This is a genomic window from Microbacterium sp. SS28, assembly GCF_022761035.1.
In the GTDB taxonomy this organism is placed as follows: Bacteria; Actinomycetota; Actinomycetes; order Actinomycetales; family Microbacteriaceae; genus Microbacterium.
Genome location: NZ_JAKWJP010000002.1, coordinates 677,548 through 790,880 on the forward strand (window position 1 = coordinate 677,548; position 113,333 = coordinate 790,880).

The following is a 113,333-nucleotide window of genomic DNA, read 5'->3' on the forward strand; positions in this document are numbered from 1 at the left end:
TCGTCGGCCGGGGGCGGCACCCGCACCAGAAGCTGCTCGCACGGTGGAGCCCGCGCGACTACGAGGTCGTCGCGCGCTCGCTCGCGGCGACCGGCACCGCCGACCTCGCCGACCGCGCCGTCGACGAGCTCTCCGGAGGACAGCGCCAGCGCGTCTGGATCGCGATGGCGCTCGCGCAGGAGACCGACATCCTGCTCCTCGACGAGCCCACGACGTTCCTCGACGTCGCCCACCAGATCGAAGTGCTCGACCTGCTCACGGACCTGAACCTCGAGCGCGGCACGACGATCGCGATGGTGCTGCACGACATCAACCTCGCGGCGCGCTACGCCGACCACATCTTCGCGCTGCGCTCGGGCCGGCTCGTCGCGAGCGGCACGCCCGCCGAAGTCGTGACGAGCGAGCTCATCCGCGAGGTGTTCGACCTCGACGCACTCGTCGTGACCGATCCCGTGTCGGGCACGCCCATCGTCCTGCCCCGCGGCCGGCACCACGCGACACCGCCGGCCGTCGCGGCATCCGTACCGACAGGAGAATCCCGATGACCGCGACCGCCACCGCTCCCGCCCTGCGGTTCTTCCGCGCACGCGTCACCGCCGTCACCGACCTCACGCCGAGCTTCCGTCGCTTCACCTTCGGCGGCGACGACCTCGCCGACTACGGCGACCCCGGCTTCGACCAGCGCATCAAGATCGTCTTCCCGACCGAGACCGCAGGCCTCGACGCGATGCCGCAGGGCGAGGACTGGTACACCGACTGGCGCGAGCTGCCCGAGCACGAGCGCCCGCCGTTCCGCACCTACACGACGCGCCGCGTGCGCAACGAGGTCGGCGAGGTCGACGTCGACATGGTCGCGCACGAGATCCAGGGGCCCGCCTCCGCGTGGATCGCGCGCGCCTCGATCGGCGACGAGGTCCTCATCCTCGCGCCGACGACGGCGCACCGCGGAGTGAGCTACGGCATCGACTTCGTGCCGCCCGCGCACTCCGAGCGGATCCTCCTCGCGGGCGACGAGACGGCGGCGCCCGCCATCGCCGTCATCCTCGAGCAGCTCCCCCCGGACGCCCGCGGCACCGTCGTGCTCGAGGTCCCGCATCCCGACGACGTCGCGTACCTGCCCGCGCACCCCGGCTTCGAGCTCCGGGTCGTCGCGCGCGGCGACGGGCAGCGCCATGCGCACCTCGTGAAGGCCGTCGAAGAGGCCGCCGCCGTCCTCGCCCCCGCGGGCCGGGGCGCCGAGGTGTCCGAGATCGACATCGACCACGACATCCTGTGGGAGGTCCCGCGCACCGCGAAGGGCGGCGCCGCCCTCAAGAGCGCGGCCCTCTACTCCTGGCTCGCGGGCGAGGCGAGCGCGATCAAGTCGCTGCGGCGCCACCTCGTCACCGAGCAGGGCGTCGACCGCCGCGCGGTCGCCTTCATGGGCTACTGGCGACTCGGCAAGGCCGAGGTCTAGCAGGACCCCTAGCTCTTCACGGGTCCGGCGGCCGTCTCGTGCGCGTGCCCGAGCCGCAGGCCGGGCACGAGCGCGAGCAGCGCGAGCGCCGTCGCGATGAGGAAGACTGCCGGGAATCCGGCATCCGTCCCCGCCAGCGCCGTGAAGGCGAGCCCCATCGCGGCGATCGCCGTCGCCGACCCGACCGAGTCCGAGATCGAGAGCGCCGACGAGTTGAAGCCCTGGTTCTGCGGCGTCGAGTAGGCGAGCGTCAGCACCGTGAGCCTCGGGTACATGAGGCCCATCCCGGCGCCCGCGAGAGCCCAGCCGGCGACGATCGTCATTGCGTGCAGGTGCAGTCCCGCCGTCACCGCCGCGATGATCGTCGCCGACGCGAGGCCCGCCGTGCCGAGCATCGCGATGCGCGTGTTGCCGATCCGGTCGCCGAAGCGGCCCTGCATGTCGGCGGCGACGGCCCACGCGAGCGCGGCCGCCGTGAGCCCGAGGCCCGCCCAGGTCGGCGAGAAGCCGTACTCGTCGATCAGCAGGTACGGCACGTAGATCTCGGCGCCGAACAGCGAGCCCGCGATGAGTCCGCGCATGAGCACGACGCTCGGCAGGCCGCGTGCCGCGATGAGCGTGCGCCGCGGCAGCAGAGGGCGCGCCGCGAAGCCGATGACGAGGACGGATGCCGCGACCGCGACGCCCGCGTACTGGTCGAGCTGTCCCGCGAGACTCAGCGCCAGCGCGCCCGCGGCGACCGCGACGGCGCACGCGAGGCGCGGTCCGATGCGGTCCGACGACGGATGCTCCGTGTCGAGCGGCGTCCCCCGCAGGCGCGTCACGACCATGATGAACGCGACGACGGTGAGCCCTGCGACGCCCAGGAAGACCCAGCGCCAGTGCAGGTACTCCGTCACGGCGCCCGCGAGGAAGGGACCCACGAGCGAAGGCACGACCCACGCCGCCGAGAAGGCCGCGAAGACCCGCCCGTGCAGGGCTGGCGGATACACGCGCGCGACGACGACGTAGAGCGCGACGGTCTGCCCGCCTGTCCCGAGACCCTGGATGAGGCGGCCGACGACGAGCACGTCCATGGTCGGGGCGAGGCCCGCCACGACGAGGCCCGTCACGAAGAGCGCGACAGACACGGTCAGCGGCCACAGCGGCCCCGAGCGGTCGCTCCACGCGCCGACCGCGACCATGCCGATGACGCTCGTCGCGAGCGTTCCCGAGAACGCGATCGCGTAGAGCGCGGCGCCGTCGAGGTCGTCGCTCACGACGGGCATGACAGTCGTGACCGCGAGCGACTGCATCGCCGCGAGGAAGATGAGGGCGACGGCACCCACCGTCACCCAGATGCGGGTGGGATCCCAGATGGACTCCCGCGGCCCGGCCTCGGCGCTCACGATGCCGCGAGTGCGCCCACCCGCTGGATGGCCTCGCGCAGAAGGTCGGGAGAGCACGCGAAGTTGATGCGGATGTGCCCCTTGCCCTCGTCGCCGAAGAGCGGTCCGTGGTGGAAGGCGACCCGCGCCTTGCGGCGCAGCTCGGTCGCGGGGTTGTCGCCCCACCCGTAGGCTGACACATCGATCCACGCGAGGAATCCGGCATCCGGAATCCGGTACACCGCCTGTGGGAGGTGCTCGGCCAGGAGATCGGCGAGGAGACGGCGGTTGGCGTCGAGCGCCGCGAGCAGGCTGTCGAGCCATGCGTCGCTCTCGGCCGCGAAGGCGGCGTTGTGCGCGAGCGCGCCGAACAGGCCCGTGCGCCACTCGACCTCCCACGGGAGAGCCCGCAGCACCTTGGCCTGCTCGGGTCCGCCGCCGATCATGACGGCGCACTTGAGCCCTGCGAAGTTGTACGACTTGCTCGCACTCGTGACGGTGTAGCCGATGCTGCGTGCCGCGTCCGAGACGGCGAGGAACGGCGTGAACGGAACGTCGCCGTGCGCGAGGGGACCGTGGATCTCGTCCGAGATGACGACCGCGCCGAAGCGCGCGGCGAGGTCGGCGAGCGCCGCGAGGCTCTCCGCCGAGTGCACAGTTCCGGTCGGGTTGTGCGGATTGCACAGCAGCACGGCCCGCGCGCCGCCCGCGAGCGCCGCTTCGATGCCGGTCAGGTCGAGCTCCCAGCCGTGCTCGCTGCGCGCGAGCGGCACGCGCTCGACGACGGCGCCGGCCTCCTCGACGGTGTCGAAGAAGGGCGGGTAGACGGGGGTCGTGACGACGACGCGGTCACCCGGCGAGGTCACGGCGCGCAGGATCTCGACGACGCCCATCATGACGTCGCCCGTCCAGAAGACCGTCTCGGGCTCGATCGTCCAGCCCCAGCGACGTTCCGCGAAGCCCACGAAGGCCTCGCGGATGCCCGGCTCGGGCGGCGTGTAGCCCGTGTCGCCGAGCTGGACGGCGCGCGTCAGCGTACGCGTGATGGCGGGCGCGAGGGCGTAGTCCATCTCGGCGACGAAGAACGGCAGGATGTCCTCCGGGTACTTGCGCCACTTCGTGCTGGACCGCTGCCGCAGCTCGTCGAGGGGTAGGGCCTGCAGCGGGGTGACACTCACCATAGGAGCCTAACGAGCCGACGAATGCCGCGCGCGGACGTGACTCTGCATTGCAGCCCGCTCCGGCCCGCGGGCCGCGTGATCAGATCGCGAAGCCGAGGGCGCGCATCATGTCGCGCCCGTCGTCCGTGATGCGCTCGGGGCCCCACGGCGGCATCCACACCCAGTTGATGCGGAAGCGCTCCACGATGTCGTCGAGGGCCTGCGCCGTCTGCTCCTCGAGCACGTCGGTCAGCGGGCAGCCCGCCGACGTCAGCGTCATGTGGATGACCAGCGCGTCGTTCTCGTCGTCCCACGCGAGATCGTAGATGAGTCCCAGGTCGACGACGTTGATCCCCAGCTCGGGGTCCATGACGTCCTTGAGAGCCTCGGTGACCTCGTCGAACTTCTCGGGTGTGAGGGTCGCGGTCATGCTGCGATCCTATGCCTCGGCTTCGACGGCGGGCTCGAGGAAGCGGTCGTAGCCCTCGTTCTCGAGACGCTCGGCGAGCTCGGGGCCGCCCTCTTCGACGATCCGCCCCGCGACCATGACGTGCACGAAGTCGGGGTGGATGTAGCGCAGGATGCGCGTGTAGTGCGTGATGAGCAGCACGCCGAGGTCGGTCTCGCCCTTGGCGCGGTTGACGCCCTCCGAGACGATCTTGAGCGCGTCGACGTCGAGGCCCGAGTCGGTCTCGTCGAGGATGGCGATCTTCGGCTTGAGCAGCTCGAGCTGGAGGATCTCGTGGCGCTTCTTCTCGCCGCCCGAGAAGCCCTCGTTGACGTTGCGCTGCGCGAACTTGGCGTCCATGCGGAGGTGCTTCATCGCCTCCTTGACGTCCTTCGTCCACGTGCGCAGGGCCGGGGCCTCGCCGTCGATCGCCGTCTTGGCGGTGCGGAGGAAGTTCGTCACGGTGACGCCCGGGATCTCGACGGGGTACTGCATCGCGAGGAACAGGCCCGCGCGGGCGCGCTCGTCGACGGTCATCGCGAGGACGTCCTCGCCGTCGAGCGTGATCGTGCCGCTCGTCACGGTGTACTTGGGGTGACCCGCGATCGTGTACGCGAGGGTCGACTTGCCCGAGCCGTTGGGGCCCATGATGGCGTGGGTCTGACCCGTCTGGACCGTGAGGGTGACGCCGTTGAGGATCGGGGTCGTGCCCTCGTCGGTCTCGACGGTGACGTGGAGGTCTCGGATCTCGAGAACAGGCATGCGGGTTTCCTTCTCAGTTCGCTTCTTTGGTCACGGCAGGGTCGATGAGCACGTCATCGCCCTCGATCGTGACGGCGTAGACCGGGACCGGCTCGTACGCGGGGAGGTTCAGGGGCTTGCCGGTGCGCAGCGAGAAGGCCGAGCCGTGGGCCCAGCACTCGAGCGTCTCGCCGTCGACGAAGCCCTCGGCGAGCGAGATGTCGCCGTGCGTGCAGGTGTCGCCGATCGCGTGCACCTCGCCGTTCGAGTCGAGTACGACGGCCATCGGCACGCCGTCGATCTCGAAGCGCTGGGCGGCGTCCTGCTCGAGGTCGCTGAGAGCGCAGACGCGCGTCGCGGTCATGCCGCGGCTCCTTCCGCGAGCTCACGCTCGATCGCCGCGGCGAGCTCCTGCTCGAGCGCGGGCACGCCGATCTTCTGCACGATCTCGCTCAGGAAGCCGATGACGACGAGTCGTCGCGCCTCGTCCTCCGAGATGCCGCGCGCTTGCAGGTAGAACAGCTGCTCGTCGTCGAAGCGACCCGTCGCGCTCGCGTGACCGGCACCCTGGATGTCGCCCGTCTCGATCTCGAGGTTCGGCACCGAGTCGGCGCGCGCGCCGTCGGTCAGCACGAGATTGCGGTTCGCCTCGTACGAGTCCGTGCCGACGGCATCCGGACCGATCAGAACGTCGCCGATCCACACCGAGCGCGCCCCGGAGCCCTGCAGCGCACCCTTGTAGAGGACGTCGCCCTTCGTGTGCTCGCCCTTGTGGTGCAGGTAGACCTGGCTCTCGAGGTGCTGGCCGGCGTCCGAGTAGGAGAGGCCGAAGAGCTCGGCCGCGGAGCCCGTGCCGGCGAGCTCGATCGAGGGGTTGACCCGCACGACCGCGCCGCCGAAGCTCACGACGATGTGCCGGAGGTAGGCGTCCTTCTCCACGCGCGCCTGGTGCGCCGAGAGGTGGATGGCGTCATCCGCCCACTCCTGCAGCGAGATGACGGTGAGCTTCGCGCCGTCGCGCACCAGGATCTCGATGTTCTGCGCGTGGTGGGCTGTGCCCGTGTGGCGGAAGACGACGGTCGCATGCGAGTTCGCGCCTGCCTCGACGACGACGTGGGCGTGCGCGAGCCCGCCCGTGCCGACGAGGTTGACGAAGACCGGCTCGTCGAGCTCGACGTCCGCCGGGATGCGCACGAGCGGCGCCTGCGCCTCCTGCGACCAGGCGATGGCGCTCGGGAGGTCCTCGGGGCGGAAGATCTCGCCGCGCGGGGCCTCGCCCTTTGCGAGACGGAGCTGCTCGACGCCCTCGGGCGCTTGCACGTCGACCTGGATGACGCCATGCTCACCCGCGACGTTCTGGAAGAGCGGCGCGATGCGCGCGACGGGCGTGTAGCGCCAGTTGACTTCGCGGCCCGTCGGGGTGGGGAAGTCCGCGGGGTCGAACGAATGCGGGCGCTCGGACCTTGTCTGGATCGGGACGAACGCGCCTGCGCCGTCCGAGTGCGCTGTCGAACCCGGCACCACTCTGCCTTCATTTTCAGACAAAGGTGCCTGCGTTGTCGTCGTCATCTAGCCGACACTGCCTTCCATGCCCATCTCGATGAGCTTGTTGAGCTCGAGGGCGTACTCCATGGGCAGTTCACGCGCGATGGGCTCGATGAAGCCGCGGACGATCATGGCCATGGCCTCGTCCTCCGGCATTCCGCGCGACTGCAGGTAGAACAGCTGCTCTGCGCTGACCTTCGAGACCGTGGCCTCGTGGCCCAGCTGCACGTCGTCGACGCGGATGTCGATCGCCGGGTACGTGTCGGAGCGCGAGATCGTGTCGATCAGCAGCGCGTCGCAGCGGACCGTGTTCGCGGAGTGGTGGGCGTTCGCGTCGACCCTTACCTCGCCGCGGTAGCCGGCCCGGCCGCCGCCGCGTGCGATCGACTTCGAGACGATCGAGGACTGCGTGTACGGCGCCATGTGGATCATCTTTGCGCCGGCGTCCTGATGCTGACCGGGGCCCGCGAAGGCGACCGAGAGCGTCTCGCCCTTGGCGTGCTCGCCCATGAGGAAGATCGACGGGTACTTCATCGTGACCTTCGAGCCGATGTTGCCGTCGATCCACTCCATCGTCGCGCCCTCGTGCGCGATCGCGCGCTTGGTGACGAGGTTGTAGACGTTGTTCGACCAGTTCTGGATCGTCGTGTAGCGCACGCGGGCGTTCTTCTTCACGATGATCTCGACGACGGCCGAGTGCAGCGAGTCGCTCTTGTAGATCGGGGCCGTGCAGCCCTCGATGTAGTGGATGTACGAGTCCTCGTCGGCGATGATGAGCGTCCGCTCGAACTGGCCCATGTTCTCGGTGTTGATCCGGAAGTAGGCCTGCAGCGGGATCTCGACGTGCACGCCCTTCGGGACGTAGACGAACGATCCGCCCGACCAGACTGCCGTGTTGAGCGCGGCGAACTTGTTGTCGCCGGCCGGGATGACGGTGCCGAAGTACTCCTCGAAGAACTCGGGGTGCTCGCGCAGCGCCGTATCGGTGTCGAGGAAGATGACGCCCTGCGCCTCGAGATCCTCGCGGATCTGGTGGTAGACGACCTCCGACTCGTACTGAGCCGCGACGCCCGCGACGAGGCGCTGACGCTCCGCCTCGGGGATGCCGAGCCGCTCGTACGTGTTGCGGATGTCCTCCGGGAGGTCCTCCCAGGTCTGCGCCTGCTTCTCGGTCGAGCGCACGAAGTACTTGATGTTGTCGAAGTCGATGTCGCTGAGGTCTGCGCCCCACGTCGGCATCGGCTTGCGCTCGAAGAGCTGCAGGCCCTTGAGCCGGTTCTTGAGCATCCACTCGGGTTCGCTCTTGAGCGCCGAGATGTCGCGGACGACGTTCTCGCTCAGGCCGCGCCGGGCGCTGGCGCCAGCGGCGTCGGCGTCATGCCAGCCGAACTCGTACACCCCCAGACCTTCGAGCTCTGGGCGATCGATCAGCACATCCGACATCGTCACACTCTCCTCTAGGCCGAAACGGTGTCATCCGCCCCGGCATTCCTGGTCTTCCGTGGAGTTGGGAAGGGGGATGCCGCTGGTGGGCCTGCTCAAGCGGCGCCGTCCTGCGCGCCTAAACTGTCTTTGATGCGCTGCGCCGTGGGCGCACGCATGCAACCCCTCGATTCTACAGGCTCGTGCCGTCGCCCGGCGCGCCCGAGCCCCCGCCCGCCCTGTCGCGCGGGCTCGTCAGGAGGCTTTCGTCCCATGTCCGCTCTCGAGAGCGCCCCCAGCCGGCAGCGGCTCCCCCAGCGTCTGTGGGGACGACTGCCGGTGACGGTCCGGCGCAGCACCCGGGTGCTCGCGTGGCTCGTCCTGATCAGCAACATCGTCATCGTCGGCACGGGCGGACTCGTCCGACTGACGGGTTCCGGCATGGGATGCCCCAACTGGCCGTACTGCACGGGCGGCTCGCTCATCCCGACCCACGAGCTCACGTGGCACAGCCTCATCGAGTTCGGCAACCGGACCCTGACGGGCGTCCTCATCGTCATCGCGGCCCTCGCGTTCCTCTCGGTCGTCCGCTTCCGTCAGGAGCGCCCCGAGCTGTTCGCGCTGACGCTCGCGAACGGGCTCGGCATCATCCTCCAGGCGCTCGTGGGCGGCGTCATCGTGTGGCTCCATCTGCCGCCGAGCCTCGTCGGCATCCACTTCGTCATCTCGGCGGCCCTCGTCGCGAACGCCGCCGCCTACGTGTGCCGTGTCTACGGCGCGCCCGGCGCGCGCGTCCGCGCCGTCTCGCGCGGCTACGCGATCCTCGCCTATGCGACGAGCGCCGCCGTCGCCGTCACGGTGCTCGTCGGCATCCTGCTGACGGGCGCGGGTCCGCACGCGGGCGACGCCGCGGCATCCCGGAACGGACTCGATCCCGTCCTGTGGCAGCACATCCATGCATGGCCCGCATACGTGACGTTCGGGCTCACGATCCTGCTGCTGATCGGCGCGCGGCGCACTCCCCCGCAGCTGCGCCTCACGCGCTCGGTCGGGCTCCTGCTCCTCATCGAGCTGCTGCAGATCGCGGTCGGGCTCTGGCAGGCGCGCACGGGCCTGCCCTTCCTGCTCGTCAACATCCATATGGTGCTGGCGGTGTCGCTCGTGGCCGCCATGACCGCTGTCATCGTTGGCCTCAAGACCCCGGCGACCGCACCCGCGGCCGTCGCGGCACCGGACTCGGCCGCGAACTCGCACGCCTGAGCCCCGGTGCGCGCCGCCGCAGCGCGCGACTCATAGCCGATCCATGGGATCCGCAGAGGAGTCGCACGGATGCGGCGGCGAGACTGAACCGATCCCGCGCGGCCGTTCGCGCCGCCGTCCTGAAGGAGAACCCCGCATGTCCGCACGCCCCAGCCTGGTCCGCAGCATCCCATTCTGGATCCTGCTCGCCGGCTCGCTCGCGACCATCGCCGCCGGTGCATGGCTCGTCAACGACAAGCTCACGACGATGAACGCGACGCTGCTCGACGGCACCGCGACGGGTGTCGAGGTCTACGGCGGCCAGTCGCTCATCACGGTCGGCGCCGCGCTCATCGGCGCCGGCATCGTCGGCCTCGTCGCCGCGCTGTTCCTCGGCGTCCTGCGCTCGTTCGTGCCCGTCGCGCCCGTCGAGGTCGTCGAGCCCATCGACTGGACCTCCGAGACGGAGTCCGACGAGGTCGAGACCCCCGCCGCCGAGGTCGTCGAGCCCGCTGCGGCCCCCGCGTCGGACGAGGTGGCCGAGCCCGTCGCCGAGACGTCGGAGCCCGTCGCCACGCGCTGAATCCACCCCAGCAGCGGGCCCCGGCATGCGCCGGGGCCCGCTGTCGTTCCCGCCGCAACGTCACGGATCACCGCAGCATCGCACGCCAGCGTCCCGATCCCTGCGACGAAGCGGCGATCTGCGACATTGCGGCGCGGCACGGCGCGCCGTGGCGCGGCACCCGTCGGCGAAGCCAGGTGGGTTCCCGCTGCTAGTGAGCGCGGTGCAACCCTTGCGCGATCGCCTGCATCACGATCCACTGCACCGACGGCCAATCTCCGAGGACCTCGCGGTAGCCGAACCGGAACACGGTGAATCCGAGCAGTCGGAGCGCGGCATCGTGCCGGTTGTCCGCCGTCCGCTGAGCATCGACGTGGTGGCCTCCGTCGATCTGCACGACGAGCCGCTCGCCGATGAGGTGGTCGACGTGGTGGCCTGCGATCCAGATCTGCGAGCGGACGGGAACGCGCAGACGCTTCATTCGCGAGACGAAGATCGTCTCGAGCCCAGAGTCCGCGAACGGCTGAGCTTCATCCAGCAGTGCTTTTGCGGCTGCCCGCAGGTCGAGACGCTCCAGGTGGCGGCGATCGATCATGCCCTGACGGAGCGCCGACTCCCAGATCGCGAGTGCGGCGTCATGGGGCTGGCACGATGCGACGAGCGCGAGCATGTTCTCGATCGGGTCCACCAGCCCATCCGGATCCCGCGGCACGACCGGCTGTGCCCAGTGCACCCGCGTCCGAGGCTCGACGGCGACGCGGTCGCCCGGCATCGCAGCCACGTGCTCTTCGGCAGAATCGAGCACCCACAGGCCGAGGCGCTGGGCGCTGCTCACGCAGGTGGACACGACTTCCCGACGCGCGCAGGCGACCAGTTGAGCATCTGCGGCGGTGGTCGCGACCCAGTCCCGGCGGACCTGCATGAGGTCCCCCGTCGCGATCGCGAGACGGATGTAGTGCCTGGAGTGACCTTCGCGCTGGAGCGAGGACACGCGCGCGACGCCCGCCCGCCTCGCCACGGCGGAAAGCAGGTTCGCCAGGGCACGCCGGCGACGAGCATCGATCGAGGATCGCATCCCGCAATCGTGGGCGCCTGTGGCACCCTCGACCCGCCGCTCCCTCGCTCAGGGGACATACACACTCGCGGGCGCCGATGGGGAGGAATGGATGCCGCGGCCCGGGACGCTTCTTCCCGTGTTCCCGCCATAACGTCACAGACCGCCACAACGCCGGATGACGGCATCCCGGGACGAAGCGGCGATCTGCGACATTGCGGCGCGGCGCGGCACGGCGCGGCCTGGCGCGGCACCCGAAAGCGGCGCAGCAGCGGAGCGCGGGCCGCCCCGGCGTCAGAAGGGAAGCAGCGGGTCGATCGCGATCGCGACGAAGAGAAGCGTCAGGTACGTGATCGAGGCATGGAAGACACGCATGGGGCGCGGCTCGGTGCCCCGCACGGCGCGGTTGTAGAGGCGGTGCGACTCGTAGATGAACCAGCCGCCGAAGACGAGCGACGAGACGGTGTAGACGAGCCCCATGTCGGCGACGGGGATGAGCAGGAGCGAGCACGCGACAGTCGCCCACGCGTAGAGGATGACCTGCAGCCCGACCTGCGAGCCCGAGCGCGTCGAGCCGAGCATCGGCACGTCGACGTCGTCGTAGTCGTCCTTGTACTTCATCGACAGCGGCCAGTAGTGCGGCGGAGTCCAGAGGAAGACGAGGGTGAAGAGGATGAAGGGCGTCCACGCGAGCGAGCCCGTCACGGCGGTCCAGCCGATGATCACGGGGAAGCAGCCGGCGATCCCGCCCCACACGATGTTCTGCTCCGTGCGGCGCTTGAGGATCATCGTGTAGATCACGACGTAGAAGAAGATCGCGGCGGCCGAGAGCGTCGCGGCGAGCCAGTTCGTCGTGAACCACAGCCACACCGTCGAGACCACGGCGAGCGTCCACGCGAAGATGAGCGCTCCGCGCGGCGAGACCTCGCCCGTCACGAGCGGGCGCTTCTCGGTGCGGTGCATGTGCGCGTCGATGTCGCGGTCGAGGTACATGTTGAACGCCGCTGCCGAGCCCGCGCTCAGCGAGCCGCCGATGACCGTCGCGAGGACGAGCCACAGGTCGGGCAGGCCGCCGGCCGCGAGGATCATGACCGGGACCGTCGTGACGAGCAGGAGCTCGAGCACGCGCGGCTTGGTCAGTGCGACGTAGGCGCGGATCGTGCGACCGAGGGTGCGCGGAGCGGTGGCGGCGGCGGTGTGCGTCGCCTCTCGCGCCGTGGTCGAGATGTCCATCGTCCCCCGTATCGTCCGCTGTACAGCCTTCCCAAGTCTAGGCCCCCGTCGCGCGTCGCCCGACGGCGCGCGGGACGCGGCATCCGTCATCTCACGCGCCCCGTCCCTCCACCTCACAGCCGTGTGCGACGAACCGTGAACTGCCGGTCACGCGCCGGACATACCGATGCAACGCCCCTGATCGCCCGTGATGACACTCTGTCAGCGCCGAGTGTTTGTGCCAGTCACACAACGGCACACATGACCAGAGGGGCATAGCCCTTCGATATGCTGAAAACACAGGCGCGACCTCACGCGTAAATCCCTCCCGCACCCCCTTCCCGAAGGGCTGTGCGACGTCGGTCGCCGAGGCGCCGAAACCTTCCAGGATGAAAGGCGGTCCGGGTGTCGGAACTGCGTTGGGACGAGATCGACAAGCGCGCCGTGGACACGGCCCGTGTGCTGGCTGCGGATGCTGTCGAGAAGGTGGGCAACGGCCACCCCGGCACCGCGATGAGCCTGGCGCCGGCGGCGTACCTGCTGTACCAGCGGGTGCTCAACCACGACCCGGCCGACACGCACTGGGTGGGGCGTGATCGCTTCATCCTGTCGGCGGGCCACTCGTCGCTGACGCAGTACGTGCAGCTGTACCTGGGTGGGTTCGGCCTCGAGCTGGACGACCTGAAGGCGCTCCGCACGTGGGGCTCGCTCACACCGGGTCACCCCGAGTACGGTCACACGAAGGGCGTCGAGATCACGACCGGCCCGCTGGGCCAGGGCCTCGCCTCGTCGGTCGGCTTCGCGTACGCGGCCCGCTACGAGCGCGGCCTGTTCGACCCGGAGGCGGCGGCGGGCACGAGCCCGTTCGACCACTTCGTGTACGTCATCGCGGGTGACGGCGACCTGCAGGAGGGCGTCACGTCCGAGGCGTCGAGCCTCGCGGGCCACCAGCAGCTGGGCAACCTGATCGCGATCTACGACTCCAACCAGATCTCGATCGAGGACGACACCAACGTCGCGTTCACCGAAGACGTCGCGGCCCGCTACGAGTCGTACGGCTGGCACGTGCAGACGGTGGACTGGAAGAAGACCGGTCAGTACGTCGAGGACGTCGCCGAGCTGTACGCCGCGATCGAGGCCGCGAAGGGCGAGACCGACAAGCCGTCGCTCATCGTGCTGCGCACCATCATCGGCTGGCCCTCGCCCGGCAAGCAGAACACCGGCAAGATCCACGGTTCGGCGCTCGGCGCCGACGAGCTCGCCGCGACCAAGAAGGTCCTCGGCTTCGACCCCGAGCAGTCCTTCGCCGTCGCCGACGACGTGATCGCGCACACCCGCTCGCTCGCCGATCGCGCAGCCTCGGTGCGCGCCGAGTGGCAGGTGCGGTTCGACGCGTGGGCCGCGGCCAACCCCGAGCGCAAGGCGCTGTTCGACCGTCTCGAGGCGGGCGAGCTGCCCGAGGCCCTCGACACCGCGGTCCCCGCGTTCGAGGCCGGCAAGGAGGTCTCGACCCGCGCCGCGTCGGGCACCGTGATCAACGCGCTCGCCGACGTGCTGCCCGAGCTGTGGGGCGGCTCGGCCGACCTCGCCGAGTCGAACCTCACCACGATCAAGAACGGCAAGTCGTTCATCCCGTCCGAGTGGTCGACGCACGAATGGTCGGGCGACACGTACGGCCGCGTGCTGCACTTCGGCATCCGCGAGCACGCGATGGGCGCGATCGTCAACGGCATCGTGCTGCACGGCAAGACGCGCGCGTTCGGCGGCACGTTCCTGATCTTCAGCGACTACATGCGCCCCTCGGTGCGCCTGGCCGCGCTGATGCACATCCCGTCGATCTTCGTCTGGACCCACGACTCCGTCGCGCTCGGCGAGGACGGTCCCACGCACCAGCCGATCGAGCAGCTCGCGACGCTCCGCGCGATCCCGAACTTCGCCGTCGTGCGCCCCGCGGACGCGAACGAGACCGCCGCCGCGTGGGTCGAGCTCGTCCGCCGCCAGGACGGCCCCGCCGGCATCGCCCTGACCCGCCAGAACATCCCCGTGTTCGCGCGCGGCGAGGGCGAGGCATCCGGTGACGTGTTCGCCTCGACCGCCGGCGTCGCCAAGGGCGCCTACGTCCTGGCCGAGGCGCCGAACGGCACCCCCGACGTGATCCTCATTGCGACGGGCTCCGAGGTGCACCTCGCCGTCAACGCCCGCGAGACGCTGGCCGCCGAGGGCATCAACGCCCGCGTCGTGTCCGCGCCCTCGCTCGAGTGGTTCGCCGAGCAGGACGAGGCCTACCAGGAGAGCGTCCTGCCCAAGGCCGTCACCGCCCGCGTCTCGGTCGAGGCCGGCCTCGCCCTCACGTGGCGCGGCATCGTCGGCGACAAGGGACGCTCCGTCTCGATCGAGCACTTCGGCGCCTCCGCCGACTACAAGACCCTCTTCCAGAAATTCGGTGTCACGACCGAAGCCGTCGTCGAGGCGGCACGCGAAACCCTCAAGGAGAACGCAGCATGAGCACCCCCACCGAACAGCTCGCCGCCGCCGGCGTCAGCATCTGGCTCGACGACCTCTCGCGCGACCGCATCACGACGGGCAACCTGACCCAGCTCATCGCGTCGCGCACCGTGACCGGTGTCACGACCAACCCGTCGATCTTCCAGGCCGCCATCGGCGGCGGCGCGGCCGCGTACGCTGCGCAGATCGCCGAGCTCGCAGCGAAGGGCGCGTCGGCCGACGACGCGATCTTCGCCGCGACCACCGACGACGTCCGTGACGCCGCCGACATCTTCCGTCCCGTCTACGAGGCGAGCAACGGTGTCGACGGTCGCGTGTCGATCGAGGTCTCCCCCGACCTCGCGCACGACACCGACGCGACGATCGCTCAGGCCAAGGAGCTGTCGGCGAGCGTCGACCGCCCCAACGTCCTCATCAAGATCCCCGCGACCAAGGCAGGCCTGCCCGCCATCACGGCGACGCTCGCCGAGGGCATCTCCGTCAACGTCACGCTGATCTTCAGCCTCGAGCGCTACGCCGAGGTCATCGAGGCCTACCTCGCCGGCATCGAGCAGGCGCAGGCGAACGGCCACGACATCTCGAAGATCCACTCCGTCGCGTCGTTCTTCGTCTCGCGCGTGGACACCGAGGTCGACAAGCGCCTCGGCGCGATCGGCACTGACGCCGCGCTCGCCCTCAAGTCGAAGGCGGGCGTCGCGAACGCGCGCCTCGCCTACGAGCTCTTCGAGAAGGAGTTCGCGACCGACCGTGCGAAGGCGCTGACGGATGCCGGCGCCAACGTGCAGCGTCCGCTCTGGGCCTCGACCGGCGTCAAGGACCCGTCGCTCCCCGACACGCTCTACGTCACCGAGCTCGTCGCACCCGGCACCGTCAACACGATGCCCGAGAAGACGCTCGAGGCGACCTTCGACCACGGCGTCGTCACGGGTGACACGATCACGGGCAACTACGCCGATGCGCACGGTGTGTTCGACGACCTCGCCGCCGCGGGCGTCGACTTCGCCGACGTCACGCAGGTGCTCGAGGACGAGGGCGTCGAGAAGTTCATCGCTTCGTGGCACGACCTCCAGAGCACCGTCACCGCTGCTCTCGAGGCTGCGCCGGAGGCAGCCCGGTGAGTTTCGAGATCCACCTCTCGGGCCACGTCAAGTCGGTCGTCGACCAGACGCTGCCCGGGCTCGTCGCCGATCTCGTCGCATCGGGCGTCACCGCGAGTGACGCGACGCTGTGGGGAGACGGTGCCGAGGCCGAGGCGTCTCAGCGCCTCGGCTGGGTGGATGCCGTGAGCGTCTCACGGCCCCTCGTCGCCGAGATCGTCGCACTGCGTGCGGAGCTGAACGCCCAGGGCGTCACACGCGTCGTGCTGGCCGGCATGGGCGGCTCGTCGCTCGCACCCGAGGTCATCGCGCAGACGGCCGGTGTGCCGCTCGTGATCCTCGACTCGACGGCGCCGGGCCAGGTGCTCGCCGCGATCGACGGCGACAGCGAGTCCGGCGGGCTCGCCGAGACCGTTCTCGTCGTCTCGTCCAAGTCGGGATCGACCGTCGAGACCGACTCCGCGAAGCGCGCGTTCGAGGCCGCCTGGCGAGACCTCGGCATCGATCCCTCGGGACGCATCGTCGTCGTGACCGACCCGGGCTCGCCCCTCGACGCGGCCGCTCGCGCCGATGGCTACCGCGTGTTCAACGCGGACCCGACGGTCGGCGGGCGCTATTCGGCCCTCACGGCCTTCGGCCTCGTGCCGACGGGCCTCGCGGGCGCCGACATCTCCGAGCTGCTCGACGAGGCCGAGGCCTCGCTCCTCGAGGTCGCGATCGACAGCCCCGACAACCCCGCGCTCGTGCTCGCCGCCGCCATCGCGGGCGGCAGCCCGCGCCGCGACAAGCTCGGCCTCGTGACCGACGGAACCCACATCGTGGGCCTTCCCGACTGGATCGAGCAGCTCGTCGCGGAGTCCACGGGCAAGGAGGGCACCGGCATCCTGCCCGTCGTCCTGCTTCCCGTCTCGCCCGAGGTCGAGAGCGCCCCCGCCGACCTGCAGGTGGTCCGGTTCGTCGACGAGGCGAACCAGTTCCACTTCCGCGAGCGCCACGAGGGCGAGATCCTCGTCAGCGGCTCGCTCGGCGGGCAGTTCATCGTGTGGGAGTACGCGACGGCGATCGCGGGACGGATGCTGGGCATCAACCCGTTCGATCAGCCCGACGTCGAGTCGGCCAAGACGGCGACCCGCGGCCTGCTCGACGCCCGCCCCGTGCCCGCGGCCCCCGCCTTCACGGCGGAGGGTGTCGAGGTGCGGGTGTCCGACCCCGAGCTCGCGGCATCCGGAACCGTCGCCGGCGTCCTCGACGCGCTCTGGGCGCGACTGCCCGAAGACGGCTACGTCGCGATCCAGGCGTACGTCGACCGGCTCTCGCTCCCCCAGCTCGAGGGACTGCGCGAACTCGTCGCCGCCGACTCGGGGCGCCCCGCGACCTTCGGGTGGGGCCCTCGCTTCCTTCACTCGACCGGCCAGTACCACAAGGGCGGTCCTGCGAACGGCGTGTTCCTCCAGATCCTGGAGCGCACCGACATCGACCTCGAGATCCCGGGGCGTCCGTTCACCTTCGGCCAGCTGATCGAGGCCCAGGCGGCCGGTGACGCGTCCGTCCTCGCCGACGGGCACGGCCGTCCCGTCGTGACCCTCACCCTCACCGACCCGCAGATCGAAGTGCTCGCGCTCTTCGAAGCCGCCCAGTAGGAGCATCCACTCGTATGACCGTTCAGGACATCCCTGGATCGAGTCGCGCCCCGCAGGGCCGCGGTATCGAGATCTCGCGCGGGCAGAATCCGCTGCGCGACCCTGACGACCGCCGCCTCAACCGCATCGCCGGTCCGAGCGCCCTCGTCATCTTCGGCGTGACGGGCGACCTGTCGCGCAAGAAGCTCATGCCCGCCGTCTACGACCTCGCCAACCGCGGTCTGCTCCCCCCGGGCTTCGCGCTCGTCGGGTTCGCGCGCCGTGACTGGGAGGACCAGGACTTCGCCGAGGTCGTGCACACCGCCGTCAAGCAGTACGCGCGCACCGAGTACCGCGAAGAGACGTGGAACCAGCTGCTCCAGGGCATCCGGTTCGTCTCGGGCCAGTTCGACGACGCCGACGCGTTCCGTCGACTGCGCGAGACCGTCGAGAAGCTCGACGTCGAGCGCGGCACGATGGGCAACCACGCGTACTACCTGTCGATCCCGCCGAAGGACTTCGCCGAAGTCGCCGCGCAGCTGAAGTCGTCGGGTCTCGTCGACGACACGGCCGACGGCGACAACCGCTGGCGTCGAGTCGTCATCGAGAAGCCGTTCGGCCACGACCTCGAGTCGGCGCGTCAGCTCAACGACGTCCTCCGGTCGACATTCCCGACGGACTCGATCTTCCGCATCGACCACTACCTCGGCAAGGAGACGGTCCAGAACATCCTGGCGCTGCGCTTCGCGAACGAGCTGTACGAGCCGATCTGGAACCGCAACTACGTCGACCACGTGCAGATCACGATGGCCGAGGACATCGGCGTCGGCGGACGCGCAGGCTACTACGACGGCGTCGGCGCGGCGCGCGACGTCATCCAGAACCACCTCCTGCAGCTCATGGCCCTCACGGCCATGGAGGAGCCCATCACCTTCAACGCGGCAGATCTCCGCGCCGAGAAGGAGAAGGTCCTCGCGGCCGTCACCCTGCCGGAGGACCTCTCCGAGGCCGCGGCACGCGGTCAGTACGCAGGCGGCTGGCAGGGCGGCGAGCAGGTCCTCGGCTTCCTCGACGAGGACGGCATGGCGCCCGACTCGACGACCGAGACCTACGCGGCGCTCAAGCTCGAGATCAACACGCGCCGGTGGGCCGGGGTGCCGTTCTACCTCCGCGCCGGCAAGCGGCTCGGCCGCCGCGTGACCGAGATCGCGGTCGTCTTCAAGCGTGCGCCGCAGCACCTGTTCTCGCGCAGCCAGACGTCGGAGCTCGGCCAGAATGCGCTCGTGATCCGCGTCCAGCCCGACGAGGGCGTGACGCTGCGCTTCGGCTCGAAGGTGCCCGGCGCCGGCACGCAGGTGCGCGACGTCACGATGGACTTCGGCTACGGCCACGCCTTCACCGAGGCGAGCCCCGAGGCGTACGAGCGCCTCATCCTCGATGTGCTGCTCGGCGACCCGCCGCTGTTCCCGCGGCACGAAGAGGTCGAGCTGTCGTGGAAGATCCTCGACCCGTTCGAGAAGTACTGGGCCGAGCAGGACGGCAAGCTCGACCAGTACTCGCCCGGATCGTGGGGACCCGCATCCGCCGACGAACTCCTTGCCCGCGACGGACGGACCTGGAGGCGGCCGTGATCATCGAACTTCCCAACACGACGGTCAGCAAGATCTCGCGCGCGCTCATCGACGTGCGCGAGGAGGGCGGCGCGGTCGCCCTCGGTCGCGTCCTGACGCTCGTCATCGCGACGCATCACGGCGACGAGGAGCTGCCGATCGAGGCCGCGAACGACGCTTCGCGCGAGCACCCGATGCGGGTCATCGTGCTCATGTTCGGCGACCGGGACGCCGAGCCGCGCCTCGACGCGCAGATCCGCGTCGGCGGGGACGCCGGTGCGAGCGAGGTCATCGTCCTGCAGGCCTACGGCGACGCCGCCTCGAACACCGAGAGCCTCGTCACGGGACTGCTCCTGCCCGACGCGCCCGTCGTGGTCTGGTGGCCCGACAACCCGCCGGTGGAGCCCTCGGCCTCGCCGCTCGGCCGGATCGCGCAGCGACGCATCACCGACGCGTCGACCCGCCCCTACGACAAGCACCGCCTCGCGGGCCTCGGCGAGCACCACGCGCCGGGCGACACCGACCTCGCGTGGACGCGTCTGACCCACTGGCGCGAGCAGCTCGCGGCGGTGCTCGACCAGCCGCCGTACGAGCCGATCACGGCCGTACAGGTGCGCGGCGCGAGCAGCTCGCCGTCGACAGCGCTCCTCGCGGCGTGGCTGCGTCTCATGCTCGACGTGCCGGTCGACTGGCAGTACCTCGCGCCCGACGAGTGGCACGACGGCATCAAGTCGGTGCGCCTCGAACGGGCGAGCGGCGAGATCGTCCTCGAGCGCTCGACGCCCGCCATCGCGTGCCTCAGCCAGCCCGGTCAGCCCGACCACGACCTGGTCCTCCCCCGCCGCACCCTGCGCGAATGCCTCGCAGAGGAGCTCCGACGCCTCGACCCGGACGTCCTGTATGGTCGAGTGATCACGGAGGGGTGGCAGCTTCTCGGGGCACCGCCGGCACAGGAGGAGCATGGCTGAGTTCTGGACCGAGAAGCGCGTCGTGATCAGCTCTGATCCCGCGTCTCTCGCCGAATCGGTCGCCGCGCGGCTCGTCAGTCGGCTCGTGAAGCAGACGACGGAAGGGCTCGACGCGCACATCTCGCTCACGGGCGGCTCGATGGGCTCCGCCGTCCTCGCGGCTGCGGCGCGGCATCCCCGTCTCGTGAAAGTCGACTGGGCCCGCGTCCACTTCTGGTGGAGCGACGAGCGCTGGGTGCCGCGCAACCACGCCGATCGCAACGAGAAGCAGGCGCGTGAGGCGCTGCTCGACGCGATCGACATCCCGGGCGCCAACATCCACGCGATCGCCGCGAGCGGTGAAGGCGTCGAGTTGGATGCCGCCGCCGAGGCGTACGCCGCGGAGCTCGCCCGCTTCGGCTCCGCCGAGGGCGATGCGTGGCCGTCGTTCGACATCTGCTTCCTGGGTGTCGGTCCCGACGCCCACATCGCGTCGCTCTTCCCGGATCGCCGCGAGATCCAGGTGACCGACAAGGCTGTGCTCCCGGTGCGCGACTCCCCCAAGCCTCCGCCCGAGCGGATCACGATGACGCGTCCCGTCATCAACTCGTCGCAGCGCGTGTGGCTCGTGCTGTCGGGCGCCGACAAGGCGTCCGCGCTCGGCCTCGCGCTCGCGGGCGCGAGCTACCAGAGCGTGCCCGCCGCGGGCGCCAAGGGCCGCCGTCGCACGATCTTCTTCGTCGACGACGCCGCGGCCTCGCAGGTGCCGCACGAGCTCATCACGGGCGAGTACTGACCCAGCGGACTCGCTTGGGCAACGAGGACGGACCGCACCCGAGGGTGCGGTCCGTCTTCGTTTACTGGATGTCTCAGCTCTCGCCGCGACGCTCCTTGAGCTGCTGGAGCGCGTCGTCGAGAAGCGTCTCCGCCTCTTGCTCCGTACGGCGCTCCTTCACGTAGGCGAGGTGCGTCTTGTACGGCTCGGTCTTGGCGAGCGCAGGAGGGTTCTCCTTGTCGCGCCCGGCCGGCAGACCCGAGTGCGGTGAGTCGATCGTGTCGGGGATCTCCTCTTCGGGGATGCCCGCCGCGAAGTACCGGATCGTCTCGTTGCCGAGTGCGTCCCAGTACGAGATCGCAACACGCTCGGCGTGGTAGCCGTGGTCCTGCTCGCCCATCGGGCCCGCGCCGACGCGCGTGCCCCTGATCGCGTTTCCGCCCGTAGCCATCAGAGTCCCTGGAATTTCGTGATGAGGCCCAGCGCCACGATCGACACGAACCACGAGAGCGCGAGGATGACCGTGAAGCGGTTGAGGTTGCGCTCTGCGAGCCCCGAGGAGCCGAGGGACGAGGTGAGGCCGCCGCCGAACATGTCGGACAGGCCGCCGCCGCGCCCCTTGTGGAGCAGGATGAGGAGGGTCAGCAGGAGGCTCGTGATACCGAGGATCACCTGCAGGACGAACTCGAGGATTGGCACAGTCGTTGAAGCCTTTCGCTGCGATCCCGCGGACCGCCGGAGCATGGGGGTGCGTCCTGGCGGTCGCACAAGGATCGAGTATACCGCCGGGTCAGACCCCGACGTGCTTCTGATAGCGGATGATCGCCGCGAACTCGTCCACGACGAGGCTCGCGCCGCCGATCAGGGCACCGTCGACATCAGGCTCGCGCATGAAGCTCGCGATGTTCGCCGACTTGACCGAGCCGCCGTAGAGGACTCGAGTGCGATCCGCTGCATCCTTTCCGAGCTTCTCGGCGATGACGCCCCGCACCGCGGCGCACACCTCCTGCGCCTGCTCGGGCGAGGCGACCTGCCCCGTGCCGATGGCCCAGACGGGCTCATAGGCGACGACGAAGTCGGCGTCTGCGGGCACACCCTCCAGCGCGGCATTCAGCTGCGAAACCGAGACGGCGGTCGGCCCGGACTCCTCACGCTGCTCCAGCGTCTCGCCGACGCAGATCACGGGCACGAGGCCGTGCCGCAGCGCCGCCTGGACCTTCGCTGCGACGACGTCGTCGGTCTCGGCGTGATATTCGCGCCGCTCCGAGTGACCGATGATGACGTAGGTGGCGTCGAGCTTCGCGAGGAACGCGCCCGAGACCTCGCCCGTGTAGGCGCCGGAGTCCTTCGTCGACAGGTCCTGCGCGCCCAGGGCGAACGGGATCTTGTCGGCGTCGAGCAGCGTCTGCACCGTGCGCAGGTCGGTGAAGGGCGGGAAAACCGCGACCTCGACCGAGCCGTCCTCGTGCTTGGCGTCCTTGAGCGTCCAATGCAGCTTCTGCACGAACGCGACAGCCTGCAGGTGGTCGAGGTTCATCTTCCAGTTGCCCGCGAGCAGCGGGGTACGGCCGTTCACTGCCATCCGAGGACCTCCAGTCCGGGAAGCTTCTTGCCCTCGAGGAACTCGAGGCTCGCGCCGCCGCCCGTCGAGATGTGTCCGAATTCGTCGTCGGCGAAGCCGAGCTGACGCACGGCAGCGGCGGAGTCGCCGCCGCCGACGACCGAGAGTCCTTCGACCTCGGTGAGGGCCTTCGCGACGGCCTTGGTGCCGGCGGCGAAGGGGGCGAGCTCGAAGACGCCCATGGGCCCGTTCCAGAACACCGTCTTCGAGTCGCGCACGAGCGCCGCGAAGCGCTCCGCCGTCTCGGGTCCGATGTCGAGGCCGAGTCCGGATGCTCCGAACGGGGTGTCTTCGATCTGATCGGCGCGCGTGATCTGGTGCTCCGCATCGGCGCCGAACTTCGACGCCACGACGATGTCGGTCGGGAGCACGAGTTCGACGCCCGACTCCTCGGCGCGGCGCACGTAGTCGCGCACCGTGTCGAGCTGGTCAGCCTCGAGCAGGCTCGAGCCGACCTTGTGGCCCTGGGCCGCGAGGAAGGTGAAGAGCATGCCGCCGCCGATCAGGAGGCGGTCCACACGCGGCAGGAGGTGCGAGATGACACCGAGCTTGTCGCTGACCTTCGAGCCGCCCAGGACGACCGTGTAGGGCCGCTCAGGGGTCTCGGTGAGGCGGTCGAGCACGTCGAGCTCTGCCGCGATGAGCAGGCCCGCGGCGGAGGGCACGAGCTGAGCGAGCTCGTACACCGACGCCTGCTTGCGGTGGACGACGCCGAAGCCGTCCGAGACGAGCACGTCGCCGAGCTCGGCGAGCTGTGCGGCGAACGCGCCGCGCTCGGCCTCGTCCTTCGCGGTCTCGCCGGGGTTGAACCGCAGGTTCTCGATGACGGCGACATCCCCGTCCTCGAGGGCGGCGACCGCTTCGCGGGCCGACTCCCCCACCGTGTCGCGTGCGAACGCGACGGGCTTGCCGAGCAGCTCCGAGAGTCGCTGCGCGACCGGCTCGAGGCTGTACTTCGGGTTCGGCTCGCCGTCGGGGCGACCGAGGTGCGAGCAGACGATGATGCGGGCGCCCTGGTTGATGAGGGCGTTCAGCGTGGGGAGCGTGGCCCGCACACGGCCATCGTCCGTGATGATCCCGTCCTTGAGAGGAACGTTGAGATCAGCACGGACGATGACGCGCTTGCCGGCCAGCGAACCCAGCGAGTCGAGGGTGCGCAGGGCCATGATGGCGCTTACAGCTTTTCGGCGACGTACTCGGTGAGGTCGACGAGGCGGTTCGAGTAGCCCCACTCGTTGTCGTACCACGCCGAGACCTTCACGAGGTTTCCGCTCACGTTGGTCAGCTCGGAGTCGAAGATCGACGAGTGCGGGTCGAGCTGGATGTCGCTCGAGACGATCGGGTCCGCCGTGTACTTGAGGTACCCGACGAGCGAGCCCTCGGCCGCGGCCGCGGCGTAGGCCGCGTTGACCTGTTCGATCGTCAGGCCCTCGGTGGGGGTGATGATCGTCAGGTCGACGATCGAGCCGGTCGGCACCGGCACACGGTACGAACCGCCGCTCAGCTTGCCGTTGAGCTCGGGGAGCACGTGGCCGATCGCCTTGGCGGCACCCGTCGAGGCCGGAACGATGTTGATGGCGGCGCCGCGCGCACGACGCAGGTCGCCGTGCGGGCCGTCCTGCAGGTTCTGGTCGGCCGTGTAGGCGTGAGCCGTCATCATGAAGCCGCGCTCGATGCCGAACGCGTCGTTGAAGACCTTCGCGAGGGGCGCGAGGCAGTTCGTGGTGCACGACGCGTTCGAGATGATGACGTCGGTCTCGGGGTTGTAGTCGCCCTCGTTGACGCCCATCACGATCGTGACGTCGTCACCCGTGGCGGGAGCCGAGATCAGGACCTTCTTGGCCCCGCCGGCGATGTGCTTCTTGGCGTCCTCGGCCTTGGTGAAGCGGCCGGTCGACTCGATGACGATGTCGACGCCGAGCTCGCCCCACGGGAGGTTGGCGGGGTCGCGCTCTTCGAAGACCTTGATCGACTTGCCGCCGACCGTGATCGAGTCGGCGTCGTACGAGACGTCTTCGCTCAGTCGCCCGCCGACCGAGTCGTACTTGAGGAGGTGGGCGAGGGTCTTGTTGTCGGTGAGGTCGTTGACCGCGACGATTTCGAGGTCCGCGCCCTGCGCGAGGGCCGCGCGAAGGTAGTTGCGTCCGATGCGGCCGAAGCCGTTGATTCCGATCTTGACAGTCACGGAATTACTCCTGGAGGTGTCATGCGCGATAGCGCGATTGCTGCATTCCAACGATTGGACAACGGCGTCCCGGCGGCAGATCCCGCCGGGACCGCCGTCTTGATCATGACAGTACCAGCAGGCCCGCCGTCTTCTCGCGGGCCGTCGTAAACCGGCTCTGAACGTTCGCCCAGTCGGCGATGTTCCAGAACGCCTTGACGTAGTCGGCGCGCACGTTCTTGTAGTCGAGGTAGTACGCGTGCTCCCAGACGTCCAGGAGCAGGAGCGGGACGGTGCCCGCCGCGAACGAGGACTGCTGGTCGAAGAACTGCTGGATGATCAGGTTCTCGCCGATCGAGTCCCAGAAGAGGCCCGCCCATCCCGAGCCCTGCACGCCGAGGGCCGCGGCGGTGAAGTGCGCCTGGAACTTGTCGAACGATCCGAAGTGGTCGTCGATCGCGGACTCGAGGTCGCCGGTCGGCTTGTCGCCGCCGTTCGGCGAGAGGTTCGTCCAGAAGATCGAGTGGTTCGTGTGGCCGCCGAGGTTGAAGGCGAGGTCCTTCTCGAGCTTGTTGACGTTCGCCAGGTTGCCCGTGTCGCGGGCCTCGGCGAGCTGCTCGAGCGCGGTGTTGGCGCCCGTCACGTACGCCTGGTGGTGCTTGCTGTGGTGCAGCTCCATGATCGTCGCGCTGATATGCGGCGCGAGCGCGGCGTAGTCGTAGGTGAGTTCGGGCAGCGTGTACTTCGCCATGTTCTCTTCTTCCTGTCGGCGCTGCGCCAGGCGCTCCCGGCGTCAGCGAGGGTGACGAATCTCATCCTAGTGAGGGGCAACGCACCGGCTCAGAGGTTGCTTCCCTGCATGACGATGAGGAAGGGAGCGGGATGTCGCAGGACGCGGCATCCAATGGACTCAGTCCTCTGCGCCGATCGGTACGGCCGCTTCGGTGCCCGGGATGCCGTCGACTTCGGCCTTCTTGTCGGCCATTGCGAGGAGCCGGCGGATGCGTCCCGCGACGGCGTCCTTCGTGAGCGGCGGGTCGGCGTGGTGGCCCAGCTCGTCGAGGCTCGCGTCGCGGTGGGCGAGGCGCAGATCGCCCGCCTCGCGGAGGTGGTCGGGCACCTCGTCGCCGAGGATCTCGAGCGCGCGCTCGACGCGCGCGCACGCCGCGACGGCCGCCTGCGCCGAGCGGCGCAGGTTGGCGTCGTCGAAGTTGACGAGGCGGTTGACGCCGGCGCGCACTTCGCGGCGCTGACGCAGCTGGTCCCATTCCGCGGCGGCGCGGGACGCGCCCATCGCCGCAAGGGCCTGGCGGATCGCCTCGGCCTCGCGCACGACGACGCGCGGGACCCCGCGGACCTCGCGCGCCTTGGCCGCGATGCCGAGACGGTGCGCCGCGCCGACGAGCGCCATCGCGGCCTCGCCGGAGGGGCACGCGATCTCGAGCGCCGCAGAGCGACCGGGCTCGCTGAGGTTGCCCGAGGCGAGGAAGGCGCCGCGCCACACGGCGGCGAGATCGGGGCGCGAGCCCGTCGTGAGCTTGTTGGGAAGTCCGCGGACGGGGCGGCGACGCTGGTCGAGCAGTCCCGTCTGCCGCGCGAGCGTCTCGCCGCCGTCGATGACGCGGACGGCGTAGAGGCTGCCCGTGCGCGTGCCGGATCCCTGCACGAGCGCGAGTTCGGGGCGCACGCCGTACAGCTCGACGAGGTCGCGCGCGACGCGTCGGGCGAGGATCTCGCCGTCGAGCTCGGCTTCGACGGCGACGCGGTTCGCGATCGAGTGCAGGCCGCCCGAGAACCTCAGCAGCGACGTCAACTCGGCGACCCGCGCGGTCGGCCGCGGGTCGCGGACGGCTGTCAGCTCGGCTTTGACGTCGGCGGTCAGCGACACAGGACTCCTCGTGTTTCGGTGCAGGGACGAACGTCCAGCCTACTCGCGGCCAAGGTCCCGATGCTTGACGCGTACCGCGACCCCGGGCACCGCCGCGAGGCGCGCGGCCAGCTCGTTCGCCATGACGACGGAGCGGTGCTTGCCGCCCGTGCAGCCGACGGCGAGGACGGAGTGCCGCTTGTTCTCGCGCTGATAGCCCTCGAGGACGGGGACGAGCGCTCGCGCATAGGACTCGAGGAACTCCCCCGCGCCTTCCTGCTCCAGTACGTATTCGCGCACTTCATCGGACTCGCCCGTGAACGGGCGCAGGGCCTCGTCCCAGTAGGGATTGGGCAGGAACCGCATGTCGGCGACGAGGTCGGCGTCGGGCGGCAGGCCGTACTTGAAGCCGAAGCTCTGGATCGTGAGCGTGTGCTTCGCGGCGCCCGCGGCCGAGAACAGGTCGACGATGCGGGTCGCGAGCTGGTGGATGTTGTACGTCGACGTGTCGACGATGTCGTCGGCGCTCTCGCGCACGAGCGCGAGGCGCTGCCGTTCGCGCCGGATGCCGTCGAGGATCGTCCCGTCCTCCTGCAGAGGATGCGGCCTGCGCACCGCCTCGAAGCGCCGCACGAGGACCTCGTCGGACGCGTCGAGGAAGAGCACCCTCACCTGCCGCCGGGCGTCGCGGAGGGCCCGCGCGGCGTCGGGAAGTCCCGTGAACAGGTCACGGCCGCGCACGTCGACGACGACCGCGACGCGGGGCAGCGCCTCACCGACGAGACCCGTCAGCTCGAGCAGCGGCTTGAGCATCTGCGGCGGCAGGTTGTCCACGACGTACCAGTCGAGGTCTTCGAGCGCGTCGGCCGCCGTCGAACGGCCGGCCCCCGACATCCCCGTGACGATCAGAACCTCGCCCGGCTCCTCGATCGCCGCTTCCGCCATGACCACCCCCGTCGTCGCATTCAGCCTAGCGAGGATTCACGGCCGGCCGTCCAGCGGGGCACGCGGGCGAGACCCCTCGGGCCGGCTCAGGACCCGACGAGGTGCGCGTGAATGGATGCCGCGAGCTTGGGACCGACCCCGGGCAGCGCCGTGATCTCGTCCGGGCTGGCCTGCTTGAGCGCCGTGACCGAGCCGAAATGCCGCAGGAGCGCCTTGATGCGCGCGTCGCCGAGGCCGGGGACCTCCGCCAGGACGCTCTGGATGTCGCGCCGCCGGCGCTTGCGCTGGTGCGTGATGGCGAACCGGTGCGCCTCGTCGCGGAGGCGCTGGAGCAGGTAGAGCGCTTCACTCGTGCGAGGCAGGATGACGGGGAAGTCCTCGCCCGGCAGCCACACCTCTTCGAGCCGCTTCGCGATGCCGCACAGTGCGATGCCCTCGTGCCCCGAATCGGCGAGGGCGCGTGCCGCGGCCTCGACCTGCGGCTGTCCGCCGTCGACGACGAGCAGCTGCGGACGGTAGGCGAAGCGGGGCTTGCGACGCTCGGTGACGACACCGTCCTCGTCGCTGACGGCCGCGGTCGCGGCATCCTCGATCCCCAGGGGTCCTGAGCCCGCTGCCGGGTCGTCGGCGTCGCGGCGGTCGACGTACGCGAGGCGCCGCGTCAGCACCTGATAGAGCGAATCCGTGTCGTCGGTCGTCTCGTCGACCTTGAACGAGCGGTACTGGTCCTTGCGCGGGAGCCCGTCTTCGAAGACGACCATCGAGGCCACGACGTTCGTGCCGCCGAGGTGCGAGACGTCGAAGCACTCGATGCGCAGCGGCGACTCGGCGAGCCCGAGCGCCTCCTGGAGATCCGTGAGCGCCTGCGAGCGCGCGACGTAGTCGCTCGTGCGGCGGGTCTTGTGCAGGATGAGCGCCTGCTGCGCGTTGAGGGTCGCGGTCTTCATGAGCTCGGCCTTGCGTCCGCGCTGCGCTACCTGGATCGAGACGCTGCGGCCCCGGCGCTCGCGCAGCCACTCCTCGAGCTCGACCGCGTCGTCGGGCAGGACGGGCACGAGCACCTGCCGCGGGATGTCGAGGGCGCTCGCGCCGCCGTACGTGCGCTGCAGCACCTGGTCGACGAGCTCGGCGCCGGTGATGTCGAGCTCCTTCTCGATCGTCGTCGCGCGCACGCCGCGCACGCGGCCGCCGCGGATCACGAAGTGCTGCACCGTCGCGGCGAGCTCGTCCTCGGCGATGCCGAAGAGGTCGGCGTCGGTGTCGGCGGCGAGCACGAGGGCGCTCTTGTTGAGGACGGCGTCGATCGCCTGCAGCTTGTCGCGGTAGATCGCGGCGGACTCGTAGTCCATGGCGACGGATGCCGCGCGCATGCGCGCCGTGAGCTGCTTCGTGAAGCGCTGGTCGCCGCCGGCCATGAACGCGACGAAGTCGTCGACGATCGCGCGGTGCTCCTCGATCGTGACCTTCATCGAGCACGGGCCGCCGCAGCGGCCGATCTGACCCGGGAAGCACGGGCGGCCCGTCGCCATCGCCTTCTTGTACGACGAGTCGCTGCACGTGCGGATCGGGAAGACCTTGATCATCTCGTCGATGACCCCGTGCACGGCCCACACCTTGGGATACGGGCCGAAGTATTTGGCGCCCTTGATACGCGGATTGCGCGTCACGATGACGCGCGGCGCCTCGTCGGCGAGTGTGATCGCCATGAACGGGTACGACTTGTCGTCCTTGTAGCGCACGTTGAACGGCGGATCGAACTCCTTGATCCACTGATACTCGAGCTGCAGCGAGTCGACGTCGGTCGCGACGACGGTCCACTCGACGGATGCCGCGGTCGTGACCATGCGCCGCGTGCGCTCGTGCAGCGTGTGCAGGGGCGCGAAGTAGTTCGAGAGGCGCGCGCGCAGGTTCTTCGCCTTGCCGACGTACAGCACTCGGCCGTCCGCGTCGCGGAAGCGGTAGACGCCCGGATTGGTCGGGATCTCTCCTGGCTTCGGCTTGTAGGCGACCGTGGGGGTGCGAGTCGGCGCGCCCACGGGCCTCAGCCGGCCTTGCGCACGGCGGCGGACCCGGCCCTGCCCGCGCCCAGCGCTTCCGCGAGGAAGACGCCCGTGTGGCTGCCCTCGGCGCGCGCGACCTGCTCGGGCGTGCCCGTCGCGACGATCTCGCCGCCGCCCGAGCCGCCCTCTGGTCCGAGGTCGATGATCCAGTCCGCGGACTTGATGACGTCGAGGTTGTGCTCGATGACGATGACGGTGTTGCCCTTGTCGACGAGGCTGTTCAGCACCTCGAGCAGGCGCCGCACGTCTTCGAAGTGCAGACCCGTCGTCGGCTCGTCGAGCACATAGATCGAGCGGCCGTTCGACCGGCGCTGCAGTTCGGTCGCGAGCTTGACGCGCTGCGCCTCGCCGCCCGAGAGCGTCGTCGCCGACTGGCCGAGACGCACGTACCCGAGGCCGACGTCGACGAGCGTGCGCAGGTAGCGGTGGATCGCCTGGATGGGCTCGAAGAACTCCGCCGCCTCGGCGATCGGCATCTCGAGCACCTCGGCGATGTTCTTGCCCTTGTAGTGCACGGCGAGCGTGTCGCGGTTGTACCGCTTGCCGTGGCAGACCTCGCAGTCGACGTAGACGTCGGGGAGGAAGTTCATCTCGATCTTGATCGTGCCGTCGCCGGAGCACGCCTCGCAGCGCCCGCCCTTGACGTTGAAGCTGAAGCGGCCCGGCTGGTAGCCGCGCACCTTCGCCTCGGGCGTCTCGCTGAAGAGCGTGCGGACGCGGTCGAAGACGCCCGTGTAGGTCGCCGGGTTGGAGCGCGGCGTGCGGCCGATGGGCGCCTGGTCGACGTGCACGACCTTGTCGAGGTTGTCGAGCCCCGTCACGCGCGTGTGCTTGCCGGCGACGCGGCGCGCGCCGTTGAGGCGCGTCGCGAGCACCTGGTACAGGATGTCGTTCACGAGCGACGACTTGCCCGAGCCGCTCACACCGGTGACGGCGGTGAGCACGCCGAGCGGGAAGTCGGCCGTGACGTTCTGCAGGTTGTTCTCGCGCGCTCCGACGACCGTGATGCGCCGGCTCTTGTCGATGCGGCGGCGCTTGGTCGGCGTCGGGATCTCGCGGCGGCCCGCGAGGTAGTCGCCCGTGATCGAGTCGGAGTCCTCGAGCAGCGAGGCGAGCGGCCCCGAGTGCACGACCTCTCCCCCGTCGACGCCGGCGCGCGGGCCGATGTCGACGATCCAGTCCGCCGCGTGGATCGTCTCTTCGTCGTGCTCGACGACGATCAGCGTGTTGCCGAGATCGCGGAGCTTGATGAGGGTCTCGATGAGGCGGCGGTTGTCGCGCTGGTGCAGGCCGATCGACGGCTCGTCGAGCACGTACAGGACCCCCGTGAGGCCCGAGCCGATCTGCGTCGCGAGGCGGATGCGCTGCGCCTCCCCGCCTGAGAGCGAACCGGCGGCGCGGCTCAGGTTGAGGTAGCTCAGCCCGACCTGGATGAGGAATTCGAGGCGCAGACGGATCTCGCGCAGCACCTGCGCAGCGATGACCGCCTCGCGCGGCGTCAGCTCGAGGGTCGCGAAGTAGGCCTGCGCGTCGGCGAGGCTCAGGCGCGAGGCATCCGCGATCGAATGCCCGTGGACGAGCACCGACAGCACTTCGGGCTTGAGTCGATCGCCGTTGCAGACGGGACACGGGACTTCGCGAAGATAGTCGGCCCAGCGCTGGCGCTGCGTGTCGGACTCGGCCTGCACGTACTGCCGTTCGATGTAGGGCACGACGCCCTCGAAGCCGGACGAGTAGCGCATCTCGCGGCCGTACCGGTTCTTCCAGCGAACGGTGACCTTGTAGTTCTCGCCGCGCAGCACCGCCTCCTGCACGGCCTCGGGCAGCATGCGCCACGGCGTGTCGAGCGAGAAGCCGAGGTCGTGCGCGAGCCCCTCCAGGAGGCGCTCGTAGTACTGGAAGAGGCCCTTGCCCTGCGTCGTCCAGGGGATGATGACGCCTTCACGGATGGAGAGGTCTTCATCGGCGAGCATGAGGTCGACGTCGACCGACATGCGCGTGCCGAGACCCGAGCACGCGGGGCAGGCGCCGAACGGGGCGTTGAACGAGAACGTGCGCGGCTCGATCTCGGTGAGCTGGAGCGCGTGGCCGTTGGGGCACGCGAGCTTCTCGGAGAAGTTCTGCCACGCGGCGTCGCCCTCCTCGTCGACGAAGTTGACCTGCATGGTGCCGCTCGCGAGGCTCAGCGCCGTCTCGACCGAATCGGTGACGCGGCCCAGGATGTCGGGTCCCGCGACGAGGCGGTCGACGACGACCGCGATGTCGTGCTTGTAGCTCTTCTTGAGCGTCGGCGGCTCGGCGAGCTGGATGAGCTCGCCGTCGACGATGGCGCGCGCGTAGCCCTTGGCGCCGAGCTCGCGGAAGAGATCGACGAACTCGCCCTTCTTCTGCGTCACGACGGGGGCGACGATCTGGTACCGCGTGCGCTCGGGCAGATCGACGAGCTGGTCGGCGATCTGCTGCACGGTCTGCCGCTGGATCGTCTCGCCGCACTCGGGACAGTGCGGCACGCCGATGCGCGCCCACAGGAGGCGCATGTAGTCGTGGATCTCGGTGATGGTGCCGACCGTCGAGCGAGGGTTGCGGTTCGTCGACTTCTGGTCGATGCTCACGGCAGGGCTGAGGCCCTCGATGAAGTCGACGTCGGGATGGTCGACCTGACCGAGGAACTGGCGCGCGTAGGCGCTCAGCGACTCGACGTAACGACGCTGCCCTTCAGCGAAGATCGTGTCGAACGCGAGGCTCGACTTGCCCGAGCCCGAGAGCCCCGTGAACACGACGAGGGAGTCGCGCGGGATGTCGAGATCGACGTTCTTGAGGTTGTGCACGCGCGCTCCGCGCACGCTGAGATGCCCCGCGGAGCCGTTCTTGGCGGCGACGTGGGGGATGCTGTTTCCGGGCGCGGTGACAGGGACGATGGGCACCCGACAAGTCTAGGCGGGGCCTCCGACACCGGGTCCGGCGGGTGTTCGCCGGCCGCGAAAGGGGGATGCCGCGGCCACGGCGCATGCCGCGGCATCCGGTCTCTCAGTAGATGACGACGGGAACGCGCTTCGACTGCGACGGCTCCTGCAGCTGCGACCCGAAGTACTTGACCCAGATCAGGTGCACGCCCTTGGACAGGGCGGGCAGTGTGACCACGACGCGTCCGCTGCCGTCCGCGGGCAGCGCCGACGAGGCGATCGCCCTGGCCTTGCCGCCGTCGTAGATCGAGACCTCGCCGATGACGTTCGTCGGGCCGGGCGAGGCCACCTGGACCGTCAGCGTGATGGGCGTGCCCACCTTGGCGAGGATCTTGCTGGGCGTCCCGTACGTCGTGCTGGGAGCGGGCTCGAACGTCGCATCCTCGACCTCGATCGGGATCGTGAAGCTCGTCCCGGTATAGATCGAGTCGATGCGCATCTGCGTCGTTCCGCTCGCATCGGACGGGATCGTCGGGAAGACCGACGCGCGACCCGTCTCATCGGTGCCCCGCACGAGCGACGCGTCGACGGGATTGCTCCACTGCGACGAATAGGTCGGCCCGAACCCGACGCGCGCCTCGATCGCGCGCGCCTCGTTCGTCGTGAACTCGAAGGACGAGACGTCGACGCGCAGCGGGGCGCCCGGAAGGAGCCCGCCCGGCCCCCGCGGCACCACCGTGACGCCGATCGAGCGCTGGGCGTAATCGGGCGAGGCCACTTCGAACGCATCGAACCACTGGAAGAGCGCGTTCAGATTGGTGGTGCCGACATTGCCGCGGCCCGTCGCGTCGCGCAGGCCGGGGAAGCCGTAGGCGCCCGAAGCGAGCTGGGAGTCGAGCGCGATCGTGAAGAGGGCGTCGGCGGCGACCGGCTGTCCCTGGAAGAAGACGTGCGACACGCGCGAGCCGATGGGCGCCGTGTAGTCGGTCACGTAGGTGAGGTCCTTCGAGGTCGCGAGCTTCCCGAGCGGCAGGCGCACATCGCCGGGCGTCCACTGCTGCTCGAGGACCGTCCGCAGCTCGGCGCCCGTGAGCTGCAGCGTGCACAGGCTCAGAACATCGCGATGCACGGCGAGGACCTCATCCGGCGTGACGTTGCCGTCGGGTTCCTCGAGACCTGAGGACGCGTACGTGAGGTCGGCCTGCACGGCGGCCGCGTAGACGAGCGCGATCTGCGCCTGCGGCCGGCTCCGCTGGACGTCCCACAGCTGCACGTCGGCGATGAAGTTGCTCAGCGTCGACTCGGCGCCCTGCGAGATGCCTCCTCCGGGCTCGCGGCCGCGGTTGAGGTCGGCCGTGATGCGCCCGCTCGTCTGGACGGCCGCGATCCCGGCCTCGGCCCGGGTCCTAGCCTCGGCGTCCGGCCCCGGCGGGGCGACGGGCTCTGGCACCGTGTCGGGCACGCCGCAGGGCGAGACCCCGAGCTCCTCGGCCGACGCGGGCTGCGTCGCGACGAGGGCTCCTGCGACCAGGGCCGCTGCGACGAGGGCGACGGCGGATCGGCGGCGCGTGGAACGTGAAGGGATGGAGCGGGATCGCACGGGGCTTCCTCTCGGCGCGGGCGAGGTGGAGCTTCTGACGGATGGCGCTTCGTCTCGACCCTATCGACGGCGACCCGCCGTGCGGAAGGGGCGGCTCGCCCCCTCGCGAGTGACGTCGGCGGTGCCGCTCAGAATGCCGCGACGCGCGTCTCGTCGCGCAGGCGCCCGCCCGCGAACGGGACGAGTCCGTCGCGCAGCGCGGCGAGGGCAACGGCATCCATTCCCGTTCTCTGCATGATCTGCCCCGGGACGTCGAGGGCGAGCCTGCGCAGCGCGCGGCCCTCGTCGGTGAGCCCGATCTCGAGCACACGCTCGTCCCCCGGGCGCCGCGAGCGCGTGACCCTGCCCTGCGCCTCGAGGCGCTTGACGAGCGGCGAGAGCGTCGCGGGCTCCATCGCAAGGTCATCGGCGAGCGCGCCGAGCGAGCGCGGCGCCTCCTCCCACAGCGCGAGCATGACGAGATACTGCGGATGCGTCAGCCCGAGCGGCTCGAGCACCGGCCGGTAGAGAGCGACGACGTTGCGCGCCGCCGTCACGAGGGCGAAGCACAGCTGGTTCTCGAGCTTGAGGAGGTCGTCGCGCGGGTCCACGCACTTGATCCTACAGCGCACGAATGTTTAGTACACTAAGCATTGTGATGAAGGATGCCGCCTCCCCCGAACGCTCGTCCCTACGCGACCGCGTGCGCGAGGCAGGCGGCTGGTATGCGTGGGCCAACGCCAAGCTCATCCGCGCGGCGGGCCCCGCGGCCGTCGGACCATACGAGACGACACCGCCTCCGTCGGCGGCGGAGCGCGCCGAGCGCGCGTGCCCGCTGTGCGGTCACGCGATGACGGAGCACACGTTCGATCGCAGCGGGCCCAAGCCGCTCATGCACTGCCCCTAGCCATCGAAGGCGGTCGCTGAGCGCCTGGTCCGCCCCGGCCCTGAGCGACCTCGACGGGCTACGCGTGCCCCGCGCGCTCCATCGCCCGCAGCTCCTTCTTGAGGTCCTGCACTTCGTCGCGGAGCCGCGCCGCGAGCTCGAACTTGAGCTCGCCCGCTGCCGCGAGCATCTGGTCGGACAGGTCGCCGATCGTCGCCTCGAGCTGCTCGGCGCCCTCGGCCGCGATCCCCTCCCGCCGCAGTCGAGGTGTCGGGGACTTGCCCCGGCCCGACTTGTTCTCCTTGCGCGAGAGCATCGCCTTCGTGTCGGACGCCTCGCGCGCGAGCACCTCGGTGATGTCGGCGATCTTCTTGCGCAGCGGCTGCGGGTCTATGCCCTTCTCGAGGTTGTACGCGATCTGCTTGTCGCGGCGCCGATCGGTCTCTTCGATCGCGTTGCGCATCGAGTCGGTGACGGTGTCGGCGTACATGTGGACCTCGCCCGAGACGTTGCGGGCCGCGCGCCCGATCGTCTGGATGAGCGACGTGCCGGAGCGGAGGAACCCCTCCTTGTCGGCGTCGAGGATCGACACGAGCGACACCTCGGGCAGGTCGAGGCCCTCGCGCAGCAGGTTGATGCCGACGAGCACGTCGTAGACGCCGGCGCGCAGCTCGGTCAGCAGCTCGACGCGGCGGAGCGTGTCGACGTCGGAGTGCAGGTACCGCACGCGGACGCCGTGCTCGCCGAGGAAGTCGGTGAGCTCTTCGGCCATCTTCTTCGTGAGGGTCGTCACGAGCACGCGCTCGTCGCGCTCGGCGCGGACGCGGATCTCTTCGAGCAGATCGTCGATCTGCCCCTTCGACGGCTTCACGACGATGTGCGGGTCGACGAGGCCCGTCGGGCGGATGATCTGCTCGACCACGCCGTCGGCGATGCCCATCTCGTAGCGCCCGGGCGTCGCGGAGAGATAGACGGTCTGGCCGACGCGGTCTTTGAACTCGTCCCAGCGCAGCGGCCGATTGTCCATCGCGCTCGGCAGCCGGAACCCGTGCTCGACGAGCGTGCGCTTGCGGGAGGCATCGCCCTCGTACATCGCACCGATCTGCGGGACCGTCGCGTGCGACTCGTCGATCACGACGAGGAAGTCGTCCGGGAAGAAGTCGAGCAGGCAGTGCGGAGCCTCGCCGGGCGCGCGGCCGTCTAGGTGCCGCGAATAGTTCTCGATGCCCGAGCAGAAGCCGAGCTGCTGCAGCATCTCGAGGTCGAAGGTCGTGCGCATGCGGAGGCGCTGCGCCTCGAGCAGCTTCTGCTGCGACTCGAGCTCTTTCAGGCGCTCGGCCAGTTCGTCCTCGATCGTGCCGATCGCACGCTGGACCGTATCGGTGCCCGCGACGTAGTGCGACGCGGGGAAGATCGGCACGGACTCCATGCGCTGCAGCACGTCGCCCGTGAGCGGGTGCAGCATGTACAGCGCCTCGATCTCATCGCCGAACATCTCGATGCGGATCGCGTACTCCTCGTACACGGGGATGATCTCGATCGTGTCGCCGCGCACGCGGAAGTTGCCGCGCGAGAAGTCGACGTCGTTGCGGTTGTACTGCATGGCGATGAACTTGCGGATGATCGCGTCGCGGTCGTACCGCTCCCCCACCTGCAGCGCCACCATCGCCCGCAGATACTCCTCGGGGGCCCCGAGGCCGTAGATGCACGAGACCGTGCTCACCACGATGACGTCGCGGCGGCTCAGCAGGGAGTTGGTCGTCGAGTGCCGCAGCCGCTCGACCTCGGCGTTGATCGACGAGTCCTTCTCGATGAAGGTGTCGGTCTGCGGGACGTACGCCTCGGGCTGGTAGTAGTCGTAGTAGCTGACGAAGTACTCGACCGCGTTGTTGGGCATGAGCTCGCGGAACTCGTTCGCGAGCTGCGCCGCGAGAGTCTTGTTGTGGGCGAGCACGAGCGTCGGGCGCTGGACGGCTTCGACGAGCCACGCGGTCGTCGCGGACTTGCCCGTACCCGTCGCGCCGAGCAGCACGACGTCGGTCTCGCCCGCATTGATGCGCGCCGCGAGCTCTGCGATCGCCTGCGGCTGATCGCCGCTCGGCTCGAATTCGCTGATGACCTCGAAGGGCCGCACGGAACGTGTGGTCTGCACCGTTCCAGCGTAGGCGGGGGTTCCGACACCGGGGCCGGCGTTCGCGAGGGGCGGATGCCGCGGCTCCCCTTCACGCCCCGCTCAGCCGAACCCGCCGCCTCCGTCGAAGCCGCCTCCGAACCCGCCCGCGTCGAAGCCGCCCGCTCCGCCGTCGAACCCGCCGCCTCCCTCGAAGCCGCCGAAGTCCGAGCCGCCCGTCGGGCCGGGGTCGACCATGTCGCCGACCCAGCCCGGCTCGCCGTCGAGGGTGAGCGATCCGGCGCCGACGAGGAAGTAAGAGTTGATGGATGCCGACATCATGAAGTGAGTCGCCACGATCGTCATGACGCCCGTGTCGCGGAGGATGTTCCGCGGGTCGACCGCGTCGCGCGGGTCGGACTCCAGAGTCGTCGTCGCGCGCGGTGCCGCGGCATCCGTCTGCGCGTTCTCCCGGGCCGCCCGGCGCTCTTCCGCGCGCCGCACGAGCTTCGCGAGCACCGTCGGGTCATCGGATGCCGCAGCCTGCTCCGCTTCGGACATGAAGGGCCGCAGCCGCTCGACCATCTCGCGTCGGCGTTCCGGGGGCAAATCCTTGAAGGCGGAGGCGTGCGCGCTCTCGATGACGCTCGCGGGGAGCGTGCCGAGCAGATAGAGGTAGCGCGCGATGCGCTCCTCGTCGGAGACGGCGGCGTACGGCGTCTTCTTGCGGCGGAACCTCGAGAACAGACTCATGTCGCACCTCCCTGTGTGCGATCAGGCTACCCGGCGCGGGTGTGCGGCGGAACGATCGCGCACCGGCTCGTCAGCGGGCGCGGTCGGCGATGAGCCCGGGCAGGTCCGAGCCGTCGTCCGAGCAGGCGGGGGTTCCGACACCGGGGCCGGCGTTCGCGAGGGGCGGATGCCGCGGGCGTCGGCCGCCACCGTTGTGACGCTCCGGGCGGCTCAGCCGGTGGCTTCCCCGCCCACGGCGCCCGCGCCGCCACCGCCGACGTCCGGTGCGGGCAGGCTCTTGTAACTGGGGTCGAATCGGCCGGCGGCTCCCGCCCCGAAGCCCGCAGCGCGGGGATCCACGAGCCTGCCCACCCAGTCCGGCTCGTAGCCGAGCGTCAAGGCGCCCGGCCCGCGCAGGAAGTGGGACTCCACGGCTCCCGTGTGCAGAAAGCGGGATATGAAACCCATCGCGCGCCCCCTCGACGGGATGGCCGATCAGCCGCCGCCGCCGCCGTCGCCGCCCCCGCCGCCGTCGAACCCGCCGAAGCCGCCGGCATCGAATCCGGCCCCGTCGAACCCTCCGCCGTCGGACCATCCACCGTGACCCGGCCCACTGAATCCGGCAACGCCCGGGTCGACCATCGCGCCGACCCAGCCCGGCTCGTAGCCGAGGTTGAGTGATCCCGCGCCGTACAGGTAGTACGAGTTGACGGATTCCGTCAGCATGAAGCCCACCGCGAGTGCCAGCACGATGTCACGATCGATGGCGTCGAGCGGATCGACGGAGTCGCGCGGATCCTCGGGAGCGGTCGCGGTCTTCGTCACACCATCGACGGTCTCGCCGTTCATCCGCTGCAGGCGACGCTCGTTCGCACGGCCCATGAGCTTCGCGAAGACATTCGGATCATCGGATGCCGCGTCCCGCTCGGCCTCGGACATGAAGGGCCGCAGCTGCTCGAACATCTCGCGCCGCTTGTCCGGCGGAAGCTCCTTGAAGGCCGACGCATGCGCCTTCTCGATGACGCTCGCGGGAAGGCTGTTCAGCAGATAGACGTAGCGCGCGATGCGCTCCTCGTCGGTGATGGCCTCGTACGACTTCTTGCGCCGGAATCGGGAGAGAAGGCTCATATCGCACCTCCTTGTGCGGTGGCCACAGGCTACTCTCCGCGACGTCTCGCCATAAGGTCGGCGCGCGTGGCGGGGAGCCCGCTGAGCAGGCCCGGTGGTCGGTTCGTCAGCGGGCGCGGTCGGCGATGAGCCCGGGCAGGTCGTCCCACAGCTGGTCGGTCTGGCGCAGTGTCTCGTCGATCGACCCGGCGGTGTCGATCACGACATCGGCGACGGCGAGGCGGGCGTCATCCGAGACCTGCGCGGCGAGGCGCGCCGCGGCATCCGTCTCGCTGAATCCCCGCAGCTCGACAAGGCGGCCCAGACGCACGTCGGCGGGGGCGTGCGCGACGACGATGAGCTCCCACGGGTCGCCCACGCGCGCCTCGACGAGGAGGGGCACGTCATAGACGACGACGGCCTCGGGGTCGTCCGCGAACGCGTCGGCGAAGCGGCGCGCCGACTCGACGCGCACGGCGGGATGCACGATCGCGTTGAGACGCGACACCGCATCGTCGTCGCCGAACACCTTCGCGCCGAGCCGGGGACGATCGAGCGTGCCGTCGGCGAGGATCATGGATGCCCCGAACTCGGCCGCGATGTCGGCGAGCACCGGCGACCCCGGCTGCTGGACGTCTCGGACGATGCGGTCGGCGTCGACGACGACGGCGCCGCGCTCGGCGAGCCGGGCAGCGATCGTGGACTTGCCCGAGGCGATGCCTCCGGTGAGCGCGATGAGAGGCATGGTGCCAGTCTGGCCCACGACCCGTCGTCGCGGCGGGTCAGAACCCGAAGTCGCCGCCCCCGAAGTCCCCGCCCCCGAGGTCGCCGAAGCCTCCGCCGTCGCCGCCCCAGCCGGATCCGGAGTCGCCCCACGCCGACGCATCGGCTGCCGGATCGGCACCGGCGTCGCCCGCGGCATCCGTCGACCCGTCCTGGAACCCCGCGTCGTACGCGAACGTCGGGGCCATGATCGCGCTGACGAGCGCCGAGCCGACGACGAAGCCGACGATGGGGCCCATGAGCGAGCCGCCCGGTGCACCGTAGGGCGAGCCGGGGCGTCCCAGAGTGCGCTCCATGAAGCCGGGATTGCGGTACTCGGCCCGTGTCGCGGCGCGCGCAAGCGAGCGCGGGTCGCTCGCCTGCGGCTGCTCGTAGGGCGGAAGGCCGGCTCGCAGCTCCGTGAGCACCTGCTGGCGCTGCGCGGGTGAGAGCTTCGAGAACGCCTCCGCGTGCACCTGCTCGATCGTCTCGGGCGGGGCTGTGCGCAGCAGGTACCGGTAGCGCTCGATCGCCATCTCGTCCTCGCTGCGCGGCGGCTGCATGCCGGGGCCCGGCTGCGGTGCGGCCTGCTGGCCGAACGGCGGCGGCGTGAGCGGCGTCTGCCCGTACGCCGGCGGCGCGGCGGGCGCGCCGTATGCCGGGGCGGCGTACGGGTTCTGCGGGACGGGCGGCGCCTGACGGTTCGTCCGCTCGGTGCCGAAGAGCCTGTCCAGGAATCCCATCGTGTCCTCCATGGGTTGCGGGGACTGCTCACGGTATATCGCGAGACTCGAATCTTGCTGTGACTCGCTGCCACGGCACGCGCGGATCCGGCCGTGACCACCCCGCGGGCCGGGTGTAATGTTCGCAACAACCGGCGGGCCTTCGGTCCCCGGCGGAACGCCGCTCAGCGGCTGACACAGGACGCGGGGGTGCTCTGGTGTCACGCACGATCCACGGGCAGCCGCTGCGGGCGGCGGGCGCGCTCCTGGTCCTGCTCGCGCTCGCGCTCGCGCTCACGGCGTGCGGCGAGTACGCGCCGGGCAACGACGGAGAGACGACTCCGGATGCCGCTCCCTCGCCGAGCTCGTCGAGTCCGAGCGCGACGCCGACCCCGACGACCGAGCCGAACGACGACGAGGGCGAAGACGAAGTGACCTATGCGTGGGGCCTCCCGCCGAGCGATCCGAGCGTGCAGGGCAACGACGGACCGGCCTACGCGGCGCTGCTGCGCGGCTGCGACAGTGCGCACGCCTTCCTGTCGCAGATCGACCTCGACGACCAGCCGTTCTGGAACCTCACGAACCCCCGGTACGTCGCCTTCTACAGCTCGGCGCTCGCGATCGAGTGCCACGGCGACTTCGGCCTCGCGCGCGCCTGGACGGAGGGCGCGATCTCGGCATACGGCCTCGCGGGAACCGACCGCCCGGGCGACCCCAAGAAGCCCGACGGATCGGGCGAGCCGCTCGAGCCGCTCGGTGCGCCCGGATACGGCGAGCCCGAGTGCGACCTGTACCGCACGCTCGTGAGCGTGCTGCGTCAGGTGCCGCCGGAGTCGCTCTCGTGCCAGGGAGGGTCGGCGCCGTCGTTCCGCAGCGAGGTATGGGACACGCCCGACGACGGCCAGGTGGTCCTGTGGGACGACCCGTGCACGTTCGACGTCGACGAGAGCGGCGTGGCCCCCGCGAGCGCGGCGGATGCGACGCCCGCCTTCTGCGTCCCGGTCGCGACCCCGCCGAGGCCGCAGACGCCGGATGCCGGCATCGAGCCGTCCCCATCGGTCTCCGCGGATCCGACCCCTGGGAGCGGCCAGTGACCGGCATCGGCGGCATCCCTCCACTCGACGACGTCGACGAGGCGGCCGACGCGGACGGCGGACAGGACGCAGGAGGCAATCAGGCCCTGCGCGGCGGGATGGTCAAGGCGCTCCTCGCCGTGCTCGTCAACGTCGGTGTGCTCACCGCCCTGCTCGTCTACTTCGGCTGGGTGCGCAGCGACCGCATGGCGACGCTGCTCGGCATCGACGAGGCGATCCTGGGGATGACGGTCGACGACTACGTGCGACGCAGCGTGCAATCGGTGTTCATCCTGCCGGTCCTCGCCGCCGCGGCCGGGCTCGTGTGGGTCGGGTTCGACCAGTGGTTCCAGCGGCGCCGCGCCCGTCTCGGCGACGACGAGCGGATCGTGCAGCTCATCGCGCGCTGGCTGTGGGTCGTCGCCGTCGGCCTCTTCCTGGTCGGCATCGTCATGGTGTTCATCGGCTACGCCGCGACCTACGTCCTGTGGCCGCTCGTCTGCGCCGCCGGCCTCCTCCTGCTGCTCTACAGCTTCGGCCTGCGCGCGCATCTGACGGACTCCGTCGGGTTCGCACCCCTCACCGAGGGCGTCCTGCGCGGGTCCATCGCGGTGCTCGTCGCCGTCGGACTGTTCTGGTCTGCCACGAACTTCGCGACGGTCCAGGGCACCGAGCTCGCCCGGGAGTTCCCGCAGCACGTCGCGAGCCTGCCGAGCGTCGAGGTCGACAGCGTGGAGCCGCTCGACATCGTCGCCCCCGGCGTCGAGACGTCGTGCCTCGGAGAAGGCCGCGACATCAGGTATCACTACCGCGGCCTGCGCCTCCTTGAATCGACAGGCGGGAACTACTTCCTGATCTCGGACGGCTGGACGCCGCAGTACGGCGTCGTGGTCGTCCTGCCGATCGGGGCAGAGGGACTGCGCTACAGCTTCGTCCGCGATGTGTCCGGTGACAGCCGGGACGCGGACTATCCCCCTTGCGAGGAGGCAACGTCATGAAGACCGCAACCGTGCGCACCGCGCTGACGCTCACGGTCCTGCTGCTGTTCACGGTGGGGCTCACCTCGTGCGGCGAGTACTCGCCCGTCGTCGAGGATTCGATCGAGGACGGGTCGGACCCGGGCCAGGACGACCCCCAGGCGGACGGCGGCACGGTCGTCGAGCCCGAGGACGAGGGGACGGATGCCGCTCCCCCGGCCCAACCGGACGACGCGGTCCCCGATCCGGCCCCGCCCGTCGCGGACGGCGGATCGGGCGGCTCGGGAGGCTCCGGCGGTTCCGGCGCGCGGGACAACGGGAGCAGGGGCGGATCGGGAGGGTCAGGCGGCGCAGGCGGCTCCGGCGGCTCCGGCGGCTCCAGCGGCTCGAGCGGGTCCGGCGGTTCAGGCGGGTCCGGCGGGTCCGGAGGCTCGGGAGGCACCACGACCTACGCGTGGGGGCTCCCCCCGACCGACACGAGCGTCACGGGCAACGACGGCCCCGCCTACGGCGCGCTCCGCTCGTCGTGCACGAGCGCCGCGAACTTCCTCGCCGCGACCACTCTGAGCATCCTGTGGCAGTTCAACACGCCGCGATACACCGTCATGTACGTGGCAGGGCTGGCGCATTGCGTCGGGCGTGCCGACCTCGGCAACGCCTACTTCACGCTCGCCATCGACCGGTACGGCGACGAGGCGATGGACCGGATCGACCTCGATCCCGTCACCTTCGATCCGCTCGACCCGCAGCCCGAGCCGCCCGGCTACGGGGAACCCGTGTGCGATCTGTTCCGCACGCTCAAGAGTGTGCGCGATCAGGTCGCACCAGACACGATCGCGTGCAGCAAGGGCGGCAGTGTCGAAGGTCCGAAGTACGAATACCAGGGCGCGGACCTCGTGGTCGACGACCCCTGCACGTTCGGCTACGACGAGAGCGCGCACCCGTGGGCCGGGCCGGGCGATTCGCCCACGAGCCTCTGCGGTCCCCTCACCGAGCAGAGCCTCGCCGACTTCGCCGACGACCCGCTGCTGCTCTTCGACGGGTGGACCGTCGACAACGGCGGCGAGATCGTGCCGCCACCGACCGCCTTCGCGGCGATCGCGACGGAAGCGCTCCTCGTTCCCGAGGAGGCTCCCGAGGCCTCGATCGAGCCGGCCGCCGACGTCGAGCCGCGCCTTCCGCCCGAGGACGCGGCGGGTGAACCGGCCACGACCGAGAGCTCGGCGGCAGAGCCCGCCACAGAGCCCGCGCCTGAAGCCGTAGCCGCCGCACCCGCCGACACCGAGCCGACCGTCACGACGCCCGCCGAATAGTCGTCCCGGTCAGCCCCGCAGCGCGACCGCCTCGCTGACCCAGCGCAGGTAGTCCTCCCACGGATCCCGCCCCGCGCGCAGCGCCTCGACGTGGGCGCTCAGGGCGTCCGAGTGCGCGAACCACTCCGTCGAGTCGAAGCGGTCGGCGGCGAACTCCGCATGGCGGCGGCGCTCGAGGTGCCGGTCGCCGCGCTCGAGCGCGAGCAGATCATCGTGCCAGATCGCGGCGAAGCGCTGCCGCGGATTCGACGTCGTGCCGATCTTCACGCGATCGGCGTAGCCGAGGTAGTAGACGACGTCGACGCGCGGCGGCGGCAGCTCGTCGTCGACGATGTCGCCGTGCCGGAACTCGCACGTCGCGCACAGCCACCCCGAGGGATGACGGATTCCGAGCCGCGACCCGCACAGCCGGCACGGCGCCGGCAGCGCGTCCGTCACGCCGTACGCCGACGCCGCCCAGTCGGCGGCGACCGCGAGATGCAGTTCGCACAGGGCGAGCGGTGCGTCGGCGGGGACGTCGCCGCGGCATCCGTCATTCACAAGACAGCGGGAGGACACGACCCGAGCGTACGAGCCGGCCCCGACATTCCCCGGAGACGGCGGAAGGGCCGCCACCCGGAGGTGACGGCCCTTCCCGATTTCGATAAGCGCTTAGCGCTGCTCAATCACCGGATTCAGTCGAGATCAGCGACCCGAGAGCTTCTCGCGCAGAGCGGCGAGCGCCTCGTCGTCCGCGAGCGTGCCCGAGGGGCCGCTGTCGGACGAGAACGAGGACGGAGCCTCGACGATCGGGTTGGCGGCCTCGGCCTCGGCGGCCTTGACGACGGCAGCCTTGTGCGCCTCCCAGCGAGCCTGGGCAGCCGCGTACTCGAGCTCCCACTTCTCGCGAGCCTCGTCCGAGCCTTCCTTCCAGGCGTTGGTCTCGGGGTCGAAGCCCTCGGGGTACTTGTACTCCCCGAGCTCGTCGTACTCCGTGGCCATGCCGTAGAGGGCCGGGTCGAACTCGGTGCCGTTGGGGTCGACCGACTCGTTCGCCTGCTTCAGCGAGAGCGAGATGCGGCGACGCTCGAGGTCGATGTCGATGATCTTGACGAAGACCTCTTCGCCGACCGAGACGACCTGCTCAGCGAGCTCGACGTGCTTGCCCGAGAGCTCCGAGATGTGCACGAGGCCCTCGATGCCGTCTGCGACGCGGACGAACGCACCGAACGGAACGAGCTTGGTGACCTTGCCCGGTGCGATCTGGCCGATCGCGTGCGTGCGGGCGAAGACCTGCCACGGGTCCTCCTGCGTCGCCTTGAGCGAGAGCGACACGCGCTCGCGGTCCAGGTCGACCTCGAGGATCTCGACGGTGACCTCCTGGCCGACCTCGACGACCTCGGACGCGTGCTCGATGTGCTTCCACGAGAGCTCGGAGACGTGCACGAGGCCGTCGACGCCGCCGAGGTCGACGAACGCACCGAAGTTGACGATCGACGAGACGGTGCCCTTGCGGACCTGGCCCTTGTGCAGGTTGTTGAGGAACGTGGTGCGCGACTCGGACTGCGTCTGCTCGAGCAGGGCGCGGCGCGAGAGCACGACGTTGTTGCGGTTCTTGTCGAGCTCGAGGATCTTCGCCTCGATCTCCTGGCCGAGGTACGGCGTCAGGTCGCGGACGCGGCGGAGCTCGATGAGCGAAGCCGGGAGGAAGCCGCGGAGGCCGATGTCGACGATGAGACCACCCTTGACGACCTCGATGACCGAACCGGTGACGACACCGTCGGTCTCCTTGATCTTCTCGACGTCGCCCCACGCACGCTCGTACTGCGCGCGCTTCTTGGACAGGATGAGACGGCCTTCCTTGTCCTCCTTCTGGAGAACCAGGGCCTCGACCTCGTCGCCGACCTTGACGACCTCGTTGGGGTCGACGTCGTGCTTGATGGAGAGTTCGCGCGAGGGGATGACGCCCTCGGTCTTGAAGCCGACGTCGAGGAGGACCTCGTCGCGGTCGATCTTCACGACGGTGCCTTCGATGAGGTCTCCGTCGTTGAAGGACTTGATGGTCAGTTCGACCGCTGCCAGGAAGTCCTCGGCAGATCCGATGTCGTTGATCGCGATCTGCTTGGTGGCCGGGGCGGCCGTTGCGGTAGTCATGTAGTGGGTTGTCCTTGTTGGGTTGGGGTGTCAGGCTTCGGCTGCGGCACCCGACCGCGCGAGCGCGAACGGATGCTTCGACCGATGCGAAGCGGATTGTGCGTGTCACTGGGAGACCGGCGCGAACCTGGTTCCCGGGCGTGGCGAGACAGCCACACGAGTGACACTCCAGGGTATCAGAACGCGCGGGTCGGCAGAGGTCCGGTCAGCGGGTGGTCGGAATAGGCGCCGTGGGGGTGCGATCCGGGTCGAACGGCGGGATGCCGCGCCCCGGCTCCTCGCCACGGAGGCGCGACAGATGATCCTGTTCGCGCTGCTGCGCATCGGCGAGCCAGTCCCATCCGGCGCGGCTCGCCGGCAACGGCGGACGGGGCGGGATCGGCGCCGACTCGGGCACGAGGGGCGCGGACGGGGCCTGGGGTGCGGCATCCACGGCCCCCTCGACGGGTGCGGAAGCTGGTGCAGCCGGCGGAGCGCCCGTCGCCTGGATCGCACCGCGGAGTCCGGACTGCGCGATGACGCGCTGGATCGTGATGCCGCGGCCGTCGGGGTCGCCAACGAAGCGGATCTCGCGGAGCCCCTGCTCCTGGGCAGCCGACTCGAACACGAAGTGGCCGTAGCCGAGGATGCGCCCGATGAAGGGCTTGTGCACCGAGATGTCGAGGATGCGCGCGAGGGGCATCGTCGCGATCCGCTGCGAGAGGATGCCATGCACGCGGAAGACCCGCATGTTCGTGATGACGAAGCGGTCGAGCCGGCGCTCGAGGATCCGCCATCCCGCGTGGATGGACAGCGCGGCGCCCACCGCGAACGGCAGCCACCACACCTCGACGGGCACGAGGACCGAGAGGAAGGCCACGAGGAGTCCGCCGGTCAACTCGAGCACGGCGCCGACGAGCGCGGCCCAGTGCTTGCGCACCTCGTCGATCACGATCTCGCCCTGATCCGCGATCAGGTGCCTCTCGATCCGCGGATCGAACAACGTCAGCCGGCGACGAGCGCTGTGAAGAAGTCGACGATCGCGGTCACGGCGCCCCAGACGGCGCCGATGACGCCCTGGACGGCGTTCGCGGCATCCTGCGGACGCGTCACGAGATAGAAGACGGCGAAGGCGATGACGAGCGCGATCGAGATGCGTTTGACGAGCTTCACGAGGAGGGGATCCTTTCGGGTGTGCGGCAGCGGGCGATCCCCCCAGAACGCATACTTCGCAACTTTCGCCCATTCCGCCGCGTTCGCCCGCGCGACGCGCCGTGCTCCGGAGGATGCGGCGCACTCCCCCCGCGGATCGCCCGTAGGCTCGATGACCGTGAGCCCGTCCGCCCCGCCCGTCCGCATCGTCACGCCCCGCGGAAGGCTCATCGGCCTCGCCGTCTTCTGCGCCCTCGTCGCCGCGATGGGCGTCGTCGTCTACGCCGTGAGCCCCACGACGCCGCTCAACATCATCGTGGGCGCCGCCGCCGTCGGCGTCTGCGGCGTCGGCGGCGGCTTCTCGCTCGTCGGGCAGTTCCGCCGCAGCACGCTGCTCGTCGCGGACGACGACGGCGTGCGGATCGAGGGTCGCGTCATGGTGCCCTGGTCGGCGATCGACCGCTTCGGCGCGGCCGGATCGGCCCTCGGCATCCGTCTCCGCTCGTATCAGGCGCTGACGGATGCCGCACCGAAGGTCTACGCCGACGATCAGCTGCGCGCGACCCGCGCCGCGTCGGGCTGGGACCTCACATGGGAGGAGCGGCTGCTCGACCGCCCCGCGAAGGACGCCGCCGCGGCACTGCGCACCCGCCGTCCCTGACGTCAGCCGCTGAGCGCCGACCGTCGAGCGACAGCGCCCCGAGGGTCAGGGGCGCAGGAGCACCTTGATCGCACGGCGCTCGTCCATCGCGGCGTAGGCCTCGGGCGCCTCGCGCAGCGGCAGCTCGAGATCGAAGACGCGGCCGGGCTGGATGGCGCCCGATCGCACGTCCGGCAGGAGCTCCTCGATGTAGCCGCGCACGGGCGCGACGCCGCCGTTGACGCCGACGTTGCGGCCGAACAGCGATCGGATCGGCAGCTCGGCCCCGCCGTTCGGGACGCCGACGTAGCCGACCATCCCGCCCGGGCGCGTCGAGCGCAGCGCCTGGTCCATGGACTCCTTCGTGCCGACGCACTCGAGCACGCGATCCGCGCCGATGCCGCCCGTGAGCTCCTGGACGCGCGCGATGCCGGCGTCGCCGCGCTCTTCGACGACGTGCGTCGCGCCGAACTCCCGGGCGAGCGCCTGACGCTGCGGGTGCCGCGACATCGCGATGATCGTCGTCGCGCCGAGGCGCTTCGCCGCGATGACGGCGCACAGGCCCACGGCGCCGTCGCCCACGACCGCGACCGAGTCGCCGGGGCCGACGCCCGCCGAGACGGCGGCGTGGTGGCCCGTGCCCATGACGTCGCTGAGCGTCAGAAGGCCCGGGATCTCGTCGTCGCCGACGGGACCGGGCACGACCGCGAGGGTGCCGTCCGCGAGCGGGACGCGCACGCGCTCGCCCTGCCCGGCGTCGGCGAAGCCGCCGAAGTGGTCGTCGCTCCCCCACCAGCCGCCCGTGAGGCACGACGTCGAGACGCCGTTGCGGCAGTTCGCGCATGTGCCGTCGCACACGTAGAACGGCGCGATGACGAAGTCGCCGGGCTTGACCTCGCGCACCTCGGGGCCGATCTCCTCGACGACGCCGACGAACTCGTGGCCGATCCGGTGCGGGCCGTGCGTCGGTGTCACGCCGCGGTACGGCCACAGGTCCGAGCCGCACACGCAGGCTGCGACGACCCGCACGATCGCATCGGCGCCCGTCGAGAGCACGGGATCGGGGACTTCTTCGACACGGATGTCGCGGGCGGCGTGGATGACGGTGGCAAGCATGCTCCGAGCCTACGATCCCGCGACGTCGAGACGGCGCGAACGACCGCTCCGCTGCACACGCATGCGTCGTTCGCGCGGTTTCGACGGCCTTCGCGCGTCAGCCCGCGAGGCTGCGCAGCGCATCGGCGATCGCCGCGTCACCCCCGCCGAAGCGGATCGTGCGGCCGATCGTCGCGGCGGGATCGTCGAGGGACGCGGCGACGACGGCTGCGACATCCGCTCGCGGCACGTCGCCCGACCCCTCGGGGTCGAGGGCGATGCGGCCCGTCGGCGCGCCGAGGGTCAGGGTGCCGGGCGCGAGGATCGTCCAGTCGAGTCCGCTCCCCCGGAGGTGCTCGTCGGCCGCCAGCTTCGCGTCGGCGTAGGCGAAGAAGGAGCTGTCCTGCGGGACGCCGTGTTCGGGGCGTGAGCCCACCCACGAGACCATGACGTAGCGGCGCACACCCGCGGCGGCCGCGGCATCCATCGACCGCACGGCGGCGTCGCGGTCGACGGCGTAGGTGCGCGACGGGCTGCCGCCGCCCGCGCCGGCCGACCACACGACGGCGTCGTTGCCCGCGACGAGGGTGGTGAGCTGCTCGAGGTCGAACGTCTCGACGTCGGCGACGAGCGGCGTGGCGCCGGTGCCTGCGACCTCCTGCTCGTGCTCGGGGTTGCGGATGACGGCGGTCACCGTGTCGCCACGTGCGACGAGCAGCGGTTCGAGCAGGAGGGCCACCTTGCCGTGCCCGCCGAAGATGAGGATGCGCGCCATGAGAAGTCCTTCCGTCGCGTCACCCCAGGCTAGGCCGGGATCCCGCACTGGGCGCCGCAGCGGCGCGCTGCTGGCACGATGGGGTCATGTGGGTGGGCTGGATCGAGTTCGACATCCTTCTCGGCGACGTGCACTCCCTCAAGGAGAAGCGCAGCGTCATTCGCCCGCTCATCGCGGAGCTGCGCCGGCGCACGGAGGCCTCGGTCGCCGAGGTCGGCCTGCAGGACCTCCACCGGCGCACGGGCATCGGCGTCGCCGTCGTCTCGGGGGATCCCGCGCACGTGCGGCATCTGCTCGACCACGCGGAAGCCGTCGTCCTGGAGCATCCTGAGCTCACACTGCTCGCCGCCCATCGGAAGCTGCAGTCGAGCGGCGACGACTGAGCTCCCGCCCCGGCAGGCGTGCACGCCTGCCGCCCCGCCCCTAATGTGTGCGCATGACTCAGGAACGCTGGCGCCGCATCACGGAGTGGCCGCTCATCATCGCGTCGATCCTCTTTCTCGCGGCGTACGCGTGGCAGGTCATCGGCGATCTCTCGGGCCCCGCCGACGTCGCCGCCGAGTCCGTCCTGTGGATCACGTGGGCCGCGTTCGTCGTCGACTACGTCGCCAACCTCATCCTCGTCGAGCGCGGCCGGCGATGGCGGTGGTTCTCCACGCATCTCTTCGACGCCGCGATCGTCATCCTGCCGATGCTGCGGCCGCTGCGGATCCTGCGCCTCGTGACGCTCCTCGCGGTGCTGCAGCGCACGGCCGGCCATGCACTTCGTGGGCGCATCTCGGTCTATGCGGGCGGCGCGGCCGCGCTGCTCGTCTTCGTCGCGGCACTCGCCGTGCTCGACGCGGAGCGCGATGCGCCCGGGTCGACCATCACGACGTTCGGCGATGCCGTGTGGTGGGCGTTCGTGACGATCACGACGGTCGGCTACGGCGACGTGACGCCCGTCACGGCCGTGGGCCGCGCGATCGCCGTGGGTCTCATGGTCGGCGGCATCGCCCTTCTCGGTGTCGTGACGGCGACGATCGCGTCGTGGATCGTCGAGCGCGTCGGCGAGCATGACGAGGAGCGGGATGCCGCGACCGTCGGCCACATCCGCTCGCTCGAGGCGAAGGTCGATCGGCTGCAGGAGACCCTCGACCGCCTGGCCGCCTGACGCGGGGCGCCTGGACCGTCAGGCCGGGACGAGCCCGCGCCGCAGCGCCGCGAGGCCGAACTCGAACGCGTCGTCGATGTCGCCGCCGAGCCGGAAAGCGCCCGCGAGCTCCATGTGGAGGAAGCCCGTCGCCCACGCGGTGACGAGCCGGGCCGCCTCCAGGCCGTGCCCCTCGCCCGCGAGCGCCGCGGCCGTGCCGAGGATCGCCGCCGCCGCGCGGTCGAGCGCCTCCTGCGGCGCGGCTGTCGCGAACATGAGGCGGAACCCCTCGGGACGCGCGTGGGCGAAGGCGCGATAGGCGCGCGCGAGGTCTTCAAGGGAGCCATCGGATGCTTCGAGGCGATCCGCCAGGTCGTCGACCGTGGCGGAGGCCACCGCAGCGATGAGCGCATCGCGGTCGCGCACGCGCTTGTAGAGCGAAGGGGCGCGCACGCCGACGCGCTCGGCGACGCCCTGCATCGTGAGCGCCGCGACTCCGCCGTCCTCGAGCAGATCACGGCCCGCGTCGACGATCGCGGTGAACGATGTGCGGTCGGGTGTCGGCATCCGTCACTCCTTCATGGCTATTGACATTAGCCATGATAGCTACGTATCGTAGCCATGCCAATCCCCCATCCGGGAGCCGCCCGAAGGAGAACCGTCATGAAGCTCGCGCCGCACCTGCACCGCCTCGGCAACGACATCGTCGCGTCCTACCTCGTCGACACCGACGAGGGCATCACGCTCGTCGACGCGGGACTGCCGGGCCACTGGAACGATCTGCAGCGCGAACTCGAGGCGATCGGCAAGACGCCCGCCGACATCCGCGGGCTGATCCTGACGCACGGCGACAGCGACCACGTCGGGTTCGCCGAGCGCCTGCGCCGCGAGCACGGCGTCCCCGTCTTCGTGCACGCCGCCGACGCGCAGCGGGCCCGGACGGGCGAGAAGCCCAAGACCCCGATGGGCCGCATGAAGCTCGGCGCGACCCTCGGGTTCTTCGGCTACGCCCTGCGCAAGAACGGCATGCGGACGACCTACGTGAAGGAGGTCGTCGAGGTGCGCGACGGCGACGTGCTCGACCTGCCGGGCGCGCCGGTCGTCATCGGCATGCCCGGGCACTCCCCCGGGAGCATCGCCGTCCACATCCCCGCAGCCGACGCCGTGTTCGTCGGCGACGCGCTCACGACCCGGCACGTGCTGACCGGGCGCGAGGGGCTGCAGCCGGCGCCCTTCACGGACGATCCGGCCGAGGCATCCGCGTCGCTCGAGCGGCTCGCGGCTCTGAAGGCGTCCTGGGTGCTGCCGGGGCACGGGGCACCGTGGCGAGGATCGCCCGCCGACGTCGCGGCGGCGGTGCGGGCAGGAACCGCCTGACGCGTGGGCGTCGAACCTACACGGCGAATTTTTGTACCAATTGGAAATATCTCTGGCATCACGTTAGTTCTACTTGGAACCAACGACGCGTCACGGCGCAGAGAAGAGACACCATCATGGACATCACGATCCTCGGGACAGGCCACATGGCGCGGACCCTTGCCGGCGGACTGCTGGGCACCGGGCACTCGGTCGTCTTCGGGTCCCGCACCCCGGAGCGGCACACCGACCTGCCCGCACCTGTCGCGACGCATGCGGTCGCGATCGCACACGGATCCGTCGTCATCAGTGCCCTGGCCGCGGCCCACTCGCTCGAGATCCTGACTCCCCTCGCCGACGCGATCGGCGACAGGGTCCTCATCGACATCGGCAACGCGGTCGACGAGAGGTTCGACCTCATCTACCCCGACTCCAGCCTGGGGGAGCGTCTGCAGCAGGCGCTCCCCGACGCGCGGATCGTGAAGACGCTGAACACGGTCGGAGGCCCGATCGGGGTCGACCCCACCCTGCTCTCGGCACCGACGACCGTCTTCCTCTCCGGGGATGACGCGGATGCCAAGGCCACCGTGTCGGGGATCCTCCGCGACCTCGGCTGGGCCGACGCTCAGCAGATCGACCTGGGCGGCATCACGACGGCCCGCGCCGTCGAGCACTACTTCCTGCTGTTCGCCGCCCTCATGGGCGCCCTGCGGAGCCCGCAGTTCAATCTGGCCATCACCCGCTGACCCGAAGGCGCACGGCGACCGGGATTCGCCGTCGGCGAGGGCGCCACCTCGCCGACGGCGAATCGGCATAGCGTGTGGAGGCATAGCGTGGAGGCATGGCGGAGAAGGGTGCGGCGATGGAAGGGCAGATCAGCCGCGACGAGCTCTCCGCCTACTTCGCGCTCCGCGCTGCCGCAGACCGACTGCAGCAGGCCGTCGCACGGCAGCTCCAGGAGTTCGACCTCACCGAGATCCAGTTCACGATCCTGGCCCAGGTCCACGACGCCGGCGAGCTGCGCATGACCGACCTGGCGCACCGCCTCGTCGCGTCAAAGAACGGGCTCACCTACCAGGCGACGCAGCTCGAACGCCGCGGGCTCATCGCCCGGCGCGTGAGCGACCACGACGCCCGCTCCGTGCTCATCAGCCTCGAGCCGGCGGGCGCGGAGCTGCTCGCACTGGTCTTCCCCGGGCACATCGCGCTGGTGCGCGAACTCTTCCTGGACCGGCTGACCCGCACGCAGCTCGCCGCCATCAGGGACGGCCTCGGCAAGGTCGCGATCGACTGAACAGCCTGTCCGGGCGCAGAGGTCGTGCCCCCGGCATCCTCCCGTGCTCGCGGAATCAGGCGGCGAGCGCCGCATCGCGCTCGGCGACGATCGCGCGGACGGCGTCGCGGCCCGCGCGATTCGCTCCGACTGTCGACTGCGAAGGCCCGTACCCGATCAGGAAGAGCCGCGGCTCGTCGAGCGCGCGGCCGTCCGCGACCCGGATGCCGCCCTGGGGCGTGCGCAGGCGCAGCGGTGCGAGGTGGTCGATCGCGGCGCGGAAGCCCGTCGCCCACAGGATGACGTCGGCGGGCTCGAACGAGCCGTCGGGCATCCGCACGCCGTCCTCCTCGATCGAGGCGAAGAGGGGATGCCGCACCAGCACGCCCCGCTCCTGCGCGGCCCGCGCCCACGGCGTCCAGTGCATGCCCGTCACCGAGATGACGCTGCCCGGGGGAAGGCCCCGTCTGACGCGGTCCTCGACCCCCGCGATCGCGGCGACCCGCGCCGGGATGTCGAAGTCGTCCTCGGTCCACTGCGGTTCGCGGCGCGTGACCCAGAAGGTGTCGGCGACGTGCGAGATCTCGTCGAGCAGCTGCACGGCCGAGATGCCCGCACCGACGATGACGACGCGCTTGCCGGCGAACTCGTCGGCCGAGACGTAGTCGGCGACGTGCAGCTGGCGGCCGCGGAAGCGCTCCTGGCCGGGGAACCGGGGCCAGAACGGGCGCGTCCATGTGCCCGTGCTGTTGACGACGAAGCGCGCCGCCCACGTGCCGCGGTCGGTCTCGACGAGCAGCCGCCCTTCGGGATCGTCGTCCTCGCGGCGCACGGCCCGCACCTTGACGGGCCGCTGCACCTCGAGCGCGTATCGCTCCTCATAGGCGGCGAAGTACGCGGGAAGGATGTCGCGGCTCGCGCTGCGCGGATCCGCGGGCGGCACGGCGAACCCCGGCAGCTCGTGGATGCCGTTGACCGTCGCCATCCTGAGCGACTCCCAGCGGTGCTGCCACGCGCCCCCAGGGCCGGCGTTCGCGTCGAGGACGACGAAGGTCTCGTCGCCCGCACCGGCCCGCGACACGGGGACGAAGCCGCGGCGCTGCAGGTGGTAGGCGGCCGAGAGGCCCGCCTGGCCCGCGCCGATCACGACGACGTCGACGGTCACGGGCTGCACGGGTGGTGAAACGGTCGGGCGCGGGCCGCTATTCCGGGGCGCCATGTGGCCGGTGGGGCTACTCCCCCGCCTCTTCGCGCGCCTCCGCGACGGGATCGCCGAGCGTCGAGTGGTGTCGGCCCCACAGCAGGTAGAAGCCGAGCACGACGGCGAGCCACACGAAGAACCACACGAACGCCGTCCACGGCAGCCCCGACATGATGTAGACGCACGCCGCGACCGAGAGGATCGGCACGACGGGGTAGCCCGGCACGCGGAAGCCGCGCGGCAGATCGGGCTGCGTCCGCCGCAGCACGATGACCGCGATCGAGACGACGATGAAGGCGACGAGGGTTCCGATCGACACGAGGTCCCACAGATCGCCGAGCGGAACGAATCCCGCGAGCAGCCCCACCGCGATCGCGACGACGACTGTCGTGAACTCGGGCGTGTGCGTCCGCGGGTTGACCCGCGCGAAGGCCTTGGGAAGCAGGCCGTCGCGGCCGATCGTGAAGAGGATGCGGCTCTGCCCGAACAGCGTCACGAGTGTGACGGAGAAGATCGAGATGACCGCGCCGGCCGCGAGGATCGTCCCGCCCCACGTCGCGCCCAGGACGTCCTGCAGGATGACGGCGAGGCCCGCCTCCTGCTGCGCGGGGTCGGAGAAGTCCTGCCACGGCTGCGTGCCCAGCGCCGCGACGGCGACGAACAGGTAGATCGCGACGACAGTGATGAGGGCGATGACGATGGCGCGCGGGAGCGAGCGCTGCGGGTCCTTCACTTCGTCGCCCGCCGTCGCGACGGCGTCGAGCCCGATGAACGTGAAGAAGATCGTGCCCGCGGCGGCCGTGATGCCCGCGGCGCCCATCGGTGCGAAGTCGGCGAAGTAGTCGGCGTTGAAGGCCGTGAAGGCGATAGCCCCGAACATGACGAGCACGCCGAGCTTGATGAGCACCATGATCGTGTTGACCGTCGCCGACTCACGCGTTCCGCGGATGAGCAGGAGGGCGCACAGTGCGACGAGCACCATCGCCGGCAAGTTGACGTACCCGCCCTCGGCGGGCGCCGAGCTGAGCTCGGGCGGGATGCGCCAGCCGAACAGGTCGTCGAGCAGCTGGTTGAGGTAGCCGCTCCACCCCGACGACACCGCGGCCGTCGAGACGCCGTACTCGAGCGTGACGCACGCCGCGACGCCCATCGCGGCGAACTCCCCCATCGTCGCGTAGGCGTAGGAGTAGGACGACCCCGAGACCGGCACCGCCGAGGCCATCTCGGCGTAGCACAGCGCCGAGAGCCCCGCCGCGAGCCCAGCGAGCAGGAACGAGACGATGACGGCGGGCCCCGCGAGCGGCACGGCCTCGTGCATGACGAAGAAGATGCCCGTGCCGACCGTCGCGCCGACGCCCAGCATCGCGAGGTGGAACGTGCCGATCTGCCGTGTCAGCCCGCCCGGCGTCGCGGTGGGCGGCACGACCGGCTTCCGGCGCAGGAGCTGCTCGCGAAGACCCACGGATGCCCCTTCCCTCGGCTGCTCGTCAGCGTAGCGGGCGGGATGCGCCGCGGGGAGGATGCCGTGCTGGGGCGCCTAGCCGACGTCGCCGTCGACGTACCACCAGCGACCGGCGTGAGGGACGAAGCGGCTGCGCTCGTGGAGGATGCCGCGTTCGCGGCCCTGTCGCCAGTGCGCCCGGAACTCGACAGTGCCCGACGTCTCGCCCGACTCTGCGTCCACGATCTCGAGCTTCGTCCAGCGCATGTCGGGCTCGAGGTCGATCGAGGCGGACCGCGTGCGCGGATGCCACGATTCGGCGAGGTACCGCGCGTCTCCCACGAGGAACGCCGTGTAGCGCGAGCGCATGAGACGTTCGGGGGTGGGCGCGGGCTCTCCGCGCAGCAGCGGGCGGCAGCATCCGTCGAATCGATCTCCGCTGCCGTACGGACACGGGTCCGCCGCCTCGATCCGCGGGAATCCGTCCGCCCGGGATGCCGCCTGCCCGAAGGACATCAGCGGAGCGCCTTCGCGGCGCAGTCGACGCAGCGCACGGCGGTCGGCCGCGCCTCGAGCCGGCCGGCGGGGATCGCGCGGCCGCAGTCGATGCAGACCCCGTAGGTGCCCGCTGCGACGCGGGCCTCGGCCGCGTCGAGCTCGACGAGGTCGGAGGCGGCGGCCGCGCGCAGCCCCTCGAGGCGCGACCACTCGGCCGACAGCGTGACGCCCTCGGGGTCGTGCTCGTCGTCGGCGGAGTCGGCCGCGCGATCGCGGCGCAGCTCGCCGATCTCGGCGTCGAGCAGTGCGAGGCGCCGCTCTGTCGCGACTTGGTGCTCGCGCAGGAGCTCGGCGGCCGCGGTCATGGCCTCGAGCCTACGTTCCGCACCGGTCGTCGTCGTGCCCCGCCGGGTCCTAGCGTTGAGGCATGCGCATGCCCACGAGCCTGCGCGCCTCGCGGCGCGCACCGCTCCTGCAGGTTCTGAAATCCGCCGTCGCGACCGCGGCCGCATGGCTCGTCGCGGGCTACCTCGTGCCCGGGCCGCCTCCTGTGTTCGCGGCGATCGCCGCGCTCCTGGTCGTCCAGCCGAGCCTCAACCAGTCGCTCACGCGGGCGATCGAACGCAGCGTCGGCGTCATCGCGGGCGTGCTCCTCGCCTCGGCGCTCAGCATCCTGCTCGGCAACGAGACGTGGGTCATCCTCGTCACGACCGCCGTCTCCCTCCTGCTCGCGTGGGCGCTGCGGATGACGCCGGGCACCGCCAACCAGGTCGCGATCAGCGCCGTGCTCGTGCTCGCGCTCGGCACCGCGACGCCCTCCTACGCGGTGGACCGCATCCTCGAGACCCTCATCGGCGCGCTCATCGGCATCGTCGTGAACCTCGCGATCGTCCCGCCCGTCGCCGTCGCGCCGGCGCACGCGGCGGTCGACGCGTTGGGCGAGGCGCTCGCCGCGTCGCTCGATCGCCTCGCCCGCGCACTGCGCGAGCCGCAGACGCCGTCCGAGCTCGCGCGGCTCCTCGAGGATGCACGTCTCGTGCGGGCGGAGCTCGACGACGCCGAGGAGGCGATCGCGGCGGGCGCGGACTCGCTCGCGCTCAATCCGCGCAGCCGCCGCCATCGCGACGAGCTCGCGGCGCTCGAGGAGCTCGTCGAGACGTTCCGCCCCGTCGTGACGCAGATGATCGGCATGACACGCGCGTGCGTCGACCGCTACGACCCGTCGCTCGAGCACGAGCCGACGGTGCTCGCGATCGCCGAGCAGCTGCGCCGCGCCGCCCACGACGTGCGGCTGCTCGTGAGCCGCGCCGAGCCTGTCGTCCCGCTGGCCTCGGCCGTCCCGGCGGATGACACGGGCGCGCTCACGACCCCGCTGTCGATCGCCCGGCCGTCCGAGACGCACTGGATCCTGGTGGGTTCGCTGCTCGAAGACCTCCGGCGCATCCACGAGACCCTGACCGAGCCGCTCGCGGCCCGCCGCTCACGGACTACCGGGTGACGTCGACGGTGAACGCGACGTCCCGGATGCCGCCGGAGGCGCGTCCACGTCCCCGGATCACGCTGTGAGCGGGTCGGCGCGCCGCACGAGCCGCCGCACCCGACCCGCCGCCCGCACGACGGCGCGCAGCGGCATCCCGATCGCGAAAGCGGCGAAGCCGCTCGGCGTGCGGTCGTGCGGTCCGAGCACGAGCTTGCGCTCCCACGCGTCGCGCAGCGTTCCCCCGACGCGGGCGAGCGGCGGCTTGGCGGGCAGGCGCCCCGCACGCCGGCGGGCGACGAGCTCGGCGAGGAAGTAGGGCAGATCGTCGTCGTCGGACTCGTGGAAGTAGTTCTCGCGCAGCCACGACGGCGACGGATGCCGCAGCCGTCGTGCCATGACGTCCGCCTCGCCCGCGAGCAGGTCGCTGCCCCGGAAGACCTCGTTGATGAGTTCGGGCGAGACGCCGAACGTGTCGAGGGCGATGACGGGGATCCCGCGCGCGACGGCCTCGATCGCCGCCGTCGAGCTGACCGTCACGAGGCCCTCCGCCGAATCGAGCGCGACCGACATCGGCACCGCCGACGTCACGAGGTTGGGCGGGACCGGCCCGAGCGACGCGATGAGCCCGTCGAGCGGGTCGACCTCGCGGTGGGTCTGATGCTCACCGGCCGTCGCACGCACCTTGAGCACGACGCGACGCGAGGGATCCGCCTTCGCCGTGTCGATCAGCAGCCGTGCGACGCGCAGCCGGTCGCTGCGCTCGCGCGGCACGATCGCCTGCGCCGCGAAGACGAGGTCCGTGCCGCTCGACGGCGGCTGAGGGCGCGACCCAGCCCGCGCCTGAGCGAAGGGCAAGCGGGCCAGTGCGAACCGCTGATCATGCCCGCGTTCTCGCGCGAGCTCGGCGAACTCGCGCACCTCGCGATGCGAGTGCAGCACGAAGAGGTCGCACTGCGTGCGGTAGACGAGCGCCTTGCGCGTCGCGGGGATCGAGATGCCCGGCAGCCCCGACACGATGACGGGCCGCGGCGAGAGCCCCGCGACGAGCCGCGCCACGACGCGCACGAGGGGACCGCGCGCAGCGACGAGCACGACGTCGGGGCGCAGCGCCGCGAGCGTGCTCTCGAGGGCGTCGAAGGCGACGCGTGAGACGCGGGTGAGCCCGCTGCGCGCGACCGCCGCGCGCTCCTGCGCCCGGCTCACGACGACGGGCGTCTCGAGCACGAGCAGCTCGGCCTCCGCGGCGCCGCCCAGTCCGCCGAGCAGGGACGCCGCCCACTTGACGTAGGAGTCCGTGTCGGCGACGCCGACGATGCGCAGCGGTGCCGCGGGCGACGGCGGCGTCGCGGACGTCGGACTCACGCCGGGACGCGCCGCAGCTTCGCCATGGGCGCGTACTCCCCCGGGAAGACGCGCTTGACGCCGTCGCCGAGCGCCGATTCGATGACGCGGATGTCGCGGACGAGGTGCTGCAGACCCGTCGGCTCGAGCGACGCCGCATGGTCCGAGCCCCACATCGTGCGGTCGAGCGTGATGTGCCGCTCGACGGCGACGGCGCCCAGCGCGACGGCGGCGAGCGAGATCTGCAGGCCGCGCTCGTGGCCGGAATAGCCGACCGGCACGCCGGGGTAACGGTCGCGCAGCGCCGGGATCACGCGGAGGTTCGCCTCCTCGGGCTCCATCGGGTACGTCGAGGTCGCGTGCATGAGCACGAGCCGGTCGGTGCCGAGCACGTCGATCGCGCGATCGATCTGGTCGGTCGTCGACATCCCGGTCGACAGGATGACGGGCTTCCCCGTCTCGCGGAGAGCCTCGAGCAGCTCGATGTCGGTCAGCGACGCCGACGCGACCTTGTGCGCGACGACGCCGAGGTCCTCGAGGAACTCGACGCTCGGCACGTCCCACGGCGACGCGAACCAGTCGAGGCCGCGCAGCAGGGCGTGGTCCGAGATCTCGATGTACTCGTCGCGGCCGAACTCGACGCGGCGACGGTAGTCGAGGTACGTCATCGTTCCCCACGGCGTCTCGCGCAGCATCCCGCGCATGTGCTCCGGTGTCGCGAGCTCGGGGGTGCGCTTCTGGAACTTGACCGCGTCGACGCCCGCGTCGGCCGCGACGTCGATGAGCTGCTTGGCGAGCTCGACGTCGCCGTTGTGGTTCAGGCCGATCTCGGCGATGACATAGGCGGGGCGACCGCCTCCGATGACGCGGGTTCCGATCGTGACGGTCACCGTGCACTCCTCTGTTCAGGGGCGGAAAGGGCTTCAGGGGCGCGCGCCGCGAGCACGCGGTCGGCGAGGGCGCGGACGGCGCCCGCGCCGCCGGGCCGCTCGACGACGACGCGCGCCGCGGCGAGGACGAGGGGGTGCGCTTCGGGCACCGCGACGGGCCAGCCGACGAGCTCGAGGCACGCGAGGTCGTTGACGTCGTTGCCGAGGTACGCGATGCGCGAGAGGGGGATGCCGGCGGCCTCGGCCCACGCGGCGAGCGCCGCGGCCTTGTCGTCGACGCCCTGCAGCACCTCGACGCCGAGCTTGCGGGCGCGGGCGCTCACGACGGGGTTGGTCTCGGTCGAGAGGATGAGGAACGGGATGCCGCGCCGCCGCAGCAGCGCGACTCCCATGCCGTCCGACCGACTGACGCGCACCGCCTCACGGCCCGTCTCGTCGACGGAGACGGTGTCGTCGGTGTGGACGCCGTCGAAGTCGGTCACGACGGCGTCGACGTCGATCTGCTCGGGCACGTCGATGAGGCGCGCAAGGGCGCGGGCGCGCTCGAGCTCCGAGGGCGTGTCGATCTCGATCGCCGTCGCCTCGGGCACCTCGATGACGCCGATGCGACCGAAGAAGCGGTGCTGCGCGAGGCGGAACTCCTCCGCGTCCACGATGTAGAACGCGCCAGTCTCGAGGAAGTGCGGCTCGCGGTCCTGACGGCGAGGCCGGTGCGCGGCGTCGTGATTCAGCGCGTGCGCGTGGGAGGCAGCATCCCGGCTCCACAGGAATCCGTACGTCTCGATCGCCGCGAAGGCGCTGTCGAAGATGCGCTCGCGCACGGCGCGCACACCCTCGCCGAGCGCCGCCGCATCGATGAAGGGCGATGTCGCCTGCACGAAGGCCACGGTCTCGACGTCGATCCCGCGTGCCGAGAGCTCGTCGAGGGCGTGCAGCAGAGCGCTCTCCGAGCTCGCGGTGTCGCCCGCGAGCTCGGAGGGACGGTCGACGACCTCGGCACCCCACTCGCGCGCGACGGCGGCGATCTCGGGATCGTCGGTCGTCACGACGACGCGATCGACGACGCCGCTGCGGCGCGCCGCGGCGATCGCGCGCGCGACGAGCGGCACTCCCCCGACGCGGCGCAGGTTCTTGCGCGGCACGCCCTTCGAGCCCCCGCGCGCCGGGATGATCGCGACGACCTCGCTCATGAGACGCCTCCCCGCGCGCGGCTGCGGCCGGGCGTCGACCGGATGACCGAGCCCGTCCCCTCGAGCACGAGCGGCAGCGTCGTGGCGGTGCTCGAGGGCAGAGTGAAGATCTCGAGCGGTCGCCGGGCGCCCGCGAGCACGAGTTCGGCGGGCACGCGCAGCGACGAGAGGGACAGATTCGGGATGCCGCGCACGGCGTCGAGCTGCGCACGGCTCTCGCGGCGGTGTGGGAGGTAGGTCACAGGGCCCGCCGCAGCGACCGACTCGACCCACGCGAGGAAGTCGGCGAGCGTCATGCGCCCGTCGGTCGGGCGGGCGCTGCCCAGCACGATCCGCGGTCCGATCTCGCGGGCAGGGGCGCTCGCACGCGTCCACTCGAAGCGGTGCGGGCGCACGCCGACGCCGAGGTCATCGAGCCGCTCGCGGTCCGCGACGTCGAACGCCGTGAAGAGGGTCACCCGCCGCGCCCGTGCGCGGCGGAGGGTGCGCTCGAGCGCGACCGGCGCGAGGAGCGTCGTCACACGCCCCTCCTCGACTCCCGGGCGGGCGTAGGGCCCCGACCCGGCGAGGGCGCGAGCGAACGCGAGCGTGTTCGCACCGTCGTCGAGGAATGTGAGCGAGGTCGGTCGCAGGATGCTCATGGCGAGCCGGAACTGGCCAGAGAACCCGTCGCCGACGAGCCAGTGGTCGTGCTGCGAAAGGAGCTTCCACGGGATGCCGAGGTACGGCTCGCAGTGCCCGAAGCGCGCGCCCAGGGCGATGAGCTCGTCCGCGGTCTCGGACATCTGGGTCGTCAGGCGACCCGCGATCGGCACGCTCCGCTCGTGGGCGGCGGCCCATTCGGCGGCGCCGACGAGCTGCAGGGGGGATTCCACCCACGCCAGGACAGCGTCGCGACTCATCTCACCCCTCTGGCTCCGGCGTCTCGCAGAGTCCCACCGTGGTCGTGCGGCATGGACGCGCAGCGCACGGCGGGCGACGGCGAGCCTTCCGGCAGGTGAACGTTGCGTGCCCCGTGGGCCCGCTCGCCCTGTGGATAAGCACGGCCGCCGCTCGGGCACGCCGGTTACGGTGGTCGCGTGCTCCCTCGCCTCGCGTCCGCCGCGCTCGCCGTCGTGCTCGCGGCCGGCATCGCGGCCGGCATGGTGACGGGATGCTCCCCCGAGCCCGCACCCGAGGACTCGCCCGCCTTCGCGACCGAGGAGGAGGCCTTCGCCGCCGCCGAGGAGACGTACCGCGCGTACGTGGACGCCCTCAATCAGGTCGACCTGAGCGACCCCGAGACGTTCGAGGACGTCTACGCCTGGACCACCGGTGACCTGAACGCATCGGATCGAAAAGGGTTGTCGAAGTATCACGCCGATGGTTCGACAGTCACGGGATCGTCCGAGATTGCTCTGATTGAACCGGGTGAGATCGATCACCAGACCTTGAACATCCAGATGTCTGTCTGCCTGGATGTATCAGCGGTCGATGTGAGGGATGCCTCGGGTGCGTCACTGGTATCCCCAGACCGGACAGCCGTCCAGAGCCTCACTGTGACTGCAGTGGAAGGCGCGCAGTCGCCGACCGGGCTCTTGATCTCGTCGATAGGGCCGCGCGAAGGTCAGCCGACTTGCTCCATCTAGCCGCGATCCTTCTCCTCGTCAGCTCACCGATTCACCCCGCGGCTGGTGGTCAGTGTGAGGATGTCGGCACCTGGACCGACACCTGCTCGGTTTCAAACGACGGCACCCAGGTCGACGTGAGCGGCTCCCTCACGACCCCCGGCGAGAGCCAACCCGCCCCCGACGGCGGCCCGTCCCGCGGACAGAGCCGTCCCTCACCGCAACCGGCCGACCCCGACTGCACGGCGCTCTGCGAGCGCGGAGGCTACGCGGTCGCGGTGGTCCCCGACCTGACGCTCGAAGACATCGCGTCCTTCCGTCCCGCGGCGCCGACCCTGACGGGTCAGCCCGCCGGGTACGGCGTCGTCGGAATGCCCGCGAATCTCGTGGCCGCGGCATCCGAGCAGCAGTTCGCAGGAAACGTCCTCGGCTGGGACGTCGTCGTCCGCTTCGTCCCGACCGCGTTCGTCTTCGACTACGGCGACGGCACGTCGGGCCGCACGCGCACGGGCGGCGCGACGTGGGAGTCGCTCGGGCAGGCGCAGTTCACCCCGACGGCGACGAGCCACGCATACCGCGCACGCGGCACCTACCCCGTCTCGGTCACGGTCGAGTACACGCCGTCGGTCAGCTTCGGCGCGGCGTTTCGCCCCATCCCCGGCGTCGTCTCGGCGTCCTCGGGCGGATACGAGGTGCGCGTCGTCGAGGTGCGCACGGCGCTCGTCGAGCGCACGTGCCTCGAGGATCCCGCCGGCCAGGGCTGCTGACCGCGCGCTCGGGGCGTCGGCGCCGCGTGGCAGGATGAGCGCATGCCCGACCGCCTCATGCTCCTCGACTCGGCATCCCTCTACTTCCGCGCCTTCTACGGCGTGCCCGACACCGTCCGCGCTCCCGACGGCACGCCCGTCAACGCCGTGCGGGGCTTCCTCGACATCATCACGAAGCTCGTGACGCTGTACCGTCCGACGCACCTCGTCGCGTGCTGGGACGACGACTGGCGGCCGCAGTGGCGCGTCGACCTCATCCCGTCGTACAAGACGCATCGCGTCGCCGAGGTCGTCGCGGGCGCGCCCGACGTCGAGGTCGTGCCCGATCCGCTCGAGATCCAGGTGCCGATCATCCGTGAGGCGCTCGCCCACGTCGGCATCACGATCGTCGGCGCCGCGGAGCACGAGGCCGACGATGTCATCGGCACCCTCGCGACGACCGCGACGCTGCCCGTCGACATCGTGACGGGCGACCGCGACCTCTTCCAGCTCGTGGACGATGCGCGCGACGTGCGGGTCGTCTATACGGCGCGCGGCATGAGCAACCTCGAGGTCGTGACCGATGCGACGGTCGTGACGAAGTACGGCGTGCTCCCCAGCCAGTACGCCGACTTCGCGACACTCCGCGGCGACTCGTCCGACGGCCTTCCCGGCGTCGCGGGCATCGGCGAGAAGTCCGCCGCGACCCTGCTCGCGGCGCACGGAGACCTCCCCGGCATCCTCGCGGCAGCCGAGGCCGGGCAGGGGATGTCGGCGGGCGTCGCCGCCAAGATCGCCAATGCGCTCCCCTACCTCGCCGTCGCACCGCGCGTCGTCGCCGTCGTGAAGGACCTCGACCTGCCGGCCGTCGACGCGCGCCTGCGCCCGCTCGACGATGCGCAGAAGACGGATGCCGCGGCCTTCGCCGAGCGCTGGGCGCTCGGTGCCGCCATGAACCGGATGGTCGGCGCGTTCGACGCGCTCTGAGCAGCGGGTCCCTCAGGCCGGCGAGCCCCTCTGAGCAGCGGGTCGCTCAGGCCGTCGCGCGGCGCGACGCGGCGAGCGCCGCGAGCAGCACGACACAGTAGACGACCGAGAGCCCCAGCATGACGGCCAGGCCGAGCGTCCAGTCGCCCGTCAACTGGTGCAGCGCGCCCAGGAAGGGCGCGCCGAGCGCACCCACCGCGTAGCCGCCGCCCTGCACGAGCGCCGACATCCCGGCGGCTTCCGCGTCGCTGCGCGCGACCGCGACGAGCGCCGTGAAGATCACGACGAAGCCGCCCGAGTGGCCCAGCGCCCCGATCGACACCCACAGCCACAGCAGCTCGGGTGCGACGAGGAGTCCCGTCGTGAGCACGAGCCACGAGACGCAGATGACCGTCGCGGGCACGATTCGCGGCGTGAAGCGCGTGAGGACCGGGATCAGGAGCGCGCCGAAGATGCCGACCCCCTGGTACAGCGACGCGAGCGCTCCCGAGGTCGTCGCGTCGGTCCCCAGCTCGTCGGCCGCGATCGTCGGCAGCCACGTCGAGAGCGCGTAGTAGATCGTCGTCTGCCCCGCGAACGACGCGACGAGCAGCCAGGTCACGGGCCGCGTCAGGATCGATCCGCCCGCGCCGGCCGAGCGCGCGCCGACGACGGGCAGCGGCCCCGTCACCGTCGCGGGATCCAGGTCGAGCCGCGCACCGGGCTCTGCCGGCGCCGAGCGCCCCGAGTACCTGTCTCCCCACTCGTCGCCCGCCCGCCTGCTGCGGCGGACGTGCACGCCCCACAGCGCGATCCCCGCGACCGTGATTCCCGACCAGACGAGCAGCGCGAGCTGCCACCCGATGACCGACGCGATCGGCGCAGTCAGCAGCGACGTCAGCAGAGAGCCGACGTTGAGCGTCGCGGCGTAGGCGGCCGTCACGAAGCCGACGCGGGCGGGAGGCACATCGCGGCGGATGATGACGGGGATCACGACGTTGCCGATCGTGACGGATGCCCCGATCACGACCATCCCCGCGAGCATCCAGCCGAATCCCGGCAGGGCGCGCACGAAGGTGCCGAGCAGCACTCCGCTGAGCGAGAGCAGCAGGGCGAGCTCCGCGCCGGCACGGCGGATCACGAGGGCCGCGAGCGGCGTCAGCAGCGCGAACATCAGGACGGGGGCGGTCGTCAGCAGTCCCGCCGCGGCGGCCCCGATGCCGAGGTCCTGCTCGATCTCGCCCAGGACGGGCGTAGGGGCGACGATCGGACCGCGCAGGCTCAGCGCCGCGACGAGCACACCCGTGACGACGATCCACGGGATGCTGCGGCCCGACGAATCCCCCGAGCGCGCAGTCACCGTTCGAGTCTAGGGATGCCGCTCCTCGGGCAGCCCCGCAGCGATCGTCTCGAGCGCCCACGAGTAGTGGGAGCCGCCGCATTCGCGACAGAACTCCCCGAGCTTCGAGCCGCGCGTCCAGGAGTACACGGCGCCGTCGAAGAGCTCCTCGTCGGAGTGCGTCGCAATCAGGCGCTGCAGGCCGCTGTGCGAGGCATCCAAGCGGCGCTCGACGTCTTCGATCAGGGTGTCCTGCCACCGGTCCCGCAGCACGACGTTGAGGGCGTCGAGCTGTTTCCACGTGAATCCGTCGGCGGGCAGCGCCGGCGCGCCGCCGATCATGCCCTCCTCGTACCAGCCCTCGAGCAGCAGATGCCACGCGAGAAGGTGCGCGAGCACGTCGCGCACGCAGCGATCGCGCGACTCGCCCGCGAAGGCCTCGTCGATGCGACCCGCGTCGCGCAGCCGCTGCACGGCGGACTTCAGGCGGGCGTACTCGTCCGCGTTGCTCTGGATGAGCGCGTCGCGCTGCTCCGTCGCCATCTCGACCCCGTCCTCTCCCCCGCGCCCCCGCGTCTCGGGACACACGATACGCTCCCGCACGCCCGCGGGGCGGGCGGGCGGCGCCCTCTCATCGCGGGCGGCGCGTCCAGTCGCGCAGCCGCTCGAGCGGCCACGTCGTCACGATGCGCTCGCGCGGCACCCCGAGCCGCTCGGCGCGCTCGGCGCCGTAGTCGATGAGCGAGAGCTGGCCCGGGGCATGGGCGTCCGAATCGATGGAGAAGAGGCAGTCCAGCTCCAGCGCGAGGGCCAGCAGATCGTCGGGCGGGTCCTGGCGCTCGGGACGCGAGTTGATCTCGACCGCGACGCCCATCGCGGCACACGCTTCGAAGACGGCTCGCGCGTCGAAGGTCGATTGCGGCCGCGTGCCCCGCGAGCCCTCGACGAGCCGTCCCGTGACGTGGCCGAGCACATCGACGTGCGGATTCGAGACGGCCGCGACGAGCCGGCGGGTCATGGGCCCGCGCTCCATGCGCAGCTTGGAATGGGCCGAGGCGACGACGATGTCGAGCTCGCCGAGCAGCTCGGGCTCCTGATCGAGCTCTCCCGCGTCGAGGATGTCGACCTCGATGCCCCACAGCAGGGTGAACCCCTCCGAGCCTTCACCCGCCACGATGTCCCGCTGCGCACGCAGGCGCTCCGCGCTCAGCCCGTTGGCGACCCGCAGCCGCGGCGAGTGGTCGGTCAGCGCGAGGTACTCGTGCCCGAGCGCGCGACCCGCCGCGGCCATGAGCTCGATCGAGGTGAGCCCGTCCGACCAGTCGCTGTGGCTGTGCAGATCTCCGCGCAGGAGCTTCCGCAGCGCCGAGGTCCGCTCGACGCCGGCGCGCTCCCGCAGATCCGCGAGGTATCCGGGCACTCCTCCCTCGAGCGCCTCCTGGATGACGGCGAAGCTCGAGTCGCCGATGCCCTTGCGTCGACGGAGGGATGCGGCATCCCGCAGCTCCTCGTCGGTGAGCCCCGCGATCGCGTCCGCCGCCGTGCGGAACGCCTTGGACTTGTACCGCGACGCGCGTTCGCGCTCGAGGAGCGTCGCGATCTCGACGAGCGCGTCGTGCGGGTGGACGGCGAACGGCGCGGAGCCCGAGAGGTCTCCCTCGGGATCCGCGCCGTCACGCGATGCCACTACGACGCGGCGACGTTCGACCTCTTGACCACGACCGGCGTGCTCGCGAGGCGCAGGAACGCCCAGCCGAACAGGATCGCGAGGACGCCCATGCCGGCGGCGAAGAGCGCGACGCCGTAGGCGACGACCGAGGTGAACAGCGATGCCCGCAGGAAGGACGCCTGCATGACGGTCGCGCGCACGGGGTCGTCCTGGTCGAGCTCGGCGTAGGTCTTCCCGCCGGATGCCGCGAGCGCGTGCGTGTTGATGATGTCGGCCTGCACGTAGGCCGTGACCGGTCCGGTCACCTGCTGACCCTGGAAGGCGACGGCGTCGTCCGGGATCGTGATGTTCTCGGCCGTGAGCTGCGTCGTCACGGCGATCCACGCGATGATCGCGACGATGATCAGCGCGACGCCGCCGATGATGCCGATGGCGCCCACAGCCTTGACGAGTCCGAGCTTCTTGGCGGGTGTTTCGATGGTGTCGACGGTGGAAGGTGCGTCACTCATGGGTCGTCTCCTCTGCGAAGCGAGTGCAGTGCTCTTGGACGACAAACTAGCGATGCACGCCGCCGCGAGGGAAGGCCCCGCGCCGAAGGTTCCCGGAACGCCTCAGCCCGCGAGTTCCCGCGTGACGGCGACCCATTCGTCGAGCTTGGCCGCGGCCCTGCCGTCGTCGACGGCCGCGGTGGCGACCTCCATCGCCTCGGCGAGGCGGTCGAGGATCGGGCGCTGCACCTGCGCGGCATCCCGGAAGAGCCGGTACGCCACGATGCCGGCAGCCGCGTTGAGCAGCACGATGTCGCGCACCGCGCCCCGCTCGCCGTCGAGCACCCGTCGCACGATCCCCGCGTTGTGAGCGGGGTCTCCGCCCAGCAGATCGTCGATCTCGGCCAGCGGGATGCCGAGGTCGCGCGGGTCGAGGTCGTGCTCGTGGATGTCGCCGCGGCTCACCTCCCACAGCCTGCTGTGCCCCGTCGTCGTGAGCTCGTCGAGGCCGTCGTCCCCGCGGAAGACGAGGGCCGTCGCACCCCGGGTCTGGAAGACGCCCGTGATGAGCGGCACGCGGTCGAGGTGCGCGACGCCGACGGCGTTCGCCTCGGCGCGCGCAGGGTTGCACAGGGGCCCGAGGAAGTTGAAGACGGTCGGCACTCCGAGCTCGGCCCGCGTCGGACCCGCGTGGCGGAATCCGGGGTGGAAGGCCGCCGCGAACGCGAACGTGATGCCGGCGCGGCTGAGCGCCTCGGCGACGGCGTCCGGCGAGAGCGTCAGGTCGACGCCGAGCTCGCCCAGGACATCGCTGGAACCCGACGCCGAGCTCGCCGCCTTGTTGCCGTGCTTGACGACGGGGACTCCGGATGCCGCGGCCACGACGGCCGCTGTCGTCGAGATGTTCACGGTCCCGAAGCGATCGCCCCCCGTGCCCACGATGTCGAGCACAGCGGCGTCGACGGGGAGGGGAAGCGCGGCCTCGAGGATCGCGTCGCGGAAGCCGACGATCTCGTCGACCGTCTCGCCCTTCGCGCGCAGCGCGATGAGGAAGCCCGCGAGCTGCGACGGCGTCGCGTCGCCCGACATGACGCGACGCATGGCCCACGTCGACTCCGACACACTCAGGTCGCGCTTCTCGAGGAGTGCCGTGAGGATCCCCGGCCAGGTGTAGAGCTCCGCCATAAGGCAGAAGCCTAGCCCCGCCGCAGGAATCCGCCGGGCGCCGCCCACGGCGCCGCCGACGAGGCTGCGCAGGCCGAATCTCACGTGGGACTCTCAGCGATCTTTTAGGAGAGCCTAAGTTCCATTGCGGCCAAATCGATGCCTTCCGATGCGAAAATCACGCGCCGAGTTCAGCCATAATGGGGAGCGTGACGACCACGACAGCGACCTACTCTCAGGCCATGCGGTCCGTCAAGCGGCCGGATCCGGTCGCCGTCGGAACCATCGTCTGGCTCGGCAGCGAGGTGATGTTCTTCGCGGGTCTGTTCGCGATCTACTTCACTCTCCGGAGCACCTCCCCCGAACTGTGGGCGGAACGCACCCAGCTGCTCAACATCCCCTACGCGACGGTGAACACCATCATCCTGGTGCTCTCCTCCGTGACGTGCCAGATGGGCGTCTTCGCCGCTGAGCGCTTCCAGCCGTACCGCACCGCCGGATTCTGGAACTTCCGCAAGTGGGGCATGGTCGAGTGGTTCTACCTCACCTTCATCATGGGCGCGGTGTTCGTCTCGGGTCAGGTGTGGGAGTACGCGCAGCTCGTGGCTGAGGGCATGGCGATCAGTGCCGACCCGTACGCGTCGGCGTTCTACCTCACGACGGGCTTCCACGCCCTGCACGTGACGGGTGGACTCATCGCCTTCCTCCTCGTCATCGGCCGCGCCTACGCGGTCAAGAACTTCGGACGCAAGGAAATGACGACCTCGATCGTCGTCTCCTACTACTGGCACTTCGTGGATGTCGTGTGGATCGCCCTGTTCCTCGTCATCTACTTCCTGAAATAGAAGCGGAGCGGATTCCCGACATGGCACGAGAGAACAAGCGCCGCGCTCACGGACGTCGCAGCCCCTGGGCTGCGGCCGCCCTCATCGGCATCGGCCTGCTGCTCACCGGAGGCGCCTACGCAGGCGCCTCTGCCGCGATGGCCGCGACCAACGAGACCCAGGTCGCCACGGCGCTCACGGTCGAGGACGGCAAGAAGCTGTTCCAGGCGAACTGCGCCACCTGTCACGGACTGAACCTCCAGGGCACCGAGTCCGGCCCGTCGCTGTACGGCGTGGGCGAGCTGTCGGTCGAGTTCCAGGTGGCCACGGGCCGCATGCCGCTGCAGGCGCAGGCGCCCCAGGCGCCGCAGAAGCCGGTCCAGTTCACCGAGGAGCAGATCCTCGCAATCGCCGCCTACGTGCAGGATGTCGCCCCCGGCCCGTCCTTCCCCGAGGACGAGGTGCTCGACGGCGAGGGCGACGTGGCACGCGGTGCGGAGCTCTTCCGCATCAACTGCGCCATGTGCCACAACGTCGCGGGCGCCGGCGGCGCTCTCACCGAGGGCAAGTACGCACCTGCGCTCGACAAGACGAGCGCGCTGCACATGTACGCCGCTATGGTCACGGGCCCGCAGAACATGCCCGTGTTCAGCGACATGAACCTGACGACCGAGGACAAGCGCGACATCATCTCGTCCCTGCTCTTCCAGCAGGAGGCGGTCTCGCCCGGTGGATTCACGCTGGGATCGCTCGGCCCCGTCTCGGAGGGCCTGTTCATCTGGATCTTCGGAATCGGCACGCTGATCGCGATCACCGTGTGGATCACCGCGAAGTCCAACTGACACGTCACTGACGAGAAGACGCAAGAGGAGCAGCATGGCACACGAGGAAGACCCGCTCGAGCACGAGAGGGCTTCGTGGAAGCCCTCCCCGGGGCTCGCAGTCGCGGTCACCGACCCGGTGCACACCCCGGAGGTCCCGCCGCACCGTGAGCGGGTGACCGACAAGGATCCCGAGGCGATGAAGCGCGCCGTACGGACGGTCTACACGCTCTTCTACCTGTCGGTGGCTGCGAGCATCTGGGCGATCGCCGCCTACATGCTCTTCCCGATCGAGGACGGCTCGCTCGTCTCGATCCGCGACAACAACCTCTTCATCGGCATCGGCATCGCGCTCGCGCTGCTGGCCATCGGCATCGCCACGATCCACTGGTCGAAGGCGATCATGTCCGACAAGGAGTTCATCGAGCCGCGTCACGCCACGCGCGGTCGTGACTCGACGCGCGCCGCGGCGTACCACGCCTTCGACGACGCGAACGAGGAGTCGGGCTTCGGCCGGCGCGCGATGGTCCGCAACTCGCTCATCGCGGCTCTCGCGGCATCCATCCTCCCCGGCTTGACGCTGTTCCGCGGTCTCGCGCCCCAGGACGTCGACCCCGTCGCAGAGCTCAGCCACACGATGTGGAAAGAGGGCACGCGTCTCGCCCGCGACCCCGAGGGAACGCCCATCCTCGCGTCCGAGGTCACACTCGGCTCGGCCTTCCACGTCATCCCGGAAGACCTCGCGGAGCTCGGCCACGCGGAGGGCTACCTCGAGCAGAAGGCCAAGGCCATCGTCCTGCTCATGCGTCTTCTCCCCGAGCAGCTCGTGCCCGGCGAGAACAAGATGGACTGGACGTACGACGGCATCGTCGCGTACTCGAAGGTCTGCACTCACGTCGGCTGCCCCGTCGCCCTCTACGAGCAGCAGACCCACCACCTCCTCTGCCCCTGTCACCAGTCGCAGTTCGACGTGTCTCGGGGCGCAGCGGTCGTCTTCGGTCCGGCGGCCCGTCCGCTCCCGCAGCTGCCCATCACCGTCGACGACGAGGGCTACCTCGTCGCGCAGAGCGACTTCACCGAACCCGTCGGCCCGAGCTTCTGGGAGCGCCATTGAGTACCGCGACGCACGACTCCGAGCACGAGACGCTCGGAACGGCTGTCCACGACGATGCGGCATCCACTCGTGAGAAGCCGCTCGGCGGTCGCTTCGTCAGCGGCGCCGCGAGCTACATCGACGATCGGACGAGTCTCTCGGGCTTCGTCAAGGAGCTCGGCCGCAAGGTCTTCCCCGACCACTGGTCGTTCATGCTCGGCGAGATCGCGCTGTGGAGCTTCGTCGTCGTGCTCCTCTCGGGCACGTTCCTGACGTTCTTCTTCCAGGCGTCGATGGTGCCCACGCACTACACCGGCGCCTACCTCCCGATGCGGGGCGTCGAGATGTCGGCGGCGCTGGACTCGACCCTGCGGATCTCCTTCGACATCCGCGGCGGCCTGCTTGTCCGTCAGATCCACCACTGGGCAGCCCTCGTGTTCGTCGCGGGCATCGGCGTGCACATGCTCCGCGTCTTCTTCACGGGCGCGTTCCGCAAGCCGCGCGAGCTCAACTGGGTCATCGGCTTCATCCTCTTCATCCTCGCGATGGCCGAGGGCTTCACGGGCTACTCGCTGCCCGACGACCTGCTCTCGGGCAACGGCCTCCGCATCATCGACGGCATGGTCAAGGGCATCCCGATCATCGGCACGTGGACCTCGTTCCTGCTGTTCGGCGGCGAGTTCCCCGGTGATCAGATCGTGGGGCGCCTCTACACGCTGCACATCCTGCTGCTGCCGGCGATCCTGGTCGGGCTGCTCGTCGTGCACCTCATGCTCATGGTCATCAACAAGCACACGCAGTTCGCCGGGCCTGCCCGCACGAACAGCAACGTCGTGGGCTACCCGATGATGCCGATCTACATGTCGAAGATGGGCGGGTTCTTCTTCCTGACCTTCGGTGTGATCGTCCTGATCGCGTCGCTGTTCACGATCAACCCGATCTGGGCTTACGGACCCTACGACCCCTCCCCCGTGTCGGCCGGAACGCAGCCCGACTGGTACATCGGCTTCGCCGACGGCATGCTGCGTCTCATTCCGCCGGGCTGGGAGATCGTCTTCCTCGACCGCACGTGGTCGTTCAACATCCTCGTGCCGCTCGGATTCATCGGCGTGTTCATCGTGCTCGTGCTGATCTACCCCTTCATCGAGGCGTGGGTCACCGGCGACAAGCGCGAACGTCACATCGCCGAGCGTCCGCGCAACGCCGCGACGCGCACCGCGATCGGTGCAGCCGGTGTGACGATGTACGCCGTGATGTGGGCGGCCGCTTCGTCCGACATCATCGCAACGCACTTCAAGCTGACGATGGAAGGCGTGATCCACGCCCTTCAGGCTCTGCTGTTCATCGGGCCGATCATCGCGTACTTCGTCGCGAAGCGCATGTGCATCGCGCTGCAGAAGAAGGATCGCGAGATCCTCCTCCACGGCTTCGAGTCGGGCCGCATCGTCCGCCTCCCCGGCGGCGAGTACATCGAGGTGCACCAGCCCATCGACGACTACGAGCGCTGGAAGCTGGTCGAATTCGATTCGTTCGAGCCGCTCATCGTGCGCCCGAACTCGCGTGGACAGATCCCCTGGCACCAGAACCTCCGCGCGGCGGTGTCGCGCTGGTTCTTCGAGGACCGGCTCACCCCGCTGACGCAGTCGGCTCTCGACGAGGCTGCCGCGCACCAGCACCACGAGCTCGAGCACATCGCCGAGGAGGAGGACGCCGAGATCCAGGGCGCGCACGAGCGCGCCGGTGTTCCGGATGCCCCCCACATCCCGATCGACGACGGTCGCCACGGCGAGGTTCCGGTCCGGCCCTCGAACGTGATCGTCCCCGAGGTCGACGGCAAGCCGCCGCGCAACCGCGAGAAGGAACCCGGCCAGTAAGCAGCACCTCTGGTCGAGACCAGCCCCCGCACGGCCCTCTCAGGGCTCGTGCGGGGGCTTCTTCGTGGGCGCGGCACCCTCGTCGACCGACGGCGCGACGGATCGGCAGGAATGCGCTCACGAGTGTCGGTCGCAGAGGACGGATGTCGCACCGCCGCCGTCTAGCGTGGAGGGCATGACCGATGTGCTCGACTACTTCAGCGCCAAGCTCCGCCACGAGACCGACGCGTCCGACGTCTACGCTGCGCAGAAGGCCGGCGACGACTTCGTCCTCGTCGACGTCCGCGGCGAGGAGGCGTGGACCCAGGGGCGCATCGTGGGCGCTCTGCACATGCCCTACCGCGACATCGCGGAGCGCGCTCCGCGCGAGCTCGACCCCTCGGTGCCCGTCGTCGTGTACTGCTGGAGCCCCGGCTGCAACGCGGGCGCGAAGGGCGCGCTCGAGTTCGCGAAGCTCGGCTACTCCGTGCGAGAGATGATCGGCGGCTACGAGTACTGGGTGCGCGAGGGCCAGCCGACCGAGAACGACGAAGGCCCGCTCCCCCGCGAGTTTGACCCGCAGGTCATGGTCGTGCGCACGCAATCGGCACTCGCCGGTTCCTGAGCAGCGCCGCCGAAGGCCCCCTCCCCCGCGTCTTCGACGCGCAGGTCATGGTCGTGCGCACGCAATCGGCACTCGCCGGTTCCTGAGCAGCGTCGCCGAAGGCGCCCTCCCCCGCGTCTTCGACGCGCAGGTCATGGTCGTCCGCACGCCCGTCGCAGGCTAGGCCGAAGCCCGCTCCCACACGGAGTCGCCCTCGGCATCGGCGTCCGCAGACCCCGCGAACGATCCCTCGGCGAGGGCGTCGCTCGCGGCGACGACGTCGCACACGATCGCCGTGACGTCGTCTCGTGAGTTCGCAGCCTGCGCGAGGGTGACGATGCGCTCCGCTGCCGTCGTGGGATCAGCGGCTGTGAGGGCCGCTTGCAGCTCGTGGTCGCCCACGTAGTCGCTCACGCCGTCCGTGCACAGCAGCCAGCGGTCGCCGATGCGCGCCTCGCGCTCGGTGAACGCCACGACGTCCTGATCCGCGCCTCTGAGCGACGCCGTGATGACGTTGCGCTGGGGATGGGATGCCGCATCCCCCGGCCGTACGACACCGCTCTCGACGAGCAGCTGCACGAACGAGTCGTCCCGTGTCTCACGCGAGAGCGCGCCGTCGCGCATGAGGTACGCGCGCGAGTCTCCCGCGTGCGCGACGAGGAGCCCGCCCGACGGAGACGCGAACAGCCCGGTGAAGGTCGTCGCCATGCCGTCGCACGAGGGATCGCGCAGGATGCGCGCACGGAGGGCGGAGTTCGCCTGGCCCAGCAGCAGGGCCGCGTCTTCGAGCTCGAGGGGGCCCTGCGCGCCGTCCACGCCCTCTGCGACGCGCCGTACGAGCACGGATGACGCGATGTCGCCGGCCGGTCCTCCGCCGACGCCGTCCGCGACGCCGGCACCCCAGGGCGCGACGAAGGCCGCGTCCTGGTCGACGTCGTGCAGCGGGCTCGCACGCGACACAGCCCCGGCCCGGAGGCCGAGGCTGACGCGGAGACCGCGCTCAGCGCGCGAAATAGCCCCGGTAGTACTCGTAGACCCAGCCGACGATCGCGACGACGAACACCGCGACGCCGATCGGGAACAGCCAGGTGCCGACGGCGAGGCCGAGAATGGCGAGCGACGCCGAGAAGGCCAGCACGATGGGCCACCACGACCAGGGGCTGAACTCGCCCAGCTCGGGGTCGCCGTCGTCGATGTCGGCCGTCAGGGTGTCTTCCGGCAGCTCACCGCGCTGCGCCTTGTGCACGCGGCCGATGTAGAAGGCGATGAGCGCCGCCATGATGGCGGTGAACAGCAGCGCGACGCTGCCGACCCACTCGATCGCACGCACGATCTCGAGATTCGGGTGAGCGAGGATGCTCCACGTCGTGTAAGTGATCGCGACGACGAGGAAGAAGGCCGACAGCAGCCACCAGAGTCCGGTATTGGTGCGCACGTTACTTCACCTCTCCTTCGGCGAGGTCGACGACCGGGGCCTGGGGTGCGTCCTTCGCAGGACCCACTCCGACGGGTACGCCGGCTTCGGGGTGATTGAGGTCGAACGCCGGACGCTCGCTGCGGATGCGCGGGATCGACGTGAAGTTGTGGCGGGGCGGCGGGCAGGAGGTCGCCCACTCGAGCGACGAGCCGTAGCCCCACGGGTCGTTCACCGTGACGCGCGGAGCCTTGCGGGCCGTGATCCACACGTTGAACAGGAAGGGGATCATCGAGGCGCCGAGGATGATGGCGCCGATCGTCGAGACCTGGTTCTGCCACGTCCAGCCGTCCGCCTCGGAGTAGTCCGCATAGCGGCGCACCATGCCGTCGACGCCCAGCCAGTGCTGGATGAGGAAGGTCATGTGGAAGCCGATGAACAGCATCCAGAAGTGCACGTAGCCGAGGCGCTCGTTGAGCATGCGACCGGTCCACTTGGGCCACCAGAAGTAGAAGCCCGAGAACATCGCGAACACGACGGTGCCGAAGACGACGTAGTGGAAGTGGGCGACGATGAAGTACGAGTCCGACAGGTGGAAGTCGAGCGGCGGCGAGGCCAGGATGACGCCCGTGAGACCACCGAAGACGAACGACACGAGGAAGCCGAGTGCGAACACCATGGGCGTCTCGAACGTCACGGACCCTCGCCACATCGTGCCGATCCAGTTGAAGATCTTCACACCCGTGGGCACCGCGATGAGCATCGTCATGAGGGCGAAGAACGGCAGCAGGACGGCGCCCGTGACGTACATGTGGTGCGCCCAGACGGCGACCGACAGGGCCGCGATCGCGATCGTCGCGTAGACGAGGGTCTTGTACCCGAAGATCGGCTTGCGGCTGAAGACCGGGATGACCTCGGAGATGATGCCGAAGAACGGCAGCGCGATGATGTACACCTCGGGGTGGCCGAAGAACCAGAACAGGTGCTGCCAGAGCAGCACGCCGCCGTTGGCGGGGTCGTAGATGTGGGCGCCGAGAACGCGGTCCGCGGCGGCCGCGAGGATCGCCGCGGCGAGCACGGGGAAGGCCATCAGGATCAGGATGCTCGTGACGAGCGTGTTCCACGAGAAGATCGGCATGCGCCACATGGTCATGCCGGGCGCGCGCATCGTGATGATCGTCGTGATGAAGTTGACGGCGCCGAGGATCGTGCCGAAACCGCTCATGCCGAGGCCGAGCATCCAGAGGTTGCCGCCGACGCCGGGCGAGAAGCTCGCGTTGGCGAGCGGCTGGTACGCGAACCACCCGAAGGCGGCCGCACCCTGCGGCGTGAGGAAGCCCGCGACGGCGATCGTGGATCCGAAGAGGAAGAGCCAGAACGCGAACGCGTTCAGACGCGGGAACGCGACATCCGGCGCACCGATCTGCAGCGGCAGGATCGCGTTCGCGAAGCCCGCGAACAGCGGCGTCGCGAACATGAGCAGCATGATCGTGCCGTGCATCGTGAAGAGCTGGTTGTACTGCTCTTTCGTCGGCACGATCTGCATACCCGGCTCGAACAGCTCCGCCCGGATGATGAGGGCCATCACGCCGCCGAGGAGGAAGAACAGCACCGACGCGATGAGGTACATGTACCCGATCGTCTTGTGGTCGGTGGAGGTGATCCACTTGACGATGATGTTGCCCTTCTGCTCGACGCGCGAAGCGCTGAGCAGTGCCGCTTGGCGCGGCGGCATCGTGGTGGGACGGCTCTGCGTCTCCTGAAGAGGAAGCGTCGTTGCCATGATCAGTCGTTCCGTTCCTCGTCGGTGGTGGTCTCACCGGTGCCGGGCAGGTTGGTCAGACGGTCGTAGGCATCCGTGATGTCGCCCGTCTGGTCCCGGTCGCGCAGTGAGGCGAGGTAGTCCTCGTACTCGCCCTCGCTCACGACCTTCACGTTGAAGAGCATCGCCGAGTGGTACTCGCCGCACAGCTCGGCGCACTTGCCGGCGTACGTGCCCTCGCGCGTCGGCGTGAACGACCAGAAGTTGTCGCGGCCGATGTACATGTCCTTCTTGTAGAGGAAGTCGATGATCCAGAAGGAGTGGATGACATCGCGCGACTGCAGCTCGATCTTGACCGTCTTGTCGACGGGCAGGTAGAGCGTCGGCAGCTTCGACTGGTCCACGTCGCCGTTGGCGGCAGGCTCGGCCTGCACGCCCATCGACCAGACGGCGTCGGAGCCGTCCTCGGCGTCGCCGTTGTACTGGAAGTCCCAGGCCCACTGCTTGCCGATTGCGACGATCGAGACATCCGGGTCCTCGGTCTGCGTCTCGAGGATCGCCTGGTCGCGCGCCGTGAAGGCGAAGAAGCCGACCACGAGGATGAGCGGCACGATCGTGTAGAAGATCTCGATCGGCATGTTGTAGCGCAGCTGCACGGGAAGGCCCGACTGGCCCTTGCGGCGGCGGTACGCGATCGCCGCCCAGCCCATGAGGCCCCACGTGATGATGCCGACGACGAGCAGGACGATCCACGAGTTGACCCAGAGACCGGCGACCATCTCGGTGTGGTTGGTCGCAGGCTTCGCGTTGGGGTCCTCGAAGCCGGGGAGATAGCCGTGGAGCTCTGTCGAGGTGCATCCGGCCAGGACGACTGCCGCTGCGATCCCCAGGGGAACGAGGGCCCAGCGGAGACGACGTTTCGAGGGCACGATGCACCTTTCGGGTCGCGGATAAGACTCTCGTCAGTCTAGGGCAACCTCCCACCGGATTCAGGCCAACCGCCCAGCCGTCACGCCCGTGGCGCGGGTTCGGAGGGGTGCTCCGGGGAACGCCGAAACGCCCCCTTCCGCGTCGCGGCGGGGGCGTTTCGATGCGGGATGCGACCTAGTGGAAGCTGTCGCCGCAGGCGCAGCTGCCGGCGGCGTTGGGGTTGTCGATCGTGAACCCCTGCTCCGAGATCGTGTCCTTGAAGTCGATCGTCGCACCGTCGAGGTACGGCACGCTCATGTCGTCGATGATGACCTCGACGCCGTCGAAGTCGACGGTCTTGTCACCGTCGAGGTAGCGCTCGTCGAAGTACAGCTGGTAGATCAGGCCGCTGCATCCGCCCGGCTGCACGGCGACGCGCAGGCGCAGGTCGTCGCGACCCTCCTGGCCGAGCAGGTTCTTCACCTTGGCGGCGGCCTCGTCGGTGAGCAGCACGCCGTGGGCGCGCGCGGTCTGGTCGGTAGACAGTGCGGTGTCGGTCATGGCTCTCCTCGCGGTTCGCAACCCGCCCCGGGCGGAGCGGATGCCTCGATTCTACGATGCCGGACAGGGAGTCGGCTCGGAAGCGCCTCGGGGGTTACAGCGTGCGCGCGTCGAGCTTCTCGAGCAGGAGCGCCTCGGCGACGAGGGCGTTGCGGAACGTCTCGAGATGCAGCGACTCGTTGGGGCTGTGCGCCCGCGCGTGCGGGTCCTCGACGCCGGTCACCAGAATCTGCGCGCCCGGGAACTCACGGACGAGGTCGGCGATGAAGGGGATCGACCCTCCGACCCCCATGTCGACGGGGTCCACGCCGTAGGCGTCGCCGAGCGCATCACGGGCATCCGTCACGGCCCAGCCGCTCGTGTCGACGAGGAACGGGTTGCCGAACTCGTGACCCGAGAACTCGAGCTGCGCGCCGAACGGGGCGCGGGCGCGCAGGTGCGCCTCGATCGCGGCGTAGGCGTCCTTCGCATCCTGACCGGGCGCGACGCGGGCGCTCACGACCACCGTGACCTCGGGCGAGAGCGTGTTCGAGGCGTTCACGACGCTCGGCGCGTCGATGCCCGTCACCGTGATCGACGGCTTGTTCCAGATGCGGCTCAGGATCGTGCCGCGTCCGATGGGGCTGACGCCCTCGGGCAGACCCGCCTCGTCGCGCAGGGTCTCCTCGCCGTACTCGGGGGTCGCGGCATCCCGTTCCGTCAGCCCTTCGACGGCGACCGCGCCGTCCTTGTCCCACAGGGTCGCCAGAAGCATGACGGTCGCCATCATGGCGTCGGGCACGGCGCCGCCGAACATGCCCGAGTGCGACGCGTGGTCGAGGGTGCGCACGCTCAGCCGGAATTTCGCGTTGCCGCGCAGCGAGACGGTGAGCGCCGGCGTCCGGGCGTCCCAGTTGCCTGAGTCCGCGACGACGATGACGTCGGCGCGCAGCGCGTCGGCGTGGTCCGAGAGGAACTGCGCGAACGACAGCGAGCCGGCCTCCTCTTCGCCCTCGATGAACAGTGCGACACCGAGGTCGAGATCGTCGCCGACGACCTCCTTGAGGGCGCGGAGAGCGCCGATGTGGGCCATGATGCCCGCCTTGTCGTCAGCGGCGCCGCGTCCGTAGAGCCGGCCGCCGCGGACCGTCGGCTCGAACGGCGGTGACTCCCACAGGCTTTCGTCGCCGACGGGCTGGACGTCGTGGTGCGCGTACAGCAGGATCGTCGGCCGCCCGTTGCGCGCGGGGCGCGATGCGAGGACCGCGGGCTTGCCCCGCTCCCCCGTCCCCGGGATCTCGGCGTCGGCGATCTGCACCGTCTCGAACAGCCCCGTGCCCTCGATGAGTGCCTTGACGGCCTCGGCGCTGCGACGCACGGGCGCAGGGTCGAAGCCGGGGAATGCGATCGAGGGGATGCGCACGAGGGTGCCGAGGTCGGCGAGTGCTGACGGGATGCCGGCGGTCGCGGCATCCCGCACCGCCTCCGACCGGGTCTGCTCAGAGGTCATGCGGGTAATCTTAAGTGCAGTCCCCTTCTCCGCACCCGTGAGGTTCTCCGTGGCCAAGACTCCCGACGCCCCTTCGAGCGATGCTCCGTCCGAGGGAACCGTCCTCAACGGCACTCCCGTGAACAAGGGACGGGCGACTCCGACCCGCGCAGAGCAGGAGGCGGCGCGCAAGCGTCCGCTCGTGCCCGACACGAAAGAGGCCAAGGCGCGCGCCAAGGCCGACCTCGCGACGCAGCGCGACAAGGCCCGCGCCGGCATGGCCGCGGGCGACGACCGCTACCTCACGGCACGCGACAAGGGTCCGCAGCGCCGCTGGGTGCGCGACTGGGTGGACTCGGGCTGGCACCTCGGGGAGGCCGTCATGCCCGCCATGGTGCTCGTCATCGTCCTGACGTTCATTCCCGTCCCGGCCATCACGTACTACTCGTTCATGGGCCTGTGGGCGTTCATCTTCCTCGTCATCGGCGACATGGTGTGGACCTCGATCCGCGTCAAGCGGCTCGCGAAGGCCAAGTGGGGCGACAAGACGGAGAAGGGCCTCGGCTGGTACGCCTCGATGCGCTCCATCCAGATGCGCTTCCTGCGCCTGCCCAAGCCGCAGGTCGCACGAGGCAAGCGCCCCGCCTGACCCGCCCGCATCCGCGTCTCGGCGGGTGAGAGCCCGGCGGCTCAGCGCGCGAGACCCCGGTTGATCTGGCGCGCCCACAGCGGCCCGCGGTAGAGGAACGCCGTGTAGCCCTGCACGAGCGTGGCGCCGGCATCCCGTCGCTCCTGCACGTCGGCGGCAGTCTCGACACCGCCCGCGCTGATGACGCAGAACCCTTCCGGCACGACGGCGCGCACGAGACGCAGGACCTCGAGTGCGCGCGCCTTGAGGGGTGCGCCCGACAGGCCGCCGTCCCCCGCCGCCGTGACGACCGCAGGATCGGTCGAGAGGTGCTCGCGCGAGATCGTCGTGTTGGTCGCGATGATGCCGGCGAGGTGCGTCTCGACCGCGAGTCGCGCGATCGCCTCGATCTCGTCGTCGGGAAGGTCGGGGGCGATCTTCACGATCAGCGGCGTGAGGCCCGCCGTCGCGCGGACGGCCTCGAGCAGCGGGCGCAGCGTCTCGACGGCCTGCAGCCCGCGCAGTCCCGGAGTGTTGGGCGAGGAGACGTTGACGACGAGATAGTCGGCGAGCGGCGCCAGGAGGCGCGCGCTCGTGACGTAGTCGGCCGTCGCCTCGGAGACGTCGACGACGCGGCTCTTGCCGATGTTGACGCCGATGACGGCGCGACGACGCCTGCGGCGGACGCGGCGCAGGCGCGCGGCGGCGGCCTCGGCCCCGTGGTTGTTGAAGCCCATCCGATTGACGACGGCGCGGTCCGGGATGAGCCGGAAGAGGCGCGGACGCGGGTTGCCGTCCTGCGGGATCGCGGTCACGGTTCCCACCTCGACGTGGCCGAAGCCCAGGGCGTACAGACCCGCCGCGCCCCTGACGTCCTTGTCGAACCCTGCTGCGACGCCGAACGGCGAATCGAAGTCACGTCCCAGCGCACGCGTGCGCAGCTCGGGGGCGGGCTTGGTTGCGGCGCGCGCCGCCCACGAGAAGGGCGGGACTCCGAGGACGCGGATCACGGCCATCGCGGCGTGGTGGGCGGTCTCGGGATCCATGCGCGAGAGCACGGTGCGGAAGAGGAAGGGATACATCCCCTCCAGGCTACCGAAGCCCCGGGACCCGTCCGGATCCGAGGCGCCTCAGGATTCGGTCGAGGTGCTCGCGGCGACGTGGTCGGCGCGCAGCTGCTCGATCGCCGACTCGAAGTCCTCGAGCGAGTCGAACGCCTGGTACACGCTCGCGAACCGCAGGTAGGCGACTTCGTCGAGCGCCCGCAGCGGGCCGAGGATCGCGAGCCCGATCTCGTTCGTGTCGACCTGAGCGGCGCCGGTCTGGCGCACCGCCTCCTCGACGGTCTGCGCGAGCACCGCGAGATCGCCCTCCGTGACGGGGCGCCCCTGGCACGCCTTGCGCACACCCGTCATGACCTTCTCGCGGCTGAAGGGCTCGATGACCCCCGACCGCTTGATGACGTTGAGGCTCGCCGTCTCCATCGTCGAGAACCGGCCACCGCACTCGGGGCACTGACGACGGCGACGGATGCTGAGACCGTCGTCGCTCGTCCGCGAGTCGATGACTCGCGAATCGGGGTGGCGGCAGAACGGACAGTGCATGGCACCGACAGACTACGCGACGTCAGACGTCGCGCGGCTGAACGCCCTCTCCCGCCGGGAAGCGGGCCTCGACGGCCTCGCCGTGCGCGGGGAGCCGCTCGGCGTCGGCCAGCGCGACGATCGCGGCGCTCACGGTGCGCAGCGCCTCACGGTCGTACTCGATGACCTGCTGGGGGCGCAGGAAGGTCGCCGAAGACAGCCCCGACGCATAGCGCGCCTGGCCGCCCGTCGGCAGGACGTGGTTGCTGCCCGCGAGGTAGTCGCCGAGACTCACGGGCGAGTACGAGCCGACGAAGACGGCGCCCGCGTGGACGAACTCCTCGGGCCGTGGGTCGGCGAGGTGCAGCTCGAGGTGCTCCGGCGCATACGCGTTGCTGAAGGCCGTCGCGACAGCGAGGTCGTCGACGAGGACGATCGCCGACTGCGGGCCGCGGAGCGACGCGGCGACGCGCTCGGCGTGGAGGGTCTGCGCGGCGCGACCCGCGGCGTGCGCCGCGACGGCCACGGCGAGGGGCGCCGAGTCCGTCACGAGAACGGCCGCCGCCTGCTCGTCGTGCTCGGCCTGGCTCACGAGGTCGGCGGCGACGAGGGCCGGGTCGGCGGTCTCGTCGGCGACGATGAGGATCTCGGTCGCGCCCGCCTCGGCGTCGGTGCCCACGAGCCCTGCGACGGCCCGCTTCGCCGCCGCGACGAAGTTGTTCCCGGGCCCCGTGACGACATCGACCGGCTCGAGTCCGATCGACGGCACGCCGTGGGCGAAGGCGCCGATCGCGCCCGCGCCGCCCATCGCATAGACCTCTTCGACGCCGAGCAGGGCCGCGGCGGCGAGGATGACGGGGTGCACGCGACCGTCGAAGGCGCTCTGCGGCGGTGAGGCGAGCGCGACCTCGCCGACGCCCGCGACCTGCGCCGGCACGACGTTCATGACGACGCTCGACGGATAGACGGCCTTGCCGCCGGGCACGTACACGCCCACGCGGCGAACCGGCTGCCACCGCTGTGCGACGCGCGCTCCGGGGCCGAGCTCCGTGACGGTCGGTGCGGGGATCTGCGCCGCCGAGGCCAGCCGCACCCGTTCGATCGCCTGCTCGAGCGCGGCGCGTACGCCGGGGTCGAGGTCGGCGAGTGCGTCGGCGAGGTGCTGAGCGGGGACGCGGATGTCGTGGCCTGCCACGCCGTCGAACCGCTCGGCCTGCGCGCGGAGCGCCGACTCGCCGTCCGCGGCGACATCGTGGACGATGGCGGCCGCGGCGGTCAGGGCCTCTTCGCGTGCCGCCGTCGCGCGCGGAACCGTCGCGAGCAGTTCGGCGGGAGAGAGCGTGCGGCCGCGGAGATCGATGGTGCGGAGCATCCCTTCACGATATCGTGCCCCGCGACCCCGACCCGCCGCGTGCTAGCCGCGCGTGACGTCGTCGATGTCGTGGAGGTAGCCGATGCGGCCGTCTTCGTGGCGCACGACGAAGACCTCGCCGCGGTCCTCGATGACGAGCGCCCAGGCGTCCGGGCCGATGCGGAACAGCGGCGCACCCTGCTCGTCCACGACGTCGCGGCCCTCGGGCGCGAGGGCCCAGAACGCCTGCTGGCGCACCGGTGCGGGCTCGGGGTCGGGCTCGGGCACGGGCTCGACGGCGGGCGTCTCGTACACGGCGGTCTGCGGGGCCCACGACTGCTCGCCCGCCGGCTCGCCGGCGTAGGGCGACTCGTAGCCGGCCGTGCCGTAGTCGGCGGCGCCGTAGGGCGCTGCGTCGTACGGAGTCTGGCCGTAGGGGGCCTCGTACGACGTGGACGGCTCGGTGGGGGCTGCCTCCGGCTCGGCGACGGGGCGCGGCTCGGGCGCGGGGCGCGGCGTGATGGCGCGCAGCGGGCGCGCATTGCGGTGCGCCGCCGCCTCGGGGCGGTGGCGGAAGTCGTCACCGATCCCCGGGATGAAGGGCGCGAAGACCGTCAGGACGACACCCGCGAGCATGAGGACGAACTCCAGCCACATGACCCAGGAGCGCACCCACGGGCCGCCGTCGGCGACGAAGGCGACGGTCTCCCAGATGTACGAGAGCCACACGACGGTCGAGACCGAGAAGGCGACGGAGGCGAACTGGTCGATCCCGAGCGATCCCACGCGGCGGATCCCCGTCGGGGAGAGCCGGCGCAGGACCAGGAGGAACACGGCGGCCGTGGGCACGCCGATCGTGAGGATCCACGCCAGCCCGGAGGTCCACAGCGAGTCGAAGCGCAGGAGGCTCAGCGAGAAGAACGACGCGACGAAGGCAAGCACCCATACGCCGAAGATCGCGACCTCGCGGATCGAGAAGGGACCGACGCCGTACTGCGGCGGGATCGCGTCGGCGCTGTCGCCGGAAGCGTCGTGCCCCCCTTGAGGCTCACCCGAGGTCGCAACCTCGGCGAGGGGTGCATTTTCGTCCAGCAGCTCGTCGGCCACGTCCATCCCTTTCCGCGCCATGCCCCGGCGCAACGTCCCCCGATACTACCCGCGACCCGTGAGACCGGGATGAGGAACCGCCCGCGTCTGCCCGACCCGATCAGCCGAGGCACTGCGGGCCGAGGAGGCCCTTGAGCTCGCCGTAGAGGTCCGCAGTGATCGCGACATGATGAGGGATCTCGAAGACCTTCGCGACCGAACCCGAATGCAGCTTGAGCGTGACCTCGGTGTCGCCGCGATGGCGCTCGAGCGTCTGCAGCAGCTCGCCGATGACGCTCTCGTTCGCACGCCGCTCGGGCACCACGAGAACGAGCGTCCCGGACTCCTCGAGCGGGCCCAGGTCGGGGACGAACGCCGACTGCGCGTGGAGATTCAGCCCGTCGTCGCGTCGCGAGACGCGACCGCGGACGACGAGGATCGAGTCGGCCTGCAGCATCGACGCGAACTCGGTGTAGGTCTTGCCCATGAACATGACGGTGACCTCGCCGTCGAAATCCTCGACGGTGATCATGCCGTAGGGGTTTCCGCTCGCCTTCGCGACGCGGTGCTGGACGCTCGTCACGAGCCCCGCGACCGTCACCTGATCGCCGTCCCCGACGTCCTCCGAGGCGAGCAGGTCGTGGATGCTCGTCGAAGCGTGCTTCGCGAGCGGGATCTCGAGGCCCGCGAGGGGATGGTCGGAGACGTAGAGGCCCAGCATCTCGCGCTCGAATGCGAGCTTGTCCTTCTTCGTCCACTCCGGCCGCTCGGGGACCTTGGCCGGCATGATCTCCTCGGCCTCGTCGTAGAGGCTGTCGAAGTCGAAGCCGATCGCGCCCGTCGCAGCCTTGCGCTTGGTCTCGACAGCCGCCTCGGTCGCGTCCTCGTGGATCTCCATGAGGGCGCGCCTGGTCGAGCCGAGCGAATCGAACGCGCCTGCCTTGATGAGCGACTCGACGGTGCGCTTGTTCGCGACGTGCAGCGGCACCTTCGTGAGGAAGTCGTGGAAGCTCACGAAGCTGTCGTCCTGGCGCGCCGCGACGATCCCGTCGACGACGTTGGCCCCGACGTTGCGCACGGCGCCGAGCCCGAAGCGGATGTCTTCGCCGACGGCCGCGAAGTACCGGATCGAGTGTCCGACGTCCGGCGGGAGCACCTTGATGCCCATGCGGCGGCACTCGTTGAGGTAGACCGCCATCTTGTCCTTCGAGTCGCCGACGCTCGTCAGGAGCGCCGCCATGTACTCGGCGGGATAGTGGGCCTTGAGGTACGCGGTCCAGTAGGAGACGAGCCCGTACGCCGCGGAGTGCGCCTTGTTGAAGGCGTAGTCCGAGAACGGCAGCAGGATCTCCCACAGCTTCTCGACCGCGGCATCCGTGTAGCCGTTCGCGTGCATGCCGGCCTGGAAGCCCTCGAACTGCTTGTCGAGCTCGGACTTCTTCTTCTTGCCCATCGCGCGGCGGAGGATGTCGGCCTGACCGAGGCTGAAGCCGGCGACGCGCTGCGCGATCGCCATGACCTGCTCCTGATAGATGATCAGGCCGTAGCTCGTGTCGAGGATCTCGGCGAGCGACTCGCGGAACTCCTCGTGGATCGGCGTGATCTCCTGCTGGCCGTTCTTGCGCAGCGCGTAGTTGATGTGCGAGTTCGCGCCCATGGGGCCCGGGCGGTACAGCGCGATGACGGCCGAGATGTCTTCGAAGTTGTCGGGCCGCATGAGCCGCAGGAGCGAGCGCATCGGACCGCCGTCGAGCTGGAACACGCCGAGCGTGTCGCCGCGCGAGAGCAGCTCGTACGCGGCCGCGTCGTCGAGCTCGAGGTCCTCGAGCACGAGCGGCACGCCGCGGTTGGCTGCGATGTTGTCGAGCGCGTCGTTGATGATCGTGAGGTTGCGCAGCCCCAGGAAGTCCATCTTGATGAGGCCGAGCGACTCGCACGACGGGTAGTCGAACTGCGTGACGATCTGGCCATCCTGCTCGCGGCGCATGATCGGGATGATGTCGATGAGCGGCTCGCTCGACATGATGACGCCGGCGGCGTGCACGCCCCACTGGCGCTTCATGTTCTCGAGCCCCACCGCCGTGTCGAAGACGGTCTTGGCCTCGGCATCCGTCTCGATGAGCGCGCGGAATTCGGAGGCCTCCTTGTAGCGAGGATGCTGCGAGTCGAACATGCCCTCGAGCGGCATGTCCTTGCCCATGACGGCGGGAGGCATCGCCTTTGTGAGCTTCTCCCCCATGCTGAAGGGGAATCCGAGGACGCGTCCGGCGTCCTTCAACGCCTGCTTCGCCTTGATCGTGCCGTACGTCACGATCTGCGCGACGCGCTCGTCGCCGTACTTCTCGGTGACGTACTGGATCACCTCCCCGCGGCGACGGTCGTCGAAGTCGACGTCGAAGTCGGGCATCGAGACGCGGTCGGGGTTGAGGAAGCGCTCGAAGATGAGGCCGTGCTGCAGGGGATCGAGATCCGTGATCTGCATCGCGTATGCCGCCATCGAGCCCGCGCCCGATCCGCGGCCGGGGCCCACGCGGATGCCGTTGCGCTTGGCCCAGTTGATGAAGTCGGCGACGACGAGGAAGTAGCCGGGGAAGCCCATCTGGACGATGACGCCCGTCTCGTACTCCGCCTGCGTGCGCACGGCGTCGGGGATGCCGCCCGGGTACCGGACGTGCAGGCCGTTCTCGACCTCCTTGACGAACCAGGACTCCTCGGTCTCGCCGTCGGGCACGGGGAAGCGCGGCATGTAGTTCGCGCTCGTGTCGAACGCGACGTCGCAGCGCTCCGCGATGAGCAGGGTGTTGTCGCACGCCTCGGGGTGGTCGCGGAAGATCTGCCGCATCTCCGCGGGCGTCTTGACGTAGTAGCCGTCGCCGTCGAACTTGAACCGCTTGGGGTCGTCGAGCGTCGACCCGGACTGCACGCAGAGCAGCGCCGCGTGGCTGCTCGCGTCGTGCTGATGCGTGTAGTGCAGGTCGTTCGTCGCGACGAGCGGGATGCTGAGGTCTTTCGAGATCTGAAGGAGGTCGCTCATGATCCGCCGCTCGATCGAGAGGCCGTGGTCCATGATCTCGGCGAAGTAGTTCTCTTTGCCGAAGATGTCCTGGAACTCGGCCGCCGCTGCGCGGGCCGCGTCGTACTGGCCGAGCCGCAGGCGCGTCTGGACCTCGCCCGACGGGCACCCCGTCGTCGCGATGAGCCCCTTGCTGTACTTCTGCAGCAGCTCGCGGTCCATGCGCGGCTTGAAGTAGTAGCCCTCCATGCTCGCGAGCGACGAGAGGCGGAAGAGGTTGTGCATGCCGCCCGTCGTCTGCGACAGCAGCGTCATGTGCGTGTACGCGCCCGAGCCCGACACGTCGTCGTCGTTCTGCTCGGGCGTGCCCCAGCGCACGCGCGCCTTGTCGGCGCGATGCGTTCCCGGCGTGACGTACGCCTCGATGCCGATGATCGGCTTGATGCCGGCTTCCTTCGCCGTCTTGTAGAACTCGAAGGCCGCGAAGGTGTTGCCGTGGTCGGTGACGGCGATCGCCGGCATCTCGAGCCGCAGCGCCTCCTGCACCATGGGCCCGATGCGGGCCGCCCCGTCGAGCATCGAGTACTCGCTGTGCACGTGCAGGTGAACGAAGGAGTCGGATGCCACCACCCGAGTCTACGAAGGCCGCCGACATCCCGGCGCCGTGCACGCGGAGATGATCAGGAGTCGTCGCGGCGCAGCAGCGCGTCGCGCACTTCGCGGCGCATGACCTTGCCGATGAGCGATCGCGGCAGCTCGTCGAATTCCACGACGGCGCGCGGCACCTTGTAGGCGGCCAGGTGGGCGCGGCTCCCCTCGCGGATGCGCTTCGCGTCGAACGTCGCGCCCTCGCGCATCACGACCGCCGCCGTCACCGTCTCGCCGCCGTCCCGGCGCGGCACGCCCACGACCGCCGCGTCCTGCACGTCGGGGTCCAGCAGCAGCGCGCCCTCGACCTCGCTCGGGCTGACGTTGAACCCGCCGCTGATGATGAGCTCCTTGACGCGGTCGACGACCGTCACGAATCCGTCGGCGGTCACCGTCACGATGTCGCCCGTCCGCAGCCAGCCGCCCTCGAGGAGCGTCCGCGCCGTCTCGTCGGGCTGGTTCCAGTACCCCTGGAACACCTGGGGTCCGCGCACGAGCAGCTCCCCCGCCTCGCCGAGCGCGAGATCGGTCTGCGGATCATCCGGGTCGACGACGCGGATCTCGGTGCTGGGGAACGGCACGCCGACCGTCCCGGTGCGCCGCAGGGGCCCCATCGGGTTGCCGACGCTGATCGGCGAGGACTCCGTCATGCCGTAGCCCTCGACGAGGATGCCGCCCGTCGCCTTCTCCCAGCGCTCGACTGTCGCGGCCGGAAGTGCCATCGCGCCCGAGATCGCGTTCCGGAGGCTCGTCAGCGCGACGCCCTCGCGGGCAGTCGCCCGGGCGAGCGCGTCGTAGATCGGGGGCACGGCGGGCAGGAAGGTCGGCGGCGTGCGGCGGATCGCGGTGAGCGTCATGCCGACGTCGAAGGTCGGGAACAGCACGATGAGCGCCCCGACGGAGATCGCCGTCGTCATGCACAGCGTCAGGCCGTAGGCGTGGAAGAGCGGCAGCACGGCGTAGAAGACCTCGTCGCCGGGGCGCAGGTCCGGCACCCACGCGGCGGACTGCGCGGCGTTCGAGCGCAGGTTGCGGTGCGTCAGGATCGCCCCCTTGGGCGCCCCCGTCGTGCCGCTCGTGAACTGCAGCACCGCGATGTCGTCGAGTCCCGGTGCGGGCACGCGCCGCCCGAGCCTGCCCGCGTCGGCGACGCGCGACCACGGCACGATGCCTTTGGCGCGCGGCTTGGCGGTGATGGCGGCGCGCGACTCGCGCGCTCTGCGCACGGGAAGGCGCAGCATGAGGCGCGTGCGCCACGGCATCGCATCAGGGAGCGTCACGGCGACGATGTGCGCGGGACGGATGTCGGAGGGGAAGTCCGCGACGGTGTCGGCGACGGCATCCCATACGATCGCGACAGTCGCGTGGTGCACCTCGAACTGGTGGCGCAGCTCGCGCGCCGTGTAGCGGGGATTGTGCTCGACGACGATCGCGCCGAGCCGTTGCGCCGCGTAGAACGCCACGACGTGCTGCGGGCAGTTGGGGAGGATGATCGCGACGCGATCGCCCGCGCGCACGCCGAGTCTGCGGAGACCGGATGCCGCGCGCTCCACCTGCTCGCCGAGCTGGGCGTAGGTCGTCCGGGCACCGAAGAACTCGAGCGCGGGTCGCTTCGGGTAGCGCACGACCGCGTCGTCGAGCATGTCGACGAGCGTCTGCGTGACGGGTTCGATCTCGCCGGGGACGCCGTCGGCATAGGAGGCGAGCCAGGGACGGTCGGCGAGGGGGTCCATGCGCCCAGCGTAGGTGGGTTTTTCACGGGCGACACGACCCTGCACGAGCGGGGCACGCGGCAGAATGTGCGCATGGCCGATCCCGCAGCATCCTCGCCCGCTGTACGCCTGTTCCTGCCGCCGCGCGGGCTCGCCGTGTTCTGGATCGTCGCGTCCGTCCTCGGCGGCGTCGTCGCGTTCCTGCTCTACCTCGAGTACATCGGGCAGCTGCGCGGCACGGATCCGATCATCTCGTGCAGCATCTCGGTCATCGTGACGTGCGGCCCGAATCTGCTCTCGCCGGGCGGCAATCTCCTGGGCTTCTCGAACTCGATCCTCGGCATCGTCCTGTTCTGCGGACCGCTCTACGCCGCGATGAGCGCCTTTGCCGCCCCCGGCGGACTGCGGGCCTGGTACTGGCGCGTGTTCACGGCGTTCGTGACGGGGGCGTTCCTGCTCGTGCACTTCTTCGCGTGGCGCAGCGTCTTCGAGTACGGGTCGCTGTGCCCGTGGTGCATGGTCGTGTGGCTCGTGACGATCCCGCTGTTCTGGTTCACGCTCGGCTGGGGCCTGCGGGACGGCCTGTTCGGCGAGGGCGCGCGCAGATTCGGCGCTCGGCTGTACTCATGGGCACTGCTCGTGACCGTCGTGGACTACGCGATCATCGCGATCGCCGCGCAGGTGCGCCTCGACGTGCTCGGCTCGCTGTTCTGACCCGGCCATAGGCTGGACGGCATGGCCACTCCCGATTTCGTCCTCGAGCTGCGCCGCCACGTCGGGACGATGCCTCTGCCGCTCTCGGGCGTGACCGCCGTCATCGTGCGCGGCCGGCAGGTGCTCCTGGGGCGCCGCAGCGACAACGGCCACCTGACGCCCGTCACGGGGATCGTCGACCCGGGTGAGGAGCCCGCGGATGCCGCAGCCCGCGAGGCCCTCGAAGAGGCCGGCGTCGTCATCCGCGTCGATCGCCTCGCGTGGGTGCACCAGATCCCCCGCGTCACGTACGACAACGGCGACCAGAGCGACTATCTCGATCTGACGTTCCGCTGCACCTGGCTCTCGGGCGAGCCGTTCCCCGTCGACGGCGAGATGACCGACGTCGGCTGGTACGACCTTGCGACCCTCGGCGACCTGGGGATCGGCGACGACATGACGGCCCGGATCGCGGCGGCACTCTCGCCCGACGCGGCGGCGCGCTTCGAGGGCGGTCGCTGACCCGGCCCCCGTCTCGTCAGCCGTCGACGGTCACGAGCTCGAAGCCCCGCGCGCGGAGGTCGGCGGCGGCAGCCAGAGCACCCCGGCAGGTGCCGCTCCCCGGGTGGTTCATGTGGGCGAGCACGATGCCGCCCGCCTCGCTGCGGCCGAATTCCGCGCGCACCGTCCGCGCGTCGAACTCGCTCCCCCGTCGCCGTTGACGCTGAACCCGATGGGCGTCTCGCCGAGGTCGAGGACGATCTGCGCGCCGATCTCGTCGTAGTGCGCCGTTCCCGCGCGGAAGAACCGCGGCGGCCGGCCGGTGAGGGTCGTGAGCAGCTCGTGATTGCCCCAGACCTCGTCCACCGCCTCCTGCGATGACCGCGTGCCGGGGATGCCGTACGCGTCCCGGCCGGTGACCGACAGCGGCACGTGCGACGTCCCGTGGTTGCCGAGCTCGAAGAGCGGATCCGCGGCGAGATCGGCCGCGAGCTGCGGATTCGCCTGAATCCATCGACTGTTGAGGAAGAGGGTCGCGGGGATGCCGTCGGCCCTCAGCCCGTCGATGAGCGCGGAGTCGACATCCGAACCGCCCCGTCCACCGCAGGCGTCGAAGGTGAGTGCGACCCGCGGAACGTTCGCAGGGCTCACCGGCTGCATCAGCGCACGGCGCACGCCCGCGACATCCGTCCCCCACTGCGACGGCACGGCACCGGCGTACCGGGCCGCGACAGCCGCCCGATCGGGCGTCGGCGGCGCAGTGAGCGTGGGAGTCGGCGGCGGTGGGCTCGGTCGTGGCGTGCGGGAAGGGCGCGGTGGCGACGGATGCGGCGAGCGAGAAGCCGGCGCGGTGGCAGCGGCGTCGGGATGCCGCTCCGGCGCGCACGATGCCAGGAGCGATGCCCCGGCCGCGACCGCGGCGGCGAGCACCGCTCTCCTTCCCACGCGAGGGTCCCGTTCCATCGCCGACCTCCCAGAGCCGACCCGCCGCCCCCACGGCGGCGACGTCAGCCTAGCGATGCCGACGGCGGGATCGGGCGTCGGGGGTCAGCCGAGCTCTCGTCGCATGAGCACGCGGGGGAATCCGTTGAGCACCGAATCGGTGTCGGCTGCCTTGCGGAAGCCGGCTGCCTGGAAGAGCTTGCGCGTGCCCACGTAGGCCATCGTCAGATCGACCTTCTCGCCTTTGTTGTCGACGGGATACCCCTCGACCGCCGGAGCGCCGTTGTCGCGCGCGAAGTCGACGGCTCCCGCGAGAAGGGCGTGCGAGATCCCCTCGCCGCGGTGACCGGGCCGCACGCGGATGCACCAGATGCTCCACACGTCGAGGTCGTCGACGTGCGGGATCCTGCGGTTGGTCGCGAACGACGTGTCGGCGCGCGGATGCACGGCTGCCCAGCCGACGACCTCGTCACCCTCGTAGGCGAGCACTCCCGGCGGTCCGCCCTTCAGCAGAGCCTCGACCTTGCGGCCCCGCTCCTCGCGGTGCAGCGCGACGTTCTCCTTCGACGGGATGCGGTAGCTCAGGCACCAGCAGACGTCGGCGTCAGGGCGCTTGGGTCCGACCATCGTCGCGATGTCGGCGAATCGCTCGGCGGGACGCACCTCGATGCCCATGCCAACACCCTGCCACCGGCATCCGACAACGCGTCAATCCCCCCGAAGCACCTCGAGTGCGTGCGCGAGGTCGGGCGCGTACTCCGACCGGAAGGTGACCCAGTCCCCCGTCAGCGGGTGCGCGAACGAGAGCTCGTGTGCGTGCAGCCACTGCCGCGTCAGGCCGAGCCGCGCGGAGAGGGTCGGGTCGGCGCCGTAGAGGGGATCTCCGACGCACGGATGCCGGTGCGCGGCCATGTGCACGCGGATCTGGTGCGTGCGTCCTGTCTCGAGGTGGATCTCGAGCAGCGATGCCCCCGGGAACGCCTCGAGCGTCTCGTAGTGCGTGACGGAGTCCTTGCCGGCCGGCGTCACCGCGAACTTCCAGGAGTGCGTCGGATGCCGGCCGATGGGCGCGTCGATCGTGCCCGACAGGGGGTCGGGATGCCCCTGCACGACGGCGTGGTAGATCTTCTCGACCTCGCGCTCCTTGAAGGCGCGCTTGAGGGCGGTGTAGGCCCGCTCGGTCTTGGCGACGACCATGAGGCCGCTCGTGCCGACGTCGAGGCGATGCACCACGCCCTGGCGCTCCGCGGCGCCCGTCGTCGCGATGCGGTAGCCGCCCGCCGCGAGGGCGCCGAGCACCGTGGGGCCCTCCCAGCCGACGGACGGGTGCGCTGCGACGCCGGAGGGCTTGTCGACCACGACGATCTCGTCGTCGTCGAACACGATCCCGAGATCGGGAACCTCGACGGGGATGATCTCGGGCTCGCGGCGCTCCTGCCAGTCGACCTCGAGCCAGCCGCCCGCGCGGAGCTTGTCGGACTTGGTCAGCCGGCGCCCGTCCAGCTGCACGCCGCCCCCGTCGGCGACTTCAGCCGCGAAGGTGCGCGAGAAGCCGAGCATCTTGGCCAACGCGGCGTCGACGCGCACACCGTCGAGGCCGTCCGGGATCGGCAGTGTCCGTGACGGCATCTCAGAGGTTTTTGCGCGCGTCCGGGTCGTCGGCGAGCCGGTCCGCTTCGCGCGCGACGGCTTCCTGCTCGGCCTCGCTCAGCGGGGGCAGGCCGAGCTCGTCGGCCGGGATGCCCGTGTTGGGGTCGGCGACCGGGAACTCCTGATTGAAGGACCCGTCCACGACTCCCCCGGGGGGAATCTCGTCGCCGTCCGCGCCCAGGATCGTCTCTTCGCCGGGTGCCTGCTCCGGCACATCGTCTCCGAGGTGCTTACGGTGCCACTCGCCGCTCATGTTCACTCCCACCAGTACCAACAGAGCCACACCGATCATCATCGAGACGATGAAGATGTCGGCGACGTTGTAGATCGCGGGCATCATCCACGGGGTGTTGATGAAGTCTACGACGTGGCCGACCGGGAACCCCGGCGCGCGGAAGAGGCGGTCGGTGAGGTTGCCCAGCACACCGCCGAGCAGCAATCCGAGCGCGACGGCCCAGAGCCTCGAACGCACCCGCGTGGCCGCGAGCCACACGATGATGCAGGCGACGACCGCGAGCGCGATCGTGAAGATCCACGTCACGCCCTCGCCGAGCGAGAAGGCCGCTCCAGGGTTGCGGACGAGGTAGAAGATCAGGAAGTCCCCGATGACGTGGACCGGCTCCTCAGGGGGCAGGTTCTCGATCGCGAGGTACTTCGTGAACTGGTCGGCGGCCAGCACCAGCACCGCGAGAATCGCGATGGTGGTGCCGGCCGCCGCCTGACGAAGGGGTGTTCGGCCTGTCAACGCCTCGGCCTAGAGACCGATGGCGGAGACCGGCGTGGGGCCGGACGCGTTCGCCGTCGTCTCGAGGTCGCGCAGGTGGCCTTCGATGTAGGAGCGCAGCTGCTGACGGTAGTCGCGCTCGAACGTGCGCAGCTCCGTGATGCGGCCCTCGAGCGTCGTGCGCTCGCGGTCGAGGCGCGCGAGCTCTTCGCGGCCCTTGGCCTCGGCGTCCGCGAGGATCGCCGCTGCCTGCGACTGTGCGTCCGAGATGAGCTGGTCGCGCTTGCTGCGGCCCTCGGCGACGTGCTCGTCGTGGAGGCGCTGCGCGAGCTCGATGATGCCTGCGCTGGCAGCGGCGGGAGGAGCGTCGGACACGGGCGCCTGCACGGGGGCGGGCGCCTCGTAGGCGGGCTCGGGGGCGGGAGCGGCGGCTGCCGGAGCGGCGGCACCCGACTCGTACTCGGCGAGCTTGGCCTTCAGCTCGTCGTTCTCGGCGATGGTCTTGCGCCACTCGACGACGATCTCGTCCAGGAAGTCGTCGACCTCGTCCGGGTCGAAGCCCTCCTTGAAACGAACGTGCTGAAACTGCTTGGTGACGACGTCATCGGGGGTCAAAGCCATTGTGATTCCTCTTTCGAGCGCTCAAGTCGCCGGCGGTTCGGAGCGGTTCCGCCCCGGGGCGGGCGGACCGTCCCAGCAAATCATAGTCGTCGCACTTTGGCGGTGCGAGGTCGGGAGACGCGGTTCGAAACGGTCTCCCAGGTGGAGGTGCGCTCTCGCGTCAGCTCGCGACGGAGCGCGTGACGGACAGCAGCACGAGGCAGAGCAGCATCGTGATCGCGAATCCGAAGTCGATCGCGACCTGCCCCACGCGCAGGGGCGGGATGAGCCGCCGGAAGAGCTTGAGAGGCGGATCGGTCACCGTGTAGACGACCTCGGCGGCGACGAGCCCGGCGCCGCGGGGGCGCCATTCGCGATTGAAGAACGGGATCCAGTCGAGGATGAGCCTGACGAGGAGGAACAGGACGTAGATCAGCAGGAGCGCGTTGAGGACCGCCGCGATGATGCGGATGATGTCCACGGGGCTACGGCGCGAACGGGACCGACTCGGCGTCGGGCTGAGCGACCGACCCGTCGCCGGACACGTTGACGCTCTCGGGCGAGAGCAGGAACACCTTGCTCGTCACGCGCTCGATGCGGCCGTAGAGGCCGAGCGAGAGCCCGCTCGCGAAGTCGATGAGACGGCGCGCGTCGGCGTCGCTCATCTGCGAGAGGTTGATGATGACCGGGATGCCGTCACGGAAGTTCTCGGCGATCACCTGCGCGTCGCGGTACTGCTTGGGGTGCACCGTGAGGATCTCGCTGATCGCGGAGGGCGCGGGCTGGCGCACGACCGCGGGCCGATGCAGCGGCGTCACGGGCGCGGGGGCCTTCTCGACGGGCTGCACGGTCTTGCGGCTCGACGGCTGCGGCGCAGGCTCCTCGTAGACCTCTTCCTCATCGGCCAAGCCGAGGTAGACCATGGTCTTCTTGAGCGGGTTCGACATCGCATCCTCCATGTGTGCTCGCCGTCTACCTCGTCTTTACGAGGCTAACGGGGGGTTGGCCTGGGGCCGGTGATTGCAGAGCCGATCCGCAGGTGTGTCGCACCCGCCGCGATCGCCTCGGCGAAATCCGCCGTCATACCGGCGGAGATCCAGGTCGCCTCGGGGACGACCGTGCGCACGCGCGCGCTGCACGCCGCGAGGCGCTCGAAGGCCGCGGCGGGCGACTCGTCGAGCGGAGCGACAGCCATGACGCCGCGCACGCGCAGCGTCGGGCGTCCCGCCGCGTGCGCCGCGAGCTGCTCGAGACCGTCCGGGGCGACGCCACCGCGGCCCGGATCGTCGGTCAGGTTGATCTGCAGCAGGACGTCGAGGGGCGGCATCCCCTCTCCTGCCGCGTCGAGCGAGTCGGCGAGTCGCGCGCGGTCGACCGAGTGGACGACGGATGCCACGGCCCGGATCGCGCGCGCCTTGTTGGTCTGCGCCTGCCCGATGAAGTGCCACGCGAGCCCGTCGAGGGCACCGACCTCGCGGGCCTTCTCGGTGAACTCCTGCTGGCGGTTCTCGCCGACGTCGCGGACGCCGAGAGCGTAGAGCTCGTCGACGATCGACGCGGGGTGGAACTTCGTCACGACGATGCGGGTCAACGCACGCGGATCGCGGCCCGCCGCACGAGCGGCGTCCGCGATCCGGGCGTCGACCTCGGCGAGACGCTCGGCGAGATCGGACACTGCGCGAGGGTTACTTCAGGAAGTCGGGGATGTCGAGGTCGTCGTCCCCGAACGCCGAGTCGTAGCCGGAGTCGCTCGAGACGCTGACCGACACGGGCTCGCGCTCGAAGTCCTTCGCGACGTCCTCTGCAGAGGTCGCCGGCAGCGCAGGGGCGGCCGGAGCGACACGCGCCGCCACGATGGGCTCGAGGCGCGCCTGCGGTTCGCCGCCGTCGAAGCCCGCCGCGATGACGGTGACGCGCACCTCGTCGCCGAGGGTGTCGTCGATGACGGTTCCGAAGATGATGTTCGCCTCGGGGTGCGCCGCCTCTTTGACGAGCTGCGCCGCGTCGTTGATCTCGAAGATGCCGAGGTTCGACCCGCCCTGGATCGACAGCAGCACGCCGTGCGCGCCCTCGATCGAGGCCTCGAGAAGCGGCGACTCGACGGCGAGCTCGGCCGCCTTGATCGCCCGATCGGCTCCGCGCGCCGAGCCGATGCCCATGAGCGCGGATCCGGCACCCTGCATGACCGACTTGACGTCGGCGAAGTCGAGGTTGATCAGACCCGGGGTCGTGATGAGGTCTGTGATGCCCTGCACACCGGCGAGGAGCACCTGGTCGGCCGTAGCGAAAGCCTCGATCATCGAGATGCCGCGGTCGCTGATCTCGAGGAGCCGGTCGTTCGGCACCACGATGAGGGTGTCGACCTCTTCCTTGAGCTTCGCGACGCCCGTCTCAGCCTGCTGCTGCCGGCGGCGACCCTCGAACGAGAAGGGCTTGGTGACGACACCGATCGTGAGGGCGCCGATCGACTTCGCGATCTTGGCGACGACGGGAGCACCGCCCGTGCCGGTTCCACCGCCCTCGCCCGCCGTGACGAAGACCATGTCGGCGCCGCGCAGCGCCTCTTCGATCTCTTCCGCGTGGTCCTCCGCGGCCCGACGCCCGACCTCGGGGTCGGCGCCTGCGCCGAGGCCCCGCGTGAGCTCGCGGCCCACGTCGAGCTTGACGTCGGCGTCGCTCATGAGCAGCGCCTGCGCGTCGGTGTTGATCGCGATGAACTCGACGCCGCGCAGGCCGAGGTCGATCATGCGGTTGACCGCATTGACGCCGCCGCCGCCGACACCGACGACCTTGATCACGGCGAGGTAGTTCTGGTTCTGGCTCATGCCCGGCCTCCGTCTGTTCCGCGAACCCCGAAACCTTCAACCTCAACTAGAGGTGTAAAGAATTTCCCGGTATGCATTTCCTGATCTCGAAGGTATGCGGCGGCGCGCAACGCGCGCGGAGCGGCGTGGGCGTGTCGCGACATCCCGATGAAAGATCCGTCGCAACCGGACGGTCAGCGCACGACGACGGCGTGCGGCGACGAGACGTCGTACGCGCTCACGGTCGACGGCGGCCGCTGGGCCATCGTCTTCTCGAGGACGAGCGCCTTCATCGCGGAATCCTCCGCGCTCCCCCACACGACATCGCAGTTCACGCCGCCGAGGGTGAGGGTCACGTCGTCGGCGGTGCTCGCCGAGATAGCCGTGACCTGATCGCGGATCGAGGCGGGCAGCGTGCGCATGACCTGACCGACGGCGACGAAGGCGGGCGAGTCCGTGCCTCCCGCGATCGTCAGCAGCGGAGTCCCCGCCGACGGCGTCTCGGTCGTCGAGAGCGCGACGCCCGCGGCATCGACGAGCGTGTAGCCGGCGCGGGACTGGACGAGGCCGATCGGCAGGCGCTCGACGATCCGGACGACGAGCTCGTGCGGCGGCCTGGCCTCGAGGGAGTACGACTGCACGAGCGGGAAGGCGATGAGCGCCGCCTTGACCGCGCTCTCGTCGACGAGCGGGAGCGGCGTGCCGACCTGGTCGGAGAGCGCGGCCTCGACCTCCTGCGCGTCGAGCAGCGACGCGCCGACGACCGTGATCCGCTCGACGCCGAAGAGGGGGCTGTACGCGGCAGCGAGCGTCATGAGGACGAGGAGCAGGACGGATGCCGCCGCCCCGAGCCACAGCATCCGTCGCCGTCGCTGGCGGACGGTGAACCGGCGCACCTCGGCGCGGAGCGCCTTGCGGCGCGCGCGGGCAGCTCGCCACACGTCGCTGAGCTGGACGGGCGGCGCGGGCGCTTCGGGCGTCTCGTCTGCTTCGGACGCGTCTTCCGCCGTCGCCAGCGGGATGACGGGTGCCAGCGCGGGCTCGGTGCCGTCCGGGCCGACGGGACGGCGTTCGGCGTCGACTTCGTCGGGTGCACCGGGGGCGTCGTCGTGGACGACGGGCGGCTCCTCCACGGCCTCGCCGCCGGCGGGCCTCGCCGTCGGCGGGAGCGGGGTGGGCCGACGCATCCGGCTACTCCCCCGGAGCCGTCCGCGCGAGCGCGTCGAGCACCTGCGGGATGATGAGGTTCACGTTGCCGCAGCCGAGGGTGATGACGTAGTCGCCGTCGCGCGCGACGGATGCCGTGTAGTCGGCGGCCGCCTGCCAGTCCGCGACGTAGTGGACGTGGTCGGGGTCGCCGAACGCGCCGCTCACGAGCTCGCCCGTGACGCCCGGCACGGGGTCTTCGCGCGCGCCGTACACGTCGAGGACGACCGTGTGGTCGGCGAGGCCCTCGAGGACCTCGGCGAATTCGCGGTACATGTGCTGCGTGCGCGAGTAGGTGTGCGGCTGGTGGAGCGCGATGAGCCGCCCGTCGCCCACGACGGTGCGCGCGGCGCTCAGCGCCGCCGCGACCTCGGTCGGGTGGTGCGCGTAGTCGTCGAAGACGCTCACGCCGCGCTCGACGCCGTGCAGCTCGAACCGGCGGACGGTGCCGAGGAATCCCTCGACGGCGCGGACGGCCGCCTCGAGGGCGAAGCCGAGGGTCACGAGCACCGCGACGGCGCCCGTGGCATTGATCGCGTTGTGCTCGCCGGGGACGCGGAGGCGGCCCTCGACTGTCGTGCCCTCGTAGGTGACCGCGAACGACACGGGTCCGTCGGTGCGGATGTCGGTCACGCGCAGGTCTGCGGCATCCGCCGTTCCGAAGGTCAGCACGTTCGCGTGCGTGAGGAGCCCCGCGACGCGCAGCGCGCCGGGGTCGTCCGCCGAGATCACGACGGCTTCCCGAGCCTCGTTCGCGAACGTCGCGAATCCTTCGTAGAAGGCGTCGTCGGTGCCCCAGTGGTCGAGGTGGTCGGGGTCGACGTTCGTGATGAGCGCGATCGACGTGTCGTAGAGCAGGAACGTGCCGTCGGACTCGTCGGCCTCGATGACGAAGAGCTCGTCCGAGCCCGTTCCGCTCGAGACGCCCAACTGCGCGACGACACCGCCGCTGACGAACGTGGGATCCGCGTCGAGCGCCTGCAGCGCCGTCACGATCATGCCCGTCGAGGTCGTCTTGCCGTGGGCGCCCGCGACCGAGACGAGCCGGCGGCCGCCGATGAGCCAGTGCAGCGCCTGCGAGCGGTGGATGACGTGGAGTCCGCGCTCCTTCGCGAGGAGGAACTCGGGGTTCTCGGGCCAGATCGCCCCCGTGTGGATGACGGTGTCGACGTCGTCAGGCAGGTTCGCGGCGTCGTGGCCGACGAAGACCGTGGCTCCGCGCTCGGCGAGATCGTGCAGCGCCGGGCTGTCGGCGCGGTCGGAGCCCGAGACGCGGATGCCGCGCTCGAGGAACATGCGGGCGAGACCCGACATGCCGGATCCGCCGATTCCGATGAAGTGCGCGGCCTCGATGCTCTCGGGAATGGGAAGGCTCAGGTCGGGTCTGATCATGACCCGACAAGTCTACGTTCGGCCCCGCCGACGCCCGCCTCGGCGCGCCCCGCGCGCGACCCTCCCGGCGAAGCCTCAGGCGCCGAGCGCCTCGTCGATCATCGCGACGACGTTCTCGGTGCCCGTGCGCGTGCCGACGGATGCCGCTGCCTCGCGCATCGCCGTGAGCCGAGCCCCGTCTCCCAGGAGCGGCACGACGTCGCCGCGCACCCGGTCGGGCGTGAACTCCGCGTCCGGGATGAGCAGCGCCGCCCCCGCGCGGACCGCCGAGCCCGCGTTGAGCGCCTGCTCGCCGTTGCCGACGGCGTACGGCACGTAGACGGCCGGGATGCCGAGCGCGCTGATCTCGCTCACCGTCGCTGCTCCTGCACGCGAGACGATCGCGTCGGCGAGCGCGAACGCGAGGTCCATCCGGTCGACATAGCGCAGCACGGCATATCCCTCGGCGCCGGGGTCGGGCAGCTCGGACTTCTCACCCGTGACGTGGATGAGCTGCCACCCGGCGCCGAGGATGTCGCGCCACGCGCCGCCGAACGCGTCGTTGAGGCGCTGCGCACCGAGCGATCCGCCGAACACGAGGAGCGTGGGCTTCGCCGTGTCGAGACCGAAGTGCGCGGCCGCCTCGGCGCGGGTCGCGTCGCGGTCGAGCGTCACGATCTCGCGACGCAGCGGCATCCCGACGACTCGACTCCTCTTGAGGGGAGTGCCGGCGAAGGCGACGCCCGATCGCGCCGCGCGACGTGCGCCGAGCACGTTCGCGAGGCCCGGGCGCGCGTTGGCCTCGTGCACGACGTACGGCACGCGCGCACGGCTCGCCGCGACATAGGCCGGCGCCGAGGCGTAGCCGCCGAAGCCCACCACGACATCGACCTGCCGCGCACGGAGGTGCTCGCGCACCTGTCCGACGGCGCGGCGGAAGCGCGCGGGGAACCCCGCCGCTGCCCGGTTCGGCCGCCGCGGGAAGGGCACCTTGTCGACGAAGAGCAGCTCGTAGCCCCGCAGCGGGACGAGCCGCGCCTCGAGGCCTTCGCGCGTGCCGAGCACGAGCACCTCGGCGTCCGGCTCGCGCTCGCGCAGGGCGTCGGCGACGGCGAGCAGCGGGTTGACGTGACCCGCCGTGCCCCCTCCTGCGAGGAGGTAAGTGCGGGCGCGCCTCGGGCTGTGGTCCGGGTTGGTCACCTGGAGATCTTCGCACGCGGCGTGCGCGGCATCCGTTCCCGCGGTGTGCGCGCACGCACCGGTGCGGGCAGCGTCCGGGCGAACGAGAGCAGCACGCCGCACGCGAGGAGCACCGACAGGAGCGAGGTGCCGCCCTGCGACATGAACGGCAGCGGGACGCCCAGCACGGGGAACACGCGCAGGACGACGCCGATGTTCACGAGCGCCTGACCCACGATCCAGACAGTGATGGCACCCGAGACGATGCGGACGAAGGGATCGTCCGTCTTGCGGACGATGTGGAAGGCACCGACCGCGAAGAGCGCGAAGAGTCCGAGCACGACGATGCAGCCGAGCAGGCCGAGCTCCTCGCCGACGATCGCGAAGATGTAGTCGTTCGCGGCCGCCGGCAGCCAGTCGTACTTCTCTTTCGAGTTGCCGAGGCCGAGCCCCAGAATGCCGCCGCCTGCGAGCCCCCAGATGCCGTGCAGCGGCTGCCAGCAGTCGCCGAAGTAGTCCGAGAGGCAGTCCGTGTTGAGGAAGCTCATGATTCGCCGCATGCGGTCGGGGCTCGTCCACGCGAACACGACGGCGCCGACGACGCCCAGCAGCGCCGGGAGGATGAAGAGCCGCAGCTTGACGCCCGAGAAGAACAGCGCGCCGAGGGCGGCGAGGGCGATGATCATCGCCGTTCCCATGTCCTTGCCCGCCATGACTGTCGCGAGCACGAGGATCGTCATGGGCACGAGCGGGATGAGCACGTGCGACCACGACCCGAGCAGCGTCCGCTTGCGGAAGAGGACGTATCCGATCCACAGTGCGAGCGTCAGCTTGAGGAACTCGGACGGCTGGGCCTGCAGGCCCGCGATCATGATCCAGTTGCGGTTGCCGGCGTTCTCGACGCCGAGGCCCGGCACGAAGACGAGCAGCTGGAAGAGGATCGCGAAGATGAGCGCGGGCCACGCGATCTTCTTCCAGAACGCGACGGGCAGCCGGCTCGCGACGAACATGAGCGGGATTCCGAGCGTCGCGAAGAGCGCCTGCTTGAGCACCGCCTCGTACGGCGGCTGACCCGCCGCCGTCGCCGTCGCGGAGGTCGCCGACAGGATCATGACGAGACCGAAGCCCGTCAGCAGCAGCGCCGTCGAGGCGATCAGGAGGAATTCGCTCGGGACCGGCGCGAAGACCTTGCCGAGATTGACACGAGCCGCGAGCCCCCGGCGGGCGGATGTCTCGGCGGCCTGCTCAGGAAGGGTCGACTGCGGTCGGGTCGGCGTGACCGTCGTGTTCGCCATCGGCCCCCCTCGCGAACCTGTCCTTCACCGCGTCCGCGAACCTGCGGCCTCGGTCGGCGTAGGACGAGAACTGGTCGAAGGACGCCGCAGCGGGGGCGAGCAGTACGACGTCCCCGTCACGGGCGATCCCGGCAGCCAGTTCGACGACCCGCGCCATGACCTCTTCAGTCTCATCGGGGACGACCTCGAACACGGGCACCTGGGGCGCGTGTCGCGAGAACGCCGCGACGATCGCCTCGCGCTCGAGGCCGATCACGACAGCCGCCTTCGCGTGCACACCTCGTCCGGCGACGAGATCGGCGACGTCGACGCCCTTGAGGAGTCCCCCGACGATCCAGACGGCGCCCGGGTAGGCGGCGAGGGAGGATGCCGCGGCGTGCGGGTTCGTGGCCTTCGAGTCGTCGACCCACGTGACACCGCCCGCGACCGCGACGATCTCGATGCGGTGCGGGTCGAGGCGGAAGTCGCGCAGCGCCTCGCGGATCGCGGCGGGCGGGACCTCGAGCGAGCGGGCGAGGGCGCTCGCGGCCAAGATGTTGGCGACGATGTGCGGCGCGGCGAGCCCCGCCTGCGCGAGATCGTCGATCGTCGTGAGCTCGAGTGCGCTCGTGCGGCGGTCCTCGAGGAAGGCGCGGTCGACCAGGATGCCGTCGACGACGCCGAGGTCGCTCGGGCCGGGCACGCCGAGGTCGAAGCCGATGGCGCGGGCGCCGTCGACGACGTCCGCGTCCTCGACCATGCGCCGCGTCGCCTCGTCGGCCTTGTTGTAGACGCAGGCGACGCGCGTGAGGTCGTACACGTGGGCCTTGGCATCGCGGTAGGCGTCCGCCGAGCCGTGCCACTCGAGGTGGTCGTCGGCGAGGTTGAGGCACACGCTCGCGTGCGGTGAGACGGCGTCGGGTCCGGTCTGCAGTCCGAGATACCAGAGCTGGTGGCTCGAGAGCTCGACGACGAGCGCGTCGAAGCCGGACGGGTCGCGCACCGCGTCGAGGATCGGCGTGCCGATGTTGCCGACCGGCACGGCGCGCAGACCGCCCGCGACGAGCATCGTCGCCGTCAGGCGCGTCGTCGTCGTCTTGCCGTTCGTTCCCGTGATGAGGATCCAGTCGGCCGGGCGGCCGTCGGGCCGCACGACCTTGTCGCGCACGCGCCACGCGAGCTCGATGTCGCCCCACAGTGCGATGCCGGATTCCTGGGCCCATGCGATGACGGGATGCCCCGGCGCGAAGCCCGGCGAGGCGATGACGACGTCGGCGGCGAAGTCGGCGAGCTCGGCCGGCACCGTGTCGAGCGGCCCCGTCCAGAGGCGGGCGCCGATGACGGGGAGCAGTCGCTCGTACTCCTCGTCGGCGCGCTCCGTGACGACGAGGACGTCGGCGCCGAGCTCGGCGAGCGTGTCGGCGACCGAGAAGCCCGTGACCGACATGCCGAGGACCGCGACGCGCAGGCCCTTCCAGTCCGCGTGCCAGCTCGTCAGAGTGTTCAAGCGGTCGTGGGTCACCTGTTCGCCTTCCCCTCGATCAGCGCCCTGTGCCGGCTCGTGAGCGTGTCAAGACGGATCCCGCTCACGTGCGTGCGAGCCATTCGACGTAGAACGCCCCGACGCCCGTGACGGCGAGCATCCCGGCGATGATCCACATGCGCACGACGATCGTCGTCTCGGCCCATCCGCGCATCTCGAGGTGATGGTGGAAGGGGCTCATGAGGAAGAGGCGCTTGCCCTTCGTGAGCTTGAAGTACCAGCGCTGCAGGATGACCGATCCCGGGCCGATGATGAAGACCCCCGCGACGATGACGGCGAGGATCTCGGTGCGCGAGAGGATCGACATCGCCGCGATGACGCCGCCGATCGCCATCGAGCCGACATCGCCCATGAAGACCTGCGCCTTCGGCGCGTTCCACCAGAGGAAGCCGACGAGCGCGCCGACGAAGGCGGCCGCGACGATCGTGAGGTCGAGCGGATCGCGCGTGCCGTAGCACGCCGTCTGGAAGCTCGCGACGAGATCCGACGAGTCGCAGCGCTGCTGGAACTGCCAGAACGTGATGAGGCTCATCGCGGCGACCGTGAAGATTCCCGAGCCGGCCGCGAGGCCGTCGAGGCCGTCCGTGACGTTCGTGCTGTTCGACCACGCGACGCCGATGAAAGTGACCCACAGGATGTAGAGGATCCAGCCGACGATGAGCCCCAGTGCCATGAACGAGAGGACCGGGATGTCGCGGAAGAACGATACGTACGGCGATGCGGGCGTCTGCCCCGCGGGGTTGGCGAAGTTGAGCGACACGATGGCCCACGGCACGATGACGATGACCTGCCCGAGCACCTTGCGCCAGCCCGTCAGGCCGAGGCTGCGCTGGCGGTGCACCTTCATGTAATCGTCGATGAACCCGACGACGCCGAAGCCGACCATCATCCACAGCACGAGCAGACCCGAGATCGTCGGCGGGAAGTTGCCCGCGTACGTGCCGATGAAGTAGCCGACGAGGGTCCCGAAGATGAAGATGACGCCGCCCATCGTGGGCGTTCCGCGCTTCGCCTCGTGCGGCGGGATGTTGCCGTCCTCGGGCGTGCGGATGATCTGGCCCCAGCCCCACCTGCGGAACAGCCGCAGGAAGACCGGTGTCAGGAAGAGCGTGAATGCGAGGGAGATCGCCGCCGCCGTCAGGAGTGATCTCACGAGAAGGATTCTCCCAGACGATCGCCGAGGAACCGCAGGCCCGCCGAGTTCGACGACTTCACGAGCACGCGGTCGCCGTCGCGCAGCTCGGTGAGCAGGTACTCGAACGCGTCGTCCGCCGTCAGGAAGAAGACGGCCTCGCCGTCCCACGAGCCCTGGGCGATCGCTTCGAGGAACATCCGGCGCGCCGGCGCGCCGACCACGACGATCCGCTGGATGCCGAGCCGCACGGCGAGCAGGCCCACGCGGTCGTGCTCCTCTTCGGCGTACTCGCCGAGTTCGCTCATGGCGCCCAGGACCGCGACGGTGCGCTCTCCGGGCCGTACGATCTGCGCGAGGGTGCGCAGCGCCGCAGACATCGAGTCGGGGCTCGCGTTGTAGGCGTCGTTGATGATGCGGACGCGGTCGGAGCCGAGCGGCTGCATGCGCCAGCGCTCCGCGAGCTCGACGGTCTCGAGGCGGGCGATGCACGCCTCGAGGGGCACGCCCAGCGCCGTGGCCGCCGCGATCGCAGCGAGGGCGTTGGTGACGTGGTGCTCGCCGAGCACGCGCAGATCCAGCGTCGCGCTGACCCCGTCGGCGGTCACGACGGACCGGGTTCCGGATGCCGTCAGCTCGACGTCGTCCGCGCGCACGTCCGTCGCACTCGCGCCGCGCCCGAACCAGCGGACAGCGGCATCCCGGTCCCCTGCGATCCCCGCCATCGACGCGACGCGCGCGTCGTCGGCGTTGAGGACGGCGAGTCCGCCGGGGCGGATCGCGCGGACGAGCTCGGACTTCGCGGCGAGGGTCGCCTCGATGCCGCCGAAGCCGCCCGCGTGCGCCATGCCCACCATGAGCACGATGCCGACGTCGGGATCGACGAGGCCCGCGAGGCGCGCGATCTCACCGGGACCGCTCGCGCCGAACTCGCTCACGAGGAAGCGCGTCGCGTGCGTGACGCGCAGCATCGTGAGCGGCGCGCCCACCTCGTTGTTGAACGAGGCGCGCGGAGAGACCGTCTCGCCCTCGTCCTGGAGGATGCGCGCGAGGAGGTTCTTGGTCGTCGTCTTGCCGTTGGATCCCGTGATGCCGATGACCTTCAGGCTCCCGCCCGCGCGGACGCGGGCGACGACGTCGCGGGCGAGGTCGGCGAGGGCTGCGACGACGTCCGGCACGAGGATCTGCGTGACGGCGGCCTCGACGGGCCGCTCCACGAGCGCGAGGACCGCGCCGCGGGCGACGGCCGCGTCGACGAAGAGGTGCCCGTCGGTCTCCTCACCGGGCTTGGCGACGAAGATGCCGCCCGGCTCGATGAGCCGGGAGTCGGTGTCGACGCCACCCGAGACGATCGTGTCGGGAGTGTCGCCGTTCGCGAGCCGGAGCTCGCCCGAGACGGCGTGTGCGAGTTGAGTGAGTGTGAGGTCGATCATCGTTTTCGGGCCGGTCGGGCGCGCTCAGCCGAATTTGGCGAGCAGCGTCGGCTCCACCGTCGAGGGCATGACGCGGTAGGACTTGAGCACCTGCGTCATCGCCTTCTGCCATGCGGAGGCGTTGGCACCCGACGACTTTATCCGAGTCGGCTCGTCGAGGGTGACCGCGACCACGTACTGCGGGTCCTCGGCGGGGGCGAAGCCGATCATCGTCGTGAAGTACACGCCGCTCTTGTAGCGCCCGTTGCCGTCGGTCTTCTCACCCGTGCCCGTCTTGTCGGCGACGTTGTAGCCGGCGACGGCGATCTGCGGCGCGAGCGTGCTCTGCAGGGCCACGTTCTCCATCATCTGCTGCACGGCGACGGCGGTCTCGGGCTTGACGACCTGCGACGACGCTCCCTGCTCGGGCTTCACGACGGTGCCGTCGGACTTCGTGCAGGACTCGATGAGCGACAGCGGGATCTTGAGGCCGTCGTTCGCGATCGCCTGGTAGGCGCCGACGAGCTCGGGGATCGTCGTCGAGACGCCCTGGCCGAACGCGATGTTGTAGTAGCTCTGGTTGTCCCACGAGTCGGGGGTGGGCAGGTAGCCCGTGGGCTGCCCGTAGAAGTCGATCTCGCTGCCGTCGCCGATGCCGAACTTCTTGAGGTAGTCGTAGCGCGTCTGGGCGCTCACGCGCTCGGCGAACTTCGAGATGCCCACGTTGGACGAGTCGATGAGCACCCCCGCGAGGGTGTAGACGTACGCGGGGTGCTGGAAGGCGTCGCCTACGCGCGCGCCGTTGGGGAACGACTCCTTCGACGATGCCGTCACGGTCGAGGTGGGCGTCTGTCCCCCCGCGTCGATGAGGGTCGCCGCGGTGAGCGGCTTGAAGGTCGAGCCGGGCTCGAACGAGTTGATGAAGATGCGGCTGCCGCGGTCGTTCGGGTCGGAGGCGTCGACGTCGTTGGGGTCGACGGTCGGGTAGTCCGCCGCCGCGCGGATCTTGCCGGTCTTGGCCTCGACGACCGTGATCGTGCCGGAGAGCGCGCCCATGTCCTGCGTCTGCTCGGCGATGAGCTGCTGCAGGTACCACTGCAGGTCGCGGTCGATCGTGAGCTGCAGCGTTCCACCGTCGACCGCAGGCTTCTCGACCGCCGTGCCCGGGATGATGACGCCGTCCTTGCCCTTCTCGTACGACATCGAGCCGTTCGTCGAGGTGAGGCAGTCGTCCTCGCGCTGCTCGAGGCCGCCGAGCGCCTGTCCGTCGATGCCCATGTAGCCGACGAGGTTGCCCGCCACCGCGCCGTCCGGATATGTGCGGGCGGGGTGCTCGTCGAAGTAGAGGAACGGGATGCCGAGCGCGGCGAGGGCACGGTACTGCTCCGTCGTCAGACCGCGCTTGAGCGGCGCGTACTGCGAGTCGGGATCCACCGCGACGGCATCGTCGACGACCTGCTGCACCTCTTCTGCCGTCTGGCCCGTGATCTCGCCTATCTCGCCGGCCATCTGGGTCCAGGTCACCTCTTCCTTGGTGCCGTCGGACTTCTCGCGCGTGATGTCGCGCACGTTCGAGGGGTCGAGCTGCGCGTCGTAGAGCAGGATGCTGCCCGCGAGGGTCTGCCCCTGCTCGTCGACGATGGAGCCACGTGTGCCGTAGAGCGGCCGCGAGCTGCCCAGCGCCGTCGCGAGCGAGTCCGCGATGTGCTCGCGGGCGCTCACGACCTGGATGTCGACGAGGCGGACGATGAATCCGGCGAGGACGGCGAGGACGACGGCGAGGGCGACCACGGTTCGGCGGCGCTGGCTGCGGGTGCTTTTCGTGGTCATGATCTCAGTGTGTCGTCGGGGTCGGGAGTCCGTCGGTGAGGGGTGGCGGAGTGTTGACGACGGGAGTGGTCCCGTCGGCCGGCGTCTCGTCGACCGGTATGGCCTCCAGGGGTACGCCCTGGATCGTCGCGTCGGGGTCGGTCACGAGAGGCGTGTCTGTGATGAGCGCGTTGGGGACGGCGCCGCGACCGATCGCGTCGACCGAGGACGCGCCCAGCGCGGCCTGGCTCGCACCGAGGATCGCGCCGTCGCTGAGCCGCAGGTAGCTGGGCGATTCGTTGATGACCATGCCGAGCGCAGCCGCGTTGGCGGCGAGGTACTGCGGCGAGCTGAGCCCCGCGACGTCGTCGTAGAGGATCTGCTTGTCCCAGTCGAGGTGGCGCTGCTGGCTCGTGAGCTTCGCGATCTCGTACGAGCCCTGCGTCGTGAGCACGGACAGCGACATCTGAGCCGCCCCGATCGCGACGGCGCCCGCGACCGCGACGACGGCGTAGAGGACCTTGGGACGGCGACGGCGGGCGGGCGCGGCGAGCGCCCGCAGCCGCCGTACCGGGTTCTCGCGACGGACCGGCGCGAGAGAGCTCGAGGCTGCGAGGGTCATACCGGCTCCCTCAGTCGCTCGGCGGCGCGGAGCCGCACGGGCGTCGCGCGCGGGTTGCGGGCGATCTCGGCCTCGTCCGCGAGCTCGGCGCCCTTGACGAGCAGCCGGAAGCGCGGCGCGTGCTCGGGAAGCTCGACGGGCAGGCCCTTCGGGGCGGTCGAGGCGACGGCATCCGCGAACACCCGCTTGACGAGGCGATCCTCGAGCGACTGGTACGACATCACGACGATGCGGCCGCCGACCGGCAGGAGCGACATCGCGGCGGGGATCGCATCCTCGAGCACCGACAGCTCGCGGTTCACTTCGATGCGCAGCGCCTGGAAGACGCGCTTGGCGGGATGCCCCTGCTTCGACACCGCGGCAGGCGTCGCCTTCTGCAGGATGTCGACGAGTCGGCCCGAGCGCTCGATGGGCGCCTCGCCGCGCGCCTGGATGATGGCACGCGCGTAGCGCCCCGCGAGCTTCTCTTCGCCGTAGCGCTCGAAGATGCGGCGCAGCTGCCCTTCGCTGTACGTCGCGAGGACATCGGCGGCGGTCGTGCCCGCCGACTGGTCCATGCGCATGTCGAGCGGAGCGTCCTGCGCGTACGCGAAGCCGCGGTCGGCGACGTCGAGCTGCAGCGACGAGACACCCAGGTCGAACAGGATGCCGTCGACGTGGTGGAGGCCAGTGGAGGAGACCGCCTCGACGATGCCGTCGTACACCGTGTGGACGAGCGTCACGCGGTCGCCGAACGGCGCGAGCCGCTCCCCCGCGATGCGCAGGGCGTCCTGGTCGCGGTCGAGGCCGATGAGCCGTGCCTGCGGGAAGCGCTCGAGCAGCGCCTCGGAGTGCCCGCCCATGCCGAGCGTCGCGTCGACGAAGACGGCGCCCTCGCGCTCGAGTGCGGGGGCGAGCAGCTCGACGCAGCGCTCGAGCAGCACGGGTGTGTGGATGTCGCGGAGGTTCATGATGTGGGGCCGGTCCCTCGGTCCTGATCCCCATCCGCTCTGACCTGACACCGGGGAAGTGCGTCAGGGCGGGAGCGGCTGGGAGTCACGGCCGAGGGCTCAGAACAGGCCCGGGATCACCTCCTGCTCCATCTCCGAGTAGCTGTCTTCGTTGCTGTCCGCGTAGGCGTTCCACGCCTCGGCGTTCCAGATCTCGGCGTGCGCCCCGACGCCCGTGACGACGAGGTCGCGGTCGAGGCCGGCGTAGGTGCGCAGGTGCGGGGGGATCGTGACGCGGTTCTGGCTGTCGGGCTTCTCGGCGCTGGCTCCCGAGAGGAACATGCGCTGGAAGTCGCGCGCCTGCTTGTTGGTCAGCGGAGCCTCGCGGATCCGCTCGTACACGCGCTCGAACTCCTGCGTGCTGAAGACGTAGAGGCAGCGCTCCTGCCCGCGGGTGATCACGACGCCGGGGCCGAGATCGTCCCGGAACTTCGAGGGAAGGATGACGCGGCCCTTCTCATCGAGCTTGGGAGTGTGCGTGCCCAAAAGCATCGGCAACCTCACCCCCTTCGTCCGGCCCCCGACGGGTTATGCGCCCACGCTACTCCACTTCCCTCCACTTTGTAACCCTCACGCACCACCACCGGGCTCCAGCGGCTCCCCCAGCCGGGATTCGCGGGCAACAAAAAAGCACCGACCCGGAGGTCGGTGCTCGTTGTCGTTCTCAGAGGATGATCAGTGATCCTCCTGCCGGCGATCCCATCGATCGTTCATGCGATCCATGAACGACGAGGACTGCCGGGGCTTGGCGGGCTGGTCGGTGTCGACGGGGATGCGGCCGAGGCCGCGCGTCGGGGTCACGGCGAGGACGACGCCGCCGAGCATCACGACGAACGCGATCACGCCGACGACGACGAGATCGGTCGAGACGCCGATGATGAGGCCCCCCAGACCCAGCAGCACGAGAATCGTGCCGTAGACGATGTTGCGGTAGCTCAGGGTGCGACCATCACGCGGCGCGCTGACGACGTCCGCGTCGTTGCGCATGAGATGGCGCTCCATCTCATCGAGCAGTCGCTGCTCCTGTTCGGAGAGTGGCATTCATCCCCCTCTTGCGGTCCAGACCCGTCGATTGTACGCGTGCCCTCTCTTACTAGGCTAGGCCCGTGTCACCCTCTCAGGATGCGGTCGCGGCGATTTCCCAGCGACTAGAGACGTTCATTTCGGGTGAGAGGGATGCAACGGCCGATCTGGGCTCCGAAGCGGCCCTCTTCGTCGAGGCCGCGGCGGCCGCCCTGCGGGGTGGAAAGCGGCTTCGCGGCCGGTTCTGCATCGCGGGCCACCGGGCCGTCGCCGAGGCCGGCGGAGCCGCGGCGGAGCTGACGGACGAGGTCGTCTCGGCCGCCGCAGCCCTCGAGATCTTCCACGCCGCGGCGCTTGTCCACGACGATCTCATCGACAATTCCGACACGCGCCGCGGCAGCCCCGCGGCCCACCGCGCACTCGAGCAGTCACACGGCGCCTCCGGCTGGGTGGGCGACGCCGCCGCGTTCGGCAGGTCGGCCGCGATCCTGCTCGGCGACCTGCTCGTCGCGTGGAGCGACGATCTGCTCGAGCAGGGGCTCGGCGCGGCATCCGGAGCCGTCTCGGCCGCGACGCGCGGCGAGTACGCGCGCATGCGGCGGGACGTGACCGTCGGGCAGTTCCTCGACATCGCCGAGGAGTCGGCGTTCCTGACCGAGCCCGACGAGCGCCACGCCGAGCGCGCGCTGCGGGTCGCCTCGTTCAAGTCCGCGCGCTACAGCGTGCAGCAGCCGCTCGCGATCGGTGCGGCACTCGCGGGGGCGGATGCCGCGCAGCAGGCGGCGCTCGCCTCGTTCGGGCATCCCCTCGGGATGGCGTTCCAGCTGCGCGACGATGTGCTGGGCGTCTTCGGGGACGAAGCGCAGACGGGCAAGCCGTCGGGCGACGATCTGCGCGAGGGCAAGCGCACCGTCCTCATCGCGTACGCGCGCGAAGAACTGGATGCCCCGGCTCGGCGCATCGTCGACGAGCTCGTGGGCGATCCGACCCTCGATGCCGACCAGGTCGCCGCCCTGCAGCGCACGATCGTCGAGACGGGCGCGCTCGATCGCGTCGAGGCGCTCATCGCGGACTACTCGCGCGAGGCGGAGCGCGCGCTGTCCGGCGCGCGGCTCGGCAACGCGGCGGTCAACGAGCTGCGCGAGCTCGCGCGGGCCGCGACCGTCCGGTCGAACTGACCGCCAAGCAGATCAGGCCAGGCCGCGTGCGACGCGCCGGACCTCGCTCTTGCGTCCCGCGAGCAGCGCCTCGATGGGCGCGGTGCCGATCGAGTCGTCGGTCTCGAGCAGCCAGTCGATCGCCTCGTCGTCGTCGAACCCCGCGTCGTGCAGCACGAAGACGGTTCCGCGCAGCGACGAGAGCGGGTGCCCGTCGACGATGAAGACCGCCGGCAC

Annotated in this window: 113 protein-coding genes and 1 pseudogene (2 of these 114 only partly in view); 33 read left to right on the plus strand and 81 right to left on the minus strand. The window is 70.3% G+C overall.

The window, feature by feature from the left end; all coding sequences use genetic code 11:
• Both MJ607_RS08510 and MJ607_RS08515 read left to right on the plus strand, forming a co-directional pair.
• Positions 1 to 545: the 3' portion of an ABC transporter ATP-binding protein gene (locus tag MJ607_RS08510; protein WP_279234431.1), read on the plus strand. It extends 298 nt beyond the left edge of the window; the window shows 545 of its 843 coding nt (coding positions 299-843); the start codon falls outside the window, past its left edge; the stop codon is at positions 543 to 545.
• Entirely contained in the window at positions 542 to 1,456 is a 915-nt protein-coding gene (locus MJ607_RS08515; protein WP_243075129.1) for a siderophore-interacting protein, read from the plus strand. The genes MJ607_RS08510 and MJ607_RS08515 overlap by 4 nt, the downstream gene beginning before the upstream one ends.
• 8 nt (positions 1,457 to 1,464) lie before the next feature.
• Here MJ607_RS08515 and MJ607_RS08520 read toward each other — a convergent pair whose 3' ends face one another.
• The 7 genes from MJ607_RS08520 to sufB all read right to left on the minus strand — a co-directional run bounded on the left by MJ607_RS08520 (position 1,465) and on the right by sufB (position 8,160).
• Positions 1,465 to 2,844 (minus strand): MFS transporter, encoded by a 1,380-nt coding sequence (locus MJ607_RS08520; RefSeq protein ID WP_243075130.1) that lies wholly within the window; start codon positions 2,842 to 2,844, stop codon positions 1,465 to 1,467.
• Entirely contained in the window at positions 2,841 to 4,004 is a 1,164-nt protein-coding gene (locus MJ607_RS08525; protein ID WP_279234432.1) for an aminotransferase class I/II-fold pyridoxal phosphate-dependent enzyme, read from the minus strand. The genes MJ607_RS08520 and MJ607_RS08525 overlap by 4 nt, the downstream gene beginning before the upstream one ends.
• Positions 4,005 to 4,083: 79 nt before the next feature.
• Complete coding sequence (locus MJ607_RS08530) at positions 4,084 to 4,413, minus strand: metal-sulfur cluster assembly factor (protein ID WP_243075132.1); 330 nt, start codon at positions 4,411 to 4,413, stop codon at positions 4,084 to 4,086.
• A gap of 9 nt (positions 4,414 to 4,422) precedes the next feature.
• Positions 4,423 to 5,193: a Fe-S cluster assembly ATPase SufC gene (gene sufC, locus MJ607_RS08535; protein WP_243075133.1), complete on the minus strand. Its 771-nt coding sequence runs from the start codon at positions 5,191 to 5,193 to the stop codon at positions 4,423 to 4,425.
• Positions 5,194 to 5,206: 13 nt separating this feature from the next.
• Complete coding sequence (locus MJ607_RS08540; RefSeq protein WP_243075134.1) at positions 5,207 to 5,536, minus strand: non-heme iron oxygenase ferredoxin subunit; 330 nt, start codon at positions 5,534 to 5,536, stop codon at positions 5,207 to 5,209.
• On the minus strand, positions 5,533 to 6,741 hold the full coding sequence (sufD, locus tag MJ607_RS08545) for a Fe-S cluster assembly protein SufD (RefSeq protein WP_243075135.1): 1,209 nt from the start codon (positions 6,739 to 6,741) through the stop codon (positions 5,533 to 5,535). Before sufD ends, MJ607_RS08540 begins: the two co-directional genes overlap by 4 nt.
• A complete protein-coding gene (sufB, locus tag MJ607_RS08550; protein ID WP_243075136.1) occupies positions 6,742 to 8,160 on the minus strand; it encodes a Fe-S cluster assembly protein SufB in 1,419 nt (472 codons plus the stop codon). It abuts the gene before it with no gap.
• A gap of 252 nt (positions 8,161 to 8,412) precedes the next feature.
• Here sufB and MJ607_RS08555 point away from each other — a divergent pair, with 252 nt between their 5' ends.
• On the plus strand, positions 8,413 to 9,399 hold the full coding sequence (locus MJ607_RS08555) for a heme A synthase (RefSeq protein WP_243075137.1): 987 nt from the start codon (positions 8,413 to 8,415) through the stop codon (positions 9,397 to 9,399).
• Positions 9,400 to 9,535: 136 nt separating this feature from the next.
• Positions 9,536 to 9,961, plus strand: a complete 426-nt coding sequence (locus MJ607_RS08560) for a hypothetical protein (RefSeq protein WP_243075138.1) — start codon at positions 9,536 to 9,538, stop codon at positions 9,959 to 9,961.
• A 190-nt stretch (positions 9,962 to 10,151) separates the two neighbouring features.
• Here MJ607_RS08560 and MJ607_RS08565 read toward each other — a convergent pair whose 3' ends face one another.
• Complete coding sequence (locus MJ607_RS08565; RefSeq protein ID WP_243075139.1) at positions 10,152 to 10,775, minus strand: endonuclease domain-containing protein; 624 nt, start codon at positions 10,773 to 10,775, stop codon at positions 10,152 to 10,154.
• A 513-nt stretch (positions 10,776 to 11,288) separates the two neighbouring features.
• Entirely contained in the window at positions 11,289 to 12,227 is a 939-nt protein-coding gene (locus MJ607_RS08570) for a heme o synthase (RefSeq protein WP_243075140.1), read from the minus strand.
• Between the two features lie 384 nt (positions 12,228 to 12,611).
• On the opposite strand from MJ607_RS08570, the gene tkt reads away from it, so the two are divergent.
• From tkt to pgl, 6 genes are read left to right on the plus strand one after another with little or no spacing between them, the layout of a single operon-like run.
• The gene (tkt, locus tag MJ607_RS08575) at positions 12,612 to 14,711 is read left to right on the plus strand and encodes a transketolase (RefSeq protein ID WP_243075141.1); all 2,100 of its coding nucleotides are present in this window, start codon (positions 12,612 to 12,614) and stop codon (positions 14,709 to 14,711) included.
• On the plus strand, positions 14,708 to 15,829 hold the full coding sequence (gene tal, locus MJ607_RS08580) for a transaldolase (RefSeq protein WP_243075142.1): 1,122 nt from the start codon (positions 14,708 to 14,710) through the stop codon (positions 15,827 to 15,829). Before tkt ends, tal begins: the two co-directional genes overlap by 4 nt.
• Positions 15,826 to 17,448, plus strand: a complete 1,623-nt coding sequence (locus MJ607_RS08585; RefSeq protein WP_243075143.1) for a glucose-6-phosphate isomerase — start codon at positions 15,826 to 15,828, stop codon at positions 17,446 to 17,448. The genes tal and MJ607_RS08585 overlap by 4 nt, the downstream gene beginning before the upstream one ends.
• Before the next feature lie 14 nt (positions 17,449 to 17,462).
• Complete coding sequence (gene zwf, locus MJ607_RS08590) at positions 17,463 to 19,058, plus strand: glucose-6-phosphate dehydrogenase (protein WP_243075144.1); 1,596 nt, start codon at positions 17,463 to 17,465, stop codon at positions 19,056 to 19,058.
• Positions 19,055 to 20,005 carry a glucose-6-phosphate dehydrogenase assembly protein OpcA gene (locus tag MJ607_RS08595; RefSeq protein WP_243075145.1) on the plus strand — a complete coding sequence of 317 codons (951 nt, stop codon included), beginning with the start codon at positions 19,055 to 19,057 and terminating at the stop codon, positions 20,003 to 20,005. Before zwf ends, MJ607_RS08595 begins: the two co-directional genes overlap by 4 nt.
• Positions 19,998 to 20,780, plus strand: coding sequence for a 6-phosphogluconolactonase (gene pgl / locus MJ607_RS08600; RefSeq protein ID WP_243075146.1), 783 nt, complete (start codon positions 19,998 to 20,000; stop codon positions 20,778 to 20,780). Before MJ607_RS08595 ends, pgl begins: the two co-directional genes overlap by 8 nt.
• A 73-nt stretch (positions 20,781 to 20,853) precedes the next feature.
• Here the strand turns inward: pgl and MJ607_RS08605 are convergent, their stop codons facing one another.
• From MJ607_RS08605 to MJ607_RS08660, 12 genes are all read right to left on the minus strand, one after another.
• Complete coding sequence (locus MJ607_RS08605) at positions 20,854 to 21,210, minus strand: RNA polymerase-binding protein RbpA (RefSeq protein ID WP_243075147.1); 357 nt, start codon at positions 21,208 to 21,210, stop codon at positions 20,854 to 20,856.
• Positions 21,210 to 21,458 (minus strand): preprotein translocase subunit SecG, encoded by a 249-nt coding sequence (secG, locus tag MJ607_RS08610; RefSeq protein WP_243075148.1) that lies wholly within the window; start codon positions 21,456 to 21,458, stop codon positions 21,210 to 21,212. Before secG ends, MJ607_RS08605 begins: the two co-directional genes overlap by 1 nt.
• Before the next feature lie 91 nt (positions 21,459 to 21,549).
• A complete protein-coding gene (gene tpiA, locus MJ607_RS08615; RefSeq protein ID WP_243075149.1) occupies positions 21,550 to 22,341 on the minus strand; it encodes a triose-phosphate isomerase in 792 nt (263 codons plus the stop codon).
• Entirely contained in the window at positions 22,332 to 23,546 is a 1,215-nt protein-coding gene (pgk, locus tag MJ607_RS08620) for a phosphoglycerate kinase (protein WP_243075150.1), read from the minus strand. Before pgk ends, tpiA begins: the two co-directional genes overlap by 10 nt.
• Positions 23,547 to 23,554: 8 nt before the next feature.
• Positions 23,555 to 24,565 (minus strand): type I glyceraldehyde-3-phosphate dehydrogenase, encoded by a 1,011-nt coding sequence (gene gap, locus MJ607_RS08625; protein ID WP_243075151.1) that lies wholly within the window; start codon positions 24,563 to 24,565, stop codon positions 23,555 to 23,557.
• A 103-nt stretch (positions 24,566 to 24,668) separates the two neighbouring features.
• On the minus strand, positions 24,669 to 25,295 hold the full coding sequence (locus MJ607_RS08630; RefSeq protein ID WP_243075152.1) for a superoxide dismutase: 627 nt from the start codon (positions 25,293 to 25,295) through the stop codon (positions 24,669 to 24,671).
• A 159-nt stretch (positions 25,296 to 25,454) separates the two neighbouring features.
• Positions 25,455 to 26,432, minus strand: a complete 978-nt coding sequence (whiA, locus tag MJ607_RS08635; protein WP_243075153.1) for a DNA-binding protein WhiA — start codon at positions 26,430 to 26,432, stop codon at positions 25,455 to 25,457.
• Positions 26,433 to 26,471: 39 nt separating this feature from the next.
• Complete coding sequence (gene rapZ / locus MJ607_RS08640) at positions 26,472 to 27,356, minus strand: RNase adapter RapZ (RefSeq protein WP_243075154.1); 885 nt, start codon at positions 27,354 to 27,356, stop codon at positions 26,472 to 26,474.
• Between the two features lie 86 nt (positions 27,357 to 27,442).
• Positions 27,443 to 29,392 carry an excinuclease ABC subunit UvrC gene (uvrC, locus tag MJ607_RS08645; protein WP_243075155.1) on the minus strand — a complete coding sequence of 650 codons (1,950 nt, stop codon included), beginning with the start codon at positions 29,390 to 29,392 and terminating at the stop codon, positions 27,443 to 27,445.
• 5 nt (positions 29,393 to 29,397) lie between these two features.
• Positions 29,398 to 32,340, minus strand: coding sequence for an excinuclease ABC subunit UvrA (gene uvrA / locus MJ607_RS08650; RefSeq protein ID WP_374238042.1), 2,943 nt, complete (start codon positions 32,338 to 32,340; stop codon positions 29,398 to 29,400).
• A gap of 103 nt (positions 32,341 to 32,443) precedes the next feature.
• Positions 32,444 to 33,919 (minus strand): 5'-nucleotidase C-terminal domain-containing protein, encoded by a 1,476-nt coding sequence (locus MJ607_RS08655; protein WP_243075156.1) that lies wholly within the window; start codon positions 33,917 to 33,919, stop codon positions 32,444 to 32,446.
• 128 nt (positions 33,920 to 34,047) lie between these two features.
• Positions 34,048 to 34,509, minus strand: coding sequence for a MarR family winged helix-turn-helix transcriptional regulator (locus MJ607_RS08660; RefSeq protein WP_243075157.1), 462 nt, complete (start codon positions 34,507 to 34,509; stop codon positions 34,048 to 34,050).
• Positions 34,510 to 34,556: 47 nt separating this feature from the next.
• Here MJ607_RS08660 and MJ607_RS08665 point away from each other — a divergent pair, with 47 nt between their 5' ends.
• Positions 34,557 to 34,805, plus strand: coding sequence for a hypothetical protein (locus MJ607_RS08665; RefSeq protein WP_243075158.1), 249 nt, complete (start codon positions 34,557 to 34,559; stop codon positions 34,803 to 34,805).
• Between the two features lie 58 nt (positions 34,806 to 34,863).
• Here MJ607_RS08665 and uvrB read toward each other — a convergent pair whose 3' ends face one another.
• The 6 genes from uvrB to MJ607_RS08695 form a co-directional block, all read right to left on the minus strand.
• Positions 34,864 to 36,936: an excinuclease ABC subunit UvrB gene (gene uvrB / locus MJ607_RS08670; RefSeq protein ID WP_243075159.1), complete on the minus strand. Its 2,073-nt coding sequence runs from the start codon at positions 36,934 to 36,936 to the stop codon at positions 34,864 to 34,866.
• An 81-nt stretch (positions 36,937 to 37,017) separates the two neighbouring features.
• A complete protein-coding gene (locus MJ607_RS08675; protein ID WP_243075160.1) occupies positions 37,018 to 37,647 on the minus strand; it encodes a hypothetical protein in 630 nt (209 codons plus the stop codon).
• Positions 37,648 to 37,857: 210 nt separating this feature from the next.
• Entirely contained in the window at positions 37,858 to 38,094 is a 237-nt protein-coding gene (locus MJ607_RS08680) for a hypothetical protein (RefSeq protein ID WP_243075161.1), read from the minus strand.
• Between the two features lie 27 nt (positions 38,095 to 38,121).
• A complete protein-coding gene (locus tag MJ607_RS08685) occupies positions 38,122 to 38,754 on the minus strand; it encodes a hypothetical protein (RefSeq protein ID WP_243075162.1) in 633 nt (210 codons plus the stop codon).
• A gap of 106 nt (positions 38,755 to 38,860) precedes the next feature.
• Positions 38,861 to 39,478, minus strand: a complete 618-nt coding sequence (coaE, locus tag MJ607_RS08690) for a dephospho-CoA kinase (protein WP_243075163.1) — start codon at positions 39,476 to 39,478, stop codon at positions 38,861 to 38,863.
• A gap of 37 nt (positions 39,479 to 39,515) precedes the next feature.
• A complete protein-coding gene (locus MJ607_RS08695) occupies positions 39,516 to 40,238 on the minus strand; it encodes a hypothetical protein (protein WP_243075164.1) in 723 nt (240 codons plus the stop codon).
• A 197-nt stretch (positions 40,239 to 40,435) separates the two neighbouring features.
• Here MJ607_RS08695 and MJ607_RS08700 point away from each other — a divergent pair, with 197 nt between their 5' ends.
• Genes MJ607_RS08700 through MJ607_RS08710 form a run of 3 tightly spaced genes read left to right on the plus strand, consistent with a single transcriptional unit; the run spans position 40,436 to position 43,580 of the window.
• On the plus strand, positions 40,436 to 41,311 hold the full coding sequence (locus tag MJ607_RS08700; protein ID WP_243075165.1) for a hypothetical protein: 876 nt from the start codon (positions 40,436 to 40,438) through the stop codon (positions 41,309 to 41,311).
• Positions 41,308 to 42,288, plus strand: a complete 981-nt coding sequence (locus MJ607_RS08705; protein WP_243075166.1) for a hypothetical protein — start codon at positions 41,308 to 41,310, stop codon at positions 42,286 to 42,288. Before MJ607_RS08700 ends, MJ607_RS08705 begins: the two co-directional genes overlap by 4 nt.
• The gene (locus tag MJ607_RS08710; protein ID WP_243075167.1) at positions 42,285 to 43,580 is read left to right on the plus strand and encodes a hypothetical protein; all 1,296 of its coding nucleotides are present in this window, start codon (positions 42,285 to 42,287) and stop codon (positions 43,578 to 43,580) included. Before MJ607_RS08705 ends, MJ607_RS08710 begins: the two co-directional genes overlap by 4 nt.
• A 9-nt stretch (positions 43,581 to 43,589) precedes the next feature.
• On the opposite strand, the gene MJ607_RS08715 is transcribed toward MJ607_RS08710, so the two are convergent.
• The 4 genes from MJ607_RS08715 to MJ607_RS20195 form a co-directional block, all read right to left on the minus strand.
• Entirely contained in the window at positions 43,590 to 44,138 is a 549-nt protein-coding gene (locus MJ607_RS08715; RefSeq protein WP_243075168.1) for a GIY-YIG nuclease family protein, read from the minus strand.
• A gap of 126 nt (positions 44,139 to 44,264) precedes the next feature.
• Complete coding sequence (rpsA, locus tag MJ607_RS08720; protein ID WP_243075169.1) at positions 44,265 to 45,713, minus strand: 30S ribosomal protein S1; 1,449 nt, start codon at positions 45,711 to 45,713, stop codon at positions 44,265 to 44,267.
• 205 nt (positions 45,714 to 45,918) lie between these two features.
• Positions 45,919 to 46,644 (minus strand): PH domain-containing protein, encoded by a 726-nt coding sequence (locus MJ607_RS08725; protein WP_243075170.1) that lies wholly within the window; start codon positions 46,642 to 46,644, stop codon positions 45,919 to 45,921.
• Positions 46,645 to 46,697: 53 nt separating this feature from the next.
• Complete coding sequence (locus MJ607_RS20195; protein ID WP_243075171.1) at positions 46,698 to 46,865, minus strand: hypothetical protein; 168 nt, start codon at positions 46,863 to 46,865, stop codon at positions 46,698 to 46,700.
• A 157-nt stretch (positions 46,866 to 47,022) separates the two neighbouring features.
• Here MJ607_RS20195 and MJ607_RS08735 point away from each other — a divergent pair, with 157 nt between their 5' ends.
• Positions 47,023 to 47,505, plus strand: a complete 483-nt coding sequence (locus tag MJ607_RS08735; protein WP_243075172.1) for a hypothetical protein — start codon at positions 47,023 to 47,025, stop codon at positions 47,503 to 47,505.
• 45 nt (positions 47,506 to 47,550) lie between these two features.
• Here the strand turns inward: MJ607_RS08735 and MJ607_RS08740 are convergent, their stop codons facing one another.
• Both MJ607_RS08740 and MJ607_RS08745 read right to left on the minus strand, forming a co-directional pair.
• Positions 47,551 to 48,600: a zinc-dependent alcohol dehydrogenase family protein gene (locus MJ607_RS08740; protein ID WP_243075173.1), complete on the minus strand. Its 1,050-nt coding sequence runs from the start codon at positions 48,598 to 48,600 to the stop codon at positions 47,551 to 47,553.
• Between the two features lie 97 nt (positions 48,601 to 48,697).
• Positions 48,698 to 49,354 carry an SDR family oxidoreductase gene (locus MJ607_RS08745; protein ID WP_243075174.1) on the minus strand — a complete coding sequence of 219 codons (657 nt, stop codon included), beginning with the start codon at positions 49,352 to 49,354 and terminating at the stop codon, positions 48,698 to 48,700.
• Between the two features lie 86 nt (positions 49,355 to 49,440).
• Between MJ607_RS08745 and MJ607_RS08750 the strand changes: the two genes are divergently transcribed.
• Positions 49,441 to 49,737 (plus strand): DUF503 domain-containing protein, encoded by a 297-nt coding sequence (locus tag MJ607_RS08750; RefSeq protein ID WP_243075175.1) that lies wholly within the window; start codon positions 49,441 to 49,443, stop codon positions 49,735 to 49,737.
• Positions 49,738 to 49,790: 53 nt separating this feature from the next.
• Positions 49,791 to 50,507 (plus strand): potassium channel family protein, encoded by a 717-nt coding sequence (locus tag MJ607_RS08755; RefSeq protein WP_243075176.1) that lies wholly within the window; start codon positions 49,791 to 49,793, stop codon positions 50,505 to 50,507.
• Between the two features lie 18 nt (positions 50,508 to 50,525).
• Here the strand turns inward: MJ607_RS08755 and MJ607_RS08760 are convergent, their stop codons facing one another.
• Positions 50,526 to 51,053, minus strand: coding sequence for a TetR/AcrR family transcriptional regulator (locus MJ607_RS08760; protein WP_243075177.1), 528 nt, complete (start codon positions 51,051 to 51,053; stop codon positions 50,526 to 50,528).
• Between the two features lie 96 nt (positions 51,054 to 51,149).
• On the opposite strand from MJ607_RS08760, the gene MJ607_RS08765 reads away from it, so the two are divergent.
• The 3 genes from MJ607_RS08765 to MJ607_RS08775 all read left to right on the plus strand — a co-directional run bounded on the left by MJ607_RS08765 (position 51,150) and on the right by MJ607_RS08775 (position 53,136).
• Complete coding sequence (locus tag MJ607_RS08765) at positions 51,150 to 51,863, plus strand: MBL fold metallo-hydrolase (protein ID WP_243075178.1); 714 nt, start codon at positions 51,150 to 51,152, stop codon at positions 51,861 to 51,863.
• A 116-nt stretch (positions 51,864 to 51,979) separates the two neighbouring features.
• Positions 51,980 to 52,588, plus strand: a complete 609-nt coding sequence (locus MJ607_RS08770; protein ID WP_243075179.1) for an NADPH-dependent F420 reductase — start codon at positions 51,980 to 51,982, stop codon at positions 52,586 to 52,588.
• 95 nt (positions 52,589 to 52,683) lie between these two features.
• Positions 52,684 to 53,136 carry a MarR family winged helix-turn-helix transcriptional regulator gene (locus tag MJ607_RS08775; RefSeq protein WP_243075180.1) on the plus strand — a complete coding sequence of 151 codons (453 nt, stop codon included), beginning with the start codon at positions 52,684 to 52,686 and terminating at the stop codon, positions 53,134 to 53,136.
• Between the two features lie 55 nt (positions 53,137 to 53,191).
• Here MJ607_RS08775 and MJ607_RS08780 read toward each other — a convergent pair whose 3' ends face one another.
• The 4 genes from MJ607_RS08780 to MJ607_RS08795 all read right to left on the minus strand — a co-directional run bounded on the left by MJ607_RS08780 (position 53,192) and on the right by MJ607_RS08795 (position 56,620).
• On the minus strand, positions 53,192 to 54,289 hold the full coding sequence (locus MJ607_RS08780) for an NAD(P)-binding domain-containing protein (RefSeq protein ID WP_243075181.1): 1,098 nt from the start codon (positions 54,287 to 54,289) through the stop codon (positions 53,192 to 53,194).
• A gap of 58 nt (positions 54,290 to 54,347) precedes the next feature.
• A complete protein-coding gene (locus MJ607_RS08785) occupies positions 54,348 to 55,778 on the minus strand; it encodes an APC family permease (RefSeq protein ID WP_243075182.1) in 1,431 nt (476 codons plus the stop codon).
• Between the two features lie 75 nt (positions 55,779 to 55,853).
• Positions 55,854 to 56,273, minus strand: coding sequence for a YchJ family protein (locus MJ607_RS08790; protein WP_243075183.1), 420 nt, complete (start codon positions 56,271 to 56,273; stop codon positions 55,854 to 55,856).
• Positions 56,273 to 56,620 (minus strand): TraR/DksA C4-type zinc finger protein, encoded by a 348-nt coding sequence (locus tag MJ607_RS08795; protein ID WP_243075184.1) that lies wholly within the window; start codon positions 56,618 to 56,620, stop codon positions 56,273 to 56,275. Before MJ607_RS08795 ends, MJ607_RS08790 begins: the two co-directional genes overlap by 1 nt.
• Before the next feature lie 62 nt (positions 56,621 to 56,682).
• Between MJ607_RS08795 and MJ607_RS08800 the strand changes: the two genes are divergently transcribed.
• Positions 56,683 to 57,753 (plus strand): FUSC family protein, encoded by a 1,071-nt coding sequence (locus tag MJ607_RS08800; RefSeq protein WP_243075185.1) that lies wholly within the window; start codon positions 56,683 to 56,685, stop codon positions 57,751 to 57,753.
• 57 nt (positions 57,754 to 57,810) lie between these two features.
• Here the strand turns inward: MJ607_RS08800 and MJ607_RS08805 are convergent, their stop codons facing one another.
• Genes MJ607_RS08805 through MJ607_RS08820 form a run of 4 tightly spaced genes read right to left on the minus strand, consistent with a single transcriptional unit; the run spans position 57,811 to position 62,058 of the window.
• The gene (locus MJ607_RS08805) at positions 57,811 to 59,097 is read right to left on the minus strand and encodes a DUF6716 putative glycosyltransferase (RefSeq protein WP_243075186.1); all 1,287 of its coding nucleotides are present in this window, start codon (positions 59,095 to 59,097) and stop codon (positions 57,811 to 57,813) included.
• A complete protein-coding gene (locus MJ607_RS08810) occupies positions 59,094 to 59,966 on the minus strand; it encodes an N-acetylneuraminate synthase family protein (protein ID WP_243075187.1) in 873 nt (290 codons plus the stop codon). The genes MJ607_RS08805 and MJ607_RS08810 overlap by 4 nt, the downstream gene beginning before the upstream one ends.
• The gene (locus MJ607_RS08815; protein ID WP_243075188.1) at positions 59,963 to 61,156 is read right to left on the minus strand and encodes an acylneuraminate cytidylyltransferase; all 1,194 of its coding nucleotides are present in this window, start codon (positions 61,154 to 61,156) and stop codon (positions 59,963 to 59,965) included. The genes MJ607_RS08810 and MJ607_RS08815 overlap by 4 nt, the downstream gene beginning before the upstream one ends.
• Complete coding sequence (locus MJ607_RS08820; RefSeq protein ID WP_243075189.1) at positions 61,153 to 62,058, minus strand: hypothetical protein; 906 nt, start codon at positions 62,056 to 62,058, stop codon at positions 61,153 to 61,155. Before MJ607_RS08820 ends, MJ607_RS08815 begins: the two co-directional genes overlap by 4 nt.
• A gap of 177 nt (positions 62,059 to 62,235) precedes the next feature.
• On the opposite strand from MJ607_RS08820, the gene MJ607_RS08825 reads away from it, so the two are divergent.
• The 3 genes from MJ607_RS08825 (at position 62,236) to MJ607_RS08835 (ending at position 64,496) form a co-directional block, all read left to right on the plus strand.
• On the plus strand, positions 62,236 to 62,784 hold the full coding sequence (locus MJ607_RS08825) for a hypothetical protein (RefSeq protein ID WP_243075190.1): 549 nt from the start codon (positions 62,236 to 62,238) through the stop codon (positions 62,782 to 62,784).
• A 116-nt stretch (positions 62,785 to 62,900) separates the two neighbouring features.
• Positions 62,901 to 63,530 carry a hypothetical protein gene (locus MJ607_RS08830; RefSeq protein ID WP_243075191.1) on the plus strand — a complete coding sequence of 210 codons (630 nt, stop codon included), beginning with the start codon at positions 62,901 to 62,903 and terminating at the stop codon, positions 63,528 to 63,530.
• A 42-nt stretch (positions 63,531 to 63,572) separates the two neighbouring features.
• Positions 63,573 to 64,496, plus strand: coding sequence for a 5'-3' exonuclease (locus MJ607_RS08835; RefSeq protein WP_243075192.1), 924 nt, complete (start codon positions 63,573 to 63,575; stop codon positions 64,494 to 64,496).
• A 46-nt stretch (positions 64,497 to 64,542) separates the two neighbouring features.
• On the opposite strand, the gene MJ607_RS08840 is transcribed toward MJ607_RS08835, so the two are convergent.
• The 5 genes from MJ607_RS08840 to trpD all read right to left on the minus strand — a co-directional run bounded on the left by MJ607_RS08840 (position 64,543) and on the right by trpD (position 69,156).
• Complete coding sequence (locus tag MJ607_RS08840) at positions 64,543 to 65,835, minus strand: CynX/NimT family MFS transporter (protein WP_243075193.1); 1,293 nt, start codon at positions 65,833 to 65,835, stop codon at positions 64,543 to 64,545.
• Between the two features lie 9 nt (positions 65,836 to 65,844).
• Complete coding sequence (locus MJ607_RS08845; RefSeq protein ID WP_243075194.1) at positions 65,845 to 66,357, minus strand: ClbS/DfsB family four-helix bundle protein; 513 nt, start codon at positions 66,355 to 66,357, stop codon at positions 65,845 to 65,847.
• Between the two features lie 88 nt (positions 66,358 to 66,445).
• Positions 66,446 to 67,501 carry a PHP domain-containing protein gene (locus MJ607_RS08850; protein ID WP_243075195.1) on the minus strand — a complete coding sequence of 352 codons (1,056 nt, stop codon included), beginning with the start codon at positions 67,499 to 67,501 and terminating at the stop codon, positions 66,446 to 66,448.
• Positions 67,501 to 67,992, minus strand: coding sequence for an aromatic ring-opening dioxygenase LigA (locus MJ607_RS08855; RefSeq protein ID WP_243075196.1), 492 nt, complete (start codon positions 67,990 to 67,992; stop codon positions 67,501 to 67,503). Before MJ607_RS08855 ends, MJ607_RS08850 begins: the two co-directional genes overlap by 1 nt.
• Positions 67,993 to 68,094: 102 nt before the next feature.
• Positions 68,095 to 69,156, minus strand: coding sequence for an anthranilate phosphoribosyltransferase (trpD, locus tag MJ607_RS08860; RefSeq protein ID WP_243075197.1), 1,062 nt, complete (start codon positions 69,154 to 69,156; stop codon positions 68,095 to 68,097).
• Positions 69,157 to 69,335: 179 nt separating this feature from the next.
• Here trpD and MJ607_RS08865 point away from each other — a divergent pair, with 179 nt between their 5' ends.
• From MJ607_RS08865 to MJ607_RS08885, 5 genes are all read left to right on the plus strand, one after another.
• A complete protein-coding gene (locus MJ607_RS08865) occupies positions 69,336 to 69,980 on the plus strand; it encodes a heme-copper oxidase subunit III (protein ID WP_243075198.1) in 645 nt (214 codons plus the stop codon).
• A 20-nt stretch (positions 69,981 to 70,000) separates the two neighbouring features.
• Positions 70,001 to 70,801 carry a c-type cytochrome gene (locus MJ607_RS08870; protein WP_243075199.1) on the plus strand — a complete coding sequence of 267 codons (801 nt, stop codon included), beginning with the start codon at positions 70,001 to 70,003 and terminating at the stop codon, positions 70,799 to 70,801.
• Between the two features lie 34 nt (positions 70,802 to 70,835).
• On the plus strand, positions 70,836 to 71,894 hold the full coding sequence (locus tag MJ607_RS08875; protein ID WP_243075200.1) for a ubiquinol-cytochrome c reductase iron-sulfur subunit: 1,059 nt from the start codon (positions 70,836 to 70,838) through the stop codon (positions 71,892 to 71,894).
• A gap of 116 nt (positions 71,895 to 72,010) precedes the next feature.
• A complete protein-coding gene (locus MJ607_RS08880) occupies positions 72,011 to 73,747 on the plus strand; it encodes a ubiquinol-cytochrome c reductase cytochrome b subunit (protein WP_243075290.1) in 1,737 nt (578 codons plus the stop codon).
• 175 nt (positions 73,748 to 73,922) lie between these two features.
• A complete protein-coding gene (locus tag MJ607_RS08885) occupies positions 73,923 to 74,351 on the plus strand; it encodes a rhodanese-like domain-containing protein (protein ID WP_243075201.1) in 429 nt (142 codons plus the stop codon).
• 159 nt (positions 74,352 to 74,510) lie between these two features.
• Here the strand turns inward: MJ607_RS08885 and MJ607_RS08890 are convergent, their stop codons facing one another.
• The 6 genes from MJ607_RS08890 to MJ607_RS08915 form a co-directional block, all read right to left on the minus strand.
• Entirely contained in the window at positions 74,511 to 75,290 is a 780-nt protein-coding gene (locus MJ607_RS08890) for a PP2C family serine/threonine-protein phosphatase (RefSeq protein WP_243075202.1), read from the minus strand.
• A gap of 40 nt (positions 75,291 to 75,330) precedes the next feature.
• Positions 75,331 to 75,765: a cytochrome c oxidase subunit 4 gene (locus MJ607_RS08895; protein ID WP_243075203.1), complete on the minus strand. Its 435-nt coding sequence runs from the start codon at positions 75,763 to 75,765 to the stop codon at positions 75,331 to 75,333.
• 1 nt (position 75,766) lies between these two features.
• Positions 75,767 to 77,527 carry a cytochrome c oxidase subunit I gene (ctaD, locus tag MJ607_RS08900; RefSeq protein ID WP_243075204.1) on the minus strand — a complete coding sequence of 587 codons (1,761 nt, stop codon included), beginning with the start codon at positions 77,525 to 77,527 and terminating at the stop codon, positions 75,767 to 75,769.
• A 2-nt stretch (positions 77,528 to 77,529) separates the two neighbouring features.
• On the minus strand, positions 77,530 to 78,435 hold the full coding sequence (coxB, locus tag MJ607_RS08905; protein ID WP_243075205.1) for a cytochrome c oxidase subunit II: 906 nt from the start codon (positions 78,433 to 78,435) through the stop codon (positions 77,530 to 77,532).
• 175 nt (positions 78,436 to 78,610) lie between these two features.
• A complete protein-coding gene (locus MJ607_RS08910) occupies positions 78,611 to 78,976 on the minus strand; it encodes an iron-sulfur cluster assembly accessory protein (RefSeq protein WP_243075206.1) in 366 nt (121 codons plus the stop codon).
• Positions 78,977 to 79,070: 94 nt separating this feature from the next.
• Positions 79,071 to 80,465, minus strand: coding sequence for a dipeptidase (locus tag MJ607_RS08915; RefSeq protein WP_243075207.1), 1,395 nt, complete (start codon positions 80,463 to 80,465; stop codon positions 79,071 to 79,073).
• Between the two features lie 49 nt (positions 80,466 to 80,514).
• Here MJ607_RS08915 and MJ607_RS08920 point away from each other — a divergent pair, with 49 nt between their 5' ends.
• Entirely contained in the window at positions 80,515 to 81,093 is a 579-nt protein-coding gene (locus MJ607_RS08920; protein ID WP_243075208.1) for a DUF3043 domain-containing protein, read from the plus strand.
• 41 nt (positions 81,094 to 81,134) lie between these two features.
• Here MJ607_RS08920 and MJ607_RS08925 read toward each other — a convergent pair whose 3' ends face one another.
• The 6 genes from MJ607_RS08925 to MJ607_RS08950 form a co-directional block, all read right to left on the minus strand.
• Complete coding sequence (locus tag MJ607_RS08925; RefSeq protein WP_243075209.1) at positions 81,135 to 82,154, minus strand: quinone-dependent dihydroorotate dehydrogenase; 1,020 nt, start codon at positions 82,152 to 82,154, stop codon at positions 81,135 to 81,137.
• 48 nt (positions 82,155 to 82,202) lie between these two features.
• Positions 82,203 to 82,676 carry a transcriptional regulator NrdR gene (gene nrdR / locus MJ607_RS08930; RefSeq protein WP_243075210.1) on the minus strand — a complete coding sequence of 158 codons (474 nt, stop codon included), beginning with the start codon at positions 82,674 to 82,676 and terminating at the stop codon, positions 82,203 to 82,205.
• A gap of 22 nt (positions 82,677 to 82,698) precedes the next feature.
• Positions 82,699 to 84,027 carry a histidinol dehydrogenase gene (gene hisD / locus MJ607_RS08935; protein WP_243075211.1) on the minus strand — a complete coding sequence of 443 codons (1,329 nt, stop codon included), beginning with the start codon at positions 84,025 to 84,027 and terminating at the stop codon, positions 82,699 to 82,701.
• 42 nt (positions 84,028 to 84,069) lie between these two features.
• On the minus strand, positions 84,070 to 85,119 hold the full coding sequence (locus tag MJ607_RS08940) for a hypothetical protein (protein ID WP_243075212.1): 1,050 nt from the start codon (positions 85,117 to 85,119) through the stop codon (positions 84,070 to 84,072).
• 94 nt (positions 85,120 to 85,213) lie between these two features.
• On the minus strand, positions 85,214 to 88,684 hold the full coding sequence (gene dnaE / locus MJ607_RS08945; protein WP_243075291.1) for a DNA polymerase III subunit alpha: 3,471 nt from the start codon (positions 88,682 to 88,684) through the stop codon (positions 85,214 to 85,216).
• Positions 88,685 to 88,785: 101 nt separating this feature from the next.
• Positions 88,786 to 90,486: a long-chain-fatty-acid--CoA ligase gene (locus tag MJ607_RS08950; protein ID WP_243075213.1), complete on the minus strand. Its 1,701-nt coding sequence runs from the start codon at positions 90,484 to 90,486 to the stop codon at positions 88,786 to 88,788.
• A 72-nt stretch (positions 90,487 to 90,558) separates the two neighbouring features.
• Between MJ607_RS08950 and MJ607_RS08955 the strand changes: the two genes are divergently transcribed.
• Positions 90,559 to 91,179, plus strand: a complete 621-nt coding sequence (locus MJ607_RS08955; RefSeq protein WP_243075214.1) for a vitamin K epoxide reductase family protein — start codon at positions 90,559 to 90,561, stop codon at positions 91,177 to 91,179.
• Between the two features lie 21 nt (positions 91,180 to 91,200).
• Complete coding sequence (locus MJ607_RS08960; RefSeq protein WP_243075215.1) at positions 91,201 to 91,680, plus strand: NUDIX domain-containing protein; 480 nt, start codon at positions 91,201 to 91,203, stop codon at positions 91,678 to 91,680.
• 108 nt (positions 91,681 to 91,788) lie between these two features.
• On the opposite strand, the gene MJ607_RS08965 is transcribed toward MJ607_RS08960, so the two are convergent.
• The 21 genes and pseudogenes from MJ607_RS08965 to MJ607_RS09065 form a co-directional block, all read right to left on the minus strand.
• A complete protein-coding gene (locus tag MJ607_RS08965) occupies positions 91,789 to 92,367 on the minus strand; it encodes a polysaccharide deacetylase family protein (protein ID WP_243075216.1) in 579 nt (192 codons plus the stop codon).
• Between the two features lie 339 nt (positions 92,368 to 92,706).
• On the minus strand, positions 92,707 to 93,276 hold the full coding sequence (locus tag MJ607_RS08970; protein ID WP_243075217.1) for a GNAT family N-acetyltransferase: 570 nt from the start codon (positions 93,274 to 93,276) through the stop codon (positions 92,707 to 92,709).
• Between the two features lie 33 nt (positions 93,277 to 93,309).
• Positions 93,310 to 94,230 (minus strand): RluA family pseudouridine synthase, encoded by a 921-nt coding sequence (locus MJ607_RS08975; RefSeq protein WP_243075218.1) that lies wholly within the window; start codon positions 94,228 to 94,230, stop codon positions 93,310 to 93,312.
• A gap of 265 nt (positions 94,231 to 94,495) precedes the next feature.
• Positions 94,496 to 94,996: pseudogene (gene lspA / locus MJ607_RS08980) on the minus strand (signal peptidase II); the annotation flags it as partial.
• A gap of 9 nt (positions 94,997 to 95,005) precedes the next feature.
• On the minus strand, positions 95,006 to 95,596 hold the full coding sequence (locus MJ607_RS08985) for a DivIVA domain-containing protein (protein ID WP_243075219.1): 591 nt from the start codon (positions 95,594 to 95,596) through the stop codon (positions 95,006 to 95,008).
• A gap of 160 nt (positions 95,597 to 95,756) precedes the next feature.
• Positions 95,757 to 96,056: a YggT family protein gene (locus MJ607_RS08990; protein WP_243075220.1), complete on the minus strand. Its 300-nt coding sequence runs from the start codon at positions 96,054 to 96,056 to the stop codon at positions 95,757 to 95,759.
• 4 nt (positions 96,057 to 96,060) lie between these two features.
• Positions 96,061 to 96,522 (minus strand): cell division protein SepF, encoded by a 462-nt coding sequence (locus MJ607_RS08995; protein ID WP_243075221.1) that lies wholly within the window; start codon positions 96,520 to 96,522, stop codon positions 96,061 to 96,063.
• Positions 96,523 to 96,566: 44 nt separating this feature from the next.
• Entirely contained in the window at positions 96,567 to 97,250 is a 684-nt protein-coding gene (locus tag MJ607_RS09000) for a YggS family pyridoxal phosphate-dependent enzyme (RefSeq protein ID WP_243075222.1), read from the minus strand.
• A 10-nt stretch (positions 97,251 to 97,260) separates the two neighbouring features.
• Entirely contained in the window at positions 97,261 to 98,400 is a 1,140-nt protein-coding gene (gene ftsZ, locus MJ607_RS09005) for a cell division protein FtsZ (protein WP_243075223.1), read from the minus strand.
• A gap of 173 nt (positions 98,401 to 98,573) precedes the next feature.
• On the minus strand, positions 98,574 to 99,566 hold the full coding sequence (locus MJ607_RS09010; RefSeq protein ID WP_243075224.1) for an FtsQ-type POTRA domain-containing protein: 993 nt from the start codon (positions 99,564 to 99,566) through the stop codon (positions 98,574 to 98,576).
• 4 nt (positions 99,567 to 99,570) lie between these two features.
• Positions 99,571 to 100,977 (minus strand): UDP-N-acetylmuramate--L-alanine ligase, encoded by a 1,407-nt coding sequence (gene murC, locus MJ607_RS09015; RefSeq protein ID WP_243075225.1) that lies wholly within the window; start codon positions 100,975 to 100,977, stop codon positions 99,571 to 99,573.
• A gap of 75 nt (positions 100,978 to 101,052) precedes the next feature.
• Positions 101,053 to 102,156, minus strand: coding sequence for a glycosyltransferase (locus MJ607_RS09020; RefSeq protein ID WP_243075226.1), 1,104 nt, complete (start codon positions 102,154 to 102,156; stop codon positions 101,053 to 101,055).
• Positions 102,153 to 103,430, minus strand: coding sequence for a putative lipid II flippase FtsW (gene ftsW, locus MJ607_RS09025; protein ID WP_243075227.1), 1,278 nt, complete (start codon positions 103,428 to 103,430; stop codon positions 102,153 to 102,155). The genes MJ607_RS09020 and ftsW overlap by 4 nt, the downstream gene beginning before the upstream one ends.
• Complete coding sequence (gene murD / locus MJ607_RS09030; protein WP_243075228.1) at positions 103,381 to 104,931, minus strand: UDP-N-acetylmuramoyl-L-alanine--D-glutamate ligase; 1,551 nt, start codon at positions 104,929 to 104,931, stop codon at positions 103,381 to 103,383. The genes ftsW and murD overlap by 50 nt, the downstream gene beginning before the upstream one ends.
• A 64-nt stretch (positions 104,932 to 104,995) precedes the next feature.
• Entirely contained in the window at positions 104,996 to 106,105 is a 1,110-nt protein-coding gene (mraY, locus tag MJ607_RS09035; protein ID WP_243075229.1) for a phospho-N-acetylmuramoyl-pentapeptide-transferase, read from the minus strand.
• Positions 106,102 to 107,517, minus strand: coding sequence for a UDP-N-acetylmuramoyl-tripeptide--D-alanyl-D-alanine ligase (murF, locus tag MJ607_RS09040; protein ID WP_243075230.1), 1,416 nt, complete (start codon positions 107,515 to 107,517; stop codon positions 106,102 to 106,104). The genes mraY and murF overlap by 4 nt, the downstream gene beginning before the upstream one ends.
• Before the next feature lie 24 nt (positions 107,518 to 107,541).
• A complete protein-coding gene (locus tag MJ607_RS09045; protein WP_243075231.1) occupies positions 107,542 to 109,326 on the minus strand; it encodes a penicillin-binding protein 2 in 1,785 nt (594 codons plus the stop codon).
• Between the two features lie 4 nt (positions 109,327 to 109,330).
• The gene (locus MJ607_RS09050; RefSeq protein ID WP_243075232.1) at positions 109,331 to 109,927 is read right to left on the minus strand and encodes a hypothetical protein; all 597 of its coding nucleotides are present in this window, start codon (positions 109,925 to 109,927) and stop codon (positions 109,331 to 109,333) included.
• Positions 109,924 to 110,877, minus strand: coding sequence for a 16S rRNA (cytosine(1402)-N(4))-methyltransferase RsmH (gene rsmH, locus MJ607_RS09055; RefSeq protein ID WP_243075233.1), 954 nt, complete (start codon positions 110,875 to 110,877; stop codon positions 109,924 to 109,926). Before rsmH ends, MJ607_RS09050 begins: the two co-directional genes overlap by 4 nt.
• Before the next feature lie 99 nt (positions 110,878 to 110,976).
• A complete protein-coding gene (mraZ, locus tag MJ607_RS09060; protein ID WP_243075234.1) occupies positions 110,977 to 111,408 on the minus strand; it encodes a division/cell wall cluster transcriptional repressor MraZ in 432 nt (143 codons plus the stop codon).
• A 183-nt stretch (positions 111,409 to 111,591) separates the two neighbouring features.
• On the minus strand, positions 111,592 to 111,957 hold the full coding sequence (locus MJ607_RS09065; protein WP_243075235.1) for a DUF3040 domain-containing protein: 366 nt from the start codon (positions 111,955 to 111,957) through the stop codon (positions 111,592 to 111,594).
• A gap of 65 nt (positions 111,958 to 112,022) precedes the next feature.
• Here MJ607_RS09065 and MJ607_RS09070 point away from each other — a divergent pair, with 65 nt between their 5' ends.
• The gene (locus MJ607_RS09070) at positions 112,023 to 113,117 is read left to right on the plus strand and encodes a polyprenyl synthetase family protein (protein WP_243075236.1); all 1,095 of its coding nucleotides are present in this window, start codon (positions 112,023 to 112,025) and stop codon (positions 113,115 to 113,117) included.
• A 12-nt stretch (positions 113,118 to 113,129) separates the two neighbouring features.
• On the opposite strand, the gene MJ607_RS09075 is transcribed toward MJ607_RS09070, so the two are convergent.
• A protein-coding gene (locus MJ607_RS09075; protein WP_243075237.1) for an Rv2175c family DNA-binding protein crosses the window boundary here: on the minus strand, positions 113,130 to 113,333 show its 3' portion. Its footprint extends 147 nt past the window's final position; 204 of the gene's 351 nt are visible here — the last part of the coding sequence; its start codon lies beyond the right edge, outside the window; it ends in the stop codon at positions 113,130 to 113,132.

Coding starts and splice junctions, on each gene's coding strand:
- MJ607_RS08975 (WP_243075218.1), bottom strand. CDS start 94,230: ATGCCGTCACGGACACTGCCGATCCCGGACGGCCTCGACGGTGTGCGC.
- dnaE (WP_243075291.1), bottom strand. CDS start 88,684: ATGCTCGACGGGGCGGCCCGCATCGGGCCCATGGTGCAGGAGGCGCTG.
- MJ607_RS08675 (WP_243075160.1), bottom strand. CDS start 37,647: ATGAGTCTGTTCTCGAGGTTCCGCCGCAAGAAGACGCCGTACGCCGCC.
- MJ607_RS08820 (WP_243075189.1), bottom strand. CDS start 62,058: ATGAGTCGCGACGCTGTCCTGGCGTGGGTGGAATCCCCCCTGCAGCTC.
- MJ607_RS08665 (WP_243075158.1), top strand. CDS start 34,557: ATGAAGGATGCCGCCTCCCCCGAACGCTCGTCCCTACGCGACCGCGTG.
- MJ607_RS08960 (WP_243075215.1), top strand. CDS start 91,201: ATGGCCACTCCCGATTTCGTCCTCGAGCTGCGCCGCCACGTCGGGACG.
- MJ607_RS08685 (WP_243075162.1), bottom strand. CDS start 38,754: ATGAGCCTTCTCTCCCGATTCCGGCGCAAGAAGTCGTACGAGGCCATC.
- MJ607_RS08765 (WP_243075178.1), top strand. CDS start 51,150: ATGAAGCTCGCGCCGCACCTGCACCGCCTCGGCAACGACATCGTCGCG.
- MJ607_RS08870 (WP_243075199.1), top strand. CDS start 70,001: ATGGCACGAGAGAACAAGCGCCGCGCTCACGGACGTCGCAGCCCCTGG.
- sufB (WP_243075136.1), bottom strand. CDS start 8,160: ATGTCGGATGTGCTGATCGATCGCCCAGAGCTCGAAGGTCTGGGGGTG.
- MJ607_RS08950 (WP_243075213.1), bottom strand. CDS start 90,486: ATGGACCCCCTCGCCGACCGTCCCTGGCTCGCCTCCTATGCCGACGGC.
- MJ607_RS08695 (WP_243075164.1), bottom strand. CDS start 40,238: ATGGGATTCCTGGACAGGCTCTTCGGCACCGAGCGGACGAACCGTCAG.
- MJ607_RS08770 (WP_243075179.1), top strand. CDS start 51,980: ATGGACATCACGATCCTCGGGACAGGCCACATGGCGCGGACCCTTGCC.
- MJ607_RS08910 (WP_243075206.1), bottom strand. CDS start 78,976: ATGACCGACACCGCACTGTCTACCGACCAGACCGCGCGCGCCCACGGC.
- coaE (WP_243075163.1), bottom strand. CDS start 39,478: ATGCCTCTCATCGCGCTCACCGGAGGCATCGCCTCGGGCAAGTCCACG.
- MJ607_RS08800 (WP_243075185.1), top strand. CDS start 56,683: ATGCGCATGCCCACGAGCCTGCGCGCCTCGCGGCGCGCACCGCTCCTG.
- nrdR (WP_243075210.1), bottom strand. CDS start 82,676: ATGCACTGTCCGTTCTGCCGCCACCCCGATTCGCGAGTCATCGACTCG.
- MJ607_RS08795 (WP_243075184.1), bottom strand. CDS start 56,620: ATGACCGCGGCCGCCGAGCTCCTGCGCGAGCACCAAGTCGCGACAGAG.
- ctaD (WP_243075204.1), bottom strand. CDS start 77,527: ATGGCAACGACGCTTCCTCTTCAGGAGACGCAGAGCCGTCCCACCACG.
- MJ607_RS08555 (WP_243075137.1), top strand. CDS start 8,413: ATGTCCGCTCTCGAGAGCGCCCCCAGCCGGCAGCGGCTCCCCCAGCGT.
- pgl (WP_243075146.1), top strand. CDS start 19,998: ATGGCTGAGTTCTGGACCGAGAAGCGCGTCGTGATCAGCTCTGATCCC.
- MJ607_RS08560 (WP_243075138.1), top strand. CDS start 9,536: ATGTCCGCACGCCCCAGCCTGGTCCGCAGCATCCCATTCTGGATCCTG.
- ftsW (WP_243075227.1), bottom strand. CDS start 103,430: ATGGCGAACACGACGGTCACGCCGACCCGACCGCAGTCGACCCTTCCT.
- MJ607_RS08525 (WP_279234432.1), bottom strand. CDS start 4,004: ATGGTGAGTGTCACCCCGCTGCAGGCCCTACCCCTCGACGAGCTGCGG.
- MJ607_RS08815 (WP_243075188.1), bottom strand. CDS start 61,156: ATGAGCGAGGTCGTCGCGATCATCCCGGCGCGCGGGGGCTCGAAGGGC.
- murC (WP_243075225.1), bottom strand. CDS start 100,977: ATGATCAGACCCGACCTGAGCCTTCCCATTCCCGAGAGCATCGAGGCC.
- MJ607_RS09045 (WP_243075231.1), bottom strand. CDS start 109,326: ATGACCACGAAAAGCACCCGCAGCCAGCGCCGCCGAACCGTGGTCGCC.
- MJ607_RS08955 (WP_243075214.1), top strand. CDS start 90,559: ATGGCCGATCCCGCAGCATCCTCGCCCGCTGTACGCCTGTTCCTGCCG.
- MJ607_RS08570 (WP_243075140.1), bottom strand. CDS start 12,227: ATGGACATCTCGACCACGGCGCGAGAGGCGACGCACACCGCCGCCGCC.
- MJ607_RS08755 (WP_243075176.1), top strand. CDS start 49,791: ATGACTCAGGAACGCTGGCGCCGCATCACGGAGTGGCCGCTCATCATC.
- MJ607_RS08740 (WP_243075173.1), bottom strand. CDS start 48,600: ATGCTTGCCACCGTCATCCACGCCGCCCGCGACATCCGTGTCGAAGAA.
- MJ607_RS09065 (WP_243075235.1), bottom strand. CDS start 111,957: ATGCCACTCTCCGAACAGGAGCAGCGACTGCTCGATGAGATGGAGCGC.
- MJ607_RS08745 (WP_243075174.1), bottom strand. CDS start 49,354: ATGGCGCGCATCCTCATCTTCGGCGGGCACGGCAAGGTGGCCCTCCTG.
- MJ607_RS08540 (WP_243075134.1), bottom strand. CDS start 5,536: ATGACCGCGACGCGCGTCTGCGCTCTCAGCGACCTCGAGCAGGACGCC.
- MJ607_RS08845 (WP_243075194.1), bottom strand. CDS start 66,357: ATGGCGACGGAGCAGCGCGACGCGCTCATCCAGAGCAACGCGGACGAG.
- MJ607_RS08875 (WP_243075200.1), top strand. CDS start 70,836: ATGGCACACGAGGAAGACCCGCTCGAGCACGAGAGGGCTTCGTGGAAG.
- MJ607_RS08885 (WP_243075201.1), top strand. CDS start 73,923: ATGACCGATGTGCTCGACTACTTCAGCGCCAAGCTCCGCCACGAGACC.
- MJ607_RS08515 (WP_243075129.1), top strand. CDS start 542: ATGACCGCGACCGCCACCGCTCCCGCCCTGCGGTTCTTCCGCGCACGC.
- MJ607_RS08710 (WP_243075167.1), top strand. CDS start 42,285: ATGAAGACCGCAACCGTGCGCACCGCGCTGACGCTCACGGTCCTGCTG.
- MJ607_RS08530 (WP_243075132.1), bottom strand. CDS start 4,413: ATGACCGCGACCCTCACACCCGAGAAGTTCGACGAGGTCACCGAGGCT.
- MJ607_RS08970 (WP_243075217.1), bottom strand. CDS start 93,276: ATGGGCATCGAGGTGCGTCCCGCCGAGCGATTCGCCGACATCGCGACG.
- MJ607_RS09050 (WP_243075232.1), bottom strand. CDS start 109,927: ATGACCCTCGCAGCCTCGAGCTCTCTCGCGCCGGTCCGTCGCGAGAAC.
- MJ607_RS08940 (WP_243075212.1), bottom strand. CDS start 85,119: ATGGACGTGGCCGACGAGCTGCTGGACGAAAATGCACCCCTCGCCGAG.
- MJ607_RS08835 (WP_243075192.1), top strand. CDS start 63,573: ATGCCCGACCGCCTCATGCTCCTCGACTCGGCATCCCTCTACTTCCGC.
- MJ607_RS08985 (WP_243075219.1), bottom strand. CDS start 95,596: ATGGCTTTGACCCCCGATGACGTCGTCACCAAGCAGTTTCAGCACGTT.
- MJ607_RS08865 (WP_243075198.1), top strand. CDS start 69,336: ATGGGGAGCGTGACGACCACGACAGCGACCTACTCTCAGGCCATGCGG.
- tal (WP_243075142.1), top strand. CDS start 14,708: ATGAGCACCCCCACCGAACAGCTCGCCGCCGCCGGCGTCAGCATCTGG.
- murF (WP_243075230.1), bottom strand. CDS start 107,517: ATGATCGACCTCACACTCACTCAACTCGCACACGCCGTCTCGGGCGAG.
- MJ607_RS08750 (WP_243075175.1), top strand. CDS start 49,441: ATGTGGGTGGGCTGGATCGAGTTCGACATCCTTCTCGGCGACGTGCAC.
- pgk (WP_243075150.1), bottom strand. CDS start 23,546: ATGGCCCTGCGCACCCTCGACTCGCTGGGTTCGCTGGCCGGCAAGCGC.
- rsmH (WP_243075233.1), bottom strand. CDS start 110,877: ATGAACCTCCGCGACATCCACACACCCGTGCTGCTCGAGCGCTGCGTC.
- MJ607_RS08790 (WP_243075183.1), bottom strand. CDS start 56,273: ATGTCCTTCGGGCAGGCGGCATCCCGGGCGGACGGATTCCCGCGGATC.
- zwf (WP_243075144.1), top strand. CDS start 17,463: ATGACCGTTCAGGACATCCCTGGATCGAGTCGCGCCCCGCAGGGCCGC.
- MJ607_RS08680 (WP_243075161.1), bottom strand. CDS start 38,094: ATGGGTTTCATATCCCGCTTTCTGCACACGGGAGCCGTGGAGTCCCAC.
- MJ607_RS08925 (WP_243075209.1), bottom strand. CDS start 82,154: ATGTATCCCTTCCTCTTCCGCACCGTGCTCTCGCGCATGGATCCCGAG.
- MJ607_RS08855 (WP_243075196.1), bottom strand. CDS start 67,992: ATGAGTGACGCACCTTCCACCGTCGACACCATCGAAACACCCGCCAAG.
- MJ607_RS09010 (WP_243075224.1), bottom strand. CDS start 99,566: ATGCGTCGGCCCACCCCGCTCCCGCCGACGGCGAGGCCCGCCGGCGGC.
- rapZ (WP_243075154.1), bottom strand. CDS start 27,356: ATGGCGGAAGCGGCGATCGAGGAGCCGGGCGAGGTTCTGATCGTCACG.
- MJ607_RS08630 (WP_243075152.1), bottom strand. CDS start 25,295: ATGGCGAAGTACACGCTGCCCGAACTCACCTACGACTACGCCGCGCTC.
- trpD (WP_243075197.1), bottom strand. CDS start 69,156: ATGGCGGAGCTCTACACCTGGCCGGGGATCCTCACGGCACTCCTCGAG.
- MJ607_RS08995 (WP_243075221.1), bottom strand. CDS start 96,522: ATGTCGAACCCGCTCAAGAAGACCATGGTCTACCTCGGCTTGGCCGAT.
- MJ607_RS08605 (WP_243075147.1), bottom strand. CDS start 21,210: ATGGCTACGGGCGGAAACGCGATCAGGGGCACGCGCGTCGGCGCGGGC.
- MJ607_RS08915 (WP_243075207.1), bottom strand. CDS start 80,465: ATGACCTCTGAGCAGACCCGGTCGGAGGCGGTGCGGGATGCCGCGACC.
- ftsZ (WP_243075223.1), bottom strand. CDS start 98,400: ATGAGCCAGAACCAGAACTACCTCGCCGTGATCAAGGTCGTCGGTGTC.
- sufD (WP_243075135.1), bottom strand. CDS start 6,741: ATGACGACGACAACGCAGGCACCTTTGTCTGAAAATGAAGGCAGAGTG.
- tpiA (WP_243075149.1), bottom strand. CDS start 22,341: ATGGCAGTGAACGGCCGTACCCCGCTGCTCGCGGGCAACTGGAAGATG.
- rpsA (WP_243075169.1), bottom strand. CDS start 45,713: ATGACTACCGCAACGGCCGCCCCGGCCACCAAGCAGATCGCGATCAAC.
- MJ607_RS08775 (WP_243075180.1), top strand. CDS start 52,684: ATGGCGGAGAAGGGTGCGGCGATGGAAGGGCAGATCAGCCGCGACGAG.
- MJ607_RS08760 (WP_243075177.1), bottom strand. CDS start 51,053: ATGCCGACACCCGACCGCACATCGTTCACCGCGATCGTCGACGCGGGC.
- sufC (WP_243075133.1), bottom strand. CDS start 5,193: ATGCCTGTTCTCGAGATCCGAGACCTCCACGTCACCGTCGAGACCGAC.
- hisD (WP_243075211.1), bottom strand. CDS start 84,027: ATGCTCCGCACCATCGATCTCCGCGGCCGCACGCTCTCTCCCGCCGAA.
- mraZ (WP_243075234.1), bottom strand. CDS start 111,408: ATGCTTTTGGGCACGCACACTCCCAAGCTCGATGAGAAGGGCCGCGTC.